The sequence below is a fragment of the Ramlibacter sp. genome, from assembly GCF_028291745.1.
In the GTDB taxonomy this organism is placed as follows: domain Bacteria; phylum Pseudomonadota; class Gammaproteobacteria; order Burkholderiales; family Burkholderiaceae_C; genus Ramlibacter.
The window spans coordinates 1-101214 of record NZ_JAQGNQ010000046.1; the positions used below are offsets into that span (position 1 = coordinate 1).

Here is a 101214-nt window from a genome sequence, read left to right on the forward strand (position 1 = left end):
CCGCGTCTTCTTCCGCTTGCCGGCGTACTCCGCGTCGGAGAAACTGATCTGGCTCATCGCGCAGGCTCCTTTGCGTCAATCAACGCGCCGCGGCATGATCGGTGGACTTGTTCAGACTTTCCCTAACGCGAGCCCATTGCGGCCAGCCTCGGCGACGACGTCATCGAGCTGACGGATCCCCCAGGAGAGATCACGTGCCCGCAAACTTTCGTCGAACGCGAGATTGCTGGGCGCCGTCGGCACGTCGTTTTCGAAGTAGGGGCCGTACGTGACCAGCATGCCCCCGGGCGCGAGGTGGCGCGCCGCTCCAGCCATGAGGCCCGCGCATGCGCCCCAGGGCGCGATGTGCAGCATGTTGGCGCAGAACATGGCGTCGTACTTCCTCGCAAACGGCCAGCGGGACTCCGTCACGTCGAGTCTCAGTGGGGGTAGTGCGTTGCTCACTCCCGATTGCGCAATCCTCTCGGCGATCACGGGCAGCATTTCCGGATCGAACTCGGTCGGCTGCCATGTCCACCGTGGCAGGGCCGCGGCGAACCAGACGGTGTGCTGACCCGTGCCCGACGCGATCTCCAGGGTCGTGCCGCGCTCGCCCAGGAGGGATCTGAGCTGCGCAAGGATAGGCTCCTTGTTGCGGTCGACGGCAGGGCTGTGAAGGAGGCTTGGCATGGGAACAGACGCCTCAGGATATCGGACGCGGGGCTGACCCGGACGCCTGTAACCCGGCCGGGCTGTTCAGCCCGAATTCCCGGTTGGTGTTGCGCCAGGCCAGGTAGTCGTCGAACGCGCGATCCAGCAGGTAGGCGGGTTCGTACCCGCCATCGCGGCGGATACGTGCGATGCTCATGGGAGAGCGCATGGCGGCCTTGGTGCGTCCCAATGTGCATTCTTCCAGCCGATCGGTCAGGCGGTAGTTGAAACGCGGAAAGCGTTCCTGCAGGCGGCGGCACCAGCCTTCCACCGACCAGCGCATGCCCGCGGACAGGTGATAGACCGGTTCGGGTGTTTCGGGCAGGTCCAGCAGGGCGATCAGCCCGAGTGCCACGTCGACCGAGTAAACCCAGTCGTCGGCCGTCTCGGTGTGAATGACGACTTCAGCGCCGTTTTCTGCGGCGCGCAGCAGTTGCAGGGCCATGCTCAAGCTATCGCGTACACCGGTTTCGTACTCCCATCGTCCGAACACCGTGCCCAAGCGCACAACGGTCAGGTTGAGTGCGCGCGTCTGCCGGTAGCGCAGTCCCGTGCGTTCGGCGGCAAATTTGCTGATGCCGTAGAGCGATTCAGGCAGGACGACGCTGGTCTGTTCGTCGAGCATGTCGCCGGACTTTCCGGCGGCGCCAAAGATCGAGCCCGTGCCCAGTTGCACGACGCGGCGCACCTGATGGCGCAGGGCGGCTTCCAGCACTTCGACGGTGCCCAGCAGATTGACGGTGAAGATATCGCGCGCGGCGCGTTTTTCACGCGCCAGGTCGGCGGTGACGGCCGCGCCGTGAATCACGCGGTCGATCGTGTGCGCGCCCAGCGCGGCGTCCAGGTCCGACGCCTGGCTGACGTCTCCCGCCGCAAGCAGCAGGCGCCCCGGCTCCCGTTGCAGCGCCGCGAGAGCGGCGGCGGGCGGTGGCGCCGGTCCGAAGAGCACCACGTCATCGCCGCGCTTGAGCAATTGCTCCGCCACGTTCAGGCCGACAAAACCCGCTCCGCCTGTAATCAGTACTGCCATGTTGCGCCCTTCATCAGGTGCGGGCCTGTTCAAGTCATCGGTGTTGTCGGATCAATCGAGATGGATGTTGGCAGCGGTCGTGACCTTCTTCCACTTCTGCACTTCGCTGGCGATGAAGGTCGCGCCTTGCTCCGGCGTCAGGACCAGCGGCTCGACGGCCATGGCGGCCAGGCGGTTGACGTATTCCGGATCGGCGACGATCTTGCTGTTCGCGGCCCGGAGCTTGGCTCGGATGTCGGCCGGCGTCTTGCTCGACACCGCAATGCCCCACCAGGTGCTGGAAACGATCTTGGGCAGGCCCAGTTCGGCAAACGTCGGTGTGTCGGGCAGGACCTTCAGGCGGGTGTCGTTGGCCACGGCCAGCACCCGCAGCTTGCCGGACGCAATATTGCCTTGGAGCGTGGTGAGGTCGTTGACCGTCATGTCGACTTCACCGGTGAGCACGGCCAGGGTGGCCGGGCCGCCGCCTTTGTAGGGCACGTGCATGATGTCGGTGCCGCTTCCGTATTTGAAGAGTTCGCCGCCCATCTGGACGATGCTTCCCGCGCCGGCCGACGCATAGGTGAGTTTGCCGGGATTTTTCTTGGCCAGCGCGATCAGTTCGGCCACTGTCTTGACCGGCAGGCCGTTGCGCACGGCCAGGACGTGCGGTGCCCTGGCGATCAGGCCGATCACCGAAAAATCCCTGCCGAAGTCATACGGCAGGTTCTTCATGATGAGTTGATTCACCGCCATGGTGCTGGTGGTGCCGAACAAGATGGTGTAGCCATCGGGGCGAGCGCGGGCGACAGCCTGCGTGCCGATGATGCCTGCGGCACCGTCCCGGTTTTCCGTGACGACGGGCTGTCCCAGGAGCAGGGACAGGCGCTGTGCGTAGAGCCGGCCTACGGTATCGGCCGGGCCGCCGGCGGGAAACGGAATGATCATCTGGATCGGCCGGATCGGGTACTCGCCGGCGGCAAGTACGCTCTGGCTGCCAGCAACTGCCGCGAGCAGCAGGGCCGCGGCCCACGGCATGGCGCGCAGGCGCTGGTGGAAGAAGCGCAAGGACTGCGCCAAACGATGAATCGCCGTCATGAAATTCTCCAACAGGGTGAGACGAGTGAACTGAAAGTTTGAAAGTGCGTTGATCGGGACGAGCGGCGCTTAAACGGATCCGGTCTCGCCAAAGCTATGCACGCAGGGCGCATAAGCTATCCGAGATGCAGTGAATCCCCCGGCGTGCAGGCTGTGCGAGAGGCGGTCGAAACCGGCCTTGGAAATGTCGGGATGGGACGCCCAGACTTGGTCGCGGTAATAGCGTTCTATCGACGCGCGAAGAAGCGCAGCAGGAACGTCCGGGAAAAACGGCGCGGCGATGCGGGCAAGTTCGACGGGTTCGTTCGCGGCCATCCAGTCCTGCGCCGACTGCAGGGCGCGCGTCAGGCCGGCAAAGGCGTCGCGGTGGCGCGCGAGTCCGTCGCGCGAGCAGATGAAGGTGGTGTAGATCGTCGGTCCGCGCTCGCAGGCGGCGTACAGCAGCCGGCCGGCTCCTTCGGCCAGCGCCTGGCTGACATACGGCTCGAAGAACTGGCCGACATCGAGCTCGCCATCCCTGAGCGCCTGCAGTTGCTCCTGCATGGTCAGGCCCGTCGTGACGCGGTTCGCGGCGATCATGGCCGCGGGGTCGGTCCCGGCGTCCTGCAGGTCGGCCTGCAGACACAGCCAAGGCGTCGGCGCTTCGGACACCACGCCCAGGCGCAGGCGGGCCAGCGCGCTCAGCTCAAAGCTGGCCGGCTCGGGCTTGCCGACCAGGTAGAACGGGTCGCGCGCGACGACCGCGCCGAAGCACACCAGAGAGGCGCCGTCCGCCGGCGTGCTGTCGTGGTCTTTCATGACGCGCATGGGGCCGCCCCAGGTCAGGTCGATCGTCCCGCGTTTGACGTCATCGATGGCGCCGCCCGGCGCGCCGGGCGCGAGCCATTCGATGTCCACGCCCTCGCGGGCCGCCAGGTTCAGGGCCTTTAATGCGTAAAGGGGAGCATAGAAGACGGCCCGAAAATTTTCTGCCAGTGTCAATTTCATGATGCGCAGGCCGAGGGCCTGATTCGTGGGGTTGTGTTGTTGACGGGGTTCACAGGCCGGGCTTCGCTGCAGGCCGATCGGCTGCGATGCAGCGATGTCCGGCGCCATGTGCGCCTGCGGTCGGTTACGAGGCCATTCCTGTCGCCTTGTCGGTGGCCAGCGCGTAGGAACGTAGCGGCCAACGTCCACTGTCGGCCTGAGCCATGAATGCGCCCAGGATCCGGTTGAACTCGTCGGGGACCTCCGAGTTGAGCGTATGCCCGCAGTTCGGAATCACGCTCATCACTGCCGAGGGGATCGTCGCCTTCATCATGAGTGCTGGCCCCAGGCAGGGCGTGTCCTCATCGCCGTTGACAATGAGCGTTGGCAGCTTGAGATTTCTCATCTTGTCCCTCAGTGAGTACAACGAGGGCCTGTGAAGTTGCACCCCGAGCTGGGTGTTTGCCAGCCCCAATGCCGATTGCATTGCCAGCGTCTTCTGGAACTCTGCATACCCCCGAGGATCGTTCCGCTCGAACGACAACCGCGTCGGCCCTCTCGAATACTTCATCGCGAACGCCTCGATGCCCTGCTCGAGCAGCAGCGCCGCAGTGTTTCTTGTTTCGCGCTGGAAGACTTCCTGCTTCTCCGGCTCCGCACCGTAGCCGGCGCCGGCCACGCACAGCGAGCGGGCGCGCTGCGGATGATCGAGGCCCAGGTGCAAGGCGGCAAAGCCTCCCATGGAGAGTCCGACGATGTGTGCGCGGGCTACGCCTGCGTGATCGAGCACGGCGATCGCATCGTGCACCGCGCGCTGCTGCGAGTAGCTGGCCGTGTCAGTCGGAACTTGCGAAGGAGGGTAGCCGCGGGCGTTGAAGGTGATGCACGAGTACCACCGGCTGAAATGCCGGACCTGGGCCTCCCAACTTTGGCAAGTTGCCGCGAATTCGTGAATGAAAATGATGGGAGTGCCGGTGCCGGTGACCTCGTAGTACAGATCAACGCCATCGTCAGTTCTGGCGAACGTCATTTCGTTTCTCCACAAAAGGTGCATGCTTCATCGCGCTGCCGCTGGTGGTTTGTTCAGGGGCGGGGAAACCACGTCTGCCCTTGGGTCAGTAGAGGCTGAAGATTCGTTCGAGGTCGGGCTTCCCGTGGGAAAGAGCGAGCGTCAGAAGAATCCGGGCCTTCTGGCAAGTGAGGTTGTCGGCACCGACAATGCCGCAGCTCTTCAAGTCCTGGGCGACATGCGCGCGACCGGACCCCGCACGGGTTGAAACGACGATCGCGATCCCGTCCTTCAGGGCTTGAATGCACGCAGCCTTTTGCGCAGGGGACAAGCGGCCTCCAGGGAATCCGGCCACCACGATGCCCTTCGCACCAGCTGCAGCCAGAGCCCGCACAACTTCCCCGTCCTCGCCGGCATAGGAGTAGGCGATGTCGACCCGCGGCAACAGCGGCAAGCGTTCGACGTCGAACTCCGTGTCGGGGTAGCTCCTCCTGGTGGGCCGTCGGTAGAAGTTCACGCCATCCCCATTGACCTCGCCGAGAATGCCGAAGTCCGGAGTGCGGAACGCGTGCAGGCGTGAGGTCGCCCCCTTGGTGACGTCGCGCGCTGCGTGGATTTCGTCGTTGAGGCACACGAGGACGCCCATGCCTCTTGCAGCAGTGCTGCCGGCGACGCGGATCGCATTCAGCAGATTCAGGGGGGCATCGGACGAAATGGCACCCAGGGGCCGCTGCGATCCGGTGAGCACAACGGGCTTTTCGGTCTTGAGGCAAAGATGCAGGAAATAGGCTGTTTCTTCCAGCGTTCCGGTTCCGTGGAGGATCACGAAGCCATCGACCTCCCCGTGGTTCTGCTCGAAGCTGCCGACAAGCTGCACGATAGCGCGCCAATCCGCATAGCTCACGGAGGTCGAAGAAGCGGCACTGAACCGAACGGGGTGAATGTCCGCGTACTGCTTCGCCTCGGGCACGGCGTCAATCACGTCTTCGACATTCAGGGTCGAGCCAAACGCCATGTAGTTCACCAGGTCGAGCGAACCCAGTGTGCTGCGCGTGCTGATGGTCCCGCCTGCTCCGATGACGGCAATCCTTGGCTTCTTGGCCTTTGACGAAGACACAGGCCCGCCGAGGCTCGAGTCGCTAGGGGTATGATTGATCACAGAACTTGCCTAAGTGCATCCACTTCATCACTGAGTGTACTCACTTTGAGGCGTCGGTGCCTCGATCACTCGCGAGCAAAGGTATGAGCATTTCCACAGGTTCCGAAGTCCGTTCAGCGCGGGAGCGCAAGGCGGGCGATGAGCAAGCAAGCCGGCCCGACCAGAGCCTGCCGTTGCAGGTTGCCGAGAAGGTCAAGGAAATGATCTATTCCGGCGAGGTCAAGCCCGGGGAGCGGCTGAATGAGGTCGCCCTCGCGGCCAGAATGGGTGTCAGCCGCGGGCCGGTGCGAGAGGCCATCCGTATCCTCACTGGCTTCGGACTCGTGACCCCCGTGCTCAATCGCGGGGTGTATGTGCGCGAGCTGACGGTCGGGGAGATGGTCGAGATTTCAGAGCTCAGAGCCGTCGTGTTCGGGTTCATCGCCGGCACGGCGGCCGAACAGCGATCGTCCAGGGACGTCGAACATCTGAAATCCTTGATCGAGAAGATGGGTGCCGCGGCGGAGGCGGGCGACGGCGATCGGTATTACCGCTTGAACCTGGAATTCCACGCTGCAGTGGTGACTCTTTGCGGCAGCCGGAGGGCGGCTCGCGTGTACTCTGACTTCGTCAAGGAACTGCATCTCTTTCGCCGCCAGAACTTCGACAACCCCGGCAACATGCGCAAGTCGCAAAGTGAACACCGCCGCATCTACGAGGCCATCGCAGCCGGCAGCAAGCCGGATGCTGTGCGCGAGGCAGAGCAGCACATCCTCGCTGGCTGCCAGAGAATGCTCAGGGACGAGGTGCGTACCTAGGCGGCAACGCGGCATGGCCGGCGACTGGGCGTGTTTTCCCGGAACGGCAGCGTGCGCTCTGCTCTTCCCGCAACAAGGGACTTCAGGCGTCGGGCTCGATCGCCGGTACGGTCAGCTCGCGCCCGACCATGGCGCGGGCGTAGAAGTAGTTGTTGCGGGCTCTTTCGCTCAGGTCGTCCAAAACGACGAGGCCGTTGCAGTCGCAGGGAAATGCATAGCCGCGACCAGGCTCGAACAGCGAGCGGAAACAAAGCCTGAACGGGCTGAAGGACTCCGCCATGGAAATCTCCTCGTACATCCTTCCGTACTCAACGCGACAATTGGCACGCAGGAAGACCGCTGCATGCAAAGCGACGGTGAAGATCGAGAGCAGGGCTGGTCGTTGCCCACCGAATTCGAACGCCGTTCGGTCACCGCCGCTCTTGGCCGGAAGCGACGTACGCCAGGATCTTCCGAGGAGCTCTCGTGTCCCCGGGGATGATCCGGGCAGCGACACATCGACTTGGTGATTGCCTGTGGCGCGCGCTTCCGGCCGCTGGGAGACGTACGATCCGGCCTTCTCGTTCGCCCGATGCAGACATTCCCTGGCGTCCGAGAAGCCCTGCTTCCATGCCACCCTGCCCGTGGAAGGAGGCGATGTGCAACCTGAACTCGATGAGGTGAACCAACCATGTGCGATGTGAACGACCAGGAAGAACTCAAGAAGTACACCCGCCGTGATTTCGCAGCATGGGCCGCATCCGCCGGCCTGCTGACCACGCTGCCCAGCGTGGCCAATGCCGTGACCGTGGCTGAACGCGAAGTGACCATCACCACGCCGGATGGCAATTGCGACGCGTACTTTGTCGCTCCCAGCTCCGGCCCGGCGCCCGGTGTTCTGGTGTGGCCCGACGTGTTCGGTCTTCGCCCCGCCTTCAGGCAGATGGGGCGGCGGTTGGCCGAATCGGGCTACAGCGTGCTGGTGGTGAACCCCTTCTACCGGCAGATGAAGGCGCCTACCGCGCCGCAGGGCGGCAAGACGCCCATCGCCGAAGTGATGCCGCTGATGCAGGCGCTGACGCCGACCATGCACCTGAGGGACGGCAAATCCTTCGTGGCCTGGCTCGACGCCCAGCCCGAAGTGAACAAGGCGCGCAAGCTGGGTACCACCGGCTATTGCATGGGAGGACCGATCGCGGTGCGCACGGCGGCCGTGGCGCCCGACCGTGTGGGCGCCGTCGGAAGCTTCCACGGCGCCGCCATGGTGACCGCCGCACCCGACAGCCCCCATCGCCTGGTGGCCCAGACGAAGGCGCGTTACCTGGTTGCCGTGGCCGAAAACGACGACGCGAAAGACCCCCAGGCCAAGGTCGCGCTGCGCGATGCGCTCGCCGCCGCAAAGCTGCCGGCCGAGGTGCAGGTGTACCCGGCCGCCCATGGCTGGTGCCCGCCCGACACCCAGGTCTACGATGCCGCCCAATCGGAACGCGCCTGGGCGCGCCTGCTGGCGACATTCAGCCAGGCGCTGGCCTGATCACGGCCATCGGTGGCCATGCGGACCTTGCCGGCAGTTCGGTAGGGAGCGGCCGGCCGGTCCGTACCGTGATCTGCCTTCTAACGGGTGCGCCCGGTGTCTGCGTCGATGACGATCTTGCGGATCTCGCCCTGCGCCGTGAGAACCGTGACGCGCCAAACCACAGTGTTGTCCACGTGCAGCCCGCGCTCCACCGCGAGCACGCGGCCAGAAGCCACGCGCTGAGCAAGCGAGACCGCCTGATCGCGATCCACCCCCGCCCAGGCGGCCGGCATGAGGAACAGCAGTCCGAGAACGAGGGCGAAACTGGACAGGGTGATGCGCGGCATGAGGGCTCTCTGGTTGATGTGCGTTCAAGATAGCGCGCCATGCCTGAACGATCGATGAACGAGACCTTGGACCCAGTCCCGCTTCAACGGGAGATGCGCGGGCAGGGGGAGGGCTGACATCCAGGCCCAGGTCACCGCGGCTCTGCGCCGTCTGCAACCCGGCGTGCGCTCGGAATGCTTATCGCCGCTCTCCGAGAGCTCCGTGCCAGTTGGCCGGGTCCAGTCGGTAGTACCGACTCAATTCGGTGTACAGCGCAGGATGCACGTATCTCATCGCCTGCGGCAGCTCGAAGAACACCTCGGAGCACACGGCGAAGAATTCCGCGGGGCTGGTCGCGCCATAGTGCGACAGGAGCGTCTGTTCCCCGAGCGCCGTGTTGCGTTGGTGCTGTTCGAACTCGTGGCTCATGACGGCCGCCCATCGCTGGCGCTGCGATGGACTGGCGAAGGTGAACGGTGCGCCGTTGGCCCCTCCCTTGGCTTGGTCCAGCTGATGGGCGAATTCATGAACGACGAGGTTATGCCCCGGGCCGGCGGGTGCAAGCACGTCGGCCCAGGACAGTACGACCTGGCCGAGCGAAGACGATTCGCCACGCAGGACATGTGCATGTTGATGGACCACACCGTCGGTGCCCACTTGCGCCCGGCGGGCGACAAACTCGCCCGGGTACACGAGGATTTCGCGAAGCTGCGCATAGGCGCTCATTCCTCGCGCAAGAACGAGCAGGCCTGCATGGCCGGCGATGACGACCCGCATGTGCTCGGTCACTTCCAGGCCGGCGCAGCCGATGAATGGCTTGCAGGCGAGAAATTTCAGGACCAGATCTTCATGGGAGTGGCGCAGCACCTCCGGCAGCACGGTGCACAGCGGGACGTGCTCGTGCAACCAGGCCCGCCATTGTTCGGGGAACTCCGTCTCCGGGGAAGCAAGGGGCAGCCAGCTGCGAGCGCGCTGACCGGCTCCGCGCAGGACGGATGACGCGAACGAAGACAGGTTGCTGGCGAACACGACACCCCCAAGTACCTATGGCCGGTAGATGAGCTTGCGCGGCGCGATTTCAAGCGTCCCCGCCGGTCGCTGCCGATGACACCCGATGTCCACTCGGGCGCGGATCACCGGATCCCCGCGCAGAAGCCGCTGAGCTCGGTCAGCTTGCAGGAAAACTGGGCGCGCTTGACAGGCAAGCTTTTACTTGCCTATAGTCAGGCAAGTCACGACTTGCATATTACGACCCGGATGGCGAAGCACTCCCCCGACGACGACCTGCTGTTCAAGGCATTGGCCGACCCCAGCCGCCGCAAGTTGCTGGACCAGCTGCATGCGCACGACGGCCAGACGCTCGGCCAGCTGTGCGAGCACCTGAACATGACCCGGCAAGGCGTGAGGCAACACCTCGATGTGCTGGAGGCGGCGAACCTCGTCGCAACCGTCCGCAGCGGCCGGGAAAAGCTGCACTTCTTCAACCCGGTGCCCCTGCAGGACGTCTACGAGCGCTGGATTGCCAAGTTCGAGAAACCGCGCCTGAAGGCGCTCGCCCACCTGAAACGCAAACTGGAGAAAAGCAATGATTAGGTCGACCTTCGTCTATGTGACATACATCCGCACGACAGCCGAGCGGCTCTGGTCCGCGCTGACCGAAGACGCGGAGTTCATGAAGCAGTACTGGTTCGGCATGCATTGCGAAAGCGACTTCACCACCGGATCCCCTTGGAAGCTGGTGAACGATCGCGGCGAAGTGTGGGACGCCGGTGAGATCGTCGAAGCGGATCCGCCGCGGGGCCTGGTGATCCGCTGGGAACACCAGATGCGCCCTGAACTCAAGGCCGAAGGCGCGTCGCTGTGCAGGATCGAGCTGGTGCCCGCCGGACAGGCAGTGAGGCTCACGATCACGCACAGCGTCGAGCGCGAAGGATCGAAGCTGGTCGAAGCCGTGTCGGGCGGCTGGCCGAAGATCCTGTCGAACCTGAAGTCGCTGCTGGAGACGGGCACGATCGCCCTCGAAGAGCCGTACCGGAACAAGCAATGAACATCGCCCGCAGGTTGTTCGCAGCAGGGGTCGCACTGCTGGTCGCGGTGAGCCCCGCGGCGGTGCCATCGGCGCCGCCTGCGCGGCCGGTCAGCATCGTCCTTGTGCACGGCGTTCTGATTGACGGATCGAGCTGGCGCGGCGTGTACGACGTGCTCACCCGGCGCGGCTTCCGCGTGAGCGTGGTGCAGCAGCCGCTCACAGGCTTCAGCGACGACGTGGCCGCGACGAAGCGCGTGATCGACCAGCAGGAAGGCCCGGTCGTGCTCGTGGGTCATAGCTATGGCGGCGCGGTCATCACGGTGGCGGGCACCGACCCGAAGGTGAAGGCGCTGGTCTATGTGGCCGGGCTGCAGCCCGACGTTGGCGAGACCGCCGGGGAGGTCGCCCCGCCCAAGCCGGCCGCAGGCAAGCACCTGACCGCGAGCAACGACGGCTTCGTCTTCCTCCACCCTGCCCATTTTGCGCAAGACGTCGCGGCCGACCTGCCCAAGGCGCAGGCCGACTTCATGGCGCACGCACAGATGCCGGTGGCGGCCGCGGCCTTCAGGGTGAAGATGCCGGCCGCCGCCTGGCACGACAAACCCAGTTACGCCGTGATCGGCACGCAGGACCGCGCATTGGACATCGAGCGTGCGAAGTGGATGGCACAGCGTGCTGGCTCGAAAGTGACCTTCGTCAATGCGAGCCACGCCGTGCTCATCTCGCAGCCGCGCATCGTTGCAGGCGTCATCGAAACCGCCGCGCGATCCGTCCACTGACCTTCACCTGGGGCGACTCGCGCCGATCGGTCCATCCGCTACCCGACTCGTCGACTTGCGCTACGAAGGCAGCGATCAGTCGATCCGCGCCGAGGCCACCTGAGAAGTCCCACTGACGCAATCGCACACTGGGGATGATCAGGCAGTCGCCGCGCGCCGCGCGGCTTCGATTTCTTCGGTTCCTGCCACGCGGGGTGCCGCGACCGGCTCGCCGCTCGCGGAGAACAGGGGCGTCGACTTGTACGCGCCGGTCAGGCGCATCCCGGTCAGGCGCATGACCATGCGCAGGAAGTGCAGCTTGCCGGGAAGCGCCGTGTCCGCCGGTACCGCTCCGTGCGCGCTCTTCGTGTAAATGCGAATCTCGACCTGCGGAAACGACCGCTCCAGCGGATCGGGCTGGCGCAGGCAGGTGTGCACCAAACCGACATAAGGCAGCTTCCAGTCGCGTGGCGTGTTGGCCACCGGCGTGTCGCAGCAGGCAGCGTACCAGCGTAGCAGCCCGCGGGGCGACAGCGAGACGCAGGCGAGGTGCTCGCGTCCGGCGGTAATCGCAAGGTTGCTCGCGGGAGTGGCGATCACGTCCGTGCCGCCGGCGGCATCGAGCACCTGGTCGGCACGCCGCAGCAGGTGCGCATACGTCTGACAGTCGCGGCAATAGCAAACAGCGCGCATGGCGCGCCGCGGCTGCACGATCTCGCCACGGACTTGGCCGCAGGTGCACTGGATGCGGTGAGTCATGGACGCATTGTGCTTCGCCCCGGTGGATTGCGCGCGGTTGGAGCGTCGGCGTCGTTAGCCTCCGATGCTCCGACTTGCAGTCGGCCACCGTTCCCCGCCGAAGTGCCGCAGGAAGTGGTCGTCGCCGCATCCACCGCCGCCGGTACGAAACAAGCGGAAGCTGCCAAGGCGTTCCATGCAGGCCCTGCAGGTGCCGACCAGTGCAGGCCTGCACGTTAAGACACGTCGACGACGTGGTTTCCGCCGGTGGCTGCAGGGCAGCAGCATACTTGCGGCGCAACCAAGCCCCGCCGCACCCAACGCCCTGGATGTGCAAGCCGATAAGGAGACCTCGCGATGACGACTCCCACGACGCAAGCCCAATCATGGCTGGACACCTTTGGCGAGGCACTCGCCCGCGGCGACGCCACCGCCGCTGCCGCCCTGTTCGAGGAAGACTGCTACTGGCGCGACCTCGTGTCCTTCACCTGGAACATCAAGACCGCCGAGGGTCGCGAAGCCGTGCGTGGCATGCTCGAGGCGACCCTTGCTGCGACCCGGCCATGGCACTGGCGCGTCGAAGGGGAGGCGAGCGAGGCCGGCGGCGTGACCGAAGCGTGGTTCACCTTCGAGACCGCCGTGGCGCGCGGCAAGGGCCTGCTGCGGCTGAAAGGCGATCGCTGCTGGACGCTGCTCACGACCATGGTCGAGTTGAAGGGTTTCGAGGAACCGCGCGGCGCCGCGCGAGAGCGAGGCGTCGAGCACGGCGGGCAGCCAGGCCGCAAGAGCTGGGCGGAGCTGCGCGCGCAGGAGGCGGCCGAGCTCGGGTTCACGAAGCAACCTTACGTCCTGATCGTCGGGGGCGGCCAGGGCGGCATTGCGCTCGGGGCGAGGCTGCGTCGCCTCGGTGTGCCGGCGATCATCGTCGAGAAGAATGCCCGGCCGGGCGACAGCTGGCGCAATCGCTACAAGAGCCTGTGCCTGCACGATCCGGTCTGGTACGACCACCTGCCGTACCTCCCCTTCCCGGACCACTGGCCGGTGTTCAGCCCGAAGGACAAGATCGGCGACTGGCTCGAGATGTATACCCGCGTCATGGAGCTGAATTACTGGGGCTCCACCACCTGCAACAAGGCGAGGTACGACGAGGCGGCCGGCGAGTGGGTCGTCGAAGTCGAGCGCGACGGTGTGCCCGTGACCCTGCGGCCGAAGCAGCTGGTGTTCGCGACCGGCATGTCGGCGGTGGCGAACCTGCCGAAATTCGCGGGCGCCGAGAGCTTCCTTGGCGAGCAGCACCATTCCAGCCAGCACCCGGGCCCCGAAGGCTGCGCCGGCAAGAAGGTGGTCGTGATCGGCTCGAACAACTCGGCGCACGACATCTGCGCCGCCTTGTGGGAGCACGGTGTCGACGTGACCATGGTGCAGCGCTCGTCCACGCACGTCATGAAGAGCGCCACGTTGATGGAGCTGGCCCTCGGCGGCCTGTACAGCGAGCAGGCGGTGGCCAATGGGATCGATCACCACAAGGCCGACCTGATCTTCGCGTCGGTGCCTTACAAGATCATGCCGGCCTTGCAGGTCCCGGTGTACGAGGAGGCGAAAAGGCGCGACGCGGACTTCTACGACCGATTGGAGAAGGCTGGATTCATGCTTGATTTCGGCGAGGACGGCTCCGGCCTGTTCATGAAATACCTGCGCCGCGGCTCCGGCTACTACATCGACGTGGGGGCGTCGGAGCTGGTCGCCAACGGCAGCGTCAAGCTCAAGAGCGGCGTCAAGGTGGAGCGCATCAACGCGCATTCGATCACCCTGGACGATGGCACCGAGTTGCCGGCCGACGTGATCGTCTACGCGACCGGATATGCCTCGATGAACGGCTGGGTGGCGCAGATCGTCGACCAGGAAACGGCCGACAAGGTCGGCAAGTGCTGGGGGCTCGGCTCAGGGACGGCCAAGGATCCGGGCCCGTGGGAGGGTGAGCTGCGCAACATGTGGAAGCCGACGCAGCAGCCCGATCTGTGGTTCCACGGCGGCAACCTGCACCAGTCCCGTCACTACTCGCAGTTCCTTTCGCTGCAGTTGAAGGCGCGCTACGAGGGCTTGCCGACGCCGGTCTACGGGCTCGCGCCGTCGTACCACCCGAGCTGATGTGGGAAGCCGCGCAGGCGGAACACCGGGACAGCGCGGGAGATGGGCAATGAGCAAGGAGACACGCCATGGACCTCGGACTCAAAGGCAAGCGGGCACTCGTCACCGGCGGCACCAAGGGCATCGGTCGAGCCATCGCCGATACCTTTGCCGATGAAGGTGCCGGCGTGTCGATCTGCGCGCGCAACCATGGCGACATCGAGGTCGCGGTGGCCGCGCTGAAGAAGAAGGGTGTGCCGGCGTTCGGTCGCGCGGTCGACGTCACTGACGCCAACCTCTTGAACAGCTGGATCACCGCCAGTGCCGAGGCGCTGGGCGGCATCGACGTGCTGGTGTGCAACGTCAGCGCCCTGGCCGTCGGCGACTCGCCCGACACCTGGGCGAAGTCGTTCACCACCGACATGATGCATGCGGTCCATGCAGTCGCCGCCGCGGTGCCTTTCCTCGAGAAGTCGGACAGCGGAGCTATCGTGCTCATCTCCAGCGTCTCGGGTTTCGAGGTCGACTTCGCCGCGGGCTCGTATGGCGCCACCAAGGCGGCGCTGATCCACTACGCCAAGGGCCTGAGCCGCAAGCTCGTCGGCCAGGGCATCCGCGTCAACTGCGTGTCGCCTGGCAACACGTACTTCGAAGGCGGCATCTGGCAGAACATCGAGAAGAACATGCCCGACCTGTACGCGTCGACGCTCGCGGTCAACCCGACGCACAGGTTCGGCACCGCGCAGGAGGTGGCCAACGGCGTCGTGTTCATCGCCAGCCCGGCCGCGAGCCGCATCTCCGGCGCCAACCTGGTGATCGATGGCGCGCTCACCACCGCCGTGTGAAGGAGCTAGCCATGCATGCACTGGCCGACCACACGATCCACAAGAACCACACCCATCACGGCTGGGACAACGCATTCACGCCCTGCCTGCATATCGCGCCGGGCGAGACCATCGAGTTCCAGACGGTCGATGCGTCATCCGGGCAGCTGACGCGCGAGTCGACCGCGGCGGATCTCGAGCGGCTCGACCTCGCGCGCGTCAACCCGGTCACCGGCCCCGTCTACATCGAAGGCGCCGAGCCGGGCGATGCGCTGAAGGTGACCGTGCTGTCGCTTCGGCCTTCGGGCTGGGGCTGGACCGGCAACATCCCCGGTTTCGGGCTGCTGACCGACCAGTTCCCGAATGCCCGCCTGCACCACTGGAACTACGATCCTGGCCTCGCGCCGGCGATGTACGGGCCCGGCGGCTGCGTGCCGCTGCGGCCGTTCACCGGCACGATCGGCGTCGCGCCCGCCGCTCCCGGGCTGCACAGCATCATCCCGCCCCGCAACGTGGGCGGCAACATGGATGCACGCGACATCGCCGAGGGCACCGAGCTGTACTTGCCGATCGAGGTGCAGGGCGCGCTGTTCTCGGTCGGCGACACGCATGCGGCACAAGGCGACGGCGAGGTCTGCGGCACCGCGATCGAAAGCCCGATCGACGTCGTCCTGAAGTTCGATCTGGTGAAGGGCGCGCGGCTGCGCATGCCCCGGTACGTGGTGCCCGGTCCGGTGACGAACCACTTCGACCGCAGGGGCTACGAGGTGACGACTGGCATCGGCCCGGACCTGATGCAGGGCGCCCGGGTGGCCGTGTCCGAGATGGTTGAGCTGCTCAGCCAGCGGTACGGCTACGAGCCCGTCGACGCGTACATGCTATGCAGCGTCTGCGCCGACCTTCGCATCAGCTCCATCGTCGATGTGCCCAACTGGGTTGTGTCGTACTACTTTCCGCGGGTGGTGATCGATTGACGAATCGCTGTCAGTCCTGGGATGGATGCCTCCACACGTGAGCGCACGTCTCGTGGTCACGTCCGGTGCACCCTGACCGTCCCAAGCCGGTTTCAGGCCGGAAGCGGTCGCGACCCCACCGAACAGTGCGACGGTAAATCGCATCGCTGTGCATCGCATCGGCCACGACGGCATCGACGCGTGTGCCGGGAATGCGCGCGCCCTTCCTGCGGCTTTGGAAGCGTGCGCGCAGCGACGCGCGCGCGACGTCTCAAGGTGCAGCCGACTGTCGCGCCGCCCGGCGACCGGGTCGACTCCCGCGGCGCAGCGATCGATCCGAGCAGCGGTGCGGCAGGACCTCGCTCGTCGAACGGCCGCTTACTGGCTCGGACCGCCGTGCAATGCACAGCGGCTGTTCGGGGGCAGCGCCGTTCCGTCGGCGCAGACCGTGCCGACTGCCGGGCCCGCACCCATCTCCGTCGCGCCGTACGAGGAACAGGCGCTGCACAGGGCGGAGACCGCGAGCAAGGCGAGAGAAAGCAGCATCTTCATCGAGAGCTCCTGGTTCGGGTTGTTGAGTGCCCCAGCTTAGGAGACCGAACGCGCGCGAAAGCCAGCGTTCCGGTCGACTGCCTGTAGGAAGATCCGAAGATGGGCAGCCAGGATGCCGCTCGAGATCAGCGCTCGGACATGCGCGAAATTCTCCAGCAGTGTTTCGGTGAGAAGTCCGGTCCGGAGCGGGACGATCGTCCGCTCCTGGCCGCAAGCAGCCTCCAGACCAGGGTGGCGGCGCGCGAGAACGGGTGGTGATAGAGCGTGATGGACATGGCCGGTGGCCTCCCTGCCTCAGCGTACCGCATCGCCGTAGCGGAATTCGCGCGTCATCTCGCCGAGGCGCGAGGCGAGATCCGGCGCCAACGCCAGGTCGACGGCTGCCACGCTGTCGGCGAGTTGCGCGGCCTTGCTCGCACCGATGATGACGCTGGTGACCGCGGGATTGGCCAGCACCCATGCGATGGCCGCCTGCGCCGGCACGGCGCCGTGCTCCCGGACGAGGTCCGCGAAGCTGGCGGAGAGGGCCAGTTCGCGCTCGTGCCAGTAGCGATCCTGGTAGGTGTGCGCCGCCTTGCCCAGCGTGAAGCGCGTGCCCTCCTGCGGCTGCATACCCACCTGGTATTTCCCGGTCAGCATGCCCCCCGCCAGCGGGTTGTAGGGGATCACGGCCAGGCCTTCCTCCTGCGCCAGCGGGAACAGGTCGCGCTCGAACTGGCGGAACAGCAGGCTGTACCGCGGCTGCACCGACACCGGCCTCGCCAAGCGCAGCAAGTCCGCGCGCCCGAGCATCCTGGCCAGCCGCCAGGCCACGAAGTTCGACACGCCGACGTAGCGCGCGCGCCCCGAACGCACGATCGCGTCCAGGGCCTCCAGCGATTCGTCCAGGGGCGTATTCGCATCGTCGAAATGCAACTGGTAGAGGTCGACGTAGTCAGTGCCCAGTCGCTTGAGCGATGCGTCGATCGCATCGAGCAGGTGCTTGCGCGAGTTGCCTTCGTCCCACGCCCGGCTGCCGACACGCCCCGCGGCCTTGGTGGCGATCACCAGGCTGTGGCGCCGCCCTTGCAGCCAGCGGCCGATGATTTCCTCGGTGCGGCCGGCGAGTTCCACGCCGCCGCCGAGGGGATAGACATCGGCGGTGTCGAAGAAGTCGATGCCTGCTTCGAACGCCCGATCCATGATCGAGCGCGAGCTTTCCTCGTCGCACTGCAGGCCGAACGTCATGGTGCCGAGGCACAGGCGGGACACCTTCAGGCCGGTGCGGCCGAATCGCACGTGTTGCATGCGCCGATTGTGTCAGAGGCCACTGCCGAAGAGCAGCAGCAAGCAGCACGCGACGCGAACGTGGCCGCGCGGCTCAGTCGCGCTTTGCGGCGCCTTCACTTGCTCTGGATGCTCCTGGAGAGGATGCTCCTGCGTGGGATGGATCTGCGGCGGATGTTCCTGCTGCGGCGCGGGGGCCGGGCCGCGTCAGTCGCGCGGCTTCGCGCGCATCTTGGCGGCGATGTAGTCGCCATGCGGCACATGCAGCAGGTCCGCCACCTTGCTGATCACCGTGTTCTCCCGCGGATCGGCATGCCGGTCGGCATAGGCCACCTGCCACATCGCCTCGATGAGCGCGATCTTCGAGGGCTGCGACAGCGCCTCGTCCAGCGGATTCGTGAAATGAAAATAGTCCCAGGCCGCAGTCGATTCGCGCTCGGCTTGCTGCAGCAGCGCCGCGATCTCGCCATCGCCCAGCTTGAAGCGTTCGGCCAGGAACGGGGCCGCGGCCCCACGCTCGTCGACGGAGATCCCTTGCGTCGCGCGCATGACCTCAACGAGCAGCACTGCAGCGGCCAGACGCAGCGAGGGCGCGCCGGCGGGGTGCTCGGAGCTGTCAGCCAGGTTGAGCTCGTCGAGAAAAGTCTTGAGACGTTCGAACATGCAGGTTCGATCCGTTTCGCGGCAGAGGGTTCGCGAGGCGTCGGCTGCGTTATCAGGATCGGCTGCGCGGACCGACTCGCCAGATGACGTCGCCCACGTCGTCTGCGACCAACAGCGATTTCCGGTCCGGCCCGATCACCACACCCACGGGCCGCCCGTACGATTGGGTTTCGTCCGGGGCCAGGAAGCCCGTCAGGACATCGCGTGGAGCTTGCCCGGTCGGACGGCCGTTCGCGAACGGCACGAACACCACTCGGTAGCCACTCAGCATGCTGCGGTTCCAGGAGCCGTGCTGGCCGATGACCATCCCGTCCTCGTCGAAGCCGGGCAGCGTGCCGCGCGGCATCCAGCACAGGCCGAGCGAGGCGGTATGCCCTCCGAGCGCATAGTCCGGCGTGATCGCCTCCGCCACCCGCCCCACGTCCTGCGGCTGCACGCGTTCGTCCACCATGCGGCCCCAGTAGCAATACGGCCAGCCGTAGAAGCCGCCTTCGCGCACGGAGGTCAGGTAGTCGGGAGGCGTTTCGTCGCCCAGGCCGTCGCGCTCATTCACCACGGTCCACAGCTCGCCGGTCTCCGGTTGCCAGGCCAGGCCCACCGGGTTGCGCAGGCCGGCGGCAAAGATGCGGGAGCGGCCGCTCGCCAGGTCCAGTTCGACGATGCAGGCGCGCCCTTCCTCGACGTCGAAGCCGAGCTCGCCGATGTTGGTGAGCGATCCCACGCCGACATACAGGCGCCGCCCGTCGCCACTGGCCAGCAGGCTGCGCGTCCAGTGCCCGCCGGGCTTGAAGCTCGCGAGCGGGCGCCCAGCTGCTTCGATCCGTGTCGTGCCGGTGGTGTACGGAAACGCGACCACGCCGTCGGTGTTGCCGACGTAGAACGTTCCGTCGACCAGCGCCATGCCGAACGGCTGGCTCAGGCCTTCCAGCAGCGTGTCGCGGGTCTCCGCGACCCCGTCGCCATCCGCGTCCCGCAGCAGCGTGATCCGGTTCGGGCTCGCGCCGATGGCGGCGGCCCGCCTCATGGTTTCGAACCTCGCGCGGTCGAACACGGTCCTGGGAGGACCGGGCGAGAAGAGCGCCTCCGCCACGGTGACGTCGCCATTGGGCAGCACATGGATCCAGCGCGGATGCTTCAGTCCCGCCGCGAACGCGTTCACCGCCAGCCCCGGCGCCGCGACCGGCGTTTGCCCCGAGGCCCAGCCGCGTGCGGTCGGCATCTTCAGGGTCGGCACGGCGCCTTGCGCGCGCCCCGGCGGGATCCGTGGAGCGCCGCCCACCGCCGGCGGCGGCATGGGCCCCTGCGTCCAGCGCCGCCACACCAAGGCCGCTTCGCCGGCCAGCGCCACGCCGCGGGCGAAGAGGCTTGTTTGTCCGCTCATCGTTCTCTCCTGCTATAGCCCGATCCGATAGATCCGTCGCGCATTCTCCACGAACAGCTGCGCCCGCTCGTGCGCCCCGAAGTCTGCGAGGCACGCAGCGAAGCCTTCGAACATGCTCTGGGGGGAGGCCACGTGAAGCCGCGCGCCGCTGCCGTTTGCGCCATGCGATGCGCGTGCCGGGCGTGCCGTCGGATCCGGGCAGTCGGCTGCAGTGAAGGGCACTGGGGACATAACGCGAGCATAGCGAGAGCGCTCGACGTCAGCCTGTCGTTTCCGTTCGATACGGCGCCGTCCGGCCGCCGCACAGTACGCCGCATGCATCCCCACCGAGATACCTCCGATCACCTTGCGCGCTGGGCGCGAGGACTTGAGGCGCCTCGGCTTCGATCAGCGCCGTGACGCTGTCGGAGATGCTGGGGTTGATGACCAGCAGGCGCATGGACTCAGCCCCGCTTCTTCGGCAGCAGCGAGGGCGCGCCGCAGGGCAGGAAGCGGCCGGCCCCGGCCTTGCCGCTGAAGCGGCTGCCGTCCCACACGACCTCGCCGCGGGCCAGCGTCATGCCGGGCCAGGCCGCCAGGCGCATGCCTTCGTACGGCGTGTAGTCGACCGCGTGGTGCAGCATGGCGTTGCGGATCACCGTCTCGCGCTCGTCCCAGATCACCAGGTCGGCGTCGGCCCCGACCGCGATGGTGCCCTTGCGCGGATGCAGGCCGTAGGCCTTGGCCGGATTGGTGGCGGTGAGCTCGACGAACTTCTGCGGCGTGATGCGGCCGGCCAGCACGCCTTCCGACCAGAGCAGCGCCATGCGCGTTTCCAGCCCGGGGATGCCGTTGGGGATGTGCTGGAACGGCACTTCCTCGCCGCCCGGCTTCTTGCCGGCGGGGTCGTCGAAGTTGAAGGGCGCGTGGTCGGACGAGAACACGGTGAACAGGCCGTCGGCCAGGCCGTCCCAGATCACTTCCTGGTTGGCGCGATCGCGCGGCGGCGGGCTGCACACGCAGCGGGCTCCGCCATAGCTGTCGTCTGTCCCCAGGTCTTCGGCGGTGAGGAACAGGTACTGCGGGCAGGTCTCGGCGAACACCTTCAGGCCCAGCCCGCGGGCCCAGCGGATCTGTTCCACCGCCTCCTTGCCCGAGACGTGCACCACGAGGATGGGCACATCGACCAGTTGCGACAGTGCGATCGCCCGGTGGGTCGCCTCGCGCTCCACCAGCATCGGCCGGGCGTGCGCGTGGTAGCGCGGCGCCGTGCGGCCGGACGCTTCCAGCCGCTTGGTCAGCCACTCGATGCAGTCGGCATTCTCGGCGTGGACCATGGCCATGGCGCCGTGTTCGCGGGCGACGTCCAGCACGTCGAGGATCTGCCCGTCATCGAGCTTCAGGTCGTCGTAGGTCATGTAGATCTTGAAGGACGTGTAGCCCTCGCGGATCAGCGCCGGCAGTTCCTCCTTCAGCACCTTGGGCGTGGGGTCGCTCACGATCAGGTGGAAGGCGTAGTCGACGTGCGCCTTGCCCTCGGCGCGCCGGTGGTAGTCCTCCACCGCGGCGCGCAATGACTGGCCCTTCATCTGGGCGGCGAACGGGATGACGGTGGTGGTGCCACCACAGGCGGCCGAGCGGGTGCCGGTGGCGAAGTCGTCGGCCATGCGGGCCGGCCCTTCCATGGGCTGGTCCAGGTGGCAGTGGGCATCGACGCCTCCCGGCGTCACGGCGCGGCCGGCGGCGTCGATCTCGCGCGCGCCGGGCGCAAGGTCGAGTCCGAGCTGCACGATGCGGCCGCCGCGCACGGCGATGTCGCACAGGAAGCTGTCGCTGGCGGTCGTGGCCTGCGCGTTGCGCACGACCAGGTCGAATTCAGGCATGGAGTCTCGTTCGTGGGTCCGGTCTTCAGGCGGCCGTCCAGCCGCCGTCGACCATCAGTTGGGCGCCGGTGACGAAGCTGGCTTCGCTGCTGGCGAGAAAGAGGATGGCGTTAGCCACGTCCTGCGGCCGGCCCAGGCGCGGCCAGGGCGTGCGGCGCACGGCGCGCTCCATCACTGCGGGGTCGAGCGCGCGGCCGCCGGCGCCGGTCTGGATCTTTCCGGGGGCGACCGCGTTGCAGACGATCTGCTGCGGTGCGTAATCCACGGCGATCTGCCGGGTGAGATAAGCGATGGCCGCCTTGCTGGTGCCGTAGGCCAGGTCCTCGGGCGCGGCGATCATGCCGTGCTGGGAAGACAGGTTGACGATGCGCCCGCGCGCTTCGTCGACGGGCGCCTGCCGCACCATGTGGCGCACGGCGGCGCGGCAGCAGCGGAACACGCCGGTGAGATTGACGTCCAGCACCCGCTGCCAGTCGGCCTCTTCCATCTCCAGCAGGGGCCGCGCGTGGCGCACGCAGGCGTTGTTCACCAGCACGTCGATGCGCCCGAAGCGCGTGACGGCCTGGTCCATCAAGGCCTCGACCTGCGCCGTATCGGACACGTCGGTGCGCTGGAAGATGGCGCTGCGGCCCTCCGCCGCGATCAGCTCCGCGGTCGGACGCCCGCCCTCGACGACCTCGGTGGTCACGTCGGCCACCACCACGTGAGCGCCATGCGCGGCCAGCAGGCGCGCCGTGGCGCGGCCGATGCCGGAAGCGGCGCCGGTGACGATGCACACCTTGCCGACGAGGCGGCGGGCGCTCGGCTCGGGCAGGGCAGCCGTGGGTTCAGGCATGGTGCAGCCACTCCTCGAAATCGTTGGCGGCGGCCGCCAGGTCATAGCGCGGCACGAAGGCCGTGTCCTGTCGCAGCCGGGTGCAGTCCATGGGCGCGCGGTCGTAGGGTGCGTAGTAGTCCACGTTGGCGGGCTCGCCGGCGTCGGCGTTCGCGAGCTGCCAGCGAAAGCCTGGGCGGCGCGCGGCCAGCTGCTCGCACCACTGGGCGAGGGTCCAGCGGAAGCCGGTGGCGATGTTGTAGGTGGCGTGCGATCGGTGCGGCGCGTCCAGCAGGGCGGCCAGGCCAGCGGCGGCGTCGCGCACGTAGAGCCAGTCGCGCAGCCCGGCGCGGGGCAGCACGGCGGCATGTCCCGCGCGCGCCAGCCGCAGCACCTGCAGCGGCGCGCTGGGCGTGTCGCGCACGCCGGTGTCGGCCTCCCACGGGCCGAAGCAGGTGCCGAGCCGGCCCACCACCAGATCGAGGCCCGCGATGTCGGCAAAGCGCCGGGCTGCCGCTTCCGCGGCCTGCTTGGAGATGCCGTAGAGCCCTTCCGGGCGCAGCGGCGTGCTGTCCTCGCACAAGGGCGCGCTGCCGGCGCCGCTGGCACCGTAGGCCGAGCCGGAGCTGGCATGCAGCACCCGCTGCACGCCGCACTCCGCGGCGGCCGACAGCGCCGCCAGCACGCCGCCCACGTTCACGTCGAAGATCGCCTGGGGCGCGGCGCGCTCGCGGCCGGCATCGGCGGTGATCGCGGCCAGCGTGACCAGGCGGTCCGGCGCATGGCAACGCATCGCCTGCCGCAGCGCGGCGGCATCGAGCACGTCGCCGGTCTCGGCGTCGAATCGCCCGGGCAGCGCGGCGAAGGCCTTCAGGGCAGCGGCGGCGGGCGGCTGCAGGTCATAGCCCACGACGTGCTGGCCGCGGGCCAGCAGGTGTTCGGTCAGCGCCAGGCCGACGAAGCCGCTCGCGCCGGTGATGAAGGTCGGCATCCTTGCGTCCTAGGCGACTTTCAGCACGCGCTCGGACCGCTCCCCGGGCTCCGGGCGCGCCAGCGGCTCGGGCCGCAGCAGCGACAGGATGTGGCGCTTGTAGTCGTTGAAGCGCGGGCTGGTCGGATCGCGCGGGCGCTCCAGGTCGACCGGGATCAGCTCGCGGATGCGGCCCGGGCGCGCCGACATGACCGCGATGTGCGTGCCGAGCGCCAGCGACTCGTCGATGGCATGCGTGACGAAGACGATCGTGGCCTGGCTCTCGCGCCAGATGCGCACCAGCTCCGTGTGCATGTCCATGCGGGTCTGTTCGTCGAGCGCGCCGAAGGGTTCGTCCATCAGGATCACCTCCGGATTCATCAGCAGCGCGCGGGCGATGCCCACCCGCTGGTTCATGCCGCCGGACAGCTCGCTCGGGAAGTGATTCTCGAAGCCGCGCAGGCCGACCAGCTCGATGAAGCGCTGCGCCTGCTCGCGCCGTTGGGCCTTGCCGGCGCCGCGCATCGTCAGGTGGAAGGCCACGTTCTCCCACACGGTCAGCCAGGGCATCAGCGTCGGCTGCTGGAACACCACGCCGCGGTCGGAGCCGGGCGCCGTGATCCTCTGGCCGCCGACGGTGACGGTGCCGCTGGAGGGCTGGTCGAAGCCGGCGATCATGTTCAGCAGGGTGGACTTGCCGCAGCCGCTGGGCCCGAGCAGGCAGAGGAACTCGTTGCGCCGCACCTGCAGGCTGACCTCGTCGAGCGCTTTCACGGCGGTGCCGCGCTTCGGGTCGTCGAACAGGCGGGAGACGCGGTCGATGGTGATGAGGGTCATCTCAGGCCTCCCTTGCCTGCAGCGTCGAGCCGTGCTGCCAGCGCAGCACGCGGGCGGCGACGCGCTTGATCGCGAAGTCGCTCAGGAAACCGAGCAGGCCGATGCTGGCCATGGCCGCGATCACGATGTCGTAGCGCAGGAAGTAGTAGGAGTCCCACAGCACGTAGCCGACGCCGCTCTTGACCGCCACCATTTCGGCGGTGACGGTGAGCATCCAGGCCGAGCCGATCGCGATGCGCAGCCCGGAGAAGATGCTGGGCAGGGCCGCCGGAAAAACGATGTGGCGCAGCAGCTTGTGCGGCGTGCCGCCGGTCATCGCGCCGGCACGCAGCAGGTTGCGGTCGCAGGTCTTCACGCCATGGATGGTGCTCAGGAGCACCGGGAAGAAGGAGCCGAGGAACACCAGGAAGATCGCCGGCTTGTTGGCGATGCCGAACCAGATGATGGCCAGCGGAATCCACGACACCGGCGGCACCGGGCGCAGCACCTGCAGCACCGGCTCGATCAGCTTTTCGATGGTGCGCGACCAGCCGATGGCCATGCCGAGCGTCACGCCGAAGAAGGTCGCCAGCCCGAAGCCCGCGAACACGCGGCCCGCGCTTGCGGCCGTGTCGTAGAGCCAGTGCGCGGAATAGGTCTGGGTGTTGCCGTCGGTGCCGACCACCCAGTCGGCCCAGGCCCGCAGCACCTGCGAAGGCGCGGGCAGCAGGGCCGGCGGGAGGATGCCCGAGCGGGAGAAGATCTCCCACCCGATCAACAGCGCCACCGGCACGATGCTCCGTTCGAGGCGTCGATAGAGGTGGACCAGGATGGATGGGAACCGCATCGGGAATCCGTCTTCGCTCAGTAGCCGAGCGCCGACTTCGGCTTGCCCGTCACGGCCTCGAGAAAGCGGTAGTCCATGTTCTTCTCCACGGCCGCCGTGACGTCCGTGTTGATGTACTTCAGGTCGTGCATCATGCTGGCGATGGCCACGGCGGAAGCGCGGTGCATGGCGTAGTCCGGGTACAGGTTGGCGACGGCGCCGGTCGCGATCGCCTTGTCCAGTCCGGTGACCTTCTGGATGGTCTCGATGAACAGCTCCTTGTTGCTGGCCATGAGCTCATTGACCTTGACGATGGAGCGCACGGTCTCCTCCACGGCCTTGGGCTTGGCGGCGATCACGTCCGAGCGCGTCACGATCAGGTTGGTCAGCTTGCCCGCGGCCTGGTCGTAGGGGAAGGCGAAGAACTTGGCGGCCTTCAGTTCGCGGATCTGGGTGGCGAAGGGGTCCACCGAGCAGATCAATTCCACCTCGCCGCGGCGCAGCGCCTGCACGTGGTCCGACGGGTTCGGGATGTTGATGAACTGCACGTCCTTGTTGATGTCGATGCCCTGCCTGGCGAAGGCGCCGCGCATGTGGATGTCCTGCGCGTTGCCGCGCGACGCCGCCACCCGGAACGGCTTGCCCTGCGCCTTGTACGAGGCGATCAGCTTCTTCAGGCCGGCCCAGTCGTTGGCCGCCAGCGGCAGGTCGTTGCCCACGAGGATCTGCGAGCCGCCATTGATCTGGCCGGAAATGGCGACCACGTCGAAGCCCTTGTCGAGGGCGGTGGCGTAGTGCAGGTAGGTGACCTGGGCGACGTCGATGCTCTTGGACAGCAGTGCGGTCAGCACGTCGTTGCCGGTGTTGAAGCCGATGGCCTCCAGCTTCACGCCGGTGGCGTTCTGCGGCGTCAGCGCCAGCGGTGTGCAGTGGGCGCACTTGGCGTAGCCGAGCTTGATGGCCGGCGCTTCGTCGGCCTGGCCGGCCAGCGGCAGCAGGGCCGCCGCGGCGAAAACGATTTTCGCGATGAGTTTGAGCATGGGGTCCTTGAAGGTCGAAAGGGGCGGGCCGTCGTGGCCCTGACCCTTCGAGTGCAAGCCCCGTGCCTGTCTTGTATCCGCTTCGCGCGCTGGATTGGATACAAAGCACTCCTGGATTGCACGGCGGCAGTGCCGCATTGGTGCCGTCCGCCCCAGTGGCGTGCGCCGTGCATTCACTCCCAGTAGCGGCGGCCCTCCGCGCCCCACAGTGCGCGCGCGGCGGTCTCCGCCTCGGCGCACACGGCTTGCATGTCGACGCGGGTGGGCAGCCCGTCCTCCACCAGCACCTCGCCTTCGACGAGCACCATGCGCACGTCGCGGCCTTGCCCGGTATGCACCAGGTTCCCCAGCGGGTTCACGTGCGGGCGCAGGTGCGGCCGGTTGGCGTCGACCACCACGAGGTCAGCCGCCTTGCCGGCCTGCAGGCTGCCGATTTCGTGATCGAGGCCGAGCGCGCGCGCACCGCCCATGGTGGCCATGTGGAAAACGTCGGCCGGTTGCCAGCCGGCGTTGACGCCGCCTTCCTGCACGCGGGCCGTCATGAGCGCCCAGCGCATCAGCTCGATCATGTCGCCGTGCTGCGTGTCGGTGGCCAGCGCGATGTTGACGCCGGCGCGCTTGAGCATCGGCGTGGGCGCCAGCCGGCCGGAGGTGGCATTGCACTTCGGGATGTGCACCGCGTGCGCGCCGGCCCGGGCCATGCGCGCGGCATCGGCTTCATCGAGGTAGATGCAGTGGCCGCCCAGAAGCCGCTCGTTCAGCAGGCCGGTGTCGTCCAGCACCTCGGTGGAACTGCGGCCGGTGCGCGCGCGCACGCGCTGCACCTCCACCTGGCTCTGTCCGAGATGCGTGCTCACGCGCAGACCATGAGCCCGTGACGCCGCGGCCACTTCCTGCAGGAAGCCGTTGGAGCAGGTGTCGACCGCGTGCGCCGCGAGGTTGGGATGCACGCGCGCGTGCCCGGCCCAGCGCGCCTGCAGCGTGAGCGCGGCATCCAGCGTGCGGCGGCCGATCGCCGGGTCGTGGTGCCAGTCGCCCTGCGCCACGCGGGCGAAGTCGACGTCGTGGATGCGCCAACTGGGGGCCAGCCGCAGGCCCAGTTCGACCATCGCCTCGGTCGCGATGTCGGCGTGGACGAAGTTGTCGCCGACCAGGGTCGATCCGAACAGCAGTGCTTCCAGTGCTCCCAGCCGCGCCAGTGCGCGCGCCTGCTCGGGGTTGACCGCCGTTCCCTTCGGGATGCCCGGCGTATACGAAGGGGCGAAGCCCAGGTCGGCGGCCACGCCGCGCACCATGGTCAGGATGCTGTGGGTGTGGACGTTGACGAAGCCCGGCAGGATGAAGTGCCCCGGCAGCCGCAGCGTGCGCTGCGCTTCGTAGCGCGCGGGCGGCGCGCGGTCGATCCAGGCGATGCGGCCGCCGCGGATCCCGATCGCGCAGTCGCGGATCTCGGGCCGGGCGGGGTCGGCCGTCAGCGCGATCGCATCCAGCAGCAGGAGGTCGAAGCGGTGCAGGGTGTCTGCGCTCATCGTGTCTATCCCAGCAGCGCGTCGGCGAGGTCGATCTCCACCTCTTCGCGCTGCAGCAGGTTGAGCGAACGCTCGATGTGATGCAGGTGCTCGGTCATCAAGGCCACGGCGGTCTTCTTCTGGCCGGCCTCGATCGCATCGACCAGGCGGGCATGCTCGTCGTCCGGACAGGCCGCGACGGTCGGTGCCTCGAAGGCCAGGATCGCCAGGCAGGTGAGCGGCGTGAGCTCGCGCATCACGCGGGTCATGATGCTGCTGCCCGAGAGCTGGGCGAGCTGCACGTGGAACTCGCCGGACAGCCGCACCGAGGCGCGCCGGTCGCCTTGCGCGTGTGCCTGCTGTTCGCGCTTGACCAGTGCACGCAGCTGCTTGATTGCCCCCGGCGCCTTGCCGTCGGCGATGCGGTCGATCAGCCGCACGACGATGGCCGGCTCCAGCGTGCGCCGGGCATCGAGCACGTCCTGCGCTTCCTCCACGGTGGGCGTGGTGACGAACGCCCCACGGTTCGGGATCAGCGTCACCAGCTGCTCCACGGCAAGCCGCTGCAGCACGCCGCGCACCTGGGTGCGGCTCACCGAAAAGAGCGCGGCCACGCGTTCTTCCGACAGCTTGGTGCCGGGCATGAGCCGGTGCTCCACCACCGCTTCGTAGATCCGCTCGTAGATGTCGGAGGGCCGGGAGATCTCGGACGGCTTGGAGACGGTGTTCAGGGCAGGCCGCAGGGCCCGCCGGGCAGGCGGCAGGTTCATGAAAGCTTCCGGGGTTCGCAGCCGGCCTCAGGCCGACTCGGTGAAGATGCGGCCCCAGCCTTGCAGGGCGCGGGTGTCGACGCCGCAGACCTGCAGCGCCTTCCAGACCGCGGTGCTTACCGTGTCGTAGATCGGGATCCCCAGTTCGGCTTCGAGCGCCGGCACCAGCTGGGCGGCGCGCAGGTTGGTGCAGAAGGTGGTGATGCACTGCGGCGCGGCTTGCGCCACCTCGCGCACCATCGCCTCGATGGTGGCCGGCTCGAATTCGGAGAACGCGAAGTTCACGCGCTCACCCAGGTGCCGTTCGGCGACGCACTCGAAGTCGTGGCGCGCGTAGTTCGCAATGATGCGCTGCTGCACGTCCTGCAGGTAAGGCGTCACCAGGCCGAAGCGGCGCCGTCCGGTGCGCTCCATCAGCTCGTTGAAGGCCAGCACCGAGGTGCAGGCCGGCACGCCGGTCTCCGCCGTGATGCGCTCGCACAGGGCGCGGTCGGCATCGAAGCCGAGCCAGCCCGAGGAGGTGCCGTTCCAGGCGATCACGTCGACCCGCGCGTCGGCCAGCAGGCGGGCGGCTTCCAGGATAGTCCGCTCGTCGAACTGGCCGAGGGCCTGCGCTTCGAGCGAGATCTCGGTCACCCGGAAACGCGCGAAGTGGGCCGAGACCCCCGGCAACTGCGCCACCATCGCCGAGGTCAGCGGTTCCAGCGCCGTATTGGAGGAGGGGGTCAGCATCCCCAGCAGCACGCGTTTCATCGGTGCTTGCCTCAGACGCGGATTTCGCGGTTGAAGCGGTCGATGTACTCGGCCCGCCGCGGATTGAGCTTGGCCCAGTCGACGCCGTTCATGGCCTCCAGGTCCGCGGTGTTGCGCGCATACGCCTGCAGCCCCTTGCTGAACGTGGCCTTGGAGCTGACCGGCGCCAGCAGATAGGGTTCGTCGGCCATGCGTGTCTGCACTTCCGGGCTGAGGGCGGCGTTGATGTAGGCCGCGGCCAGGTCGGGGTTCTTGCCGTTCTTCACGATGTGCATCACGCTGCGGATGTAGATCCAGCCGCTGTCGGGCCGCGCCAGCGCCACCGGCACGCCCTTGCTCTGGAGGTCGCCGACGTTGTTGTTGTAGTGCACGGAGATGTCGATCTGGCCCTGCTGGAACAGCGTGGCCAGCGCGCCGGGGCTGCTGGCGACCGCGCTGACATTGGGCAGCAGCTTCTTCATGAACTGGAAGGCCGGTTCCATGTTCTCCTCGCTGCCGCCGTTCAGGCGCGCGATCTCCGCCATCCAGGCGGACATCAGCGTGGATCCCATCCCGGAGAGGCCGACGCGGCCCTTGTATTCGGGCTTGAGCAGGTCGTTCCAGGACTTCGGCGGGGTCTTGATCTTCTCGGTGTTGTAGGCGATGCCGATGATCTGGCCGGAGACGAACACACCGAGGCCGCGCGGGTCCACCAGCTTGGCCGGAACGTCCTTCAGGTACGGCATCTTCGCGACCGGGATCGGCGCGAAGATGTCCTGCGAAAGGGCGGCGAGGTAGGGACCCTCGTCCAGGATGATCACGTCGTAGGGCGGGTTGGCCTTGGCCGCCACGATCTTGGACACCGTGTCCACTGCCAGCGAGGGCACGAGGTTGGTGGTGGCGCCGGTCGCCTTGGCGAACGATGGCAGCAGGATGCTGCGGTGAGCCGATTCCCAGGCGCCGGGATAGGTGGTCGCGGAGATCGACTTCGACTGCGCGAAGGCCAGGCCGGACTGCGTTGCCAGCTGGGTTGCGCCCAGCGCGGCGGCGCCTTGCAGCAGCGCCCGGCGGGACAGGAACGAGGTCATGGAGATCCTTTCGTGGGGAGCACGCCTGAACACCAGGCGGTCCTGCCGGGCGCAATCTCCGTGCCACGCACAAGGCGCCGCTTTCGCGGCAATGCTCCCTACGCGGGTGCGCTTCTCGCTCCAACTTGGGTTGATGCGCACCGTCTTGTGCACATTCGGCGGCGGGATTGTGGCCAATGCGTGCGCGCATTGGGTCCAGGATGGCCGCTCGCGTGGCACGGATCTTGAGTCCGCCGTGCGCATGCAAGCCCACGTCCGCAGCGCCGGGGTCGACGTCCGCCTCGACCAGATCCATCACCGCTATGGCGCGGCCACTGCCGTCGAATCGGTATCGCTCGCGATCGCGGCCGGCGAGCTGGTGGCCCTGCTCGGTCCCAGCGGCTGCGGCAAGACCACGCTGCTGCGCATCGTTGCCGGCCTGGTGCCGCAGACCAGCGGCAGCGTCTGCATCGGCGGCGAGCCGGTCGATGCGCTCGCAACCAATCAACGCGGCGCCGGCATCGTGTTCCAGAACTACGCGCTGTTCCCGCACATGACGGTGCAGGACAACGTCGCCTACGGCCTGCGGGCCCGCGGCGAGGCGGCCGCCGTCGCGCGGGCCACGGCGCGCGAGATGCTGGAGATGGTCCACATGGCCGCGTTCGCAGGACGCTATCCGCGCGAGCTGTCCGGCGGGCAGCAGCAGCGGGTGGCACTGGCGCGCACGCTGGCCGTGCGGCCGCGCGTGTTGCTGCTGGACGAGCCGTTCGCCGCCCTGGACAAGAACCTGCGGCTGGACATGCAGATCGAGATCAAGCGCATCCAGCGCGAACTGGGCATCACCACCATCCTGGTCACGCACGACCAGGACGAAGCCATGTCGATGGCCGACCGCATCGCCGTGATGCGCGCCGGCCAGGTGGAGCAGTTCGACACGCCCGAGGCCATCTACGACCGGCCGGCGAGCCTGTTCGTGGCCAGCTTCATCGGCACCGCCAACCTGCTGCCCGGGCGGCTCTCCGGCGGCGAGCCCGCGGGCTTCGCGGTAGCCTGCCAGGGCGGTGGGGTGCTGCAACTGCGGCAGGCCTGGCCCTGCTCGCGTGCCGGCAGCGTGCTGGTGGCCGCGCGGCCCGAGCACCTGGCCATCGCGCCGCTTTCGCCGCAGGCCGTGCCGGCCACCATCGACATGGTGCTGCCGCTGGGGCCATCGCTGGTGTACGAGCTGACGCTGCCGGGCGGCCGCACCGTCAAGGTGACGCAGCCGCGCACCTCCGAGCACCCCCGCTTTGCCGCCGGCGACCGGGTCGGCCTGAGCCTGCGCGCCGGCTCGCCGGCCGGTGTGTTCACCGCCTGAGGGCCACCATGCCCCGCTCCTTCCGCTCGCCGCCCGCCGGGTCCTCGTTGTCGCTGGCCTTGCCGCTCGCGCTGTTCTTCGCGGTGTTCGTCATTGCGCCACTGGTGCTGCTGGCCTACGTCAGCCTGCATGTTGACGGCACGCTGGCGCAGGCCGGCTTCGCCCAGTACGCGAAGTTCCTGGGCGACCGCTTCAACCTCGGCGTGCTGGGCGCCACCCTCGGCCTGGGCCTGCAGGTGGTGGCGCTCAGCGCGGTGATCGGCTTCCCGCTCGCCTGGCTCTACACGCAGGCGCCGCGTCGCTGGCAGGGACCGCTGCTGCTGCTGATCATCCTGCCCCTGCTCACCAGCTCGGTGGTGCGTACCTTCGCCTGGGTCGTGATCCTGGGACGGCAGGGCATCGTCAACAGCGCGCTGCTGGATCTGGGCGTGATCGCCGAGCCGCTCAAGCTGCTGTACACGCACGGCGCCGTGGCCGTGGCGCTGGCCCAGATCGAGCTGCCGCTGATGGTGCTGCCGCTGGTCACCGCCCTGATGAACATCGATCCCAATCTGCGTCCGGCTTCGCTGGCGCTTGGCGCGGGGCACTGGCGCACCTTCTGGCAGATCACGGTGCCCCTGTCCATGCCGGGCCTGCTCACCGGCTGCGTGCTGGTGTTCGCCTCCAGCGTCAGCGCCTTCGTCACCCAGACGCTGGTCGGTGGCGGCCAGCACATGTACATGCCCTTCTACATGTACCAGCAGGCGATCGAAGCCAACAACTATCCCTTCGCCGCGGCGGTCGCGATGCTCCTGCTTGGGTGCGTGCTGGCGGTGGTGATGGCGGTCAACGCGCTCGGGCGCAGGAGCAAGGGGTTCGTCCATGCCTGATCAAGCTGTGTCCCCGGGTTTGCTGCCCGCCGCGCCCGCGGCGGCGCCGCGCGCCAGGCACGCGTTCGCCGCAGGCCTGGAGCACGCGTCCTTCCGCGCCGTGTTCGGCCTGCTGGGATTGGTCGCGGCCCTGCTGCTGCTGGCACCGACGGTCGTGGTGCTGGTCACCTCGCTCACCAGCGGCTACTCGCTCAAGTTCCCGCCACCGGGCTACTCCACGCGCTGGTACCAGGCCTTGTGGACCGAGTCGCCGGAGCTGGTCGACGCGCTGCTGCTGTCGCTGAAGCTGGCCGCGATCGCCACCAGCGCCTCCGTGGTGATGGGCGTGGCGGCGGCACTGGCGCTGGCCCGGCGCCCTGAGCCCTGGGCCCGCGCTGTGGAGGCCGTGTTCCTGTCGCCGCTGATGCTGCCGACGCTCGCCATCGGCCTGTCGCTGCTGATGCTGTTCAACCTGGCCGGCACCGCGCTCTCGTTCTGGACCCTGGTGCTCGGGCACGTCACGCTGGTCACCCCCTACGTGCTGCGCACCACGGCGGCGAGCCTGGTGCAGATGGACGCCAGCCTGCTCGAGAGCGCCAGCGCCCTCGGCGCCTCGCCGGTGTACGCCTTCCGCACGGTCACCCTGCCGCTGGTGTCCCGCGGCATCGCGGCGGGGGCCTTCATCGGCTTCATGAACTCCTTCGACAACGTCGCCGTCTCGCTCTTCCTGTCGGACGCGCGCAGCCAGGTGCTGCCGATCCGGATGTGGCACATCATTGAATCCAATCTCGATGTGCGCGCCGCCGCCGTCTCCGGTGTGCTGATCGCCGCCACCCTGGTGCTGATGGTGGTGATGGAGCGCGTGGCAGGCGTTTCGCGGCACTTCCGTTGATGCGCCGCTTCGTTCCCGGTTCAGGCGGGCGCGACGCGGTCGCCGCCCCAGCGCAGGCGCAGCGCCAGGTACTCCTCCTCGCGCACGCCTTCGCGCAGTTCCAGCGCGAACCCGGTCATGCCGCAGAAGGCCTCGATCGAGTAGCGGCCCAGGTCGGTGCGGCGCAGGCGCGCATGGCGCAGCGCCAGCACCAGCGTGGCTACACCGGCCAGCTTCAGCGCGCCCGCGCACATGGGACAGGGCTCCATCGTGCAATAGAGCGTCGCCCCCTGTGCCGCGTGCGGCCCGTGCTGCGCGAAAGCAGCGCGCAGCACGTCGGTCTCGGCATGGGAGGTGACATCGCCCTGGCTGCATTGCCGGTTCTGGCCGCTGGCCAGCAGCCGGCCCTCGCGCACCAGCACCGCGCCGGTCGGCCAGTCGCCGCGGGCATGCGCCTCGCGTGCCGCCTGCAGGGCCAGGTCCATCCAGTGCAGGTCTTCGTCGTGCTGCGGGTTCATGGCACGCGCTCTCCGTTCATTCAAAGGAAACCGAATTGAGCAAGAAACGCACCCTGTTGCGCAATGCCACCGCACTGGTCGGCGATGCGCTGGATTACGACGCCCAGCCGCTGGACGTGCTGATCGAGGGCGATCGCATCGCGGCCATCGCGCCGGCCGGCTCGCTGGGCGATGCGGAGTGCGTGGTCGACCTCGCGCGCCGCCTGCTGGTGCCGGGTCTGGTCAACGGCCACCAGCATTCGCACGAGCACTTCCAGCGTGGCCGCACCGAGAACCTGCCGCTGGAACTCTGGATGCACCTGGTGCGCACGCGGATCCCGGTGGCTCTGACCCCGCGACAGGTGTACCTGCGCACGATGATCGGCGCCATCGAGTCGCTGCGCACCGGCTGCACCACGCTGGTCGACGACATGGCGCTCGGTGCGGCGATCCAGCGCGAGAACATCAAGGCAGTGCTGGCCGCCTACGACGACGCCGGCATCCGCGCGCTGCTGGGCTTCGCCATGATGGACAAGCCCATCGTCGACAACTTCCCCTTCGTCGCCGAGCACTTCCCGCCGGAGCTGGCGGCCGAACTGCGTTCTGCCGCGCGGCCGGCACCGCAGGACTGCCTGGCGCTGGTGCGCGACCTGGCGCGCGAGCGCCATCCGCAGCAAAACCGGGTCGGGGTGCTGGTCTCGGCCTCGGCGCCGCAGCGTTGCACCGAGCCCTTCCTGCAGCAGGTGCGGGCGCTGGCCGACGATCTCGCGCTGCCGGTCATCACGCACGTGCAGGAGACCCGGCTGCAGGTCGTCACGGGGCAGCAGTTCTACGGCTCCCCCATCGTTGAATACCTGGACCGCATCGGCTTCCTGAAGCCGGCGACCAGCCTCATTCACGCGGTCTGGCTGAACCCGCGGGAGATCGAGGCGCTGGCGCGCACTGGCGCCACCGCGCAGCACAACCCGTGGAGCAACCTGCTGCTCGGCTCCGGCGTGCAGCCGGTGCGCGAGCTGCTGGAGGCCGGGGTCAACGTCAGCCTGGGTTCGGACGGCTCCTGTTCCACCGTGACCGTCAACATGCTGAACGTCCTGGGGAGCGCGGCGGCGCTGTCCAAGTTGCGCGGCGACGTGCCGCAGCGCTGGCTGTCGGCGCGCGAGGCGCTGCAGGCCGGCACCCTGGCCGGCGGGCGGGCGCTCGGCTTCGGCGATGCGCTGGGTTCGCTGCGAGTGGGCGCGCTCGCGGACCTGGTGGCGTATCGCACCGACACGGTCACGTTCACGCCGATGAACGACCCGGTGCGCCAGCTGGTGTACGCCGAACGCGGCGCCGGCCTGGACTTCTCCATGGTGGCCGGCGAGATTGTCATCGAGGGCGGGCGGCTGCTGCGCATCGACGAGGCCGCGATCCTGGCCGAGATCGAAGCGGACTTCCGCGAACTGTCCGGGCGCTATGCGCAGGCGGAGGCTTCGGTGGCCCCGGTGCTGGCCGCCGTCGAGGGCATCTACCGCCGCTCGCTGGCACTGCCCATCCCGCCGGATACCTTCGCCGCGCGGATGCCGGCATGAGCGGCGCCCGCGATTTCCACGGCTACGGCTGGCGTTATCCGGCGCTGCGCTGGCCCGGCGGCGCCGGACTGGCGGTGTCCTTCGTGCTGAACGTGGAAGAGGGCGCCGAGCTCAGTCTCAGCGCCGGCGACGAGCGCAACGAAGGCCGCCACGAGGTGAACCACGAGGTGCTGGGCGCGCCCGACCTGTGCATGGAAAGCCACTTCGAATACGGCGCGCGGGTGGGCTACTGGCGCATCACGCGGGCGCTGCTGGAAGCAGGGGTGCCGCTGACGCTCAACGCCTGCGGCCGGGCGCTGGAGACGACGCCCTGGATCGCCCGTGACGCCACGGCCAATGGTTTCGAGATCTGCTGCCACGGCTGGCGCTGGGAGTCGCACGCCGGCCTGCCCGAAGCCGAGGAGCGCGCGCGCATCGCCCGCTGCGTCGCAACGATCAGGCAACTATGGGGCCGGCCGCCGGTAGGCTGGCACACCAAGTCCTCCGCTTCGGTGAACACCCGGCGCCTGCTGGTGGAGCAGGGCGGCTTCTTGTACGACAGCGATGCCTACAACGACGACCTGCCCTACTACGTGCCGGTCGCCGGCCGGCCGCACCTGGTGCTGCCCTACGCCTTCGACACCAACGACATGCGCTTCTTCGACAGCTTCGCCTTTGCCCGGGCCGACGATTTCGCCGGCTATGCGATCGACGCCTTCGAGGCGCTGCTGCGCGAATCGCACACTGCGCCGCGCATGCTGTCGATCGGGCTGCACACCCGCATCATCGGCCGGCCGGGGCGCATCGCCGGACTGGAACGGCTGCTGGCCCACATCCGCGGGCGTGCCGGTATCTGGTGCGCCACGCGCGAGCAGATCGCCCGCCACTGGCTGGCCCACGTGCCCCCGGAAGGCGCGCAATGAAGCTGTTGCTGGTCAACCCCAACCGCACGCAAGCGGTGACCGACGCGGTGCTCGCGGCGGCGCGCAGCAGCGCCTCGCCGGGCACCGAGCTGCTGGCGGTCACGGGCAGTTTCGGGCCGCTGGTGATCGGCTCACGCGGCGAGAACGCGCTGGCGCAGCACGGCGTGCTGGAACTGGTCGCGCAGCACGCGGCCGGCTGCGATGCCGTGGTGCTTGGGGTTTCGCTGGACACCGCCCTGTGGGCCTGCCGCGAGCTGCTGGACGTGCCGATCGTGGGCATGACCGAAGCCGGCCTGCTGGTGGGCGCCACGCTCGCCACCCGCATCGGCGTGCTGACCTACGGCCAGCGCATGGGGCCCTTGTACCGCGAGCTGGTGGAGAGCCACGGCCTCACCGGTCGACTCGCCGGCATCGAGGCGCTGGAGGTCACGCCGCAGCAGACCTTCGAGGCGCCGCAGGCGGTGCAGGCCGCGGTGCTCGCTGGCGCCCAGCGGCTGGTCACGCGCGACGGCGCCGAAGCCGTGCTGCTGGCCGGCGCCGCCATGGCTTCCATGGCCGGCGTGCTGCAGGCGCAGATCGGCGTGCCGCTGCTCGATGGGGTCGCCTGCGCGGTGGCGCTGGCCGAGGCGAGGGTGCGGCTGCGGCTGCCCAAGGCGCGCAGCGGCAGCCTGGCGGCCACCGGCGGGCGCGACGTGCAAGGGGTGTCGCCGGCGCTCGCCGCCCTGTTCGGACGCTCGCCATGAGTGACGCGCTGCATCTGATGACAGCGCGCGCGCTGGCCGCGCGTGTCGGTGCGGGCAGCCTGCGCGCGGCCGACGTCGCCCGCTTCTTCATCGAGCGCGTGCAGCGTCTCAATCCTGACCTGAACGCGATCGTGCAGTTCGATCCGGCGCTGGTGCTGGCGGAAGCGGCCGCAGTTGACCAGAGGCTGGCGAACGGCGAGCAACTGCCGCTGGCCGGCGTGCCCTTCACGGTGAAGGACAACCTGTGGGTGGCAGGCCGCCGCATCACCCAGGGCTCGCTGCTGTTCGAGGATTTCGTCGCTCCGCGCGACGCGTGGGCAGTGGCCCGGCTGCGCGAGCGCGGCGCCGTGATGCTGGGCATCACCAACTGTTCCGAGTTCGCCTGCAAGGGCGTGAGCGTCAACCGGGTGTACGGCGCGACCCGCCATCCGCTGGATCCAGCGCTGACGCCGGGTGGGTCCTCCGGCGGCGCGGCCGCGGCGCTCGCTGCGGGCCTGGGCCTGCTGGCGCTGGGCACCGACGCCGGCGGCTCCACGCGGCGGCCGGCGGCGCATTGCGGGCTGGTCGGATTGAAGCCGAGCGCCGGCCTGATCCCGCACCCCTGGGGCTTCGCGGAGCCGAACTACGGCCTGTCCGTGATCGGGCTGCTGGCGCGCAACGTGGGCGATGCCGCCTGGCTCTACGACCAGCTGCTGGCGTACGACGCAGGCGATCCCGCCGGCGTGCCGGTGCTGGTGGGGCTGCAGGCCTCGGATGCGCTGGCGACGGACCCGCCGCGCGAGCTGCGCGTTGCGTGGAGCCCGCGGCTGGGCTGCGATTTCGCGATCGACGACGACGTGCTGCAGGCCCTGCAACTTCGGGTCGACGCCTTGCGCTCGGCGGGCTGGCGGATCGTCGATGCCGATCCGAGCTGGCCGGCGGAGGTGCGCGAGTACCCCTTGCTCGCACTGCAGCAGGCCGGCCTGCACGCGCTCTATGGCCACCGGCTGCGCGACGCGCGCGAGCGCTTCGACCCCGACCTGGTGCTGCAGATCGAAGCCGGCGCAGCCTGCGGCCCGGAGGTGATCGCCCGCGTGCTGCGGCTGCGCGAGCGCATCGCCGCGTCGCTGGCGCGCTTCTTCGAGGAGCATGACCTCCTGTTGTGTCCGAGCGCGCCCGTCACGGCCTGGCCGCTGCAGCAACTCGGGCCGCCGGTGATCGGCGGCCGGGCCGCCGGACCTCGCGGCCACGCGGCTTTCACGCCGCTGTTCAACTATTGCGGTGTGCCGGCCTGCTCGGTTCCCGCCGGCGAGGTGCGCGGTCTGCCGGTGGGACTGCAGGTCGCCGCACCACGCTATGAGGATGCGCGGGTGCTGCAATACGCGGCCCTGGTGGAAGGTGTCGCAACTTCGCGCTGATGGCACGTCCAGCAGGCCGAAATCGAAGACCTGCCCAGCTGGGCGAACACGGTCATTGGGATTCGGGCGCACAGGCGGGTGCGGCTCCCGCGGCGGTTCCGGCTATCGTCAAGCGAACGGGAAGTGCCCGGGTTGGCGGCAGTGATGTGCGCGACCGTTCGCATCCACACAGTGAGGAACCAGATGTCGGTCACTTTCGTGCGAATTCTCGCGTGCCTTCTTTTGTGGGGCACGAGCCTCGATGCTCGCCCGCAAACGCCAGCTTGCTCCAGTGCGGCCTCGAACGCCTTCTATACAGGGCCGTTCCTCGGGCCAGAGAACCGAATCGCGGCCCAGGACTTCTACCGCGACTATTACTGCTCAGAGCAATTCCGCAGCAGCCGCTACCCCGCCGGCTTCGTTACGATTTTCGGCAGTTCGACGATTGTGGAAAACAATACGAAGGGGACTCCGGAGGTCAACTTGGCCAACAACCTGGTCTACGCGGACGTGATGGCGTTTGCATCGGAGTGGACCAGAAAAAAGAGCAGATTTCCGATCATGACGGGCGCTGGACCAGGTCTGATGGAGGCGGGCAGCCGTGGAGCGGCCGCCGCGGGCGGGCCTAGCATCGGCTTCACAACTTACTACTTCCAAGGCAACCCCGCGAACGCGTTCCACCGATACCGGGACACAGATCAGATCGTCACCGACGGCTTGGTATTTTCCAGCGTCGCGGTGCGCGAGAGTGAGATGTTCCGACACTCCGCCGCGATGGTGATCGCTCCAGGTGGGAGCGGCACCGGCTGGGAGATTTTTCAGATCCTCGAGACAATCAAGAGCCAACAGCTGCGCGGCGTTCCGATTTACCTGGTGGGAAACGCCTATTTCCACTGGCGGCGCTTCGATGACTTCCTCGACGATATGCATGCGCGCGGCACGATCGACAAGACCGTACTCATGAAAAACGTCATCCGTGTCGAGCGCGCCGTGGACGTCGTGCCTTTGCTGGAGGCCGCCCTGCGCTCTTCCGCCCCGACCGATCGCTAGCCGAAGGAGTGCATCTGCTGAGAGTGACACGTCTGGCCCTCTTGACGCTGCTTCATTACCAATGGCCGCTGCTGCCTGGGTCACCAGCTTGCATCGAGCCGATTTGCAGGCAAGCCTCACCGCTGCCTGCGCCGCTTGCGCCAGCTCGCGCCCGGTCACTGCAACGGCTGCAGTTCGTGCTTCACCACCTCCTGCGCCACCCGGCGGCCCAGTGCGGCGCCGACCAGGCCGGAGGTCCGGTAGTGCACGCCCTCGTAGATGCGGGCATTGATCACTTCGTCGACATAGTCGGACAGCCGCTCGTACGAGCGGATGACACCAGGCGCCGCAGTGCTGGTTAGCGTGAAACGCGGCAGCGTGTCGCCATACATCTCTTGCAGCACGCCCGCCGCCGCGCCCTGGAACGTGCAGTGCGCGCAGGGGTACTCCGGGTGCATCGGCGTCGTGATCATCGGCTCCCAGTTCGCATCGAGCGTCGTCGCATCGTTGCCGTCAATGTCGCCATTGCGGATGGCGGTGACCGGGCGCCAGAAGTTGTGGGCGTACTTGGCATCGAAGATGACGATCGCCGTGTCGGCCGTCGCGATGGACGAAAGCGCGAACAGGCGCGCGGTATCGAGCAGGTCCAGGTTCTTCGCCTTGGCGGCGTGGCGCGTCACGGGGTTGTACGTCGCGGCACCGATGAGTTGCCAGAACTGCGCGATCTCGGTCTGCTCCGGTGTCCGTGCCGAGCCGGTCTTCGCGCCCATGCGCTTGACCTCGTTGTAGTCGGCGGCCCACTGGGCGCTGGTGAGCGCGTAGGGCGCCGGTGGGCGAAACAGGTCGCCGCTCTTCAGGCAGAACGGCTTGACCGCATTCCAGGTCGAGGACGCCGGGAACACCGTCGGGACGTACTTGCCGGGCGTGGTGTACGGCCGGTAGGTGATGGGCGCCGTCGCGCCGTCCTGCTCGCGCTCCGCCAGGATGGCGGCCGCGGCTTGCTCGCCCAGGCGCACGCCACTGGCCTTGCCGGCGCCCTCGGGCACCCTGGCCAGCGCTGCCTGCAGGGCGGCATCGAAATCCTTCGCCTGTGCCGGGAACAACTTGACCAGCACGTCATGGCCAGCTGCAGCTGCCGCCGCATCGGGCAAGGCGCCGGGCTGCGCCGGCAGCTTGGCGCGGTACGGCGCGTAGCGAGGCGCGATGGAGTTGAGCGCCTCGAAGATGGCGATATGCATGATGGCCATGGCGCGGCTCTGCAGGTCCGGGCTGAGCCCGGCGGCGTAGACGGCAGTGACGGCCGTCTCGTTCCAGTCGGTGACGACATCGGCATGGGCCGGGGGTCCGCACACCAGCCACGCAGCGCATGCGAGGACGGACAGGGACACGGGGTTGCGAACAGCGGTCATGGCATTTCCTCCAGGGTGGACAGCCTCACTTTAGGCAGCACCCGGAAGAATGCGCAGGCGGCGGCGACGCATGCGCCGAATCGATGGCTGGGCGCGCCGCATCGGCGATGAATCCGCCGCCTGAAGGACACCACGGCTTAACCGGTGCTCGGTTTCCAGTCCTTGCCCTTGAGCTCGATGATGTAGCTGCGGGTGCCCGAGCCGCCGATCACTTCCGCCGCATGCGTCTGCGCCGCGCCGTAGAACACGGTTCCCGGCGGCAGGTCGACCAGGTCCACCTTGCCGTTCTCGGTGTGCTTCAACTTGGCGCCGGTCAGCGACACGGTGACGTGGGCGGGGTGGTAGTGCATCCCTTGCCCGCACACACCGAGCCCCGGCCGGCTCTTGTACTCCAGGACTCGCACTTGCGCGTTGTCGACGAGCACGCGGAACGAGCGTGGATCGGCGCTGACCGCGTCCTGCGCCAGGGCCTCGCTGCCGACGCCGAATGCCGAGAGCAGGGCGACGGCCTGGCGCCTGCTCAAGCCGTGAATGTCGTTGCCGTCTGTGGTGTCCATGGGAGGCCTCCTGTGCGGGTGGTGACGATCACATCTGCCGGAACAGATGCGTGTGCGCTTCGCTGACCGGAAGCGCTTCGGGCCGGTTCTTCAGCCGCAGGCTCAGGTTGCCCCGGTCGTCGCGCAGCACGCTGTCGATCGCGTGCAGGTTCACGATGGTGGAGCGGTGGACCAGCCAGAACATCAACGGGTCGAGTTCTTCATGCAGTTCGCGGATGGTCTTGCGGATCAGGGATTCCGAGTCGGCCGTCACCACCAGGGTGAATTTCTGGTCCGACTTGAAATACAGGATCTCCTCCACGGTGATCAGGCGCACCGCGGCGCCGCGTGAGGCGTTGATCCATTGCAGGTGCGGCCGCGGCGATGGTGTCGGCGGGGGGATCCGGCTGAGGGCGTCGCGCAGGTCGGCCGCGGGCTGCTGCAGCCGGTCCTTCACGCGTTGCAGGGTCGTGAGCAGCCGGCCTGCCGTTGGCGGCTTCAGCACGTAGTCGATGGCCCCGGCCTCGAACGCCTCCAGCGCGTGCGTGTCGTACGAGGTGATGAACACGATGTGGCAGCCGGCGCCGACGCGGCGCGCCACCTCCAGGCCCGAGAGCAGCGGCATCCGGATGTCCAGGAACACCAGGTCGGGCGCGTGCTCCTCGATCGCGTGCAGCGCAGCCACGCCGTCGGTGACGCGCGCAACGATGTGCAGTTGCGGCCACAGCGTGTGCAGCAGGTCGGCCAATTCGTCCGCCAGCAGCGGCTCGTCCTCGGCCAGCACCGCTGTCGGAGTCCCCGGATCGCGCTCACGCGCTGGCATGGGGCACCCACAGCGTGACGATGGCGCCGGTCCCGTTCGTCTCGACCGACAGGCCGGCGGCGGGTCCATCGAGCCGGCGCAGCAAGGCGTGCACGCGTGCCACTGCCGCAGTGGACGGTCGCGCGGGCAGTCCGAGGACCACCCGGCAGCGACCGTCGGCGCAACGCGCCTGCAGCGTGCAGTCGCCGCCACGCGAACGCAGCGCGTCATCCACCAGCGGCAGCAGCGCACCGGGCGGGAACCGTGCATGCATCGCGGCGTCGCAAATGTCGAGCGTCATGTGCCAACCGGCTGCATGCGCCAGCGAGAGCAGCTGGGCATAGGCCCGCGCGAGCTCCGCCTCGCGCGGCACGCTGGACCCGCCGGGGCGCAGGGCCGGCAGGCTGGCGCGCAGGAACGCGATCAGCTCGTCGAGCAGGCGTTCGGCCCGCGGGGGATCGGTCGCGTACGCGTGCCGCACCGCATCGAGCATGCCGAACAGCAGCACGGGATCGATGCGCGCCTGCACGGCCTGCAGATCCAGCTGCACGATGCGGCGCCGCGCCTCCCGCTGCCCCGCCTGGGCCGCCGCGAGCCGCGCCGCAGCGGACTCGTGCTGGCGGCTGCGGCCCAGGTGGGCGAAGTACAGCGCTGCCATCGTCAACGACAACGCGAATCCGTACAACTGCATCGGTAGCAGCCCCAGCACGAAGCCCTGTTCGACGAGGATCCGGGCGCGCCCGGCGGTCACCACGTTGGGCGCCGCCGCGCAGGCGCACGCCAGCGTGAGCCAGAGCACTGCGCGGCCGACGCGACCGGTGCCCTCCGCCAGGTGGCTGCCCACATGGCCGGCCACCAGCAGGCAGACCCACAGCACGAGGCCATACAGCAGCCACCACGCGCTCACTTGCACCAGCTCCGCCGGCGCGCGCTGCTGCAGCACGCCCAGGTAGCCGGCGAAGAACTTCAAGGGCCCGGCGAACGCCAGCAGTCCTGCCATGGCGACCGCGCCGGGATGCGTTGGCAGCCACTTTGCCACGCCCGCTGCGGCGTCGGCCTGCCACAGCGCGCGGAAGGCCTGGAGCGCAGCGGTGTGCATGGCGTTTCGTCCTTCAGGCGGACTGCGGCTGTCCCGCGGCGAGTCGGGAGACGGCAGCAGCAACGAGCGGGATGGTGATGCGTGCGCGGGCACCGTGCGGATCGACCGAGTCCAGGGCGAGGCTGCCCTGGCCGGCATAGCGGGCGGCCAGTTGCCTTCGGACGTTGGCCAGCCCGACCCCCGTGCCGCTGCTGGCCGCGCCCCCGAAGCCGAGCCCGTCGTCGGTGACCTCGACCTCGAGCGAGTCGCGGTTGCGGCGGGCGCGCACCAGCACCTGGCCACCTCCCGCCGGCTCGAGCCCATGGCGGATCGCGTTCTCGACCAGCGTCATCGCCAGCATCGGCGGAAACGCGAGGGCGTCCAGCGCTGGATCGACATCGATCCGGTAGCCGAGGCGCGAGCCCATCCGGATGCGATACAGCTCGAGGTAGGCGCGCACCAGCTCGATTTCGTCGGCCAGGGTGCCGCTGGCATTGCGCACCTGCGGCATGGCCGTGCGCAGGTAGCGCATCAGGCTCTCGATGGCCTCGGCGCCCGCTTGCGGGCGGGTGCGATACAGGCGTCGGACGTTGGCCAGCATGTTGAACAGGAAGTGCGGCTCGATCTGCGCCTGCAGCAGCGCCAACTGCTGCTCCGCTTCACCCTGGACCTGTTGCACGCGGGCGAGGTCCGCCGCGTGAGCCGCCGATTCGGCGCGCAGCGAGCGCTGGTGAACGTCGCCGATGGCCGCCAGGAAGATCGCCGGCAGGCCCCAGTGCAAGGCTTCCGACAGCAGCCGCAGGGGCGACGGCAGGTAGGCGAAGCCGTGCGCGTAATAGGCGAAGAGCAGCAACGCGAAGGCAAGGGCGGCCACAAACAGCACCGTGCACACGAGGGCCAGCCGCATCGGCAGCGAGGACGGCAGCGCCTCGTCGAGGAAGGTGTAGACCAGCAGCAGGCCGGCCGCCAACACCGACAGCTCGGCCAGGTGTTCCAGCCAGGCCACGGCGATTTCAGCCGGGGAGAAGAAGTCGACGAGGGTCGGGCTGACCAGGATGCCCAGCGACAGGAGCACCGTCGTCACCGCGGCTGCGGCGATGCGGCGGGCGTCGAGCGCCCGCAGCACGCGGACCGCATAGGCGCGGACATCCCCGGGTGGGAGCCCAAGCCGGAGGTTGCCGAGCATCGAAGGCTCCTGGACGGGTCAGTCCGTCCATTCTGCGCCCCGCGAGGCTTGCCGCACAGTGCGCCGCGACGGATGCGGCCCACGGACGACGGGTGCGACCCATGCGGGATGGGCGCGGCAGGTGTCGCCACCCAGCCCGAATTCAACAGCCTGCTAGGCGGTTGCGGTCGTGCGCGCCACGTCCAGCGTGGTGGTGCGCCGCAGCTCCCGGCGGTGTTTCTTGTCGTCGAAGTACGTCGCGCGGTGCATGGTCGTCCGGTTGTCCCAGATGACGAAGTCGCCGACCAGCCAGGGGTGGCTGTAGACGAAGCGCGCTTGGGTCGCGTGCTCGGTCAGGTCGCGCAGCAGCAGGCGACCTTCCGGCACCGGCCAGCCCACGATCTCCTGCGCGTGCGAGGCCAGGTACAGGGAGCGGCGGAGTACGCCAGGGATGCGGCGGACCAGCGGGTGCACCGCGCCCTTGAGCTGCTCCTTCTCGCCCGGCGCGAACTCGAACCCGAGCACCTCGCGCGAATAGGCGATCGAGTGGTGAACGCGCAGGTCCTCGATCAAGGTCTTCGTCTGCGCGTCGAGCGCGTCGTAGGCACCGCGCATGTCAGCGAACTGGGTGTCGGCGTGCACCTCGGGCACCACGCGCGCCGACAGCATGGAGTACCTTCCCGCCGGATCGACGAACGACGCATCCGTGTGCCATAGCCGGTTGGCCAGGGCGCTCATGCGGCGGCGGTCATTGGGCGGCAGCAACTGGCCGTCGCGCCCCACGTTCGAGACGTCCGAGAGTGCCTCGTTGCCGAAGCGGTTCTTTTCCAGGACCGAGGAGGACGTCTTCGCATGGAGCGTGCCATCAAACTGCGTGGCAAATTCGAGCTGCTGGTCGTCCGTGAACGGCTGCTTGCGGAACACGAGCACCCCGTACTGGTCCATGCCCCGGCGGACTTGCTCCAGGGTCTCACTGTCCGCATGTCGCAAGTCGACCTCGCTTGCTTCGGCAACGAAGGAGGGGTGAAGTGGCTTGAAGGTGAGTTGCATGTGAGCTCCGAGTGTCAGTAGTCTTTCGCCGACGTCATTCCGGCTTGATGTTGCCGTCCTTGATCACCTTCGCCCACTTCCGGATCTCGGACCGCGTGAAGGTGTCCAGGTCGGCGGACGTGCCGCCCCCGGGCAAGGCACCCATGTCTTCGATCTTCTGGCGTACGTCGGGCATGGCCATGACCTTGGCCATCTCGGCCTGCAGGCGAGCGACGATCTCCGGCGGCGTCCCCGCCGGGGCCAGCAGGGCGCCCCAGGTGAAGGCTTCGAACCCGGGCAAGCCGCTTTCCGCCAGTGTGGGGACCTGGGGCCAGCTCGCCAGCCGCTGCCGGTTGCCGGTGGCCAGCGCCCTGAGCTTGCCGGCCTTGACGTACGGCCCGGCGGACAGGACGCTGTCGAACAAGACCGAGCAGACCCCGCCGATGGTGGCGGTCAGCGCCGGACCACTGCCCGCATAGGGGATGTGCGTCATCTGCACGCCGGCCATGCCCTTGAACAGCTCCGCAGCGAGATGCGAGGGCGAGCCCAGTCCGATGGAGCAGTAGTTGGCCTTGTCCTTGTGTTCGCGCGCCCAGGCGATGAATTCCTGTGCGGTCTGGAACGGTGCCGACGCCGGAACGACCATCAGCAGCGGATTGATCGACATGAGCGTCACCGGTGCGAAGTCGCGCACCGGGTCATAGGGGATCTTGGGAAACAGGCTCACATTGATCACGTGCGGGCCGGCGCCGGTGGACAGCAGGGTGTATCCGTCGGGCGCGCTCTTGGCCGCCAGCTCACTGCCGATCATCGCCGCGCCGCCGCCCCGGTTGTCCACGACAACCGGTTGCTTGAGGCTTTCGGACAGCTTCTGTCCCACCAGGCGCGTCATCAGGTCGGTCGTGCCCCCCGGCGGATACGGCACGATGATGCGGATGGGCTTTTCAGGGTAGCCGGCCTGCGCGGCGCCTGCGAAAAGCGCAGCGGCAAAAAGGATCGCTTCGCGAAGGTGCTTCATCTTGTCTCCTGGTCTTCTTTGCCCGCAATCCAGCTGGCAGGCCGCCATTCAAGCACCCGGCAACGATAAGAACAATCCATTTATTCCGGTCGATTCAGTAGTGCTGCGACACAATGGCCTCATGAAAAACATCGTGACACTGCGCCAGATCGAGGGCTTCCTGCTGGCGGGCGAGCTGCTGTCGTTCAGTCGTGCCGCCGAAGCGATGCACATCACCCAGTCGGCCTTTTCTCAGCTGGTGCGGGAGCTGGAGGCCGCGCTGGGCGTTCGGCTGTTCGACCGCACCACCCGCCGCGTTGCCCTTACCGAAGCCGGCGTACTGCTGCATGCCAAGATGAAACGCGGCGTGCTGCAAATCGATGAGGCCTGCGAGGACGCGCGGGCCATGGCCCGCCTCGAGCACGGTCACATCCGGGTCGGCACGCTGGCTTCCCTCGCCATCAGCGTGGTGACCCGGGCGCTCGGCGAGTTGCGCAAGAGCTTCCCTGGCGTGAAAGTGAGCATGCGGGAGGACTACAACGGGCCTCTCCTGGAACGGGTAGCGCAAGGAGACGTCGACTTCGCTGTGTGTGCCTACAGCCACTCGGCCACGGAGCTGCAGTTCGATCACTTGTTCGATGACGAGCTCGTCGCCGTGATGCAGCGGACGCGCGCCAACCCGGACGAGCCGGTCCTGCGCTGGTCCGCACTGCAGGATGCCCCGCTGGTGATGCTGGTGCGGGACTCCGCCACGCGCGACCAGATCACCGCGGCGCTGGCGGCGAACCGGATCGTCCGTGAGCCGGATTACGAAGTGGCCAACATGTTCACCGCCTTGAGCATGGTGCGCGCGGGCTTCGGAGTGACGTTTCTGCCGGCCATGGTCATCGGCGAGGTGAACCTTGCCGGACTCGCCTGGAAGCGGCTGCAACGCCCCGTGCCGCTGCGGCGCATCGGCATCTGCCGGCGCGCTGACCGTACCGCTTCTCCCGCCGCGGCCAAGTTCGAGCAGTTGCTGCGCGCGGAGGTCGAGCGCACGCGAAAGCGGACGCGGGAGACGTTCGGCACCTGAAGACCGCCAGGAGGATCAGCATGGCGGGGAGTGTGGGAGGCGCTCAGCGCGGCAGCCATTCCGGCCGGTCGCCGCCGAGGCGCGGGGTCGGCTTGTCCCAGTGCGGCGGCGTCTCGGACAGTTGCAGTGCCGGTCCGAGCGTCCGCAGTTCGCCGTAGCTGCCCGACTCCTGCACCAGCAGCGGCGCCAGCTCCTGTTCCGTGAGCTTGCCGGTCGCTTCGGCGAAGCCCTCGACCAGCCCCTGCCGCTGCACGAGCATCGCTGCGCCGCACAGCGCCGTGTGCACGCGCCAGCCGCCGCCTTCGCGCCCGCGCCGGCCGAGTGCCAGCAGGGCGCCATAGGCTGTGAGGTAGCCCGTGGTGTAGTCGCACACCGGCGCGAAGACCAGCTTGGGCTGGCCGGCCCCGGTGAGCCTGCCTTGCGTGTCGCAGACGCCGCTCACGGCCTGCGCAACCTGTTCCCAGCCCGCGCGGTCGGCCCAGGGTCCGCCCGATCCGTAGCAACTCACCTGCACCTGCACCAGGCCGGGGTTGAGGCGCCAGAGCGTGTTCTCGTCGAAGCCCAGGGAGGCGATCCGCCCCGGCCGGTAGCCGTTGACCAGCACGTCGGCCTCGGCCACCAGCGCTCGCAGGCGCTCGGCGTCGGCCGGGCGGCGCAGGTCCAGGAAGCAGCTGCGCTTGCCATGGCTGGTATCGCGCACGTGCTCGGGCGTTTGCGGCAGATGGTCGGAGGTGACCATGAGCACGTCCGCGCCGAGTTCGGCCAACGTGCGTCCGCCCACCGGGCCGGCGAGGATACGGGTCAGGTCCAGCACGCGCACGCCGGACAGCGGGCGGGCGCCCGCGGCGGGCAAGGGCAGCCAGGCGGGCGCAGGCGCGGTGCCGACGCGATCGACTTCCACCACGGGGCGGCCGGCGAGGTAGCGGCCTTGGGGGTGCGCCAGCCACTCCTCGGCGCTCCGGATGGTGCCGCCGCAGGCGCGCGCGGCGGCGATGGCTTCTTCCAGGGCGTCCGCATCGCGGCTGGCGACGGCGGCGCGCACCGCTTCGGGCGTGCTGTCGCACTTCAGGACATCGAGCACCCGCTGCGAAAGGTGCGGCAGGTTCAGGTGCGGCAGGAACCAGCGGCCGTCGCGTGTGGGCCAGGGCTGCGTCACGGTCAGCATGTGGGCCATGGCCTGCGGGATCTGAACGTGTTCGTACGCACCCGCTGCGTTGCGGGCGCGGGTGTAGTCCACCGTACGCACCGTGGCGGCGGCATGGCGCTGGCTCACGCGGACCTGCTGGCGCTTTCCGGCGCGCTGCTGCCACACGTCGTTGGCCGCGACGCCCACGGCAGCCAGCACCGCGGCCGTTGTGTCGCCGACGCGCAAGGGCGTGGGATGGAACGGATCGCGGCCCTGCACGGCCGCTTCGCCGGCAGGGGCGGCACCCTGGCCGCGGATGATCATCAGTTCCTCGAAGGCCGGGGCGATGGCGGGACTCGTCTGCGTCGTCTCTGTCATGGGGTCTCTCAGGTGTGCGAGTACAGCGCCGCACCGGGCGCCGGCAGTTCGGCCTGCAGCACCGTGCCACTGGCCGACTCGGTCAGCACCAGCGTGCGGCTGCCGGGACGGAAGGCGGCATTGGTGACGGTGCCGCCGGCGGGACTGCGCACGAAATGCGTGGTCCAGCCCCGCGCGTCCAGCACGAAGGCACCACCCAGGCTGGCGTGGGCGACCACGAGGCTGTCGTTCGCATCCAGCGCCAGCCCGTCCGGTCCGCTGGTGCCGAAGAAGGTCTGGAAGGCGCCCGCTTTCGACACCGAGCCGTCCGGCAGCAGCGGCATGCGCCACACGGCATTGGCGCGCGTGGCGGCCACGAACAGGAAGCGCTGGTGCGCGTCCAGCGCGATGCCGTTCGGGCTCGGTACGTTGGAAAGCAACAGGTCGAGCCGGCCATCGGTCCGCAGCCGGTACACGCGACCGCTCGGATCGTGCAGGCCGGTCTGGCCCTGGTCGGTGAAGTACAGGTTGCCCTGAGCGTCAAAGCTCAGGTCGTTCAGACCCTTGAAGCTTTCCGAGTTGCGGTGTCCGAGCACGGTCTCCACGGCACCGCTGGCGGCATCGACGCGCAGCAGGCCGCGGCGGTAGTCGGCCACCCAGAGGCTGCCGTCACGGTGGATCGCAATCCCGTTGGGCCAGCCGCCGGTCTCGGCCACCAGCTGCCACTCGCCTTGCGGAGTGACCTGGAAGACGCGCCCGTGCGGGATGTCCGTGAGGTACAGGTTGCCGGCGCGGTCGAAGCTCGGTCCTTCCAGGAAGCAGTCGACCACCTGGCCCGGCTTGTTGGCGTCGGCCCAGTCGCTGCGCCGCGGCAGGCGCAGTGCGTCCGGCATGCGCGTGAGCACGCGGGCCTCGACGATCTGCGGCGCCGTGAAGTTGACGTTCCACATGCGCGTCTACTCCTGCGGTGATACCGGGCGCGGGGCGTGGCCGCTGTAGGTGGGAATGAAGCTGCGCGGGATCGGCCCCTTGTTGCGCCCGCCTTGCTGCGTCTGCTCCCAGGCGTGCGCCAGGATGCCCACCGAGCGTGACAGGCAGAACAAGCCGCGCGCCAGGGCCGGTGCGAAGCCCAGCTCCGCATAGACCACCGCCGTGGCGCCGTCGATGTTCATCGGGATGCGGCGACCGCCCTTGCGCGCGGCGAGCACGTCCTCCACGGTGCGGGCGATGCCGGCGAACCGGCCCGCGACATCGCCGCGTGCCGCCGCCGCGTCGACCAGCGCCAGCAGCGGCGCGGTGCGCGGGTCGACCGGATGGAAGCGGTGGCCGAAGCCGGAAATGAACTTGCCGTGCTCCGCCACGAACGCGTCGAGCGCCGCGCCGGTGGCGTCCTGCGCCGCGGCGCCGGCGTCGATGCGCGCTGCGATGTCCAGGTACAACTCCATCGCCTGCTCGCCCGCGCCGCCGTGCACGTCGCCCAGCACGTTGACCGCGCTGCCCATCGCGTTGTTCAGGCCCACGCCGCAGGTCGCGGCGATGCGCGCGATCGCGATGCTGGGCGCCTGCGGGCCGTGGTCCACCGCGGACATCAGCACCGCGTCCAGCAGCCGCCCCTGGGCCGGCGTGGGCAACTCGCCGCGCGTCATCAGCCAGATCATCTGCGCCAGCCCGATTCCGCCCGCGATCAGGTCCTGGATGGCGTAGCCGCGGTAGCGGATCACGCCGGGCTGCATGTCGATGATGTCGGTGCGCCACCAGTCTTCGCTGGCGATCTGGGCGGCGGACTTGTCCGTGGTCATACGGCTTGCTCCGATTGCAGTTGGGCGATCTCGTCGGGGCCGTAGCCCAGGTCCGAGAGGATGTCGCGGGTGTGCTGGCCCAGCGTGGGCGGCGGCGCGTCGACGGTGGGTGCCTGGCCATCGAGCTTGAAGCCGGTGCGCAGCACCCGGATGTCGCGGCCCACGCCGGGCACGTCGGCAAAGTGGCCGACCATGCCGCGCTGCGCGATCTGCGGATGCTCCAGCGCCTGGGGCACGGTGTAGACGGGACCGGCCGGCACGCCGGCCTGATTGAGCAGCGTCCACCATTCTTCGGTGTTGCGCGCGGCCAGCGCTTCTTCCAGTGCAGCTTTCAACTCGACCCGGTGCTGCAGCCGGCCCTGGCGGTCGGCAAAGCGCGGGTCGGTGGCCAGCGCGGGCCGGCCGATGACGCGGCAGACGGCCTCGAACTGCTCCTGCTTGTTGGCAGCGATGTTGATCAGCCCATCGCCCGTGCGGAAGGTGCCCGAGGGGCTGGCAGTGACGTTCTCGTTGCCCATGGGCCGCGGTTCGCGCCCGGCGATCAGGTGGTTGGACACCGCCCAGCCCATGGTCGCCATGGCCGCTTCCAGCATCGACACGTCGATGAAGCTGCCGCCCGCGCGCTCCCGGTCCGCCAGCGCGGCGGCGACCGCGAAGGCCGCCGTCATGCCGCCGATGGTGTCGGCGACGGGATAGCCCACGCGGTAGGGCGCGGTCTCGGGTGCGCCGGTGATGCTCATGATCCCCGACATGCCCTGGATGATCTGGTCGTACGCGGGCAGGTCGCGCAGCGGGCCGTCCTGGCCGAAGCCGGAGATCGCGCAGTAGATCAGCCGCGGCTGCTCCTTGAGCAGGTCTTCGTAGCCCAGGCCGAGGCGTTGCATCACGCCGGGACGGAAGTTCTCCACCACTACGTCGGCGGTGGCCACGAGCTTGCGGAACACCGCCTTGCCCTGCGGGTGCTTGAAGTCGATCGTGATGGAGCGCTTGCCGGGGTTCTGCGCCAGGAAGGAGACGCCCATGAAGCGGCGGTTCAGGTCCGCATCGGCGCCCAGCTGGCGCGCCAGGTCGCCGCCCTGCCGGTTCTCCACCTTGATGACGTCGGCTCCCATGTGGGCGAGCTGGTGGCAGGCGAACGGTCCGGCGAGCACGTTGGTGAGATCGAGCACGCGAATGCCGTGCAGAGGGCGGGTGGTCATGTGGTGCTCAGTCCGGCTTGATGCCCGCCTGCTTGATCACCGCCGTCCAGCGCTTGATCTCCCGGTTCACCAGCGCCGTGGCTTGCGCCGGCGTGCTGGCCACGACGGTCAGGCCCATCTCGTCGATTTTCTTCTTCGCATCCGGCAGCGCCAGCGACTTGACGATGCCGTCGTGCAGATTGTCGACCACGGCTTGCGGCGTTCCGGCCGGCGCACCGAAGCCGATCCAGAAGTCCATGTCCATCTTCGGCAGGCCGGACTCCGCGGCCGAGGGCACGTCGGGCAGGGCGGCGTTGCGTTGCGCCCCGGTGACCATCAGCGCACGCAGCTTGCCGCTCCTGATGTACGGCAGGGCGGTGGGCACCGAGGTGATCAAGGCCTGCACCTGGCCGCTCATGAGGTCGGCCAGCACGGCACCCGCGCCCTTGTACGGGATGTGCACGATCGAGGTTCCGGTCAGGCTCTTGAACAGTTCGCCGGCCAGATGCGTGTTGGTGCCGTTGCCGCCGGAACCGTAATTGAGCTTGCCCGGACGGGCCTTGGCCAGTGCGATGAACTCTTGCATCGTCTTCGCGGGCACGCCCGGGTTCACCACCAGCACGTGCGGGACCTTGACCGCGGTGGTGATCTGGGTGAAAGCCTGGTGCGGATCGAACGGCAGGTTCGGGATCAGGCCCGCTGCGATCGCATAGGACAACTCGATGGTGCAGAGCGTCCTGCCATCCGGTGCGGCGCGGGCCACCGTGCCCCAGCCCACCACGCCGCCGCCGCCGGTGCGGTTGTCGACGATCATGGGGGCGCCGACGATGGGCGCGGCGAACTGGGCGATCACGCGCGACACCAGGTCGGTGCTGCCACCGGGCGAGAACGGCACGATGATGGTGATCGGTCGTTCGTTCATCTGCGCCTGGGCCAGGGTGGGCAGCAGCAGGGCGGCCGGTGCGAATGCGAGCGCGCGACGGGTGCGGTTGGGGTGCATGGAGATCTCTCGGTGATGCGGGAAAGGGAGAACGGGAGGCGCTGCGGGCTTACTTGCCATGAAGGGTCACTCCACCGTGGCGCCGGAGGCCTTCACGGCGGCGCCCCAGCGCTGGTGCTCGCTGTTCATCAGGTCGGCCAGTTCCGCCGGCGTGCCGCCGCGCGGCGTGGTGCCTTCCTCGCGCAGCCGGGCGAGGGTGGCCGGGCGGGCCAGTGCCGCATTGAAAGCCTTGTTGAGGGTCTGCACCACGTCGGCCGGCGTGCCGGCCGGTGCGACCAGCGCCTTCCAGTCCTCGGCGACGTAGCCGGGGTAGCCGGACTCGGCCACCGTCGGCACGGCCGGCAACAGGGGCATGCGCTGCGCCGAGGTGACGGCGACCGCGCGCAGCTTGCCGGCCTTGATCATCGGCAGCACGCTGGGCGGCGTGCCGAAGTACAGGTCGGTCTGGCCGGCGAGCAGGTCGGTGATGGCAGGGCCCGCCCCCTTGTAGGCGACGTGGGTGAGTTCCACGCCCGCCTCGTGCGCGAACATGGCGCCGGCGAGATGGCTGACCGTGCCGTTGCCGGCGGAGGCCATGTTCAGCGGCCGCGCCTTGGCGCGCGCCTTCAGGTCGGCCAGGGTGTGGATCGGCGAATCGGCGCGGACCACCAGCACCACCGGCTGCGAGCCGACCAGCATCACGGGCGCGAAGTCCTTCAGCGCGTCGAAGGGCATCTTGCGGTACAGCGCGGGATTGATCGCCAGGTTGGAGGTCTGGGCCATGCCGATCGTGAGGCCGTCCGGGCGCGCCTTGGCGACCGCGTCGATGCCGATGTTGCCGCCGGCGCCGGGCCGGTTGTCGATCACGATGTTCCAGTGCGTGGCCTGCGTCACCGCATCGGCCATCAGCCGGCTCACCACGTCGGTGCCGCCGGCCGGCGGGAAGGGCACGATCAGCTTGATCGGCTGGGACGGATAGCCACCCTGGGCGCAGGCGACACCGGCGCAGAGCAGGGCAGCGGCGCACAGCAACAGGCGGCGCACAGGCGAGAAGGGAAAGCGGTAAGGCATGGGAAGTCTCCTGGTTCTTGTAGAGGGGTGGCTGGAGCCGGCGCCGCTCACTCGCTGCGGGCGTGCGCGCGGATGGCAGCGCCGACGGTCTGCCCGTAGTCCATGGCCGCCCGCCACTGCGCGGGCGCGGAGCTGGCGGGCAGGTGGTTCAGGGCGCGCTTGGTTTCGGCGATGGCGCCAGAGTCGTAGCTGGCGATACGCTCCGCGAGGGCGTGCGCTCGCGGCAGCAGTTCGGCCGGCGCGATCACTTCGTTGACGAGGCCCCAGCGCTCGGCGGTGGCGGCATCGATGCGTTCATCGGCCAGCAGCAGCCAGGCTGCCCGCTTGCGTGTCAGCAGCAGTTGGCTGGTCGGCCCGGCCATGCTGGCGTAACTGCCGGAGCGAATTTCGGGGCAGGCGAACGAGGCCTGCGTCGAGGCGAGCGCCAGGTCGCACGAGTTCACCAGCGTCACGCCGCCGCCGAGAGCCAAACCGTTGACCGCGGCGATCAGCACCGCCGGATGCTCGCGCAGCGCCATGTTCAGGGCGATCGCCTCCTCGCCCGCGGTGTCGCTGCAGCCGGCGGCGATCTCGGCCGCGCGCTCCTTCAGGTCCAGCCCCGCGCAGAAGCTGGCGCCGCTGCCCGTGAGCACGATCGCGCGTGCCGTGCCGCGCGCTGCCTGGAGCGCAACGCACAGCAGCATGCGCGTGTGGCGGTCGAGCGCGTTGCGCTTTTCCTCGCGGGTGATGGTGATCTGCAGCCAGCCGGAATGGTGCTCGAGTGCGACGGTGTCTCGGTGCATGGGAGGAGGAAGCGACGGGCGTCGGGGCTGGGGTCTCGTTCGGGGGCTGCCCTGGAGCAGCGGGCCGGACTCGTTGGCCAGCCCGCGGTCTGCCGGGCGTTGACAAGAATCCGGTTGGTCCGTAGTATAGAACACGAGTCTGTAGTACAGCCATGATAGTCAGGCCGCGACGGTCCGTCAATCTCAGCCACGGAGGGGAGATCCATGCCCAGGAAACCGGCCCACGCTTCCGTGGCGGACGAACACGCAGCGCCGGGTGGTGCGGCGGCCGTCGACCGCGCGATCAGCCTGCTCGCCGCCTTTCGCGCCGGTGACAAGGCCTTGTCGATGACCGCCCTGTCGGAGCGGACCAGGCTCTACAAGAGCACCGTGCTGCGGCTGCTGGCGTCGCTGGAGCACGGCGGGCTGGTTCGGCGCACTGCCGATGGCCAATGGATGCTCGGCCCCGAGGTGGCGCGCCTCGCATCCCTCTATGCCGAATCGTTCTCCCTGGAAGCGGTGGTCATGCCCGAAATGCGGGAGCTGGTCCAGCGCACGCAGGAAAGCGCGGCGTTCCACGTGCGGCAGGGGGAACTGCGGATGTGCCTGTTCCGTGTCGATTCTCCGCAGCTGCTGCGGGATCATGTCCGGGCCGGCGACATGCTGCCCCTGGACCGGGGTGCGGGCGGGCGTCTGCTGCTCGCATTCAGCGGCGCGCGCGGCCGCCTCTATGAGCAAGCGCGAAAGGACGGTTACCTCGTCGTCGCAGGCGACCGGGTGCCGGGGCTCATGGGGATCTCGGCGCCGGTGTGGAATGCCGCCAGCGAGCTGGTGGGCGCTCTCACCTTGTCGCTTCCCGAACAGCGGATGAAGCCGAGATTCATCAAGGAGCTGCGGCAATCGGCTGCACGGATCACGCAGCGCATCGGTGGCGCTGCGAGCCCCGGGCTGTGATGAATTCGAGAATGGCGATGCGCGGCGCAAGTCCCGCATACATTGACGAGCGCAGGCAACAAGCAGGCGTCATGGCCGGAAGGACGGTTTCACTTGCAAGATGACTGGCTCGGCGACCAGGCGCAGGGCGGCACGGAGCCCCGGCGCGGCCTGAACCTGCGGCAGATCGAGGTGTTCCGCGCGATCATGCTGGCCGGCTCGGTCAGTGGGGCGGGCCGCATGCTCCATGTGTCGCAGCCGGCCATCAGCCGCATGCTCGCGCTCACCGAGGACCGCCTCGGCTTCAAGCTGTTCGACCGCCAGAGCACCCGCCTGTTGCCGACCCCGGAGGCGCGCAAGCTGTTCACGGAAGTCGAGGGGCTGTACCGGGGGGTGGAACGGGTGAACGACCTGGCGGGCAACCTGGCGCGCAGCGGCGCCGGCAGCCTGCGCATCGTCGCCAGCGCCAGCTACGGCGAGCGGCTGGTGCCGATGGCCCTGCAAGGTCTCCTGCAGCGCAACCCCGGGGCGCAGGTGTCCTGCCGCAACGTGACCTACGACGAGCTCACCGCGCGCTTCCTCACGGGCGACGCCGACGTCGGCCTGGCGATGGAGGCGCCGGACCACGCCAACCTGAAGGCGGTGGAACTGGGGCGCGATGCGCTGGTGTGCCTGCTGCCGGCCAGCCATCCGCTGGCGCGCGAGCCGGTGCTGCGGCCCGAGGCCCTGCAGGGCACGCCCTGGATCGGCTACCCGCCACTCACCCCGCTCGGGCGCACGCTGGTCGCGTGGATGGGCGCGCCGGCGGCTGCATCCGCTGCGATCGAGGTGCATTCCCCGGCGACGGCCTGCGCCTTCGCGCAGCAGGGCCTGGGTGCGGCCCTGGTGGTGCGATGGAGCGTGCCTTTGGCCCTGGCGCCGGGCATGGTCTTGCGGCCGCTGGAGCCCGCCGCTTCCGCGGGGATCTGGGCAGTGTCCTCGCGGCTGGAGCCGCTGCCGGTGCTGGCCAAACGCTTCCTCACCGCGGTGGGGAACGCCTTGCGCACCGGCGCCGGCCATCAAATTTAGGCGGCGGGGCATAACCTGGTGCTATCCACCCCGGCGCTGACCAAGGGGCGCAAAGCCAGTCCCCGCGCGGGCTGGCGGCCCTTGGCGGGGCGCGGCGGCCCGCCTGCGCCGCGCGTGCGCGCGAGCGGGTGCCTGGCCGGCGGGCGGCATCATGGTGCCGTCATCAACCCGAGAGCAATATGAGCAGCAACAAGTTGGGCCTGGCCGTGGCGCAGATGGGCCCGGTGCACCTGTCGGACAGCCGCGGCGCCGTGGTCGCGCGCCTGCTGGCAATGATGCGCGAGGCGAAGGGGCGCGGTGCGCGCCTGGTGGTGTTTCCGGAACTGGCGCTCACCACCTTCTTCCCGCGCTACTGGATGACGGAGACGGAGGCGCAGGAACGCTTCTTCGAGAAGACCATGCCGAATGCGCAGGTCCAGCCGCTGTTCGACGAGGCGAAGAAACTGGGCATCGGCTTCTACCTGGGTTTCGCCGAACTCACGCCCGAGGGCCGCCCCTACAACACCGCGATCCTGGTCGACCAGAACGCGAATATCGTCGGCCGCTACCGCAAGGTGCACCTGCCGGGCCACAGCGACCACAAGAAGGACGCGCCGTTCCAGCACCTGGAGAAGAAGTTCTTCGACGTGGGCAACAAGCCGTGGGGCGTGTGGAACGCGATGGGCGCGCGCATCGGCATGGCGCTGTGCAACGACCGGCGGTGGCCGGAGACCTGGCGCGTGATGTCGCTCCAGAGCGCGGAGGTCGTGGTCCTGGGCTACAACACGCCGTCGCAGAACATCCACTGGGACGAGCCGGTGCACCTGCGCATGCACCACCACCTGATCACGATGCAGGCGAGCGCCTACCAGAACTGCGTGTGGGCCGCCGCCGCCGCCAAGTGCGGCCGCGAGGATGGCTTCCACATGATCGGCGGCTCCGTGATCGTCGCCCCCACCGGCGAGATCGCGGCCCAGGCCAGCACCGAGGACGACGAGGTCATCTGCGTGAATGCCGACCTGGACCTGGGCGCCGCGTTCCGCAAGAACGTCTTCGACTTCGCGCGCCACCGCCGGCCGGAGCACTATCAGCTGATCGTCGATCGCGTGGGCCCGGGCGATCCGCTGCCCGAGTATCAGTAAGCGCTTTCGAGACTGCGTCCCCGCCTGCGCGGGGACGCGGCATTCAATGCACCGCGCGCGCCTGGTGCTCCAGCCGGGCGAGCCAGCGCACCATCGGCCACAGCAGGGCCAGGTACATCAGGGCGGCCAGCACGATGGGCGACGGGTTGTACACCAGCGCCTGCGCGTCGCGGGCCACCCGCAGCAGTTCCGGCAACGCGACGACGCTGGCGATGGTCGTGAGCTTGACCACCTCGATGCCGTTGCCGACCAGGTCCGGCAGCACGTTGCGCGCGGCCTGCGGCACGATCACGTGCCGCAGCGCCTGCAGCCGCGTCAGGCCGGTGGAGCGGGCCGCTTCCATCTGGCCGGCCGGCACGCTTTCGATGCCGGCGCGGAACACCTCGGAGAAGTACGCCGAGTTGTTCAGCATGAAGCCGATCGCCACGGCGGCCAGCTTCGGCAGGTCCACACCCAGGAAGGGCGTGCCGAAGTAGATCAGGATCAGCAGCACCAGCGGCGGGAAGGCCCGGAAGCCGTCGACGTAGGCGGTAATCGTCCAGCGCAGCCAGCGGTGGCGCGTCTGCGTGGCCACCAGCGCCAGCGCCAGGCCGGACACGACCCCGATCGGGATCACCAGCAGCGACAGCCAGATGGTGGTCCACAGTCCGCGCAGCAGGAACGGGAAGACCTCGCGGTAGATCTCGAACTGGAAGAAGTTTTGCAGCAGGGCGTCCATGGCGGCTTCAGCGCTTCCAGCGCCAGCGGGTTTCCAGCCAGCGCGCGAACAGCACCACGGGCAGGAAGATCAGGAGATAGGCCGCGGCGCCCAGCACCAGCGGCGTCGGGTTGCCCGCGTTGCTGCTCGCCGATTGCGCGACGTTGAGGATCTCGCTCAGGGCCACCACCGAGCCCAGCGCCGTGTTCTTGGTCACCGAGATGACGCGGTTGGTGAGCGGCGGTACCGCCAGCCGCAGGGCCTGCGGCAGGATCACGTGGCGGGTGGTCTGCCACCAGCTCAGGCCGGTGGAACGCGCCGCCTCCACCTGGCCGGCGGGCAGGGCGACCATGCCAGCCCAGATACTCTCCTCGGCATAGGCACCCAGCACCAGCGTCAGCGTCAGCCAGGTGGCGGTGAACGCCGACATCGGCAGGTCCAGGAACGGGAAGCCGAAGAACAGGACGATGATGATCACCAGCGGCGGCAGCGCGCGCAGGATGTCGGCGTAGCCCACCACGCACCAGGCGAGCGGAGCCCAGCGCAGCGAGCGGCCCACGGCGAGCAGCAGGCCGAGCGCCACCCCGGCCAGCACGACGGCCACGCTCAGGAGCGCAGTGACGCCCATCCCGCGCGCGATGTCGCCCGCGTACTGCGCGGCGATGCGCGCGTTCAAAAAAGTGAAGACGAACTGGCCGAGTCCGGCCGGCGTGCCCTCCATGCTCACGCCCTCTCCGCGTAACGCGAGACGAAGGCCCGCGTGCGCTCTTGCCGGGGCGCGCCGAAGATCTGCTCCGGCGGGCCTTCCTCGACGATCACGCCGCCGTCCATGAAGACCACGTGGTCCGAGGCGGCCCGGGCAAAGCCCATCTCGTGGGTCACGACCAGCATGGTCATGCCGGCGGCGCGCAGGTCGCGCATCACCTGCAGCACGCTGCCCACCAGTTCCGGGTCGAGGGCGCTGGTGGGCTCGTCGAACAGCAGTACCTTGGGCTGCAGGGCGATCGCGCGCGCGATGCCCACGCGCTGCTGCTGCCCGCCCGAGAGCTGGCCCGGGAAGCTGTCCGCCTTCTCCGCCAGCCCCACCCGCTGCAAGGCGAACCGCGCCTGCGCTTCGGCCTCCGCGCGCCCGTGGCCCTGCACTCTGCGCAAGGCCAGGCTCACGTTGCCGAGGGCGCTCAGGTGCGGGTACAGGTTGAACTGCTGGAACACCATGCCGATGCGCTGGCGCACCTCGTTGAGGTTGACGCGCGCATGCATGATGTCGATCCCGTCCACCACCACCTGCCCGGCGCTCGCGTCCTCCAGCCGGTTGCAGCAGCGCAGCATCGTGCTCTTGCCGGAGCCGGACGGGCCGATCACGCAGACCAGCTGCCCCGGCCGCACGCGCAGGTCGATCCCGCGCAGCACGAGGTTGTCCTTGTAGGCCTTGTGCAGGCCGACGATCTCGAGGATGGGAGCGGGGATCATGGCGGCGTGCAGCGGCGGCTCCTCAGGTCTTGCCGCAGGCCGGCTTGACCGGCGTCGGGTCGTAGCCGGCCAGGCCCTCGATGCCCTGGCCGATGGCCGGCTTCATCGCGGTGGCATCGGCGGCGGGCACGAAGCCGAACCACTTCTGCGCGATGCGGCCGATCGTGCCGTCCATCTTCATGCACTTGAGCGCCGTGCCCGCGGCGTCGCGGCCGGCCTTGTCATCCAGCCGGAAGGCCAGCGCCCAAACCAGGCCGGTCTTCACGGTATAGGTGGTCTGCACCGCCGGGTTCTGCCTGGACGCCCAGGCCGCCGCCGTCGTGCCGGCCAGGTTGGCGTCGGCCCGGCCGGACTGCACCGCCTGCACCGCGTCGGCATTGTTGCCGTAGACGTCGTACTTGAAGCCGTACTTCGGGGCGTTGTCGCGCGCCCAGCTCTCATAGGCCGAGCCCTTGTTGACGGCAACCGTCTTGCCCTTGAGGTCTTCCAGCGTCCTGATGACGGGAGCGCCCTTGCGGATCACGAAGGTGTAGTCGGTGTCGAGATAGCCCTCGGTGAACAGCATGGCCTTGGCCCGCTCGGGCGTGGCGGTGACCGGTGCCAGCACGAAGTCGTACTTCTTCGCATTGAGCCCCGGCACGAGGCCGGAGAACTCGGTGCCTTCGATCGTGATCTTGCGGCCCAGCCGGCGCGCGAGCTCCTCGCCCAGGTCGATGTTGAAGCCCTGCAAACCGCCATCGAGCCTGGTCATGGCATGCGGGGCGAAGGTGGCGTCGACGCCGGTGCGCAGCGGCGCGCCGGCTTGCGCGAAAGCGGCAGCGCCAGAGAAGGCGGCCACGGCGACGAGGGCGAGGCGGAAGGTCATGGGAATTCCTGTGGTTCGGATCATTGGGGGCGGGCAGGGATCAGAGCGTCGGCCAGGCCTTGCCTCGGAGCCCCAGCAGCGCGGGCAGGCGGGAAGCAGGTGCCGTGCCCGCTGCCGGGAGGGTGGCTTGCGGGCTGCGGCGTGCGACGTAGCGGCCGGAGCCGCGCGCCACCTGCAGCAGGTTGTCCTTCACCACCACGCGGCCGCGGCTCATCACGAGCTCGGGCCATCCGCGCAGGCGCTTGCCTTCGTACGGCGTGTAGCCCACGTTGTCATGCAGCATGGCGGTGCCGACGGTGACTTCGCGCTCGGGATTCCACAGCGCGAGGTCGGCGTCCAGCCCCACCGCCAGGTTGCCCTTGCAGTGGGCCAGGCCGTACATGCGGGCGTGGTTGGTGGCGGTGAGCGCCACGAACTCGTTGATGGTGATGCGGCCCTGCATCACGCCTTCGGAGAACAGCAGCGGCATGCGCAGCTCGATGCCCGGCACGCCGTTGGCCATCTCCTTGAAGGTGGTCGCTTCGCCGCGCGGCAGCTTGCCGCTTTCGTCGAAGCGGTAGGGCGCGTGGTCGGAGGAATAGAGGCCCAGCGTGCCGTCCTTCAGGCCGTCCCACACGGCCTGCTGCGAACGCGCATCGCGCGGCGGCGGGCTGCAGCAGAACTTGGCGCCTTCCATGCCGGGCGCGTCGATGTCGTCGGCGGTCAGGAACAGGTACTGCGGGCAACTTTCGGCGTACACCTTGCCGCCCAGCTTTTGCGCGGAGCGCACCAGTTGCACGGTCTCGGCACCAGCCACGTGCACCAGCAGGACCGGCACGTCGATCAGGCGCGCCAGCGCGATCGCGCGATGGCTCGCCTCGGTCTCGGCCAGCGTGTCGTGCGCCACCGCGTGGAACTTCGGTGCCTTGTGGCCGCGATCGAGCAGGCGCTGCGCAATCCAGCGGATCATGTCGTGGTTCTCGGCATGGACCATCACCAGCGCGCCCTCGCGGCCGGCCAGCGCCAGCACGTCCAGCAGCTGGTGGTCGTCCAGCTTCAGCGCGTCGTAGGTCATGTAGACCTTGAACGACGTGATGCCTTCGCGGATCGCCTGCGGCAGGTGCTGCGAGAGCGCCTCCTCGTCGGGGTCGGCCAGGATCAGATGGAAGCCGTAGTCGATCACCGCTTTCTCGCGGGCGCGCTGCGCGTAATCGGCCAGCACCTCGGGGATGCGCTTGCCGCGGTGCTGGGCCGCGAACGGGATGATCGTCGTGGTGCCGCCGAACGCGGCGGACACCGTGCCGGAATGGAAGTCGTCCGCGCTCATCTTCCCCATGCCGGAGAGTTGCTCGATGTGCACGTGGCTGTCGATGCCGCCGGGCAGCACCCAGCGGCCGGCCGCGGCGATGTCCTCGCGGCCGGGCGGCAGGTGCTCCTCGATGGCGGCGATCACGCCATCGCGGATGCCGATGTCGGCATGCCGGATCTCGCGGTCGGTGGCGATGCGGCCGCCGCGCACGGTGATGTCGAAGGAAGCGTCGGAGCTCATCAGAAGGTGCCCGGGTAGTTGCCGCCGTCAAGCAGCAGGTTCTGGCCGGTGATGAAGCCGGCCTGCGCGCTGCACAGATACACGCAGGCATCGCCGAATTCGGCGGGCGTGCCGAAGCGGCCCGCCGGATTGGCCGCGCGTCGTTCGGCCAGCACGGTGTCCTCGCTCTTGCCGGTCTGGCGCGACCACTGGCGGGCGGTGTCCCGCAAGCGGTCGGTCTCGAAGGGACCGGGCAGCAGGTTGTTGATGGTGACGTTGTGCGCCACCACCCCGCGCGCGAGTCCCGCGACGAAGCCGGTGAGGCCGGACCGGGCGCCGTTGGAGAGTCCGAGGATGTCGATCGGCGCCTTCACCGCCGCCGAGGTGATGTTCACGATGCGCCCGAAGCGGCGCGCGATCATCGCGTCGATGGTGGCCTTCATCAGCGCGATCGGCGCCAGCATGTTGGCGTCGAGCGCGGCGATCCAGTCCTCGCGCTCCCACTCGCGGAAGTCGCCCGGCTTCGGCCCGCCGGCGTTGGTCACCAGGATGTCGGGCGCGCCACACGCTTCGAGCACGGTCGCCCGCCCCGCCGCCGTGGTGATGTCGGCCACGACGGTGGTGACGCGCGCCGCCGTGGCGCGCCGGATCGCCTCGGCCGCGTCCTCCAGCACCTCGCGGCCGCGCGCCACCATGGTGACGGCGGCGCCCTCGCGCGCGAGCGACTCGGCGCAGGCGCGCCCGAGGCCCTTGCTCGATGCGCACACCAGGGCGCTGCGTCCGGCGATGCCCAGGTCCATCAGCGGATCGCCAGCGGCGCGTTCGCGGTGATCGACAGGCCCACGCGTTCCACCACCGCTTCCAGTTCGCGCGCCGTGACCGCATCCATGCGCATGCCGGGTGCGCGGATGGCGTCGCTGGTGATCAGGCCGCGGCGCTGGTACACGTACTTGCGCAGCGCGAGTCCCAGCTTGGGCTGGAACTCGTAGCGGATCAGGGGGCAATAGCGGTCGAAGGTGGCCGCGGCGCCCGCGTGGTCGCCGGCCGCGTGCTGCCGGTAGATCTTCACCAGGATCTCGGGGAAGGCGAAGCCCGTCATGGTGCCGACGGCGCCGCGCTGCAGTTCCTCCAGGAAGTACATGCCGCCCAGCCCGCCGAAGATGCGCATGCTGGCGCCGGCCAGTTCGCGGATGCGCGTGATCTTGGGGCCTACCGGCGGCTCTTCCATCTTGATCAGGTGGACGCCGCCCTCGCGCCCCAGGCGCGCGACCACGTCGGGGGAAATCTCGGTGCCGAAGGAGGCGGGGAAGTCGTGGATCACCACCGGGATGGGCAGCGCCGCGGCGAGTGCCTGGTAGTAGTCGAACTGCACCGCGTCCGACGCGTTGTCCAGCGGCGCGGCAAACACCGCGGCCGCACCGACGTCCGCCGCCTCGCGCGCCTGCTCGATGCTGCCGGCGATGCCCAGCGCCCGCACGCCGACCCATACCGGCACGCGGCCGGCCGCCGCTTTCACGAAGGCCGCGACCACATCGCGGCGTTCCGCGTTGGAGAGCTTGTGCGCTTCGCCGAGAAACCCCAGCACCGCCAGGCCCGCCACGCCGGCGGCCACCTGGAAGTCCACCAGCGGCGCGATGCTGGCGAGGTCGAGCGCGCCGTCGGCCGCGAAGGGTGTGGGGCAGATGGTGTAGACGCCGCTGGCGTCCAGGGCCACGGCACGCGGATCGGTTGGCGTATGCATAGCCTCATTGTTGTGAACCCCGCTGCCGCTGTCGCCTGCCGATTTGTGCGGCGCGTATAACCTGCGGTTAAGGTCGCCGAGCGGCGCGGGCGGTGCCGGCACTCACGCGGCCAGAGCCAGCGCTGTCGGCTCCTCGTTGGCCGCCATGCCGAACCCCTGCTGCTGCACCAGCTCGGTCAGTTGCGCCACGAAGGCCTGCGTGAGTTGCGACATCGGCTCGAAGCGCATATGCACCAGGCTGGCCTGCAGGATCGGTGCATGGGCGATCGGACGCACCACGATGTGGCTGCTGCCGGACCAGCTGCGCACGGAGAACTCGTCGACGAGCGCCACGCCGGCGCCCAACTGCACCAGCGGGCAGGCGTTCTGCGGCGAGCCCACCTCCATCGCGGCCGACAAGGGCTCGCCTGCTTCCTGGTACATGCGCGCCACCATGCCGCCCAGGGGCGTACCTTTTTCGTACGAGATCAGCGGGTAGGGCCGCAGGTCGGCCAGCGTGAGCGTGGCGCGGCGCGCCAGCTCGTGGTTGTACGGCAGGATGCACACCAGCCGGTTGCGGCACAGGGGCGTCATCTCCAGGTTGGGATGCTCCATCGGCAGGATGATGATGCCCAGGTCGGCCTGGCGGTGCAGCAGGCGCTCCTTCAGGTGCGAGTAATTGAGGCACTGGAAGGTGAGCTTCACGTCCGGGTGCCGCTTCTTGAACAGGGCCAGCGTCTCGGGGATCAGCATCTGGCCCACGCTGGGACTCGACACCACGTTGAGGATCCCGGAGCGGTTCTTCGCGAGGTCGTTGGCGAGGTCGTTGACCCGCTGCACCGCGTTGTAGACCGACTCCACCTCGTGGAACAGCTTCTTCGCTTCCGGCGTGGCGTACAGCCGCCCCTTGATGCGCTCGAACAGGGAAAAGCCCACCCGTTGCTCGGTGTGCGACAGCAGCCGGCTGACGGCAGGCTGCGAGACGAACAGCAATTGCGAGGCGCCACTGATGGAGCCGGTGGTCATCACGGCCCGGAAGATCTCGATCTGGCGCAGGTTCAATGTCATGCGTTCTCCTTGCAGGGCTGCACCGCTTAACAAGAAGTTAAGGGCTGCGAACGAATGAGCAAGGAGCATGCCGCCGGTTCGCGCATAGAGTCCAACGCCATGACGCGCTCCATCTACGTGATCAACCCGAACAGCACGCGCGCGGTCACCGCGGGCATTGCCGCAGCCATGGCGCCGCTGCGCAGTGCGGACGGCCCGGACATCGAGTGCCTGACGCTGGAGTCCGGGCCGCCCGGCATCCAGACCCAATACGACGTCGAATCCGTCACCCTGCCGCTCGTGCAGCTTGCGCGCTCGCTGCACCGTCCGGCGGCCGTGGTGATCGCGTGCTTCAGCGACCCGGGCCTGCACGCGGTGCGCGAGGCGCTGCCCGGCACGCCGGTGCTGGGCATCAGCGAGTGCGGGCTGCTCACCGCGCTGACGCTGGGGCAGCGTTTCGGCGTGATCGCGATCCTGGACGGCTCGATTCCGCGCCACCTGCGCAGTTACGGGGCGATGGGGCTGCTGGACCGGTTCGCCGGCGAGCTGGCGATCGGCCTGGGCGTGACGGAACTCGGCGACCGCGAAGCCACCCTGGCGCGCATGATCGCCACCGGGCGGCGCCTGCGCGACGAGAAGGGCGCGGACGTGATCGTGATGGGCTGCGCGGGCATGGCCGCCTACCGCGACGCGCTGCAGGACGCACTGGCGCTCCCGGTGGTCGAACCGAGCCAGGCGGCCGTCGCCATGGCCATCGGCCGGGTGCGGCTGGACTGGCATGGAGCGCGGCATGACTGAGTCCGCCAACCCGCGGCTGATCGAGCAGCTGCGCGCAGTCGTCGGCCCTGCGGGCCTGGTCACGCAGCCGCAGGCCCAGGCCGCCTACACGCGTGACTGGCTGGGAAAGTGGCAGGGCCAGGTGCCGGTGGTGGTGCGGCCTGCCAATACCGCCGAAACCGCGGCCGTGGTGCGCGTCTGCCGCGCCGAGCACACGCCGATCGTCACGCAGGGCGGCAACACCGGCATGAGCGGCGGCGCCACGCCCGATGGCAGCGGCGCGCAGGTGATCGTCGCGACCACGCGCATGAACCGCATCCGCGCCGTCGACTCCGTGAACAACACGCTGACGGTCGATGCCGGGGTCGTCCTGGCGCACGCGCAGCAAGCCGCCCGCGAGGCCGGCCGCTTCTTTCCCCTGAGCCTCGGCGCCGAGGGCAGTTGCACCGTGGGCGGCAACCTGGCCACCAACGCCGGCGGCATCGGGGTGCTGCGCTACGGGAACATGCGCGACCTGGTGCTGGGCCTGGAGGTGGTGCTGCCGGACGGCCGCATCTGGAACGGCCTGCGCGGCCTGCGCAAGGACAACACCGGCTACGACCTGCGCGGCCTGTTCGTCGGCTCCGAAGGCACGCTGGGCATCATCACCGGCGCGGTGCTCAAGCTGTTCGCCCGGCCGACGGCGCGCGCGACCGCCTGGGTCGGCGCGAACGATCTCGGGGCCCTGGTGAACCTGCTTGCCGGCCTGCGCGCGCGCTGCGGCGAGCGCCTGGTCGCCTTCGAGATGATGTCGGCCGCGGCGCTCGCCCTGGTGCTCGCGCATGTGGCCGACACGCGTGCGCCGGTGGCAGGCGCCAGCGCCTTCCACGCACTGATCGAATTCGCGGACACCGAGTCGCAGGGCCTGCAGCAGATGCTCGAGGACGCGCTGGTGCAGGCCACGGAAGACGGCCTGGTCGGGGAGGGCGCGGTGGTCGCCGCCAGTCAGGCCCACGCGGCCTCTTTCTGGAAGCTGCGCGAAGGTATCTCCCAGGCACAGGTGCGCGCCGGCCCCGTGGTCAAGCACGACATCGCGCTGCCGATCTCCGCGTTGCCGGCGTTCGTGCGGCAGGCCGATAGCGCGGTGCACGCCGCGACCGCCGCGGCCGGCGTGGCCGCGCAGGTGATCAACTTCGGCCACGTCGGCGACGGCAACCTGCACTACAACGTCTTGCTGCCGGCGGGCCTGGCGCCGACGGCCGTCAAGGAGAACACGCTGCGGCTGAACCGCGTGGTGCACGACCTGGTGGCGCACTACGAGGGCAGCATCAGCGCCGAACACGGCGTGGGCCAGTTGCGGCGCGACGAGCTGCGTCGCTACAAGTCGCCGGTGGAGATGGACCTGATGCTGGCGATCAAGCGGGCCCTGGACCCGAACCTGATCATGAACCCCGGCAAGCTGCTGTGAAGGCGTGGCCGTGAAGATCGATATCGACGCGCTGTCGCCGGCCGGTTCGAAATGGCCGTGGCGGCTGCGCCGCCCTTAACGCCTCGTTAAGGCCGCCGCACAAATCGGCATGCGACAAGCCCGTGCCCGCGCACCATCATCCGGCGATCGCATCCCCTCAGGAGTCCCCATGAAGAAGTCCCTCGCATTGGCGACCACTCTGCTGCTGTGCTTCGGCGCGAGCGCGCAGGAGAAAATTCGCTTCCAGACCGACTGGGTCGCGTCGGGCGAGCACGCCGCCTACTACGGCGCCTGGGTCAAGGGCATCTGGGCCCAGGAAGGACTGGACATCACCATCACCCGGGGCTACGGCAGCGGCGACACCGCGGCCAAGGTGGCCGCGGGCGCGGCGGACTTCGGCGTCTCCGACATCGGCGCGGTGCTCACCGCGCGTGCGCGCGCCAAGCTGCCGGTGAAGACCATCGCGGCGGTCTACACCTACTCTCCGCACTCCATGTTCGTGCTCAAGAGCTCCGGCATCACCAGCTTCAAGCAGCTGGAAGGCAAGCGCGTGGGCACCACGCCGGGGAACAGCCACCAGGTGTACTTCCCGCAGGTCGCCGCCCGCACCGGCACCAACGCCGCCAAGGTCACCTGGGTGAACATGGACGGCGGGGCCCTGGGCCCGCAGCTGTTCGCGAAGAACATCGATGCCGCACCGTTCTATTCGATGCACCGCTACTACCAGAACAAGGCGGCGCAGAAGGCCGGCGAGGAGATCGTCGTGCTGCCCTTCGTGCAGAGTGGCTTCGCCATCTACGCGGCGTCCCTCATCGCGTCCGACCAGACGCTGCAGCAGCGACCCGAGACGGTGAAGAAGTTCCTGCGCGCCGCCCGGAGGTCGTTCGAATGGGCGCGCGACAACCAGGTGGAAGCGTGCAAGCTGCACGTCCAGAAGGTGCCGGAGGTGGACCTCGACGACTGCCTCAACAGCCTGAAGGCCACGCTCGAATTCGTCTTCAACGACGACCAGCGCAAGAGCGGCTTCGGCCAGGTGACGCCGGAGCGGCTGAAGGCAACCTGGGCGGCGGTCGCCGCCTCGCAGGACCTCGACCCGAAGTGGGACCCGGCCCAGGCCGTCGACACCCGCTTCCTGCCGGCCAAATGAGCACGGCCGGCGCCACGGTGCGCGTGGACCACGTGTCGCGCCACTTCGACTCCTCCGACGGCGAGCGGATGATCGCGCTGGACTCGGTCTCCCTCGACATTAGGGCCAACGAGTTCGTCGCGCTGGTGGGGCCCTCGGGCTGCGGCAAGTCGACGCTCCTGCGCATCGTCGCCGGCCTGATCAAGCCGAGCGCGGGCCAGGTCACGGTCGGCGGTCAACTGCTGAAGGAGCCCCGCGAGCGCACGGGGATCGTGTTCCAGGCGGCGACCCTGCTGCCGTGGGCCAACGTGCTGGAGAACGTGTTCTTCCCGCTGCGGGTCGCCGGCAAGGCGGTCACCCCGGAGATCGAAGCCGCGGCCCACGAGCTGCTGAACGTGGCGGGGCTGCAGGGTTTCGAGAAGCGTTCGCCGCGCGAACTCTCCGGGGGCATGCAGCAGCGGGTGGCCATCTGCCGCGCGCTGCTGAATGACCCGGACCTGCTGCTCATGGACGAACCGTTCGGCGCCCTCGACGCGCTCACGCGCGAGGAGATGACCCTGGAGCTGCTGCGCATCTGGGCGGTGCGCCCCAAGACCGTGGTGTTCGTCACCCACTCGATTTCGGAGGCGGTGCTGCTGGCCGACCGGGTGGTCGTCATGTCCTCGCGGCCCGGGCGCATTGCCGACGTGATCGACATCGACCTGCCGCGGCCGCGCGCCTTTGCGATGACCGGGCTGCCGGCCTTCACCGCGGCCTCGGAGCGCATCCGCGCGCAGATCCTGCGCCGCAAGGGAGAGTCCATTCATGGCTGAAGCGAAACGGCGTCCGGCGGCGCTGGCGCGTGAAGTGGCGGTGCCGGCTGGTGCGATCCTGCTGCTGCTGATCGCATGGGAGGTGCTCGTGCGCGCGCTCGGGATCCGCGAGTTCCTGCTGCCGGCCCCGAGCAGCATCGCCGTCGAATGCTGGAAGGTCGCCGGCAACCTGGCCGGCCACGGCCTGGCGACGCTGCGCACCGTGCTGCTGGGATTTCTCCTCTCGGTGGCGCTCAGCCTGCCGGTGGCGCTGGCGATCAGCTCCTCGCGCACGATCGGCGATGCGATCTACCCGCTGCTGGTGCTGACGCAATCGGTGCCCAAGGTGGCCCTGGCGCCGCTGCTGGTGGTGATGCTCGGCGCCAACGAGTGGCCGCGACTGGTCGTCACCTTCCTGGTCGCCTTCTTCCCGCTGGTGATCTCGATCTCCACCGGCCTGCTGGCGGTGCCGGCCGAACTGCTGGAGCTGGGGCGGGCCTGCAAGGCGAACTGGCGGCAGGAACTGCTGCGCATCCGCTTGCCCTACGCGGTGCCCTTCATCTTCAGCGGCTTCAAGGTGGCGATCACGCTGTGCGTGGTCGGCGCCGTGGTCGCCGAATTCGTCAACGCCGACCAGGGCCTGGGCTACCTGATCGTCACCTCCACCGCCTTCTTCAAGGTGCCGCTCGCCTTCGGCGCGGTGATCCTGCTGTCCTTGATGGGCATCGTGCTGTTCCAGGCCATCGTGGTGCTGGAGCGATGGCTGTTTCCCTGGAGCGCGGCAGGTGTCGCGCGCGAAGTTCACTGAGTCGCAAAACCATGCCGAAATCGAACACTGCGCCCGAATGGTCCGTCATCCGCGGCGGCCGCCTGGTGGAGCCGAAGCAGCCGCGGCCGCGCGCCGCCGACCTCCTGCTCAAGGGCGACACCATCCACGAAATCGGCGCTCCGGGCATGACCGTGCCCGCCGGCGCGCACGTCATCGAGGCCGCTGGGATGCTGCTGCATCCCGGCCTGGTCAACGCCCACACGCACGGCCACGGCAACCTGGCGCGCGGCATGGGCGATCGCTGGACGCTGGAACTGCTGCTCACCGCCGGACCGTGGATCAGCGGCAATCGCAGCGCGGACGACAAGCGCCTCACGACGTTGATCGGCGCCGCCGAAATGCTGCTGAAAGGCTGCACCGCGTGCTACGACCTGACCTTCGAGTTTCCCTGTCCCACGGTGGACGGCCTGCAGGCGGCCGCCGAAGCCTACACGCAGGCGGGCATGCGCGCGGTGCTGGCGCCGATGGTGGCCGACCTGAGCTTCTTCGAGGCGATCCCCGGACTGATGGAGGCGCTGCCGCCGGCATTGCAGCACGAGGTGGGGCGCATGCGGATGGCCCCGGGCGACGTGACCCTGCAGGCGATGCGCGACGCGGTGCGCGGCTGGCAGTGCGATCGTGACCAGGTGCGGCTGGCGATCGCGCCGACCATTCCGCACCACTGTACCGACGCGTTCATGACCGGCTGCCGCGACCTCGCGCGCGAGCACGGGCTGGCGCTGCACTCGCACGTGTCCGAGTCCAAGGTCCAGGCGATCGCAGGCATGCGCAAGTACGGCACGACGCTCGTGGCCCACCTGGACAAGCTGGGCCTGATCGGACCCGACTTCACCGTGGCGCACGGCGTCTGGCTGGACGACGACGACATGCGGCGGCTGGGCGACAAGGGCGCCTCGGTCGCCCACAACCCGGGCAGCAACATGCGCCTGGGCAGCGGCCTGGCGCGCATGCGCCGCATGCTGGAATGCGGCGTCAATGTCGGCATCGGCACGGACGGCTCGAACTGCTCCGACAACCAGAACATGTACGAGGCGATGCGCCTCGCCTCCATGGTGTCCAAGGTGCAGGGCCCGGACTGGCAGAACTGGATTACCACCGACGAAGTGCTGCACGCGGCCACGGTCGGCAGCGCCCAGGCACTGGGCTTCCGCGACGGCCTGGGGCGCATCGCGCCCGGGTACAAGGCCGATGTGGTGTTCCTCGAAACCCGTCACATCAACCTGATCCCCTTGAACAACATCACGAACTCGCTGGTGCACGTCGAGGACGGCGGCGCGGTGCACTCGGTGATGGTCGGTGGCCGGATGGTGGTGCAGGACCGCAAGCTGCTGTACGTGGATCTCGATCGGCTCGCGCGTGAGGCGCAAGCCGCAGTCGAGCGCCTCGAGCGCCTCAACCACGGCAACCGCGAGCTGTATGCGCGACTCGAGCCGGTGGTAGGCAGCTTCTGCCCCGGCCTGGCCGCGGAACCGTTCCACGTGCATCGGTACGGAGGCTGCCAGCACTGCCAGTGAAGGCACTTGCGCGCGACAGAGACGCTAAACGCCTCTCCCGGCAGCTCCTTGAGCCTTCCGGGTTAAGAGGTTCTACGTATCGGTATTAAGTGCACGCGCCTAGTCAAGTACCACTTGTCACGGTTCTTCGACCGAAGGTCCGGGCGAGGGCGAAATCTGCTACTTGGCCACATACGCTCGCGCACTTCCACAAAAACAAACAACAACTCGGATGCGCCCCAGGAACCGTGGCTTCACGCTCATTGAATTGATGGTCGCATGCGCGATCGTCGCCACTCTTGCGGCGGTGGCGTACCCGTCTTACCTGTCGCACATCCGGACATCGGCGCGCGCATCAGCGAAGGCGCAGATGATGGACATCGCCAACCGGGAGCAGCAGTTTCTCCTGGCCAACCGCAGCTACGCGGCCAAGCCGGACCTGGAGGCGAGCGGCTACGCCTTGCCGGCCGACGTCAGCGCCCGCTACACCTACGAGATTGCAGTCGTCAGCTCGCCGCCTGCATTTACCGTCACGTTCACGCCATACGCGGGGCAGGCGAGCGATGGCCCGCTCACCATAGCCAGCGACGGCACCAAGACCCCGGCGGACAAATGGTAGTGCGCGCACCTGTCCGCCGCAGTGTCCGTGGTGCAACCCTGGTCGAGGTGCTGATCACCCTGGTGATCATTGCGTTCGGACTGCTGGGCATGGCCGGTCTGCACGTGCGAATGCAGATCTCCGAGATGGAAGCCTACCAGCGCAGCCAGGCCTTGATGCTGCTCAATGAGATGGCGACTCGCATCGCCACCAATCGCGCAAACGCGGCTGCCTACGTGAGCGGCGCCAGTTCGGCTCTGGGCTCGGGGGCGGACTGCACGAGCTTGAGCGGAACGTCGCGCGCGCAACGTGACCTGGCGGACTGGTGCACCGAGCTGCAGGGCGCCGGCGAAACGACCGTCGTCGGCGGCGCCACCATGCGGCAGGGCGTCATGATCGGCGCCCGCGGCTGCGTCCAGCTTTCATCCGACGGCGACTATCTCGTCACAGTGGTCTGGCAGGGGTTCACGCCAATCGCGGCTCCCCCGGCGTCCCTCACCTGCGGCGCGAATCAGTACGACAACGGAAGCACCTGCGCCCACGACCTGTGCCGCCGCACCGCGACGACGGTGGTGCGAATCGCGACGCTCACATGAGCGAGAGACGCGCCCAACCAAGCCGCCGCCTTCACCCCCAGCGCGGCTTCACCTTGGTCGAGCTCATGGTCGCGGTGACGCTGTCCCTGCTGATCGTGCTCGCGTTGCTCACGCTCTTGATCAACGTGAACCGCAACCAGGCTGAACTTGCGCGAACCAACTCCGTCATCGAGAACGGGCGAATGGCGCAACAGCTTGTTGCGGCCGACCTCGGCCATGCCGGCTTCTGGGGCGGGTATGTGCCAACCTTCGACGACCTGAGCATCGCCGGCGACGCCGGGACGGCAAACAGTGCGACCACCGTCGCATTTCCCACCGCGCTGCCCGATCCGTGCGCTGCCGTCTCGACGTGGAACACTGACTACAAGGCGGGGCTGATCGGGATCCCGCTGCAGGTGTACGAAGTCTCCGCGACCGGGGACTCGCCCGTATGTTCCGGAATCATCACGCCCGCGGTGGCACAACCGAACAGCGATGTCCTGGTGGTGCGCCATGCGGCCCCGTGCGTGGCCAGCGCCAGCGCCGGCGATCCCGAGTGCCTGAACACGGCGGGGAACATGTTCTTCCAGCTCTCGCGCTGCCCCAATGACGCGGCGACCTGGATCCTGAGCGCCACGGCGGCGGATTTGGCCCTCAAGGACGCGACCTGCACCGCCGCGGCACCCCTGTACCGGTTCACCTCGACGATCTACTGGGTGCGCAACTACTTCATCACGCCCGGCGACTCGGTTCCCACACTGGTGCGCACGCGCTTCCAGCTTGCCGGCGGCAGCCTCGGCCATCAGCAGACCGAGACGCTGGTGGACGGTGTGCAAGCCCTGCGGCTTCAGCTGGCAGTCGACAACGTGAGCAAGCCCGCCACCGCGGGCGGCACTGGCACGGCGCTGAACACGGCTTCGTTCCAGCGGGATGTGGGGTGGTCCAGCACGAGCGACCGCTACACGCCGACCAACCGTGGCGACGGCAACGCCGATACCTACCTGACTTGCGCAGACGCCGCCGCCCCGTGCAGCGATCCCGCGCAGGGACCGTTCAATCTGGCCAACACAGTGGCGGTCACGGTCGGCATTCTCGCGCGAGCGGGCAGCCCCACGCCCGGCTACGTGGATGCCAAGACCTACAGCCTGGCAGGCAGCACTGTCGCCCCCTTCAACGACCATTTCAAGCGTCACGTCTACACCGACGCTATCCGGCTGAACAACGTCTCGATGCGCCGCGAGGTGCCCCCGCCATGAAGTCCGTTTCCCCACAACGGCTGCAGCGCGGCGCGGTGATGATAGTTGCCCTGATCATGCTGATGATCATTTCAGTGGTCGTGGTCAGCGCCTACGTGCTCAGTACGTCCGACGTGCGTTCGGTGACGAACCTGCAGTTCCGGCAAGAGGCCATCGCCGCGGCCAACCGGTCCCTGGAGCAGGTGGTCAGCGGCTCCTTCCTCACTGCCCTGAACACCACGGTGAGCTCGAGCGTGGACATCAACAAGGACGGTACGCCGGACTACTCGGTCACCGTTGCCATCCCTCAGTGCCCGCTGCGCGTTGCACGCGTTTCGCAGGACGCTCCCAGCGGCTACGAGACCGGCAGTGGCGGCACCAGCGCCGGTACCTACATCGTCGACTGGGAGCTCACCGCCACCGTGGCCGACGTGGCTACCGGCGCGTCCGTGGTCATCCACCACGGCGTACGCCTGCCGATGCAGGAATCCGATTACCAGACGTACGTGGTGCCCTGCGGGCTCTCGTTGTTCGCGTCCTAGCCCTCCAGAAAAAGAATCATGGCCCTTCATCGACTCCTGAAGTTCCTGCCGATCCTGCTCGCGTCGGCGCTGCTCCAGCGCCCGGCGCTGGCAGAGGACACCGACCTGTTCGCCTCGCCCAACTCCGTGGCCGCGGCGAACATCCTCGTGGTGTTCGACAACGCCGCAAGCTTCGACGCCTCGGCTTCGCAGGCGTGCAGCATCGACGCGAACGGCACCGTAGCGGTTGACGGCACCGGCACCAGTCCGACTGCGCTGAGCGGCACTGCAGGCGGCGTGGAGCAATGCGCGCTGTATTCGGCACTCAGCAGCCTGCCGGCCAACAACACGGCGACTTTCGACATCGGCTTCATGATGTTCAACGCCACGGGGCTGAACCGCTACGACCCCACGAACAACACGTTCTCCGCCTGTCCAAGCAGCGGCCTCGGCGGATGCGCCGTGGTGAACATGGTTGGCTTTACCCCCGCGGTCAAAGCCAACCTCCTGAACTGGATCCGCAGCTGGCAGCGCAGCGGCAACAGCAACTACAACATCAAGGTCAACGGACTCGCCAGCGGCGCGATCATGCAGGAGGCCTGGGCTTTCTACAAAGGGGCCACCGGCATCTCCGGCAATGCCTATACGGCGCCCTCCGTCGGCTGCGGCAAGAACTACGTCATCTACATCGGTGACGCCTTCCGCAACAACACCAGTCCCTCCGACCAGACCAATGCCAAGGGGCCCAAGCAGTACCTGGTCAGCGGCTCCAACAGCGCGAGCGGGAAGTACGCGAACCCGCAGCCGACGGCGCAGCAACTGAGTTCGTACAACGATACGGTCAGCGCCAAGTACGGGCTGGGCTCCAGCCAGATCGTCTGCACCTCGGGCAGCAGTTCGAGCTACACCTTCCCGGGAGATGCGGAGACGCAGGGCTCCTGGGGCCTGAACTGGTCCCTGTACATGTTTGCAATGACTGGCATCAAGACCACGAGCATCGGATTGCTCGGATCGTCGTGTCTGCCCAGCTACTCCGCCTGGCTGCAGCGGCTCGCACAGCTGGGCGGCGGGGACTTCTACGCGACCAGCGACTACACCAGCCTCGTGAAGGCGTTCCAGGCTGCAGTCGGCAACATCATCTCCGTCAACAGCGTGTTCGCATCGGTTTCGCTGCCGGTGAGCGTGAACACGCAGGGCTCGTACCTGAACCAGATCTTCGTGGGCATGTTCCGCCCCGACGCGCAGTTCCTGCCGCGGTGGTACGGCAACCTCAAGCAATATCAGCTCGGTTACGACAGCAGCGGCGCCCTGCAGACCCAGGACGCCGACGCTCAAGCCGCGATCAACAGCAACACAGGCTTTGTCACGTCCTGCGCACGCAGCTACTGGACTCCTGCGACGACGACGAACCAGCAGTACTGGGGGAGCGCCCCCAGCGGCGGCTGCCTCACTGTCCCCACTTCGGCGTCCTCGGATTACCCGGATGGCAACATCGTGGAAAAGGGCGCCCAGGCGTTCACGCTCCGCCAGCAGGCACCCGCAGCGCGCGTCGTCAAGACTTGCGGCAGCACGCTGGCGACGTGCACGAGCTGGAGCAACTACAGTTCGAGCAGCGCCCCGGCTGCTGCGCTTTTCGGTCCCGGCCTGGCGAGCAGCGACGCGGCTACGCTGGTGGACTGGTCTCGTGGCCTGAACACCCAGAACGAGTTGCTCAAGGGGACGAGTGTCATGCGCCCGTCGGTGCACGGGGACGTGATGCACTCGCGGCCGGTCGCGGTCAACTACGGCACGGACGCTGCGCCGCAGGTGGTGGTGTATTACGGCGCGAACGACGGCCTGCTGCATGCCGTCAACGGCAACCAGGCCACTTCCTTCACGTCCGCCGGCACCAGCTATGCGGCGGGCGCTGAGCTCTGGTCTTTCATGCCGCCCGAGTTCTACGGGTCGATCAAGCGCATCTACGACGACACCACGCCGGTGTACTTCCGGGGCACCAGCGCCACCTCGGCGCTGCCGAAGCCCTACGGAGTGGACGGCCCCGTCGTGGCGTTCAAGGGCACGTTGAACGGCGCGGCCAAGACCTATCTCTATGCCGTCATGCGACGCGGCGGCCGGGCGATCTACGCCTTCGATGTCACCACGCCCGGCGCTCCCGCGTTCCTGTGGAAAAAGGGCTGCTCCAGCGCCGACCTCACCAGCACGGATTGCGGCACCAGTGGCAGCAGCACCGATTACAGCGGCATCGGCCAGACCTGGGGTGCGCCCAAGGTGATGTTCGCGGCGGGCTACAACTCCGGGGCCACTCCGCTGCTGCTGACGGGTGGGGGCTATGACAGCTGCGAGGACACCGACACGGGCTCCGGAGGCGCCAACAACAGCTGCACGGGAAGCCCCAAGGGCAGTCGCGTGTATGTGATCGACGCAACGGATGGCCACATCGTGACGCAGTTCCCGACGGCGGCCCCGTACACCGGCGGCGTCCCGCGTGGCGTCATTGCCGAAGCCACGGTGGTGGCTCCCGATGGCATGGCGAAATACGGATACATCGCCGACCTGGGTGGCGTCGTGTACCGCCTGGACTTCACGGCAAGCAGCGTCGGTGCCTGGACCATGACGCCGGTCGCGAAGCTTGGATGCGACACGCTGGCGCCTTGCACCGCCAACCGCAAGTTCATGTTCCAGCCCAGCGTGGTTAGCACCGATGGCACCACGTTCGACCTGCTGATCGGTTCTGGCGACCGCGAAAAACCAACGGTCCAATATGGCGCCTCCAACGGCGTCAACAACTACTTCTTCATGCTGCAGGACCAGCCGGGGAACAGCGGCTGGCTGAAGGACCAGTGCGGCAGCGGCAACAACTTCCTGTGCCTGAGCTCGCTCCAGCAGATCACGGGCAGCACGCCTTCGAACGCTTCCATCGGCACCAAGAAAGGTTGGGAACTGGCACTCGCGCCGACCGAGCAGGTGGTGACATCCGCGATCACGCAGTTTGGCATCACGACCTTCAGCACGCACCAGCCGGCTGTGAGCGCGAACACCTGCAGCAACAACCTGGGCAAGAGCCTGGTCTACAACGTCAGCTACAAGAACGCAGACCCGGTGAGCGACACCCGCTTCGCCGAGATCTCGGGTGACGGCCTGCCGCCTTCACCCGTCGCCGGCACGGTGATCATCGATGGCAAGGCGGTGCCATTCTGCGTCGGGTGCTCCGCCGTCTCGCCTCTGGAAGGCCGTAAAGCCAGCCAGGTGGCCAGCATCGCGCGCGCCAAGAACCGGCTTTTCTGGTACCTGGAGAAGAAGTGATGCGCAGCTTGCGCCAGCGCTCATGCGCGGGCTTCACTCTGATCGAGCTGCTGGTGTGCGTAGCGCTGCTCGCGTTGCTCCTGAGCCTGGCAGTGCCATCCTTCGGGTCCGCGATGCTGACGAACCGGCTTGCGTCGTACACCAATGAGTTCATCGGAACCGCGCAATTCGCACGTAGCGAGGCCATCAAGCGCAACGCCCAGGTGACGGTTTGCGCCTCCACCGACGGCGCTACCTGTGCGAGCAGCGCGACATGGGCACAGGGCTGGATCGTGATGTGTCCGGCCTCCACCTCGAATGCGAACATGTGTGCGGCGAGCGGAACGTCCAACCTTGTGCTGCAAAGGCGGCCAGCGCTGGCGAGCGACTATCACTTCACCACCGATACCGGCAGCTACAGCCTGGTGTTTCCAGCTAGTGGAGTGGGGGTCAACCAGCTGACGATGACTTTGTGCCGCTTCAGTCCGCAGCCCGGGAACCAGGAGCGCCGGGTGACCGTGACCGGCACCGGCCGCACAGCCGTCGTGACCGCGCACACGGGCGCTTGCGCCTGAGGGTGGCGCGAACGTCGCAGCCGCTCATACCAGCGCTGCTACGGGAGGTCGGACTCGAACTCGCGCGTTCCCGCGGCAGGGTATCGTCTCGATAGTCTCTGTCCTTTCCGCGTTCGTCGGCGCCACCGGCCAGGAGCAGCCCCTTACCCTACTGGCGCTACTTCCGGAGGATGCTTTCCATCTTCTTTCCCTTTGCGAGCTCGTCGATCAACTTGTCCAGGTGCCGTATCTTTTGCATCAGCGGATCGTCGATGACTCGGGCGCGCCCTCGTGCGGGAGCAGTCTATAGCTGGTGGGGATAGCTGGCGGCTTCCTGGTCGACTCCGGTCGAACGTGGCCGCAACGTGAATTCCTTCTGAAGACGCACAGGCCAGTTCACCGGCTACTCGGTCGAAGCGGCTGAAGACCGCAAGGCTTGCTCGACGACTTCTGCCGTCAACGTAGGCACGAAGGTCTCGATGAAGCGCAAGGCGTAGCCACGCAGCCACGCCCCCCGCCGCAGCGCGACGCGCGTGAGGTTCACCTCGAACAGGTGGCGCGCGTCGATGACCTGCAGGTGCCGGTCGCGTTCGCTGTCGACCGCGATCGACGCGACGATGCCCACGCCCATGCCCAGTTCCACGTACGTCTTGATCACGTCGGCGTCCATCGCCGTAAGCACGATCTCGGGCGCAAGACCCGCGCCCGCGAACGCGGCATCGATGTGCGCCCGCCCGGTGTAGCCCTGCACGTAGGTGATGATGGGATACGCGGCCAGCGCGGCGAGGCCTACCGGTTGCGCGGCGAGCAGGGGATGCCCCGGCGGCACCACGATGCTGTGCGTCCAGCGATACCCGGGCAAGGTCACCAGCCCGTCGTAGTCCGCCAGGGCCTCGGTGGCGACGCCGATGTCGGCCTCCCCGCGCAGCAGCATCTCGGCCACCTGCCCCGGCGTGCCTTGGTGCATGTGCAGCGTCACCCGCGGGAAGACCGCGCGAAAGTCGCGCACCGCTGGCGGCAGGGCGTACCGGGCCTGCGAATGGGTGGCGGCGATGCGCAGGCCGCCGTTGTCGCTCGCGCTGAAGTCCTGCCCCGCCCGGCGCAGGTTCTCTGCCTCCAGCAGCAGGCGGTCGACGATGGGCAGCAGCGCCTGCCCCGGCGGCGTCAGGCCGGTGAGGCGCTTGCCGGCCCGGGCGAAGATCTCCACGCCGAGTTCCTCCTCCAGTTCGCGGATCTGCCGGCTCACTCCCGGCTGCGAGGTGTAAAGCGTGTTGGCAACCTCGGTGAGATTGAAATTGCGCCGCACGGTTTCGCGCACGGAGCGCAGTTGCTGGAAATTCATGGCTGCAGGTGTCCTTCAGTGGGGCGGATTCTGGTGCGCGATCAGCTCCGGCCCAACGAACCTCTGGTCCTGTGCATATGGGCATGAGCTCACGCCCTTGCCTCTGCAGCCGCTGCCGCGCCACCGACGCCTCCTGCCGCAGTGCCGCCCGCAAAGGTCCGGCGCAGGCGTCCGGGTCGGCGGGCGAGCGGCCGGTTCATGCGGCGGCCACCAGGGTGTGGGCCTCCTCACTGTGCGCGAAAGCCTGCCCCAGATCGGCGATGAGGTCGCCGGGGTCTTCCAGTCCCACGTGCAGCCGCACGACCGGCTGACTGCCCTGCCAGCAACCGTGCTCGCGCAGTCGCTCCGGCGCCGCAAGGTGGGCCAGGCTCTCGTAGCCGCCCCAGGAGGCGCCGATCGCGAAGTGCTGGAGCGTGTCGACGAAGCGCCGTGCCCGGGTGGCATCGGCATCGCGGAAGGCAAAGGACACCAGGCCGCTGGCGCCGGTGAAGTCGCGCTTCCACAGGGCGTGGCCGGGATCGTCGGGCAGCGCCGGGTAGAACACGCGCTCCACGGCGGGATGGGCCTGCAGCCATTGCGCGACCTGCAATGCATGGCGCTGGTGCTGCGTGAGCCGCACGGGCAACGTGCGCAGGCCGCGCAGGGCGAGATAGGCGTCGTCGGCGCCCACCGTCAGGCCCAGCGCCTCGTGGGCGGAGGCGATGCGGCGCGCCAGCGCGGGGCTGTCCACCACCACGATGCCCTGCATCACGTCGGAGTGGCCGGCGATGTACTTGGTGGCGGCCTGGATCGATATGTTGGCGCCCAGCTTCAGGGGCTGGTGGAACCAGCCGCCGCTCCAGGTGTTGTCGGTCGCCACCGGCACGCCGTGGGCGCGCGCCACCGCGGCCAGCGCCGGCAGGTCCAGCACCTCGAACAACAGCGAGCTGGGCGACTCCAGGTAAACCAGGCGCGTGTTGGGCCGGATGCGCGCGGCGAGATCAGCGCGCGCCGGCGAGAAGAATTCCAGGGTGATGCCCAGGCGCTTGAGCAGCGTCTGTTCCACCCGGCGAACCGGCGCGTACACGCCGTCGGCGACCAGCGCGTGCTCGCCCTGCGAGAGCAGTCCCAGCAGCACCAGCGTGATCGCCGACAGGCCGGAGGGGGCGAGGAAGGCGCGGTGGCCGCCTTCCAGTTGCGTCACCGCATCTTCCAGCGCCCTGTGCGTGTCCAGGCCGTGGCGGCCGTAGCTGGCGATGCGCTCGCCGTCGGCGCGGCGGTGGTGGTGGTCCTCCAGCGCGGCCACGCTCTCGAAGCGCACGGTACTGGTCCGCACCACGGGCACGTTGACGGGGCCGCTGCCGGCCCGCAGCGGCGGGGCGCCCGCGTGCAGCAGGCGAGTCGATGCGCCGGTCACTGGGAAACCTCCGTGCTACGGACTGCGGCAAGATCCATTTGGGGCGGCCGGTCGGGGTTCATGCCGCTTCCTTGCTGGGCGTCATCTGGGTCGCGTTGTAGTTCAGCACCTTGCCGGTGGCGAGGTCCACGCCGATGCGGCGCGAGAGCGTCTCCAGCGGGCGGCCGTAGAGGTGGAAGTGCAGCGTGGGCTGCGTGCCGATGACGTGGATGCTGTGCAGGTCGTCGGGCAGGAAGGCGATCGGCGTGCCGGGCTGCACCGTCACCTCGCGCTCGACTTCAAGCTGCGCGTGGTCGGGGCGGCTGCCGTCGTCCGTGCGGCGGTAGACGCGGTTCTCCTCCTGGCCCTCGATCGCCACGATCACCGCCCACGTATCGTGGTTGTGCGGCAGCGTGCTCTTGCCGGGGTTGATGGAGTTCAGGTAAAGGGCCAGGCCGGCATCGCCTTCCTGCGGATTGAGCCGGTAGCGCGTGGAGGCGCCCACGCCGTCGCTCGCATCGGGCGGCGGGAAGTCGCTGCGCGGGAACAGTTCGCTGCGCCCGGCCAGTGTGGTCAATTCGTCCGCGATGCGCGCCAGCGCGGCGCGGTCGGGCGTACCGGCGGCCAGCGGGCGGATGCGCGCGAGAGCGGCGGAGACCGCGGCGCGGCGGTCCTGGGCAAGAGTGTCGTGGCTCATGGTTTTTTCCTGTGGAAGGGGATCAGGCGGCGAGGGCGGATCGGCCCCCGCCGAGCGTGCGTTGCAGGAAGCTGCGCGTGCGTTCGTGCCGCGGGTCGCCGAACAGCTGCGCCGGCGGCCCGTGTTCGACCACGCGGCCCGCCTCGGTGAAGTACACGTGGTCACTGACCTCCTGGGCGAAGCGCATCTCGTGCGTCACCAGCACGCAGGTCATGCCTTCGCGCACCAGCTCGCGGATCACCGTGAGCACCTCGCCGACGGTCTCCGGGTCGAGCGCGGAGGTGACCTCGTCGAAGAGGATCAGCTCGGGCCGCAGGGCCAGGGCTCGGGCGATCGCCACGCGCTGCTGCTGCCCGCCGGAGAGTTCGCCGGGCCAGGCGTCGGCCTTGTGCGAGAGCTTGACTTTGGCGAGCAGTTCGCGCGCCAGCGCCTCGCTCTCGGCGCGGGGGCGGCCGGCCACGCGCACCGGCGCAATCGTCAGGTTCTCCAGGACGGTCAGGTGCGGGAACAGGTTGTACTGCTGGAACACGAAGCCCACGCGCTTGCGCAACGCGATGAACTCGGGTTCGGTCTTCAGCGTCATGACGTCGGTGCCGGCCACCTGCACCTCGCCACGCTGCGGGCGTACCAGCCCCGTGAGGCAGCGCAGCAGGCTGGACTTGCCGGAGCCCGAAGGGCCGATGATGCTGACCGCGCGGCCGCGGTGCACCTGCAGGTCGATGCCGCGCAGCACCTCGGTGGCACCGAAGGCGAGGTGCAGGTCGCGCACCTGCACCAGCGGCGGTTCGGCCGCGGTACGCGGCACGGATTTCAGGAAGGCTTCAGTGGCGTTCATGGCGGCGTTCCAGCGCGCGGGTGGCGCGGGCGATGGGATAGCAGTAGGCGAAGAACACGGCCAGCAGAGCGCCGTAGACGAGGATGGTGAAGTCGGTGCGCGCCACCGTGTTACTGGCGACCTGGGCCGCATCCACCACGTCGTGCGTGCCGACCAGCGAGGCCAGCGAGGTGCTCATGGTGATGCTCGCGTAGAGGTTCATCCAGGGCGGCAGCATGCGGCGCAGGCACTGCGGCAGCACGATCAGCCGGAAGATCTGCGCCCGCGTGAAGGCCAGCGACTGCGCGGCCTCCCATTGCGCGCTGGGGATGGACTGGATGGCGCCACGGAAGATCTCCGCCACCTGCGCGCTGGCCGGCAGCGCCAGTCCCAGCACCACCTTGAGCCAGTCGGGAAAGGGCAGGGCCGTTCCGGCGACGCGGATCTCGAACGGGAAGACGTAGGTGGTGAAGTAGATCAGCACCAGCACGGGCGCATTGCGGAACACCTGCACGGACGACCTGACTACGGCGCGCACCGCGGCGGCCGGTGACAGCGACAGCGCGCCGAGCACCAGGCCCGCCACGGTGCCGAGCGCCATCGCCAGCAGGCTGATGCCGATGTTGGCTGCCATGCCGCGCGCGAGTTCCGGCGACCAGGTCCACAGGTACACGAAGGCCGCAGGCGTGGTGCCCGTGGCGACCCAGAAGGCGACGACGGCCGCCGCGGCGAGTGCAAGTGCCTGCCACGGCGAGAGCCGGTGCAGCAGCGTGCCCGCGGGTCGGCCGGACGCCGAAGAGCTCAGGGCGACGTCACTGGCCATAACCGGGCATCCTCCAATGCGCTTCCAGCCTGCGGCCCGCGACACTCACCAGCCAGGTGAGCAGGCCGAACCACAACAGGATCAGCAGCAGCAGTTCCAGCACGTTGTCGCGCTGGGTCCAGATCATGATGGACTCGTAGGTGACGTCGCCCACCGCGATGGCCGAAGCGACCGCGGTCATCTTCACCAGGTCCACCAGGTTGTTCACCAGCGAGGGCAGGGCGAAACGCAGCGCGAGCGGCAGCTCCACCCGCGCCAGCAACTGGCGCCGCGAGAAGCCGAGTGACCGCGCCGCCTCGAGCGTCGTGCGCGGGACGGCTTCGATGCCGGCCCGCAGGGCCTCGGCGTGGAACACGCCCTTGTGCAGCGAGACCACGATCACCACCCACAGGAATGGCGTGAGCGGATTGGTGGCGCCATGCAGCTGGAACTGCTGCGTGACCAGCATGTTCAGCACCAGGAAGGCGCAATACAGCTGCACCAGCGTCGGCGTGTTGCGCGTCAGCTCCACGAAGGCGCGTGCCGGCCCCGCCAGCCACGCCCGCCCCGAGGTGAGAAGCGCCGCGAGCGCCACGCCCGCCGCCAGGCTGCAGGGGACGGTGGCCAGGCACAGTTCCAGCGTCACACCGAGGCCGCGTACGAAGGCATCGCGTTCGGAGGCATGCAGCACGAAACCGTAGTTGAGGCCGACATGGCGCAGCGCTTCCACCCCTGCCGGCAGCCACTCGTTCATGCGCCCGCCGCCAGCGCGGATTTGGCGCTGGCCGGTGCCTGCAAGGCGGCCACCGCCGCCGCGATGCGGCGCAAGGCCTCGGCCAGCGCAGCGTCGCCGGCGGCCGTGGACAGGCGGAAATAGGGTGAGAGCCCGAAGCCGGCGCCGGCCACCACCGCCACGCCCGCCTCCAGCAGCCAGTCGACGAGGTCGTCGTCCGAGGCGATGGTTCGCCCGTCCGGCCGCTCGCGTCCCAGCAGCGCGCCGCAGTGCACGTAGGCGAAGAAGGAGCCCGCGAGCGGCAGCACCGACAAGCCGTCGATGGCGTTGATGCCGCGCACGACGAAGTCCGCGCGCCTCGCATACGCCGCGCGGGCCTGCGCCACGAAGGACTGGTCGGGGTCGTCCAGCGCCGCGGTCACCGCCGCCTGGGCGATGGCGTTGGGGGCCGAGGACACCTGCGACTGGATCACCGTCATCGCATCCACCAGCGCCTTGGGGCCGGCGCCCCAGCCGATGCGCCAGCCGGTCATGGCATAGGTCTTGGAAGCGCCGTTCACCAGCAGGGTGCGCTCGCGCAGGTCGGGCGCGACGTGCAGCCAGTGCACCGGCGCCTGCGGCGTGAACCAGATGTGCTCGTAGAGCTCGTCCAGCAGCACGGCCACCTGCGGGTGCGCCCGCAGCACCTCGGCGAGCCCGCGCAGCTCGCCTTCCGTGTACACGGCGCCCGTCGGGTTGGAGGGCGTGTTGAGCACCAGCCAGCGCGTGCGCGGCGTGATCGCCGCCTGCAGGGCCGAGGCGGTCAGCTTGAAGCCGCTGCGCTCGTCGCAACGGACGATGGCGGGATGGCCGCCGTTGACCCGCACGATGTCCGGAAAGGACGGCCAGTAGGGCGCCGGCAGGATCACCTCGTCGCCGGGGTCCAGCGTGGCGGCGAAGGCGGAGAAGATCACCTGCTTGCCGCCGTTGGACGCCAGGATCTCCGCCGGCGCGAAGGCGAGCCCGTTTTCGCGCGCGTACTTGGCCGCGATGGCGCGGCGCAGGGTGGCCGTGCCGGCCGTGGCGGTGTACTTGGTCTCGCCGCGCCGCAGGGCGGCGATGGCGGCCTGCTTGATGGGTTCCGGCGTGTCGAACTCGGGCTCGCCGGCGTTGAGGGCGATGATGTCGCGGCCCTGCGCCGCCAGCGCCGCGGCGCGCTGGCCCGCGGCCGCATTCGCTGACAGGCTCACGCTGCGCACGCGCGTGGAGAGGCCAAGCGCGGTGGTGATGGGGGCGCGGCTCATGGCTTCGCCTGCGTGTAGACGGCGAAGTCGAACGGCGCGCGGTCGAAGCGGCCTTGCTGCGCGCGCTGGTTGCGCGTGGCGATCCAGGCATCGGGCACGCCGTTGCGGCGCGCGGCGGCCAGCAGGAAGCCCGAGCGGTGCCAGTCCTGGATCGCGCGATCGACGAAGGCCTGCGTGTCGGCCTCGCCGCGGCGAACCCACGCGACGGTGGGTGAGGGGATCAGCTGCTCCTCGCTGGCCAGCGTGTAGTCCTTCCACTCGGCGGCGGAGGGGCCGTGCAGGGTGTAGTGCAGCGCCGGCTGCACGTGCACGGACGCGGCGCAGCTGCCGCCCTTCAGCGCCAGCAGCGATTCCGGGATGCCTTTGAAGCCCTTGACGATGGCGCCGTACTGCTGCGCCAGCGGCCGGGCGAAGTTGCTGCCCTGCGAGACGCAGGCCACCTTGCCGCGCAGGTCCTCCCAGCGGCGGATGCCGCTCGCCTTGGCGACGACGGCCGCCCCGCCCACCAGGTCGTACGGCGTGGGCGCGAAGCCCAGGATCTCGCTGCGCTCCTGCGTCCACTGGATGTTCGCCAGCAGCAGGTCCACCTTGCCGGCCTGCAGGAACTGCACGCGGGTGGAGGCGGTGACCGGGACGGTCTCCAGCTGCACGCCGAGGCGGCGCGCGAGGTCGGCCGCCAGCTCGGTCTGGTAGCCCACGGTCTTGCCGCTGGCCTGGTCCAGCGCGCCGAAGGGCGGGCTGGGGCCGTCGATGCCGACGGCGAGGATGCCGCGCTGGCGCACCTTGTCCAGCGTCGCGTCGGCATGGGCGGCGCTGGCGGCCGCCAGCGCGATGATGGAAACGGTCCGGGTGAGGGCTCGCATGTTCGCTCTCCTCACGACGCGTTGCTGCGAAAGCGTGCCTGCAGCTGCGGCAGCAGCGCTTGCGGCGGCGTGATGCCCAGGCGCTTCTCGGTGGCGATCAGCCACCCCGTGCGGTGCCAGTCCTGCACGACGCGGTCGACGGCCGCGATGGTGTCGGCTTCGCCCTTGCGCGTCCACACCACCGATGGCGCAGGCAGGATCTCGCCGGCGATGGGTGCGTGGTAGCCACCCCATTCCGCGGCGTTGTTCCGCAGCAGCGGATGGATCAACGTGGTGTCGTGCACCGCGGCCACGCAGGCGCCGCCACGCAGCGCCAGCAGCGATTCGGCCGAGGTCTTGAAGCCCCGCACTTGCGCACCGTATTGCTCCTGCAGCGGCTTGGTGAAGCTGCTGCCCTGCGAGGCGCAGACCACCTTGCCGCGCAGGTCTTCCCACTTGGTGATGCCGCTGGTCTTGAGCACGGCGGCCGTGCCGCCCACGCGGTAGAAGGGCGTGGGCGCATGGCCCAGGATCTCGCCGCGGTCGGTGTTGTATTCCATCGAGGCGATCAGCAGGTCCACCTTGCCGGACTGCAGGAATTGCACCCGGTTGGAGGGCTGCACCGGCACCAGTTCGACCTCGGCGCCGAGGCGCCTGGCCAGGTCGCGGGCCAGCTCCGGGTTCCAGCCCACCAGCTGCTGCGTGGCGGGATCGATGGAGCCGAACGGTCCGCCTCCCACGACTACGCCGATGGCGACCTTGTGCTGCTGGCGGATCTTGTCGAGGGTGGCGTCGGCATGCGCCATGCCGGCGCTCGCGCACAGTGCGGCGAGCAGGGCGGTATGGAACAGGCGCAAGGGAGAAGGATGGTGGCTGGCAGCGTTCATGAAGATTCCGAAAGGTCAGGCCCCCATGGTGCTGTGCACGCGGCGCGGCCACAACGAACAAAAGCGAGCTTGGTTATGCGGCGCGCCGCGCTTGCGCGGGCAGGCGGAAGGTGGCGAGTTCGTCGGTCGCGCATTGCGCCACCAGCCCGGTCTCCCACTGCAGGTAGCGGCGCGCGGCATCGAGGTTGCCGTCGTGGCGGTCGTGCACGAAGAACAGGTAGTCGATGCGGTCCGCGTCGGCCGGAGAGTGCGGCGTGGCTTCCTGTGGCCAGCCGGCGTCCGCCAGCGTGGCGGCACGCAGCCACGCGATGCGGGCGTGCCCTGCTTGGCGCAGGTCTGGGGCCGCCAGGCGCGCGACTGCCTCGTCTTCGGCCAGCAGCACGATGAGCGGGTTGCTTGCGTGCGCAACGGTCGCGAGGATGCGCGGCCGGATCGACCAGCGCGCGCCCGCGGCGTGGCCCTGCCGGTAGTCGGCCGAAGGGCGCAGGTCGATCAGCAGCGGCAGCGACGAGCCATCCTGCCGCAGGGCCAGCAGAGCGCCCGCGTCCTGTTCCGGGAGGGCGGGTGGCAGCGTGGCCGCTGCCACCGGGACCCGCAGCGGTGCGGCGATGCCGCCCTCCACGACCGCTGCATCGATGCCGAGGCGGAGCAGCCAGGCCGCGATCACCGGCGCGCGGATGCCGTCGTCGTCCAGCAGCAAGACGCGCGCATGGCGCACGCCGACGTGCTGGTCGGTGGTCTGCAGCAGTTGCCCTCCGGGCACGTGCCGCGCGCCGGGCAGCGAGCCGGTCGCGAATTCGGCGGCGGTGCGCACATCGAAGACATGGGTCGTGCGCTCGGCGTCGTCCAGCCAGGCTTGCGCCTCGCGCGCGGCCAACTGCGGCACGCCGGCACGCTGCGCAAAGGACTGTGCGCGCTTGCGGACGCTGGCCTGTGCGTGGCTGCGAGGCGCCGCTGGCAGCCCGCGCGCGCTGCCCTTCTCGAGCTCCAGTCCCGCGAGTGCCCAGCCTTGCGTCCCGTTCTCCAGTGCATACACCGGATTGGGCAGGCCGAGGTCGCGCAGGATCTGGGCGCCGACGATGCTGCGCGTGCGACCGGCGCAGTGCACCACCACCGGTGTGTGCTCGTCCGGCACGACGCTGCGCCAGCGCAGCGCGAGCTCGCCGTTGGGCACGGGGATCGCGCCGGGGATGGTCATGCGACGGTGTTCCTGCAGTGTGCGGCCATCGAGCAGCACCAGCGGTTCCCCCGAGGCAAGGCGTGCATGCAGCTGCTGCGCGCTCAGCTGCGGCACCGTGAAGGCATGCTCCACGCACTCGCCGAAGGTCTTGGAAGGCAGGTTCTGACCCTGGAACAGCGTGCGTCCGGCGGCGGCCCAGGCCCGGGCGCCGCCTTGCAGCACTTGCACCTGCGTATAGCCGGCATCGCGCAGGCGCCGCGCCGCGCGTGCTGCCACGCCATCGCCGTCGTCGAACAGGACCACGCGCGTGGCGCGCCGCGGCACCAGCAGCGGCACGTCGATTTCCAACCGGCTGTAGGGGGCGGAGACGGCGAGAAAGGGATGGCCCTCGCCGTATTGCCCGTGCTCGCGCACGTCCACCAGTGCGATCTCCAGGCCATCGCGCAAGCACCGCAACAGCGTGGCGGCGTCGATGCCGTCGGCCGCCACGGGACCGACAGGGGCGTTCAGAACAGACTCGGTCATCGGGGCGCCGCCTTCACTTGAGCGAGATGCGGGCGGTGTCGATCACCCGCTGATAGCGCTCGCGCTCCACCCGCAGGCTGGCCGCCAGTTCGGCGCTGCTGCCGCCCGCGACCTTGAAGCCCATGTCGGCCAGCTGCGCCCGCACCTCGGGCTCGCGCAGTACCGTTTCCAGGTCGCGGTGGATCTTCGCCAGCACCGGCGCTGGTGTCCGGGCGGGCGCGAAGTAGCCTTGCCAGCTCTCGACGGAGAAGCCCGGCACCCCGGACTCCGCCATGGTCGGCACCTCGGGCAGGGCGGCGGAGCGATAGGGCGTGGTGACGGCCAGCGCGCGCAGCTTGCCGGCACGCACGTGGTCGGTCACGGCGGCCAGGGTGATCAGCGTCGCGTCCACGTGGCCTGCCAGCACGTCGATGGTGGCCGGCCCGCCGCCCGGGTAGGGGATGTAGTTGACGCGCGCACCGGTCTGCTGTGCGAGCAGCTCGTGGGCCACGTGGGCGATGCCACCGTTGCCCGGCAGCGCCAGCGAGATGGAGAGCGGCTTACTGCGGGCGCGCTGCAGGTACTCGGCCAGCGACTGGATGCCGGTCTTCGGGTTGACCACCAGGATCTGCGGATTGACCACAGCCTTGATCAGCGGCGCGAAGGCCTCGTCGGTGCGATAGGGCAGGCCGGGAAACAGGATCGCGTTGAGCGTGACGCCCTCGCCGCCCTGCAGCAGCGTATAGCCGTCGGGCAGCGCCCTGGCGACGCGCGCGGCGCCGATCGTGCCGCTCGCGCCGGCCACGTTCTCCACGAGCACGGTCTGGCCCCACAGCGCGGTCAGCCGTTCGGCGAGGATGCGCGTGAGCTTGTCGGCGCTGCCGCCGGCGGCGACCGGGACGACGATGTGGACAGGTCGGCTGGGAAAATCAGACGCCGCCGGGCGGCTGCTGGCCGACGCGAGCAAGGGGAGCGGGGCGAGGCCGGTCGCCAGGGCGGCGGCGGAGTGCTTGAGGAAGGCGCGCTTGTGCATGGATGGTTCGAACACCGGAAAGCGAAAGCCTGCGAATCTAGACAGCGCGGGCGGGACCGCGAACGAAGAAAAGCGGATATGGATAGCCGTTTCGCGGCTCGCGCGGCGAGCGCATATCGATAGAGGAAAGCGTTTCTTGCGCCGGTACCGGGCGCGTCCTAAGGTGGAGCGATGAGCACCTCGTCCTCCTCCTTGCAGCCCGATGTCGCCAGCCAGCGAGCCGTCGCCGTGGCCTCCTTCCTCCAGTCCGTGCGGCCCATCGCGCCGGGCGCGCACCACGCGACGCCAGCGCAACTCGGGCAGGTCGCCGCGGCGCTGGAGAAGCTGGCTGGGCAGCAGCACCTGTTTCCCGCCGAACACTTTCCGCATGCGGTGGACATCCCCGTGTACCGCCTGGCCGAAGACGCAGTGGGCCGCAACGCGCTCTATGTCGCCGCGAACCGGCCCGGGGCTTCGCAGCGGCCGCACGACCACACCACCTGGGCGGTGATCGCGGGTGTGCGCGGCGTCGAGCGCAACGTCTTCTACCGCCGAGAGGCGACCGACGAACCAGGGCGCGAGCGCCTGCACGAACTGCGCACCGTGGACGTGGTGGCGGGCAACTCGGTCACCATCGGCCCGCGGGACGTGCACACCATCGAGGCGCGCGGCGACACGCCGTCGCTGCACCTGCATTTCTACGGGCTCGCGCTGGACCGGCTCGAGGAGCGGGTGGTGTTCGACGACCGCAGCGGCGGCGGCTTCCGCCCCTTCCCCGCGCCGGCACGGATCCGCCATGCGCTGGTTTCACCCGCGGCATTGAAGGCGGCGCTGCACGACGGCGCGGAGATCGCGCTGCTCGACGTGCGGGAGACCGGCGTGTTCGCCCGGGGCCACCTGCTGTTCGCCGCTTCCGCCCCGCTGTGGCGGCTGGAGCTGCTGATCGCCAAGCTCGTGCCGCGGCGCGATACGCGCGTGGTGTTGGCGGACGGCGACGAGACGATCGCTCACGACGCGGCTGCCAAGCTGGTGCGGCTCGGGTGGCGCAACGTGTCGGTACTGGCCGGCGGCACGGAGGGCTGGGCGCAGGCGGGCTATGAGGTGTTCAGCGGCACCAACGTCCCGAGCAAGGCCTTCGGCGAGTTGATCGAGCACGAGAAGCACACGCCGTGGATCGACGCCGACGACCTGCACCGGCGGGTCGCGCGCGGCGACAAGCTGGTGGTCGTGGACAGCCGCACGCCGGAGGAGTTCCGCGAGTTCAGCCTGCCGTTCGCGCACAGCCTGCCGGGCGCGGAGCTGGTCTACCGCATCCAGGAGTTGGCGCCCGACCCGGACACCCTCGTGGTGGTCAATTGCGCGGGACGCACGCGCAGCATCGTCGGTGCGCAGACGCTGATCGACGCGGGCATCCCCAATCCTGTCGTGTCGCTCAAGGACGGCACCATGGCCTGGTTGCTGGCCGGCCGCCAGCTCGCGCAGGGGGGTGACACCTCGCTGCCCGAGCCGACGCCGGCGACGCTGGCGCAGGCACGCGAGCGGGCGGCGGCCGTGGCCGAACGCGCCGGGGTCCGGCGCATCGATCTCACGGAGCTCGCGCTGCTGCAGGAGCAGGAGAACCAGCACACGCTTTATCGCTTCGACGTGCGCACGCGCCAGGAGTACGAGGCGGGCCACCTGCCGGGATGGCGCTGGGCGCCAGGCGGCCAGCTGGTGCAGGCGAGCGACGAATACGCGGCGACCCGCCGCGCGCGCATCGTGCTCGCCGACTGGGACGGGGTGCGCGCCCTCACGACCGCGGCCTGGCTGGCCCAGCTCGGAGCGCACGAGGTGTACGTGCACACGCCGCGCGCGCACGCGGAACTCGCGACCGGACCGGAGCCGCAGCGGCTGCTGTCGCTGCACGCGCCGGCGCCGCAGCTGTGGCCGCAGCAGGCCTGGTCGCTGGTTCGCGCGGGCCAGGCGACCCTGTTCGACGTGGACCGGCGCGCAGCCTACGAGAAGCTGCACGTGACCGGCGCGCGCTTTGCCGTTCCGGACCGGCTGGTGGACTTGATCGAGGACTTGCCGCCCGGGCACGCCGTCGTCCTCACCTCGCCTGACGGCGTGCTGGCGCGCAGCGTGGCCGCGGCGCTGGCGCAGCGTTCCGGACGCGACGTGCGCAGCCTCGTCGGCGGCACCCAGGCCTGGTTGGCAGCGGGCCTGCCCACCGGCGGCGGCGCCGACGGCGTGCTCACCGGCGAGGACGACCACTGGTTCAGTCCCTACCACCGCAAGGATGTGACCGACCGCGACGCGGGCTTCCGCGACTACCTGGCCTGGGAGCTCGGACTGGTGGAGCAGTTGCAGCGGGAAGGGACGACCGGGATGTGGCTGCTGCGCGAGAGCACCTGAGCGGAGATCACTTTCAGGTGCGCGGCGGCATTCAGTAGCCGACCGTGAAGCGCTGGCGCGAATGCGCCGGCCGCTCGAGTTCATCGACGAGGGCGATCGCGAAATCTTCCATCGAGATCCAGCTCTTGCCGTGCACGTCGGCAAGAAGACGGTCGCCACCGAGCCGGAACTTGCCGGTTCGCTCACCCGGAGCGAATTCCGCCGAGGGCGAGAGGAAAGTCCAGTCCAGTGCGGTCTGCGTGCGCAGGAACTCGAGAAAGGCGCGCCCGGCAGCGGACTCTGCCCTGTATGCCTCCGGAAACCCCGGGCTGTCCAGGAGCGCCTGTCCGGGTGCGACCTCGAGGCTGCCAGCGCCGCCTACCACCAGCAGCCGTGGAACGCGTGCCTCCTGCAGCGCCGCGACAAGCGCCTTCGCATCGGTCGAAATGAAGCGCGTGGCGCTGATCGCAGCGTCGTGTCCGGCCAGCAGTGGCGCGAGTTGCGCTCGATCGTTCGCGTCGGCCACCTTGACCACCAGCGAGGCACGGGGCTCGACCCCGGCCGCCGATCGGGCAATCCCGGTGACCGAATGGCCGCGCGCCAGCAATTCGGCGAGCACGCGGGAACCCACCCGCCCAGTGACGCCGATCAATGCGATGTTCATGGTTGTCCTCCGCAAGATGCCAGGTGCGAAGTGTGCATCGGATGCGGCGAAGTCGATCTCGGGCCAGATCTTTCCAATTGACGGGGACATGCAGCGCAACTGAGCCGCGGCGGTGCAGAAGGGCTGTGCCGTTCGTCTCTTGGGGGCAGAAAAGCCGAGCGCGGCCGGACCGTTGCGGGCGTACGATCAGCGGGACCAACCCGGTGCAAGGAAAGGGCCCTGCCATGGACGAGAAGGGCATCGAGAACTCGGCTGTCGCGAAGCAACACCAGAGGGCGCCGCTCCTGACGCCCACTGACTTGAAGCACGAAGCCACCCGCGACATCAGCGCCGCCATGAATGCGGTCCTGGCGGACACTTTCGCGCTTTACCTGAAAACGAAGAACTTCCACTGGCACATGAGCGGTCCGCATTTCCGCGACTACCACCTGCTGCTGGACGAACAGGCGGATCAGCTGTTCGCGATGACCGATCCCATCGCCGAGCGCGTGCGAAAACTTGGCGGCTCCACCTTGCGATCCATTGGCCACATCGCGCGTGCCCAGCGGGTGCTGGACAACGACGCAGAATTTGTCCAGCCGCTGGACATGCTGGCCGAATTGCAGGACGACAACAAGGATTTCGCGGCACGCCTGCGCCAGGCGCACGAGCTTTGCGAGGAGCATCGCGACATCGCCACCGCCAGCCTCATAGAGGGATGGATCGACGAGACCGAGCGGCGCTCCTGGTTCCTGTTCGAGGCCAGCAGGCAGGGGGATACCACCGGGCATTGATCTGCTAGCCGCTGCCCATGCCGCGGGATTTGCGCAGTTTGCGCTCCGCGCGCTGAGGCAAGGGCTGGATGGCGAGGGCGGTGGCCACGCCCACGCTCATCACCAGCACGCCGATCAGCCAGTGGCTCCCGCCGTGGGCGAGCTGCCACAGCTCCAGCGGGATGTAGGCGAAGTAACTCGTGAGGCTGGTCCAGCGCGCCCAGGGGCGCCCCTGCCAGAGCCCGGCCGCCTCGATGAAGCGCAGGGCGGCATAGCCGCCCGCCACCGCCAGCAGCAGGTCCTGCGACGAGCGCGACCAGTCCACGACGAAGTGGTGGCTGCGCAGGGCCTGCAGCGGCCATTGCCAGCCGCCGACCGCGACGAGGAGGAGCGCGGCGAGGACCGTGCACCCCTTGCCGACCTCCAGCAGCGCCATGGCGCGCCAACTGCGCGGGGCCGCCGCGTCGCGAGGATGCTGGTCGATGGGAGCGCGCATGCAGCCACGGTACGACGCCTGCGTGTCGGCATCGTTGTGGACCCGCGTGCGCGCATGACGGATGGAACCTGGCCTGTTTCCTCCCAGCCCGATGCCAGTACACGTGTCGCCGCGCGAGGCTAGACGAAGTCGCCGCTCAGCTCCAGCCACAGGTCGATGGGGTTGGCCGGCAGCACGTGCCGCGCGTCGGCCGGGCGCACGATCCAGTCGCCGTCGCGGATCTGGCTGTCGAGCTCGCCGTCGTCCCACACTGTGAAGCCAAGGAAGTACCGGGCCTCGTTCGGCGTGTTCTCGATGATGTCGTCGACGGAAACGCCGTCCAGTACCGCCACCAGCCCGGGCATCAGCGCGACGTAGTTGCTGTCGTGGGGAGGCCGTTGCGTCACGGCGATCACTGAATCCGATTTCACCGGGCCGCCCAGGTACACCTGGTCCGCCACGTTGCGCGTGGCCGCTTGGCCGGGGAACAGGTTTTCCAGTTTCACGCCCGTGGGCCGGTTGAGGATGATGCCCACGTGGCCTTTTCCGTCGGGCAGCGGGGCGGCGAGGACGACCGCCTGCTCGTAGATCGAGTTCGCCTTGTTGCGGGAGGCGACCAGGAGCACCGCTTGCGTGAGATCGCCGGCGCGTGCTGTGCCGGCGAGGCTTGCGAACAGCGCAAGGAGGCAGGCAAGCCAGGCGAGGGAACGCAGCGGTCGGAACAGTGCTTTCATTGCAGACTCCATGAAGCCATCACGGCGAAGGGGAGGCGGACAGCGGGTGGGATGACGTGCTCCGGATCCGCCGCTAGTGGACGGCACCGGCGGATTCCCGGTATGAACCCTGGCGGGGGCCGAAGGGGTCCAGCCCGAAGTCCGCCAGGGCGGCGCGCAGCCTGTGGGTGCTCCCCTGGTGCGAGAGGTTGAGCAGGGCAAAGCGCTGCACGTCGTCCAGCGCTGACCAGGCGTCCTGGGCGAGCCGCGGCAAGCCGAGGCGCTTGATCGCCGTCCTCAGCGCCAGGGGGACCCGCCTGCGCGCGGACCAGGTGCGCGGATCGCACTGCACGGAAAGCGGCGGGCCGAGCCGAAGCACGTCGAGCATGAATTCCAGGTACAGGCGGATGCGCAAGAGTGCATTCGGCACTGCGCAGTCGGTGTCGAGGAGGATCTGGCGAACGGGGAGCGGCAGGCCGCACCATTGGGCCAGCGACAGCTGGATCTCGCACAGGTCCAGCTTCATGCGCACGGACAGCGGCATGTACTCCAGCGTGCGCTCCATGTAGCCTTCGAAAGCGAAAACGCCGGCAACGGGGTGGTGGTCCATGGCTTCAACTCCTCTCGAATGCTCGCCCCGGACCGTCACAGGGATTCCGGCGGCAGTGGTCAGGGTCCGGGGTTCTGCCATGGCGAAATGTGAACGGCCAGGATTACCGTTGGACTACAGGCCGCGGGCTTGGGTGACAACGGTAGTCATGCGCCGGCGCCGCTAGCCAGCGCGCGCGATCGCTGCGGACGCGCCCGGCCGGACCGGGAGAGCCCGCTCTCACCGTGCCGATTCTTTTCGAAACGCGTCGAGCGCAGCCGGCGGCCTAAGATGCCGTGGCGGACCGCCCGCCAAGGAGCCCTTCATGACGCTGGATGAATACAACGCCGCCATCAAACAGATCCTGGAAGAACAACAGAAGATCGCGCAGTCGACCGCCCAGGTCGCGATGTCGGGGCAGGCCAGCCCCACGAACCCGCAGTTCGCCCAGCTCATGGCCAGCCAGTGGGCGCTGATGCAGCAGATCGCCAAGCTCAACACGGAACTGATGATGGGCATCATGGCTCCGAAGAAGTGATCCTGCTGCCAGGTTCTGCCATTTCCGGCATCCCCATCGCATAGCCTGCAGAGGCAACGCACTGGCGAAGCCGATTGCCGGCATCGCCTGTCCAGCGCCCCTCTCGCGCCTGCCCCCTGGCCGGCGCGCTTTCCGAGTCCTTCATTGCCCAAGTCTTCCCCGAAACCTCCTGCCGCTGCGCAGCCGCCGCGGCATTCGACGGCGCGCCGCTGGTGGCTTTGGCCCATCGGCGTCGTGGCCGGCCTGGCCGTCTCGGCGGCCCTCGTGATCGGCGTCAGCGCGGTGATGGTCTATCCCGAGCTGCCCGATGTCGCGTCGCTGGCCGACTACCACCCCAAGCTGCCGCTGCGCGTGCTCGCGAGCGACGGCACGCTGCTCGGCGAGTTCGGCGAGGAGCGACGCACGATGACGCCGATCCACGAGATCCCGGCGGTGATGAAGAACGCCGTGCTGTCCATCGAGGACGCGCGCTTTTACCAGCACGGCGGCGTCGATTACCAGGGCATGCTGCGCGCCTCGCTCGCGAACCTGGCCCACGCCAGGAGCCAGGGCGCGTCCACGATCACGATGCAGGTGGCGCGCAACGTCTATCTCTCGTCCGAGAAGACCTTCACCCGCAAGCTCTACGAGGTGCTGCTCACGTACAAGCTGGAACAGCGGCTGACGAAGGACCAGATCCTCGAGATCTACATGAACCAGATCTACCTGGGCAACCGCGCCTACGGCTTCGCGGCAGCCTGCGAGACCTACTTCGGCAAACCGCTGAAGGACATCACGGTCGCCGAGGCGGCGATGCTCGCCGGGCTGCCCAAGGCACCTTCGGCGTACAACCCGGTCGTCAACCCGACCCGCGCGCGCACGCGGCAGATGTACATCATCGGGCGCATGGAGAACGCCGGCTTCATCACCCAGGACCAGGCCGAAGCGGCCCGCCGGCAGCCGCTGCACGTGCGCAGCGGTCACGATGACCAGGTCCACGCGGCGTACGTCGCCGAGATGGTGCGGCAGCTGGTGTACGCGCAATACGGCGACCAGACCTACACCCGCGGCATCGACGTCCACACGACGATCAACGCCGCCGACCAGGAGGCCGCGTACCGTGCCCTGCGCAAGGGCATCATGCAGTACGAGCAGCGCACCTCCTGGCGTGGGCCCGAGGACTTCGTGGACCTGCCGGCCGACGCAGGCTCGCTGGACGACGCGATCGACGACGCCCTCTCGCAACATCCCGACAACGGCGACGTGCTGGCCGCCGTGGTGCTGGCCGCCAGCCCGCGCAAGGTCACCGCGGTCCGCGGCAACGGCGAACGCATCGAGATCACCCGCGACGGCCTCGACGCGGCGCGCTCCGGCCTCTCGGACAAGGCGACCGCCAGGAGGATGGTCCGCCGCGGCGCGATCGTCCGCGTCCTGAAGACGCCGAAGAACACGTGGGCGCTCACGCAGCTGCCCGAGGTGGAGGGCGCCCTCGTCGCGCTCGATCCGCACGACGGTTCGATCCGCGCGATGGTCGGCGGCTTCGACTTCGACCAGAACAAGTTCAACCATGCGACGCAGGCGTGGCGGCAGCCCGGCTCCGGTTTCAAGCCCTTCATCTATTCCGCGGCGCTGGAGCAAGGCATCTCGGGCGCGACCGTCGTCAACGACGGCCCGCTCGCTACCGACCCTCCCGACAATGGCGGCCAGGCTTGGCAACCCCACAGCCATGGCAGCGCCGAAGGCTCCATCGCCGTGCATACAGGGCTGGCCACCTCGAACAATGCGGTGGCCGTGCGCATCCTCGAAGCGGTCGGCATCGAGAAGGCCCGCGACTGGATCACCCGGTTCGGCTTCGACAAGGACAAGCATCCGCCGTATCCGACGCTGGCACTGGGTGCCGGCTCGGTGACGCCGATGCAGATGGCCGCCGGCTACGCCGTGTTCGCCAACGGCGGCTACCGTGTCGATCCGCGGCTGGTGACGCGCATCACCGACGCGCGCGGCAAGGACCTGGTGGCCAGCCCCGCAGCGCCGCTCGACGAGTCGCGGCGCGCCATCTCCCCGCGCAATGCCTTCGTGATGGACACCCTGCTGCAGGAGGTCGCGCGCGAAGGCACGGCAGCGCGCGTGCAAAAGGAGCTGCAGCGTCCCGACCTCTATGGCAAGACGGGCACCACCAACGATTCGGTCGACAGCTGGTTCAACGGCTTCCAGCCCGATCTGGTGGCGACCGTCTGGGTCGGCTACGACACGCCCAAGTCGCTGGGCGAGCGGGAGACCGGCGCCAGCGTCAGCGTGCCGATCTGGATCGACTTCATGCGTACCGCGCTGAAGGGCACGGCGCAGAAGGAGCCGCCGGTTCCGGGTGGCGTGGTGCAGGAGAACGGAAGCTGGACCTACGAGGAATTCACCGGTGGCCGAGGCGTGGCATCCGTGGGACTGCCCACGGCGACTGCGCCGGCGGCGGGCGACGCCAACTAGCGATCGCCGCGGCAGGCAAGTTCAAGCTGGCGGCCGCGACAGCGCGCGCTGCGCTCGGGACAGTCCGGCGCGTGCGATGCGCTCCACGTACAGGTAGACCACCGGCGTGGTGAACAGCGTCAGCACCTGGGACAGCAGCAGCCCGCCGACCAGCGCTATGCCAACGGGCGAACGCAGCTCGGAGCCCGCGCCGCTGCTCAGGGCCAGGGGCAGGGCGCCCAGCAGGGCCGCGCCGGTGGTCATCATGATCGGCCGAAAGCGCAGCAGGCAGGCCTGCCTGATCGCCTCCCGGGCCGTGACACCCTCGCGCTGTCGCAATTCCTGGGCGACATCGACCATCATGATCCCGTTCTTCTTGACGATGCCGATCAGCAGGATCACGCCGATCAGCGAAATGACGCTCAGGTCCTGCTTCGCCAGGATCAGGGCCAACAGGGCGCCCAGGCCCGCGGAGGGCAGCGTGCTGAGGATCGTCACCGGATGCGCGAAGCTCTCGTACAGCACGCCCAGCACGATGTAGACCGCGGCGATGGCAGCGGCCACCAGCCAGGGCTCGCTGCCGCTGGAGGCCTGGAAGGCCTTGGCATTGCCCTCGAAGCCGCCATGCAGCGTCTGCGGCAATTCAGCGCCTTGCAAGGCCTTCTGGACGGCGGCGACCGCATCGCCCAGCGCCACCCCGGGGGCGAGGTTGAACGACAGCGTGGCCGCCGGGAACTGCCCCTGGTGATTGACCTGGATCGGGGCCCAGCTGTTCTCCAGCCGGGTGAAGGAGCTCAGTGGCACCAGCGCGCCACTGGCCGAGGGCACGCGCACTTGCGCGAGCGCGGCGCGGTCGGTCTTCTGGTCCGGCAGCACTTCCATCACGACCCGGTACTGGTCGCTCTGGGTGAAGATCGTGCCGACGATGCGCTGGCCGAAAGCGTCGTACAAAGTGTCATCCAGAACCTGCGGCGTGATGCCGAAAGCGGCGGCATTCTCCCGGTCGACGACCAGCGTGGCGTGCTGGACCCCGGCTTCGAGATCGGTGGTGACGTCGCTCAGCTGCGGCAACTGCTTGAGCACGTCGACCAGCCGCGGCACCCACGCGGTGAGTTCCGCCAGGTTCGTGTCTTCCAGCGTGTACTGGAACTGCGTGGCGCTGCTGCGCCCGCCGATCTGCAGCTCCTGCCGGGTGCGCAGGTGCGTCTCGATGTCCGGCAGGTCTGCCACCGAGCGCCGCAGGCGGCCCATGATCGCCGTGGCGGAGCTGCTGCGTTCCGAGAAGGGCTTGAGGTTGACGACCAGCCGGCCCTCGTTCAGGGGCGAGGGATTGATCCAGCTGTAGACGTTGGCCACATCGGGGTCGGCCACCACCTTGCGCACGACTTGCAACTGCAGCCGTGCCATGGCTGGCGACGAGATATCGGTCCGCGCTTGCGTGCTGGCCAGGATCTGCCCGGTGTCCTGCTCCGGGAAGAAGCCCTTGGGGATCAGGACATAGAGGGCGGCGGTCACGACCAGAACGCACAAGGTCACACCCAGCGTCAGCGCCGGGTGCCGCAGGACGCGGTCCAGGCCGCGCCCGTAGGCAGCCGCGAAGCGGGCGTAGCCGGACTCCAGCGCCGCGGTCAGGCGGGTCGGGCGGCGGCCCAGCTCCAGGCCCAGGAAGAGCCGGCACAGCATGGGCGTGATCGACAGCGACACCACGGCGGACACCAGCAAGGCGATGCACAGGGTGACCGAGAACTCACGGAACAGGCGGCCCACCACGCCGCCCATGAACACCAGGGGGATCAGTGCCGCGATCAGCGAGACGGTCATGGAGACCACGGTGAAGGCGACCTCGCCGGCGCCGGTGAGCGCCGCCTGCAGCGGCGGCTTGCCCATCTCGACGTGCCGGATGATGTTCTCGATCACCACGATCGCGTCGTCCACGACGAATCCGACCGCGATCGTCACGCTCATGAGGGACAGGTTGTCGATCGAGTAGCCCAGGGCCGCCAGCACCGCCAGCGTGCCGGCGATCGACAGCGGGATGGAAAGCACCGGGATCAGCGTCGACCAGAAGCCGTGCAGGAAGACGAACACCACCAGCACGACGAGCGCCACCGTGAACAGCAGCGTGCGCTGCACGTCGAAGATGCTGGCCCGGATCGTCTGGGTGCGGTCGTTGACCACTTCCACCCGCACCGATCCCGGCAGGGCACGTTCCAGGTCCGGCAAGGCCCGTCGCACGGCGTCCACCGTCTGCACCACGTTGTGCCCGGGCTGCTTGTGGATGTCGACGATGATGGCGCGGTGCTCGCCGATCCAGGCGGCCTGGTTCACGTCCTGCGGGCCGGCCACCGCGCGGCCGACGTCGCGCACATGGATGGCGCTGCCGTTGCGCCAGGCGAGCACGGCGTCGTCGTATTCGGAGGCCCGTACCAGCTGATCGGATGCGTCCAGCGTCACCGATCGTTCGGGTCCGTCGAGGGTGCCCTTGGGCGCGTTCACCGATACCACGCCGAGCGCCGCCCGCACCTGCTCCAGGCTCAGTCCCAGGGCATTGAGCTTGTTCACATCCAGCTGGACCCGGATCGCGGGCTTTTGCTCGCCATGCAGGTCGATCAGCCCGACCCCCGGAATGCGCGAAAGTTGCTGCGCGATGTAGGTGTCGGCGTAGAAGTCCAGCTCGTGCAGCGGCATCGCATCCGAGGTGACCGCGATCGACATGATCTGGAAGTCCGCGGGATTCGCCTTCTCCCAGGT

101 protein-coding genes are annotated in these 101214 nt (G+C 68.8%); 36 read left to right on the plus strand and 65 right to left on the minus strand.

The window, feature by feature from the left end; all coding sequences use genetic code 11:
• Positions 1-111 precede the first annotated feature (111 nt).
• From JWP60_RS06865 to JWP60_RS06890, 6 genes are all read right to left on the minus strand, one after another.
• The gene (locus JWP60_RS06865) at positions 112-669 is read right to left on the minus strand and encodes a DUF938 domain-containing protein (RefSeq protein WP_299788237.1); all 558 of its coding nucleotides are present in this window, start codon (positions 667-669) and stop codon (positions 112-114) included.
• Between the two features lie 13 nt (positions 670-682).
• Positions 683-1720, minus strand: coding sequence for an NAD(P)-dependent oxidoreductase (locus JWP60_RS06870; RefSeq protein WP_299788240.1), 1038 nt, complete (start codon positions 1718-1720; stop codon positions 683-685).
• Between the two features lie 51 nt (positions 1721-1771).
• Positions 1772-2809, minus strand: a complete 1038-nt coding sequence (locus JWP60_RS06875) for a tripartite tricarboxylate transporter substrate binding protein (RefSeq protein ID WP_299788243.1) — start codon at positions 2807-2809, stop codon at positions 1772-1774.
• A gap of 57 nt (positions 2810-2866) precedes the next feature.
• Positions 2867-3892, minus strand: coding sequence for an ABC transporter substrate-binding protein (locus JWP60_RS06880; RefSeq protein WP_299788246.1), 1026 nt, complete (start codon positions 3890-3892; stop codon positions 2867-2869).
• 16 nt (positions 3893-3908) lie between these two features.
• A complete protein-coding gene (locus JWP60_RS06885) occupies positions 3909-4793 on the minus strand; it encodes an alpha/beta hydrolase (RefSeq protein WP_299788249.1) in 885 nt (294 codons plus the stop codon).
• 85 nt (positions 4794-4878) lie between these two features.
• Positions 4879-5931: an asparaginase gene (locus JWP60_RS06890; protein ID WP_299788252.1), complete on the minus strand. Its 1053-nt coding sequence runs from the start codon at positions 5929-5931 to the stop codon at positions 4879-4881.
• Positions 5932-6014: 83 nt separating this feature from the next.
• Between JWP60_RS06890 and JWP60_RS06895 the strand changes: the two genes are divergently transcribed.
• Positions 6015-6728, plus strand: coding sequence for an FCD domain-containing protein (locus tag JWP60_RS06895; RefSeq protein WP_299788255.1), 714 nt, complete (start codon positions 6015-6017; stop codon positions 6726-6728).
• Positions 6729-6810: 82 nt separating this feature from the next.
• Here JWP60_RS06895 and JWP60_RS06900 read toward each other — a convergent pair whose 3' ends face one another.
• Positions 6811-7008 (minus strand): hypothetical protein, encoded by a 198-nt coding sequence (locus JWP60_RS06900; protein ID WP_299788258.1) that lies wholly within the window; start codon positions 7006-7008, stop codon positions 6811-6813.
• 390 nt (positions 7009-7398) lie between these two features.
• Between JWP60_RS06900 and JWP60_RS06905 the strand changes: the two genes are divergently transcribed.
• Complete coding sequence (locus tag JWP60_RS06905; RefSeq protein WP_299788261.1) at positions 7399-8241, plus strand: dienelactone hydrolase family protein; 843 nt, start codon at positions 7399-7401, stop codon at positions 8239-8241.
• A gap of 80 nt (positions 8242-8321) precedes the next feature.
• Here the strand turns inward: JWP60_RS06905 and JWP60_RS06910 are convergent, their stop codons facing one another.
• Both JWP60_RS06910 and JWP60_RS06915 read right to left on the minus strand, forming a co-directional pair.
• Positions 8322-8570 carry a PepSY domain-containing protein gene (locus tag JWP60_RS06910; RefSeq protein WP_299788264.1) on the minus strand — a complete coding sequence of 83 codons (249 nt, stop codon included), beginning with the start codon at positions 8568-8570 and terminating at the stop codon, positions 8322-8324.
• A 178-nt stretch (positions 8571-8748) separates the two neighbouring features.
• Positions 8749-9579 carry a M90 family metallopeptidase gene (locus tag JWP60_RS06915; RefSeq protein ID WP_299788266.1) on the minus strand — a complete coding sequence of 277 codons (831 nt, stop codon included), beginning with the start codon at positions 9577-9579 and terminating at the stop codon, positions 8749-8751.
• A gap of 228 nt (positions 9580-9807) precedes the next feature.
• Between JWP60_RS06915 and JWP60_RS06920 the strand changes: the two genes are divergently transcribed.
• The 3 genes from JWP60_RS06920 to JWP60_RS06930 are packed head-to-tail and all read left to right on the plus strand — an operon-like array spanning position 9808 to position 11358.
• The gene (locus tag JWP60_RS06920; protein ID WP_299788519.1) at positions 9808-10143 is read left to right on the plus strand and encodes a helix-turn-helix domain-containing protein; all 336 of its coding nucleotides are present in this window, start codon (positions 9808-9810) and stop codon (positions 10141-10143) included.
• Positions 10136-10597 carry an SRPBCC family protein gene (locus tag JWP60_RS06925; protein WP_299788269.1) on the plus strand — a complete coding sequence of 154 codons (462 nt, stop codon included), beginning with the start codon at positions 10136-10138 and terminating at the stop codon, positions 10595-10597. The genes JWP60_RS06920 and JWP60_RS06925 overlap by 8 nt, the downstream gene beginning before the upstream one ends.
• The gene (locus tag JWP60_RS06930; protein WP_299788272.1) at positions 10594-11358 is read left to right on the plus strand and encodes an alpha/beta hydrolase; all 765 of its coding nucleotides are present in this window, start codon (positions 10594-10596) and stop codon (positions 11356-11358) included. The genes JWP60_RS06925 and JWP60_RS06930 overlap by 4 nt, the downstream gene beginning before the upstream one ends.
• Positions 11359-11496: 138 nt before the next feature.
• On the opposite strand, the gene JWP60_RS06935 is transcribed toward JWP60_RS06930, so the two are convergent.
• A complete protein-coding gene (locus tag JWP60_RS06935) occupies positions 11497-12096 on the minus strand; it encodes a DUF6151 family protein (RefSeq protein WP_299788275.1) in 600 nt (199 codons plus the stop codon).
• A gap of 336 nt (positions 12097-12432) precedes the next feature.
• On the opposite strand from JWP60_RS06935, the gene JWP60_RS06940 reads away from it, so the two are divergent.
• From JWP60_RS06940 to JWP60_RS06950, 3 genes are all read left to right on the plus strand, one after another.
• Complete coding sequence (locus JWP60_RS06940) at positions 12433-14223, plus strand: NAD(P)/FAD-dependent oxidoreductase (RefSeq protein WP_299788278.1); 1791 nt, start codon at positions 12433-12435, stop codon at positions 14221-14223.
• A gap of 68 nt (positions 14224-14291) precedes the next feature.
• Complete coding sequence (locus JWP60_RS06945) at positions 14292-15047, plus strand: SDR family oxidoreductase (protein ID WP_299788281.1); 756 nt, start codon at positions 14292-14294, stop codon at positions 15045-15047.
• Between the two features lie 11 nt (positions 15048-15058).
• On the plus strand, positions 15059-16000 hold the full coding sequence (locus tag JWP60_RS06950) for an acetamidase/formamidase family protein (protein ID WP_299788284.1): 942 nt from the start codon (positions 15059-15061) through the stop codon (positions 15998-16000).
• Between the two features lie 357 nt (positions 16001-16357).
• Here JWP60_RS06950 and JWP60_RS06955 read toward each other — a convergent pair whose 3' ends face one another.
• From JWP60_RS06955 to JWP60_RS07025, 15 genes are all read right to left on the minus strand, one after another.
• A complete protein-coding gene (locus JWP60_RS06955) occupies positions 16358-16531 on the minus strand; it encodes a hypothetical protein (protein ID WP_299788287.1) in 174 nt (57 codons plus the stop codon).
• A gap of 294 nt (positions 16532-16825) precedes the next feature.
• Positions 16826-17818 (minus strand): aldo/keto reductase, encoded by a 993-nt coding sequence (locus JWP60_RS06960; protein ID WP_299788290.1) that lies wholly within the window; start codon positions 17816-17818, stop codon positions 16826-16828.
• Between the two features lie 186 nt (positions 17819-18004).
• Positions 18005-18460, minus strand: a complete 456-nt coding sequence (locus JWP60_RS06965; protein WP_299788293.1) for a TerB family tellurite resistance protein — start codon at positions 18458-18460, stop codon at positions 18005-18007.
• A 52-nt stretch (positions 18461-18512) separates the two neighbouring features.
• The gene (locus JWP60_RS06970) at positions 18513-19841 is read right to left on the minus strand and encodes a sorbosone dehydrogenase family protein (protein WP_299788296.1); all 1329 of its coding nucleotides are present in this window, start codon (positions 19839-19841) and stop codon (positions 18513-18515) included.
• Between the two features lie 259 nt (positions 19842-20100).
• Entirely contained in the window at positions 20101-20280 is a 180-nt protein-coding gene (locus JWP60_RS06975) for a hypothetical protein (protein WP_299788301.1), read from the minus strand.
• A gap of 4 nt (positions 20281-20284) precedes the next feature.
• Entirely contained in the window at positions 20285-21703 is a 1419-nt protein-coding gene (gene hydA / locus JWP60_RS06980; protein ID WP_299788304.1) for a dihydropyrimidinase, read from the minus strand.
• Between the two features lie 25 nt (positions 21704-21728).
• A complete protein-coding gene (locus JWP60_RS06985; RefSeq protein ID WP_299788307.1) occupies positions 21729-22538 on the minus strand; it encodes a glucose 1-dehydrogenase in 810 nt (269 codons plus the stop codon).
• A complete protein-coding gene (locus JWP60_RS06990) occupies positions 22531-23508 on the minus strand; it encodes an NAD(P)-dependent oxidoreductase (protein WP_299788310.1) in 978 nt (325 codons plus the stop codon). The genes JWP60_RS06985 and JWP60_RS06990 overlap by 8 nt, the downstream gene beginning before the upstream one ends.
• A 9-nt stretch (positions 23509-23517) precedes the next feature.
• Positions 23518-24324, minus strand: coding sequence for an ABC transporter ATP-binding protein (locus JWP60_RS06995; protein ID WP_299788313.1), 807 nt, complete (start codon positions 24322-24324; stop codon positions 23518-23520).
• Position 24325: 1 nt separating this feature from the next.
• The gene (locus JWP60_RS07000) at positions 24326-25150 is read right to left on the minus strand and encodes an ABC transporter permease (protein ID WP_299788316.1); all 825 of its coding nucleotides are present in this window, start codon (positions 25148-25150) and stop codon (positions 24326-24328) included.
• A gap of 17 nt (positions 25151-25167) precedes the next feature.
• Entirely contained in the window at positions 25168-26169 is a 1002-nt protein-coding gene (locus JWP60_RS07005) for an ABC transporter substrate-binding protein (protein WP_299788319.1), read from the minus strand.
• Between the two features lie 173 nt (positions 26170-26342).
• Positions 26343-27698: an amidohydrolase family protein gene (locus tag JWP60_RS07010; RefSeq protein WP_299788322.1), complete on the minus strand. Its 1356-nt coding sequence runs from the start codon at positions 27696-27698 to the stop codon at positions 26343-26345.
• A 5-nt stretch (positions 27699-27703) separates the two neighbouring features.
• Positions 27704-28447, minus strand: a complete 744-nt coding sequence (locus tag JWP60_RS07015) for a GntR family transcriptional regulator (protein ID WP_299788325.1) — start codon at positions 28445-28447, stop codon at positions 27704-27706.
• 27 nt (positions 28448-28474) lie between these two features.
• Positions 28475-29200, minus strand: coding sequence for an aspartate/glutamate racemase family protein (locus JWP60_RS07020; RefSeq protein WP_299788328.1), 726 nt, complete (start codon positions 29198-29200; stop codon positions 28475-28477).
• Positions 29201-29211: 11 nt separating this feature from the next.
• Positions 29212-30267 (minus strand): ABC transporter substrate-binding protein, encoded by a 1056-nt coding sequence (locus tag JWP60_RS07025; RefSeq protein WP_299788331.1) that lies wholly within the window; start codon positions 30265-30267, stop codon positions 29212-29214.
• A 241-nt stretch (positions 30268-30508) separates the two neighbouring features.
• Between JWP60_RS07025 and JWP60_RS07030 the strand changes: the two genes are divergently transcribed.
• The 3 genes from JWP60_RS07030 to JWP60_RS07040 are packed head-to-tail and all read left to right on the plus strand — an operon-like array spanning position 30509 to position 33340.
• Positions 30509-31600, plus strand: coding sequence for an ABC transporter ATP-binding protein (locus JWP60_RS07030; protein ID WP_299788334.1), 1092 nt, complete (start codon positions 30509-30511; stop codon positions 31598-31600).
• A gap of 8 nt (positions 31601-31608) precedes the next feature.
• Positions 31609-32469, plus strand: coding sequence for an ABC transporter permease (locus JWP60_RS07035; protein WP_299788337.1), 861 nt, complete (start codon positions 31609-31611; stop codon positions 32467-32469).
• Positions 32462-33340, plus strand: a complete 879-nt coding sequence (locus JWP60_RS07040; protein ID WP_299788339.1) for an ABC transporter permease — start codon at positions 32462-32464, stop codon at positions 33338-33340. The genes JWP60_RS07035 and JWP60_RS07040 overlap by 8 nt, the downstream gene beginning before the upstream one ends.
• A 20-nt stretch (positions 33341-33360) precedes the next feature.
• Here the strand turns inward: JWP60_RS07040 and JWP60_RS07045 are convergent, their stop codons facing one another.
• Positions 33361-33837: a nucleoside deaminase gene (locus tag JWP60_RS07045; protein ID WP_299788342.1), complete on the minus strand. Its 477-nt coding sequence runs from the start codon at positions 33835-33837 to the stop codon at positions 33361-33363.
• A 35-nt stretch (positions 33838-33872) separates the two neighbouring features.
• Between JWP60_RS07045 and JWP60_RS07050 the strand changes: the two genes are divergently transcribed.
• The 5 genes from JWP60_RS07050 (at position 33873) to JWP60_RS07070 (ending at position 39455) form a co-directional block, all read left to right on the plus strand.
• Entirely contained in the window at positions 33873-35384 is a 1512-nt protein-coding gene (locus tag JWP60_RS07050; protein WP_299788345.1) for an amidohydrolase family protein, read from the plus strand.
• A complete protein-coding gene (locus tag JWP60_RS07055; protein ID WP_299788348.1) occupies positions 35381-36286 on the plus strand; it encodes a polysaccharide deacetylase family protein in 906 nt (301 codons plus the stop codon). Before JWP60_RS07050 ends, JWP60_RS07055 begins: the two co-directional genes overlap by 4 nt.
• Positions 36283-37029: an aspartate/glutamate racemase family protein gene (locus JWP60_RS07060; protein WP_299788351.1), complete on the plus strand. Its 747-nt coding sequence runs from the start codon at positions 36283-36285 to the stop codon at positions 37027-37029. The genes JWP60_RS07055 and JWP60_RS07060 overlap by 4 nt, the downstream gene beginning before the upstream one ends.
• On the plus strand, positions 37026-38426 hold the full coding sequence (locus JWP60_RS07065) for an amidase (protein ID WP_299788354.1): 1401 nt from the start codon (positions 37026-37028) through the stop codon (positions 38424-38426). The genes JWP60_RS07060 and JWP60_RS07065 overlap by 4 nt, the downstream gene beginning before the upstream one ends.
• A gap of 183 nt (positions 38427-38609) precedes the next feature.
• A complete protein-coding gene (locus JWP60_RS07070) occupies positions 38610-39455 on the plus strand; it encodes an LOG family protein (RefSeq protein ID WP_299788357.1) in 846 nt (281 codons plus the stop codon).
• Positions 39456-39610: 155 nt separating this feature from the next.
• Here the strand turns inward: JWP60_RS07070 and JWP60_RS07075 are convergent, their stop codons facing one another.
• The 7 genes from JWP60_RS07075 to JWP60_RS07105 all read right to left on the minus strand — a co-directional run bounded on the left by JWP60_RS07075 (position 39611) and on the right by JWP60_RS07105 (position 46471).
• Positions 39611-40843 carry a vanadium-dependent haloperoxidase gene (locus tag JWP60_RS07075; RefSeq protein WP_299788360.1) on the minus strand — a complete coding sequence of 411 codons (1233 nt, stop codon included), beginning with the start codon at positions 40841-40843 and terminating at the stop codon, positions 39611-39613.
• Positions 40844-40980: 137 nt separating this feature from the next.
• On the minus strand, positions 40981-41400 hold the full coding sequence (locus JWP60_RS07080) for a hypothetical protein (RefSeq protein ID WP_299788362.1): 420 nt from the start codon (positions 41398-41400) through the stop codon (positions 40981-40983).
• A 28-nt stretch (positions 41401-41428) separates the two neighbouring features.
• Entirely contained in the window at positions 41429-42202 is a 774-nt protein-coding gene (locus JWP60_RS07085) for a LytTR family DNA-binding domain-containing protein (RefSeq protein ID WP_299788365.1), read from the minus strand.
• Positions 42189-43280 (minus strand): histidine kinase, encoded by a 1092-nt coding sequence (locus tag JWP60_RS07090; RefSeq protein WP_299788368.1) that lies wholly within the window; start codon positions 43278-43280, stop codon positions 42189-42191. The genes JWP60_RS07085 and JWP60_RS07090 overlap by 14 nt, the downstream gene beginning before the upstream one ends.
• Before the next feature lie 13 nt (positions 43281-43293).
• Entirely contained in the window at positions 43294-44445 is a 1152-nt protein-coding gene (locus JWP60_RS07095; RefSeq protein ID WP_299788371.1) for a histidine kinase, read from the minus strand.
• A 153-nt stretch (positions 44446-44598) separates the two neighbouring features.
• Positions 44599-45474 carry a TauD/TfdA family dioxygenase gene (locus tag JWP60_RS07100; protein WP_299788374.1) on the minus strand — a complete coding sequence of 292 codons (876 nt, stop codon included), beginning with the start codon at positions 45472-45474 and terminating at the stop codon, positions 44599-44601.
• Positions 45475-45508: 34 nt separating this feature from the next.
• Positions 45509-46471, minus strand: a complete 963-nt coding sequence (locus JWP60_RS07105) for a tripartite tricarboxylate transporter substrate binding protein (protein ID WP_299788376.1) — start codon at positions 46469-46471, stop codon at positions 45509-45511.
• Between the two features lie 121 nt (positions 46472-46592).
• On the opposite strand from JWP60_RS07105, the gene JWP60_RS07110 reads away from it, so the two are divergent.
• On the plus strand, positions 46593-47522 hold the full coding sequence (locus JWP60_RS07110) for a LysR family transcriptional regulator (protein WP_299788379.1): 930 nt from the start codon (positions 46593-46595) through the stop codon (positions 47520-47522).
• Between the two features lie 43 nt (positions 47523-47565).
• On the opposite strand, the gene JWP60_RS07115 is transcribed toward JWP60_RS07110, so the two are convergent.
• The 7 genes from JWP60_RS07115 to JWP60_RS07145 all read right to left on the minus strand — a co-directional run bounded on the left by JWP60_RS07115 (position 47566) and on the right by JWP60_RS07145 (position 54814).
• Positions 47566-49026, minus strand: coding sequence for a CoA transferase (locus tag JWP60_RS07115; protein WP_299788381.1), 1461 nt, complete (start codon positions 49024-49026; stop codon positions 47566-47568).
• Between the two features lie 8 nt (positions 49027-49034).
• Positions 49035-49955 carry an SMP-30/gluconolactonase/LRE family protein gene (locus JWP60_RS07120; protein ID WP_299788384.1) on the minus strand — a complete coding sequence of 307 codons (921 nt, stop codon included), beginning with the start codon at positions 49953-49955 and terminating at the stop codon, positions 49035-49037.
• 6 nt (positions 49956-49961) lie between these two features.
• A complete protein-coding gene (locus tag JWP60_RS07125; protein WP_299788387.1) occupies positions 49962-50804 on the minus strand; it encodes a citryl-CoA lyase in 843 nt (280 codons plus the stop codon).
• Entirely contained in the window at positions 50801-52003 is a 1203-nt protein-coding gene (locus tag JWP60_RS07130; RefSeq protein WP_299788390.1) for a CoA transferase, read from the minus strand. Before JWP60_RS07130 ends, JWP60_RS07125 begins: the two co-directional genes overlap by 4 nt.
• A 7-nt stretch (positions 52004-52010) precedes the next feature.
• Entirely contained in the window at positions 52011-52982 is a 972-nt protein-coding gene (locus JWP60_RS07135) for a tripartite tricarboxylate transporter substrate binding protein (RefSeq protein WP_299788393.1), read from the minus strand.
• Positions 52983-53048: 66 nt separating this feature from the next.
• The gene (locus JWP60_RS07140) at positions 53049-54032 is read right to left on the minus strand and encodes a tripartite tricarboxylate transporter substrate binding protein (RefSeq protein ID WP_299788396.1); all 984 of its coding nucleotides are present in this window, start codon (positions 54030-54032) and stop codon (positions 53049-53051) included.
• A gap of 47 nt (positions 54033-54079) precedes the next feature.
• The gene (locus tag JWP60_RS07145; RefSeq protein ID WP_299788399.1) at positions 54080-54814 is read right to left on the minus strand and encodes an enoyl-CoA hydratase/isomerase family protein; all 735 of its coding nucleotides are present in this window, start codon (positions 54812-54814) and stop codon (positions 54080-54082) included.
• A 204-nt stretch (positions 54815-55018) separates the two neighbouring features.
• On the opposite strand from JWP60_RS07145, the gene JWP60_RS07150 reads away from it, so the two are divergent.
• From JWP60_RS07150 to JWP60_RS07160, 3 genes are all read left to right on the plus strand, one after another.
• Positions 55019-55747 (plus strand): IclR family transcriptional regulator, encoded by a 729-nt coding sequence (locus JWP60_RS07150; RefSeq protein ID WP_299788402.1) that lies wholly within the window; start codon positions 55019-55021, stop codon positions 55745-55747.
• Positions 55748-55840: 93 nt separating this feature from the next.
• Entirely contained in the window at positions 55841-56794 is a 954-nt protein-coding gene (locus tag JWP60_RS07155; RefSeq protein WP_299788404.1) for a LysR substrate-binding domain-containing protein, read from the plus strand.
• A 179-nt stretch (positions 56795-56973) separates the two neighbouring features.
• The gene (locus tag JWP60_RS07160; RefSeq protein ID WP_299788407.1) at positions 56974-57915 is read left to right on the plus strand and encodes an N-carbamoyl-D-amino-acid hydrolase; all 942 of its coding nucleotides are present in this window, start codon (positions 56974-56976) and stop codon (positions 57913-57915) included.
• A 43-nt stretch (positions 57916-57958) separates the two neighbouring features.
• Here the strand turns inward: JWP60_RS07160 and JWP60_RS07165 are convergent, their stop codons facing one another.
• The 8 genes from JWP60_RS07165 to JWP60_RS07200 all read right to left on the minus strand — a co-directional run bounded on the left by JWP60_RS07165 (position 57959) and on the right by JWP60_RS07200 (position 65242).
• Entirely contained in the window at positions 57959-58633 is a 675-nt protein-coding gene (locus tag JWP60_RS07165) for an amino acid ABC transporter permease (RefSeq protein ID WP_299788412.1), read from the minus strand.
• 7 nt (positions 58634-58640) lie between these two features.
• Complete coding sequence (locus JWP60_RS07170) at positions 58641-59333, minus strand: amino acid ABC transporter permease (RefSeq protein ID WP_299788521.1); 693 nt, start codon at positions 59331-59333, stop codon at positions 58641-58643.
• A gap of 2 nt (positions 59334-59335) precedes the next feature.
• Positions 59336-60082 (minus strand): amino acid ABC transporter ATP-binding protein, encoded by a 747-nt coding sequence (locus JWP60_RS07175; RefSeq protein ID WP_299788415.1) that lies wholly within the window; start codon positions 60080-60082, stop codon positions 59336-59338.
• Between the two features lie 22 nt (positions 60083-60104).
• Positions 60105-60947, minus strand: a complete 843-nt coding sequence (locus JWP60_RS07180; RefSeq protein ID WP_299788418.1) for a transporter substrate-binding domain-containing protein — start codon at positions 60945-60947, stop codon at positions 60105-60107.
• 40 nt (positions 60948-60987) lie between these two features.
• Positions 60988-62475 (minus strand): dihydropyrimidinase, encoded by a 1488-nt coding sequence (hydA, locus tag JWP60_RS07185; protein WP_299788421.1) that lies wholly within the window; start codon positions 62473-62475, stop codon positions 60988-60990.
• Positions 62475-63254 carry an SDR family oxidoreductase gene (locus JWP60_RS07190; RefSeq protein ID WP_299788423.1) on the minus strand — a complete coding sequence of 260 codons (780 nt, stop codon included), beginning with the start codon at positions 63252-63254 and terminating at the stop codon, positions 62475-62477. The genes hydA (JWP60_RS07185) and JWP60_RS07190 overlap by 1 nt, the downstream gene beginning before the upstream one ends.
• Positions 63254-64195 carry a dihydrodipicolinate synthase family protein gene (locus JWP60_RS07195; RefSeq protein ID WP_299788426.1) on the minus strand — a complete coding sequence of 314 codons (942 nt, stop codon included), beginning with the start codon at positions 64193-64195 and terminating at the stop codon, positions 63254-63256. The genes JWP60_RS07190 and JWP60_RS07195 overlap by 1 nt, the downstream gene beginning before the upstream one ends.
• A 102-nt stretch (positions 64196-64297) precedes the next feature.
• A complete protein-coding gene (locus tag JWP60_RS07200) occupies positions 64298-65242 on the minus strand; it encodes a LysR family transcriptional regulator (RefSeq protein ID WP_299788429.1) in 945 nt (314 codons plus the stop codon).
• A gap of 99 nt (positions 65243-65341) precedes the next feature.
• Between JWP60_RS07200 and JWP60_RS07205 the strand changes: the two genes are divergently transcribed.
• The 12 genes from JWP60_RS07205 (at position 65342) to JWP60_RS07260 (ending at position 78470) form a co-directional block, all read left to right on the plus strand.
• Positions 65342-66019 (plus strand): aspartate/glutamate racemase family protein, encoded by a 678-nt coding sequence (locus JWP60_RS07205; protein ID WP_299788432.1) that lies wholly within the window; start codon positions 65342-65344, stop codon positions 66017-66019.
• A complete protein-coding gene (locus tag JWP60_RS07210; protein ID WP_299788435.1) occupies positions 66012-67445 on the plus strand; it encodes an FAD-binding oxidoreductase in 1434 nt (477 codons plus the stop codon). The genes JWP60_RS07205 and JWP60_RS07210 overlap by 8 nt, the downstream gene beginning before the upstream one ends.
• A 169-nt stretch (positions 67446-67614) precedes the next feature.
• Positions 67615-68592, plus strand: coding sequence for an ABC transporter substrate-binding protein (locus JWP60_RS07215; protein WP_299788438.1), 978 nt, complete (start codon positions 67615-67617; stop codon positions 68590-68592).
• Positions 68589-69383, plus strand: coding sequence for an ABC transporter ATP-binding protein (locus tag JWP60_RS07220; protein ID WP_299788441.1), 795 nt, complete (start codon positions 68589-68591; stop codon positions 69381-69383). The genes JWP60_RS07215 and JWP60_RS07220 overlap by 4 nt, the downstream gene beginning before the upstream one ends.
• A complete protein-coding gene (locus JWP60_RS07225; RefSeq protein ID WP_299788444.1) occupies positions 69376-70170 on the plus strand; it encodes an ABC transporter permease in 795 nt (264 codons plus the stop codon). The genes JWP60_RS07220 and JWP60_RS07225 overlap by 8 nt, the downstream gene beginning before the upstream one ends.
• An 11-nt stretch (positions 70171-70181) precedes the next feature.
• The gene (locus JWP60_RS07230) at positions 70182-71705 is read left to right on the plus strand and encodes an amidohydrolase family protein (protein WP_299788447.1); all 1524 of its coding nucleotides are present in this window, start codon (positions 70182-70184) and stop codon (positions 71703-71705) included.
• Positions 71706-71916: 211 nt separating this feature from the next.
• On the plus strand, positions 71917-72303 hold the full coding sequence (locus JWP60_RS07235) for a type IV pilin protein (RefSeq protein ID WP_299788451.1): 387 nt from the start codon (positions 71917-71919) through the stop codon (positions 72301-72303).
• Positions 72297-72878: a prepilin-type N-terminal cleavage/methylation domain-containing protein gene (locus JWP60_RS07240; RefSeq protein WP_299788454.1), complete on the plus strand. Its 582-nt coding sequence runs from the start codon at positions 72297-72299 to the stop codon at positions 72876-72878. Before JWP60_RS07235 ends, JWP60_RS07240 begins: the two co-directional genes overlap by 7 nt.
• On the plus strand, positions 72875-74113 hold the full coding sequence (locus tag JWP60_RS07245; RefSeq protein WP_299788457.1) for a PilW family protein: 1239 nt from the start codon (positions 72875-72877) through the stop codon (positions 74111-74113). Before JWP60_RS07240 ends, JWP60_RS07245 begins: the two co-directional genes overlap by 4 nt.
• A complete protein-coding gene (locus tag JWP60_RS07250; RefSeq protein WP_299788460.1) occupies positions 74110-74634 on the plus strand; it encodes a pilus assembly PilX N-terminal domain-containing protein in 525 nt (174 codons plus the stop codon). Before JWP60_RS07245 ends, JWP60_RS07250 begins: the two co-directional genes overlap by 4 nt.
• Before the next feature lie 18 nt (positions 74635-74652).
• Complete coding sequence (locus JWP60_RS07255; RefSeq protein WP_299788463.1) at positions 74653-77916, plus strand: PilC/PilY family type IV pilus protein; 3264 nt, start codon at positions 74653-74655, stop codon at positions 77914-77916.
• Positions 77916-78470 carry a GspH/FimT family pseudopilin gene (locus tag JWP60_RS07260; RefSeq protein WP_299788466.1) on the plus strand — a complete coding sequence of 185 codons (555 nt, stop codon included), beginning with the start codon at positions 77916-77918 and terminating at the stop codon, positions 78468-78470. Before JWP60_RS07255 ends, JWP60_RS07260 begins: the two co-directional genes overlap by 1 nt.
• 157 nt (positions 78471-78627) lie before the next feature.
• On the opposite strand, the gene JWP60_RS07265 is transcribed toward JWP60_RS07260, so the two are convergent.
• From JWP60_RS07265 to JWP60_RS07320, 12 genes are all read right to left on the minus strand, one after another.
• Entirely contained in the window at positions 78628-78723 is a 96-nt protein-coding gene (locus JWP60_RS07265) for a DUF2200 family protein (protein ID WP_363320832.1), read from the minus strand.
• Positions 78724-78852: 129 nt separating this feature from the next.
• Positions 78853-79791 (minus strand): CysB family HTH-type transcriptional regulator, encoded by a 939-nt coding sequence (locus tag JWP60_RS07270; RefSeq protein ID WP_299788469.1) that lies wholly within the window; start codon positions 79789-79791, stop codon positions 78853-78855.
• A 196-nt stretch (positions 79792-79987) separates the two neighbouring features.
• The gene (gene metC, locus JWP60_RS07275; RefSeq protein ID WP_299788472.1) at positions 79988-81187 is read right to left on the minus strand and encodes a cystathionine beta-lyase; all 1200 of its coding nucleotides are present in this window, start codon (positions 81185-81187) and stop codon (positions 79988-79990) included.
• 58 nt (positions 81188-81245) lie between these two features.
• Positions 81246-81863: a cysteine dioxygenase family protein gene (locus JWP60_RS07280; protein WP_299788475.1), complete on the minus strand. Its 618-nt coding sequence runs from the start codon at positions 81861-81863 to the stop codon at positions 81246-81248.
• Positions 81864-81885: 22 nt separating this feature from the next.
• The gene (locus tag JWP60_RS07285; protein WP_299788478.1) at positions 81886-82698 is read right to left on the minus strand and encodes an amino acid ABC transporter ATP-binding protein; all 813 of its coding nucleotides are present in this window, start codon (positions 82696-82698) and stop codon (positions 81886-81888) included.
• Positions 82685-83500 (minus strand): amino acid ABC transporter permease, encoded by an 816-nt coding sequence (locus tag JWP60_RS07290; RefSeq protein ID WP_299788481.1) that lies wholly within the window; start codon positions 83498-83500, stop codon positions 82685-82687. The genes JWP60_RS07285 and JWP60_RS07290 overlap by 14 nt, the downstream gene beginning before the upstream one ends.
• Complete coding sequence (locus JWP60_RS07295; protein ID WP_299788484.1) at positions 83490-84233, minus strand: amino acid ABC transporter permease; 744 nt, start codon at positions 84231-84233, stop codon at positions 83490-83492. The genes JWP60_RS07290 and JWP60_RS07295 overlap by 11 nt, the downstream gene beginning before the upstream one ends.
• Positions 84230-85480 (minus strand): aminotransferase class I/II-fold pyridoxal phosphate-dependent enzyme, encoded by a 1251-nt coding sequence (locus JWP60_RS07300; RefSeq protein WP_299788524.1) that lies wholly within the window; start codon positions 85478-85480, stop codon positions 84230-84232. Before JWP60_RS07300 ends, JWP60_RS07295 begins: the two co-directional genes overlap by 4 nt.
• Before the next feature lie 11 nt (positions 85481-85491).
• Complete coding sequence (locus JWP60_RS07305) at positions 85492-86358, minus strand: transporter substrate-binding domain-containing protein (protein ID WP_299788487.1); 867 nt, start codon at positions 86356-86358, stop codon at positions 85492-85494.
• Between the two features lie 11 nt (positions 86359-86369).
• Entirely contained in the window at positions 86370-87143 is a 774-nt protein-coding gene (locus JWP60_RS07310) for a transporter substrate-binding domain-containing protein (protein ID WP_299788527.1), read from the minus strand.
• Positions 87144-87297: 154 nt separating this feature from the next.
• Positions 87298-88929: a rhodanese-like domain-containing protein gene (locus tag JWP60_RS07315; protein WP_299788490.1), complete on the minus strand. Its 1632-nt coding sequence runs from the start codon at positions 88927-88929 to the stop codon at positions 87298-87300.
• A 13-nt stretch (positions 88930-88942) separates the two neighbouring features.
• Positions 88943-89941, minus strand: a complete 999-nt coding sequence (locus JWP60_RS07320; RefSeq protein ID WP_299788493.1) for a tripartite tricarboxylate transporter substrate binding protein — start codon at positions 89939-89941, stop codon at positions 88943-88945.
• 171 nt (positions 89942-90112) lie between these two features.
• Here JWP60_RS07320 and JWP60_RS07325 point away from each other — a divergent pair, with 171 nt between their 5' ends.
• Positions 90113-92314 carry a rhodanese-like domain-containing protein gene (locus tag JWP60_RS07325; protein WP_299788495.1) on the plus strand — a complete coding sequence of 734 codons (2202 nt, stop codon included), beginning with the start codon at positions 90113-90115 and terminating at the stop codon, positions 92312-92314.
• Between the two features lie 31 nt (positions 92315-92345).
• On the opposite strand, the gene JWP60_RS07330 is transcribed toward JWP60_RS07325, so the two are convergent.
• Positions 92346-92957, minus strand: a complete 612-nt coding sequence (locus JWP60_RS07330) for an NAD(P)-dependent oxidoreductase (RefSeq protein ID WP_299788498.1) — start codon at positions 92955-92957, stop codon at positions 92346-92348.
• A 224-nt stretch (positions 92958-93181) separates the two neighbouring features.
• On the opposite strand from JWP60_RS07330, the gene JWP60_RS07335 reads away from it, so the two are divergent.
• Positions 93182-93730, plus strand: a complete 549-nt coding sequence (locus JWP60_RS07335) for a DNA starvation/stationary phase protection protein (RefSeq protein ID WP_299788501.1) — start codon at positions 93182-93184, stop codon at positions 93728-93730.
• Between the two features lie 4 nt (positions 93731-93734).
• Here JWP60_RS07335 and JWP60_RS07340 read toward each other — a convergent pair whose 3' ends face one another.
• The 3 genes from JWP60_RS07340 to JWP60_RS07350 all read right to left on the minus strand — a co-directional run bounded on the left by JWP60_RS07340 (position 93735) and on the right by JWP60_RS07350 (position 95507).
• On the minus strand, positions 93735-94205 hold the full coding sequence (locus JWP60_RS07340; RefSeq protein WP_299788504.1) for a DUF2127 domain-containing protein: 471 nt from the start codon (positions 94203-94205) through the stop codon (positions 93735-93737).
• 119 nt (positions 94206-94324) lie between these two features.
• A complete protein-coding gene (locus JWP60_RS07345) occupies positions 94325-94918 on the minus strand; it encodes a YqgE/AlgH family protein (protein ID WP_299788507.1) in 594 nt (197 codons plus the stop codon).
• Positions 94919-94991: 73 nt separating this feature from the next.
• A complete protein-coding gene (locus tag JWP60_RS07350; protein WP_299788510.1) occupies positions 94992-95507 on the minus strand; it encodes a nitrate reductase associated protein in 516 nt (171 codons plus the stop codon).
• 304 nt (positions 95508-95811) lie between these two features.
• Between JWP60_RS07350 and JWP60_RS07355 the strand changes: the two genes are divergently transcribed.
• Both JWP60_RS07355 and JWP60_RS07360 read left to right on the plus strand, forming a co-directional pair.
• Positions 95812-96024 (plus strand): hypothetical protein, encoded by a 213-nt coding sequence (locus JWP60_RS07355; protein ID WP_299788513.1) that lies wholly within the window; start codon positions 95812-95814, stop codon positions 96022-96024.
• 285 nt (positions 96025-96309) lie between these two features.
• Positions 96310-98484 carry a PBP1A family penicillin-binding protein gene (locus tag JWP60_RS07360; protein ID WP_363320833.1) on the plus strand — a complete coding sequence of 725 codons (2175 nt, stop codon included), beginning with the start codon at positions 96310-96312 and terminating at the stop codon, positions 98482-98484.
• A 21-nt stretch (positions 98485-98505) separates the two neighbouring features.
• Here JWP60_RS07360 and JWP60_RS07365 read toward each other — a convergent pair.
• Positions 98506-101214: efflux RND transporter permease subunit (locus JWP60_RS07365; protein ID WP_299788516.1), on the minus strand; the 2709-nt coding region annotated here is incomplete at its 5' end.

Coding starts and splice junctions, on each gene's coding strand:
- JWP60_RS07225 (WP_299788444.1), top strand. CDS start 69,376: ATGGCTGAAGCGAAACGGCGTCCGGCGGCGCTGGCGCGTGAAGTGGCG.
- JWP60_RS07110 (WP_299788379.1), top strand. CDS start 46,593: ATGAAAAACATCGTGACACTGCGCCAGATCGAGGGCTTCCTGCTGGCG.
- JWP60_RS06870 (WP_299788240.1), bottom strand. CDS start 1,720: ATGGCAGTACTGATTACAGGCGGAGCGGGTTTTGTCGGCCTGAACGTG.
- JWP60_RS07080 (WP_299788362.1), bottom strand. CDS start 41,400: ATGGACACCACAGACGGCAACGACATTCACGGCTTGAGCAGGCGCCAG.
- JWP60_RS06945 (WP_299788281.1), top strand. CDS start 14,292: ATGGACCTCGGACTCAAAGGCAAGCGGGCACTCGTCACCGGCGGCACC.
- JWP60_RS06975 (WP_299788301.1), bottom strand. CDS start 20,280: ATGCGCCTGCTGGTCATCAACCCCAGCATCTCCGACAGCGTCACGGCG.
- JWP60_RS07130 (WP_299788390.1), bottom strand. CDS start 52,003: ATGACCACCCGCCCTCTGCACGGCATTCGCGTGCTCGATCTCACCAAC.
- JWP60_RS07070 (WP_299788357.1), top strand. CDS start 38,610: ATGTCGGTCACTTTCGTGCGAATTCTCGCGTGCCTTCTTTTGTGGGGC.
- JWP60_RS07020 (WP_299788328.1), bottom strand. CDS start 29,200: ATGAAACGCGTGCTGCTGGGGATGCTGACCCCCTCCTCCAATACGGCG.
- JWP60_RS07090 (WP_299788368.1), bottom strand. CDS start 43,280: ATGCACACCGCTGCGCTCCAGGCCTTCCGCGCGCTGTGGCAGGCCGAC.
- JWP60_RS07250 (WP_299788460.1), top strand. CDS start 74,110: ATGAAGTCCGTTTCCCCACAACGGCTGCAGCGCGGCGCGGTGATGATA.
- JWP60_RS06965 (WP_299788293.1), bottom strand. CDS start 18,460: ATGTTCGAACGTCTCAAGACTTTTCTCGACGAGCTCAACCTGGCTGAC.
- JWP60_RS07035 (WP_299788337.1), top strand. CDS start 31,609: ATGCCCCGCTCCTTCCGCTCGCCGCCCGCCGGGTCCTCGTTGTCGCTG.
- JWP60_RS06930 (WP_299788272.1), top strand. CDS start 10,594: ATGAACATCGCCCGCAGGTTGTTCGCAGCAGGGGTCGCACTGCTGGTC.
- JWP60_RS07030 (WP_299788334.1), top strand. CDS start 30,509: ATGCAAGCCCACGTCCGCAGCGCCGGGGTCGACGTCCGCCTCGACCAG.
- JWP60_RS07215 (WP_299788438.1), top strand. CDS start 67,615: ATGAAGAAGTCCCTCGCATTGGCGACCACTCTGCTGCTGTGCTTCGGC.
- JWP60_RS07235 (WP_299788451.1), top strand. CDS start 71,917: ATGCGCCCCAGGAACCGTGGCTTCACGCTCATTGAATTGATGGTCGCA.
- JWP60_RS07220 (WP_299788441.1), top strand. CDS start 68,589: ATGAGCACGGCCGGCGCCACGGTGCGCGTGGACCACGTGTCGCGCCAC.
- JWP60_RS07295 (WP_299788484.1), bottom strand. CDS start 84,233: ATGAACGAGTGGCTGCCGGCAGGGGTGGAAGCGCTGCGCCATGTCGGC.
- JWP60_RS06955 (WP_299788287.1), bottom strand. CDS start 16,531: ATGAAGATGCTGCTTTCTCTCGCCTTGCTCGCGGTCTCCGCCCTGTGC.
- JWP60_RS07165 (WP_299788412.1), bottom strand. CDS start 58,633: ATGGACGCCCTGCTGCAAAACTTCTTCCAGTTCGAGATCTACCGCGAG.
- JWP60_RS07205 (WP_299788432.1), top strand. CDS start 65,342: ATGACGCGCTCCATCTACGTGATCAACCCGAACAGCACGCGCGCGGTC.
- JWP60_RS06990 (WP_299788310.1), bottom strand. CDS start 23,508: ATGCCGACCTTCATCACCGGCGCGAGCGGCTTCGTCGGCCTGGCGCTG.
- JWP60_RS07180 (WP_299788418.1), bottom strand. CDS start 60,947: ATGACCTTCCGCCTCGCCCTCGTCGCCGTGGCCGCCTTCTCTGGCGCT.
- JWP60_RS07040 (WP_299788339.1), top strand. CDS start 32,462: ATGCCTGATCAAGCTGTGTCCCCGGGTTTGCTGCCCGCCGCGCCCGCG.
- JWP60_RS07175 (WP_299788415.1), bottom strand. CDS start 60,082: ATGATCCCCGCTCCCATCCTCGAGATCGTCGGCCTGCACAAGGCCTAC.
- JWP60_RS07260 (WP_299788466.1), top strand. CDS start 77,916: ATGCGCAGCTTGCGCCAGCGCTCATGCGCGGGCTTCACTCTGATCGAG.
- JWP60_RS07315 (WP_299788490.1), bottom strand. CDS start 88,929: ATGACCGAGTCTGTTCTGAACGCCCCTGTCGGTCCCGTGGCGGCCGAC.
- JWP60_RS07330 (WP_299788498.1), bottom strand. CDS start 92,957: ATGAACATCGCATTGATCGGCGTCACTGGGCGGGTGGGTTCCCGCGTG.
- JWP60_RS06885 (WP_299788249.1), bottom strand. CDS start 4,793: ATGACGTTCGCCAGAACTGACGATGGCGTTGATCTGTACTACGAGGTC.
- JWP60_RS07120 (WP_299788384.1), bottom strand. CDS start 49,955: ATGTGGAACGTCAACTTCACGGCGCCGCAGATCGTCGAGGCCCGCGTG.
- JWP60_RS07105 (WP_299788376.1), bottom strand. CDS start 46,471: ATGAAGCACCTTCGCGAAGCGATCCTTTTTGCCGCTGCGCTTTTCGCA.
- JWP60_RS06880 (WP_299788246.1), bottom strand. CDS start 3,892: ATGGCGCCGGACATCGCTGCATCGCAGCCGATCGGCCTGCAGCGAAGC.
- JWP60_RS07170 (WP_299788521.1), bottom strand. CDS start 59,333: ATGGAGGGCACGCCGGCCGGACTCGGCCAGTTCGTCTTCACTTTTTTG.
- JWP60_RS07115 (WP_299788381.1), bottom strand. CDS start 49,026: ATGACAGAGACGACGCAGACGAGTCCCGCCATCGCCCCGGCCTTCGAG.
- JWP60_RS07065 (WP_299788354.1), top strand. CDS start 37,026: ATGAGTGACGCGCTGCATCTGATGACAGCGCGCGCGCTGGCCGCGCGT.
- JWP60_RS07310 (WP_299788527.1), bottom strand. CDS start 87,143: ATGGCGCATGCCGACGCCACCCTCGACAAGATCCGCCAGCAGCACAAG.
- JWP60_RS06985 (WP_299788307.1), bottom strand. CDS start 22,538: ATGCCTGAACCCACGGCTGCCCTGCCCGAGCCGAGCGCCCGCCGCCTC.
- JWP60_RS07355 (WP_299788513.1), top strand. CDS start 95,812: ATGACGCTGGATGAATACAACGCCGCCATCAAACAGATCCTGGAAGAA.
- JWP60_RS07125 (WP_299788387.1), bottom strand. CDS start 50,804: ATGACCACGGACAAGTCCGCCGCCCAGATCGCCAGCGAAGACTGGTGG.
- JWP60_RS06935 (WP_299788275.1), bottom strand. CDS start 12,096: ATGACTCACCGCATCCAGTGCACCTGCGGCCAAGTCCGTGGCGAGATC.
- hydA (WP_299788304.1), bottom strand. CDS start 21,703: ATGCCTGAATTCGACCTGGTCGTGCGCAACGCGCAGGCCACGACCGCC.
- JWP60_RS07285 (WP_299788478.1), bottom strand. CDS start 82,698: ATGAACGCCACTGAAGCCTTCCTGAAATCCGTGCCGCGTACCGCGGCC.
- JWP60_RS06920 (WP_299788519.1), top strand. CDS start 9,808: ATGGCGAAGCACTCCCCCGACGACGACCTGCTGTTCAAGGCATTGGCC.
- JWP60_RS07340 (WP_299788504.1), bottom strand. CDS start 94,205: ATGCGCGCTCCCATCGACCAGCATCCTCGCGACGCGGCGGCCCCGCGC.
- JWP60_RS07000 (WP_299788316.1), bottom strand. CDS start 25,150: ATGCGGTTCCCATCCATCCTGGTCCACCTCTATCGACGCCTCGAACGG.
- JWP60_RS07230 (WP_299788447.1), top strand. CDS start 70,182: ATGCCGAAATCGAACACTGCGCCCGAATGGTCCGTCATCCGCGGCGGC.
- JWP60_RS07280 (WP_299788475.1), bottom strand. CDS start 81,863: ATGAGCCACGACACTCTTGCCCAGGACCGCCGCGCCGCGGTCTCCGCC.
- JWP60_RS06905 (WP_299788261.1), top strand. CDS start 7,399: ATGTGCGATGTGAACGACCAGGAAGAACTCAAGAAGTACACCCGCCGT.
- JWP60_RS06895 (WP_299788255.1), top strand. CDS start 6,015: ATGAGCATTTCCACAGGTTCCGAAGTCCGTTCAGCGCGGGAGCGCAAG.
- JWP60_RS07345 (WP_299788507.1), bottom strand. CDS start 94,918: ATGAAAGCACTGTTCCGACCGCTGCGTTCCCTCGCCTGGCTTGCCTGC.
- JWP60_RS06970 (WP_299788296.1), bottom strand. CDS start 19,841: ATGAGCGGACAAACAAGCCTCTTCGCCCGCGGCGTGGCGCTGGCCGGC.
- JWP60_RS07150 (WP_299788402.1), top strand. CDS start 55,019: ATGCCCAGGAAACCGGCCCACGCTTCCGTGGCGGACGAACACGCAGCG.
- JWP60_RS07200 (WP_299788429.1), bottom strand. CDS start 65,242: ATGACATTGAACCTGCGCCAGATCGAGATCTTCCGGGCCGTGATGACC.
- JWP60_RS07190 (WP_299788423.1), bottom strand. CDS start 63,254: ATGGACCTGGGCATCGCCGGACGCAGCGCCCTGGTGTGCGCATCGAGC.
- JWP60_RS07350 (WP_299788510.1), bottom strand. CDS start 95,507: ATGGACCACCACCCCGTTGCCGGCGTTTTCGCTTTCGAAGGCTACATG.
- JWP60_RS06950 (WP_299788284.1), top strand. CDS start 15,059: ATGCATGCACTGGCCGACCACACGATCCACAAGAACCACACCCATCAC.
- JWP60_RS07360 (WP_363320833.1), top strand. CDS start 96,310: ATGGTCTATCCCGAGCTGCCCGATGTCGCGTCGCTGGCCGACTACCAC.
- JWP60_RS07145 (WP_299788399.1), bottom strand. CDS start 54,814: ATGCACCGAGACACCGTCGCACTCGAGCACCATTCCGGCTGGCTGCAG.
- JWP60_RS07085 (WP_299788365.1), bottom strand. CDS start 42,202: ATGCCAGCGCGTGAGCGCGATCCGGGGACTCCGACAGCGGTGCTGGCC.
- JWP60_RS07335 (WP_299788501.1), top strand. CDS start 93,182: ATGGACGAGAAGGGCATCGAGAACTCGGCTGTCGCGAAGCAACACCAG.
- JWP60_RS07060 (WP_299788351.1), top strand. CDS start 36,283: ATGAAGCTGTTGCTGGTCAACCCCAACCGCACGCAAGCGGTGACCGAC.
- JWP60_RS06960 (WP_299788290.1), bottom strand. CDS start 17,818: ATGCAACACGTGCGATTCGGCCGCACCGGCCTGAAGGTGTCCCGCCTG.
- JWP60_RS07135 (WP_299788393.1), bottom strand. CDS start 52,982: ATGCACCCCAACCGCACCCGTCGCGCGCTCGCATTCGCACCGGCCGCC.
- JWP60_RS07305 (WP_299788487.1), bottom strand. CDS start 86,358: ATGCGAGCCCTCACCCGGACCGTTTCCATCATCGCGCTGGCGGCCGCC.
- JWP60_RS07015 (WP_299788325.1), bottom strand. CDS start 28,447: ATGAACCTGCCGCCTGCCCGGCGGGCCCTGCGGCCTGCCCTGAACACC.
- JWP60_RS07055 (WP_299788348.1), top strand. CDS start 35,381: ATGAGCGGCGCCCGCGATTTCCACGGCTACGGCTGGCGTTATCCGGCG.
- JWP60_RS06865 (WP_299788237.1), bottom strand. CDS start 669: ATGCCAAGCCTCCTTCACAGCCCTGCCGTCGACCGCAACAAGGAGCCT.
- JWP60_RS07245 (WP_299788457.1), top strand. CDS start 72,875: ATGAGCGAGAGACGCGCCCAACCAAGCCGCCGCCTTCACCCCCAGCGC.
- JWP60_RS06995 (WP_299788313.1), bottom strand. CDS start 24,324: ATGACCCTCATCACCATCGACCGCGTCTCCCGCCTGTTCGACGACCCG.
- JWP60_RS07095 (WP_299788371.1), bottom strand. CDS start 44,445: ATGCTCGGCAACCTCCGGCTTGGGCTCCCACCCGGGGATGTCCGCGCC.
- JWP60_RS07270 (WP_299788469.1), bottom strand. CDS start 79,791: ATGAATTTCCAGCAACTGCGCTCCGTGCGCGAAACCGTGCGGCGCAAT.
- JWP60_RS07290 (WP_299788481.1), bottom strand. CDS start 83,500: ATGGCCAGTGACGTCGCCCTGAGCTCTTCGGCGTCCGGCCGACCCGCG.
- JWP60_RS06910 (WP_299788264.1), bottom strand. CDS start 8,570: ATGCCGCGCATCACCCTGTCCAGTTTCGCCCTCGTTCTCGGACTGCTG.
- JWP60_RS07140 (WP_299788396.1), bottom strand. CDS start 54,032: ATGCCTTACCGCTTTCCCTTCTCGCCTGTGCGCCGCCTGTTGCTGTGC.
- JWP60_RS07210 (WP_299788435.1), top strand. CDS start 66,012: ATGACTGAGTCCGCCAACCCGCGGCTGATCGAGCAGCTGCGCGCAGTC.
- JWP60_RS06940 (WP_299788278.1), top strand. CDS start 12,433: ATGACGACTCCCACGACGCAAGCCCAATCATGGCTGGACACCTTTGGC.
- hydA (WP_299788421.1), bottom strand. CDS start 62,475: ATGAGCTCCGACGCTTCCTTCGACATCACCGTGCGCGGCGGCCGCATC.
- JWP60_RS07045 (WP_299788342.1), bottom strand. CDS start 33,837: ATGAACCCGCAGCACGACGAAGACCTGCACTGGATGGACCTGGCCCTG.
- JWP60_RS07025 (WP_299788331.1), bottom strand. CDS start 30,267: ATGACCTCGTTCCTGTCCCGCCGGGCGCTGCTGCAAGGCGCCGCCGCG.
- JWP60_RS07160 (WP_299788407.1), top strand. CDS start 56,974: ATGAGCAGCAACAAGTTGGGCCTGGCCGTGGCGCAGATGGGCCCGGTG.
- JWP60_RS07005 (WP_299788319.1), bottom strand. CDS start 26,169: ATGCTCAAACTCATCGCGAAAATCGTTTTCGCCGCGGCGGCCCTGCTG.
- JWP60_RS07195 (WP_299788426.1), bottom strand. CDS start 64,195: ATGCATACGCCAACCGATCCGCGTGCCGTGGCCCTGGACGCCAGCGGC.
- JWP60_RS06900 (WP_299788258.1), bottom strand. CDS start 7,008: ATGGCGGAGTCCTTCAGCCCGTTCAGGCTTTGTTTCCGCTCGCTGTTC.
- JWP60_RS07255 (WP_299788463.1), top strand. CDS start 74,653: ATGGCCCTTCATCGACTCCTGAAGTTCCTGCCGATCCTGCTCGCGTCG.
- JWP60_RS07320 (WP_299788493.1), bottom strand. CDS start 89,941: ATGCACAAGCGCGCCTTCCTCAAGCACTCCGCCGCCGCCCTGGCGACC.
- JWP60_RS07010 (WP_299788322.1), bottom strand. CDS start 27,698: ATGAGCGCAGACACCCTGCACCGCTTCGACCTCCTGCTGCTGGATGCG.
- JWP60_RS07100 (WP_299788374.1), bottom strand. CDS start 45,474: ATGCAACTCACCTTCAAGCCACTTCACCCCTCCTTCGTTGCCGAAGCA.
- JWP60_RS07325 (WP_299788495.1), top strand. CDS start 90,113: ATGAGCACCTCGTCCTCCTCCTTGCAGCCCGATGTCGCCAGCCAGCGA.
- JWP60_RS06925 (WP_299788269.1), top strand. CDS start 10,136: ATGATTAGGTCGACCTTCGTCTATGTGACATACATCCGCACGACAGCC.
- JWP60_RS07240 (WP_299788454.1), top strand. CDS start 72,297: ATGGTAGTGCGCGCACCTGTCCGCCGCAGTGTCCGTGGTGCAACCCTG.
- JWP60_RS07075 (WP_299788360.1), bottom strand. CDS start 40,843: ATGACCGCTGTTCGCAACCCCGTGTCCCTGTCCGTCCTCGCATGCGCT.